The following is a 115,343-nucleotide window of genomic DNA, read 5'->3' on the forward strand; positions in this document are numbered from 1 at the left end:
GTCCGCCGGGTAGGACGGATCGACCGGCACGAACGCCGCGCCCGACTTGGCGACGGCCCAGATGGCCAGCACCGATTCGAACGAGCGCCGGATGGCCACGGCGACACGGGTTTCCGGTCCGGCGCCGCGCTCGATGAGCACCCGCGCCAGACGCGAGGAGGCCGCGTCGAGTTCGGCGTAGCCCAGGGCCTGGCCGTCGAAGGCGACGGCCTCGCCGACCGGGTTGTTGGCGACGGCGTCGGCCAGCAGCTCGGGCAGCGTGCGCGGCGCGATGGCCGGTCCGCCGGTGCGGGCGATCAGGTCGGCGCGCTCGTCGGCGGCCAGGATCTCCAGGTCGCCGACCGCCTTGCGGGGCGCGGCGACGATCTCGGACAGCAGGCGGACGAACCGCTCCGCGAAGCCCTCGACGGTCTCCTGGTCGAACAGGTCACGGGCGAAACCGAATTCGGCGTACATGCCCGCGTCCGCGTCGGCCGGGGCCTCGGTCAGGGTGAGCATGAGGTCGAACTTGGCGATCTCGTTCTCGAAGTCGACCGCGGCGGCCTTCAGGCCGGGCAGCTCGAAGGAGCCGCCGGGCAGGTTCTCGAACGACAGCGCCACCTGGAACAGCGGGTGCCGCGCGGTGGAGCGTTCCGGGTTGAGCAGCTCGACGAGCCGCTCGAACGGAATGTCGGCGTGCGCGAACGCCGCCAGGTCGCTGTCCTTGTTCGCGGCGAGCAGCTCGGTGAAGCCGGTCTGGCCGCTCACCTCGGTGCGCAGCACCAGGGTGTTGACGAACATGCCGATCAGATCGTCCAGCTCGGCTTCGCCACGGCCCGCGATGGGCGCGCCGATTGCGATGTCGCTGGTGCCGGACAGACGCGCCAGGAACACCGCGAGGGCGGTGTGCACGACCATGAACATGGTCGCGTTGTTGGTGCGCGCGATCTGCTGCAGGCCGCGGTGCAGGTCGTTGGAGATCGGGAACAGCACCCGGCCGCCGCGGAAGGTCTGCGCGGTGGGGCGCGGGCGATCCGAGGGCAGGTTCAGCTCGTCGGGCAGGTCGGCCAGCGCGGTGCGCCAGAATTCGGCCTGGGCCGAGATCAGGCTGGTGGCGTCGTCCTCGGAGCCCAGCACCTCGCGCTGCCAGATCGAGAAGTCCGCGTACTGCACCGGCAGCGGGGCCCAGCCGGGCTGCACGCCGGCGGCGCGGGCGGCGTAGGCCACCATGACGTCGCGGGTGAGCGGGCCCATGGACCAGCCGTCGGCGGCGATGTGGTGCGTCACGAAGACGAGCACGTGCTCGACGACGGCGGTGCCGTCAGCGGACTCAGCAGGCGCATCCTCGACCCGGAACAGCTTGGCGTGCAACGGAACTTCGGTGGTGACGTCGAAGCCTGTGGTGATCAGAGCGGCGATCCGCTCGGTCACCGATTCGGCTGTGACGGTGACCGGACGCAGATCCGGCATGGCCTGCGCGGCGGTCACGATCACCTGTGCGGCAGCGCCGTCGACCTGCGGGTAGATGGTGCGCAGCGTCTCGTGGCGGCCGATCACGTCGGACACGGCCTCGCGCAGCGCGTCCACATCCAGCGCGCCGGTCAGGCGCACGGCGACGGGCACGTTGTACGCGGCCGACGCGGTGTCGAACTGGTTGAGGAACCACATGCGCTGCTGTGCCAGCGACAGCGGCACGGTCTCCGGTCGCGGTCCGGCGGTGAGCGCCTTGCGATCTCCCGCTCCGGCGTGCTGCTCGACCTTGGCGGCCAGCCCGGCGACGGTCGACGCCTCGAACACGGCGCGCACCGGCACCCGCGCGTCCAGGGCCGCGCCGATGCGCGCGGCGACCTGGGTGGCGAGCAGCGAGTTGCCGCCGAGGGCGAAGAAGTCGTCGTCCGCGCCGACCCGCTCGACACCGAGCACCTCGGCGATGACGCCCGCCACGATCTCCTCGATCGGGGTGGAGGGCGCGCGGAAGGCGGTGGTCTCGAACTCGGGCTCCGGCAACGCCTTCCGGTCCAGCTTGCCGTTCACATTGAGCGGCAGGGCGTCGAGCACCACGAAGGCCGACGGCACCATGTACGACGGCAGACCCGCCGACAGCGCCGACTTCACCAGCGGCACATCCACACCCGAGCCGGACGGCACCAGGTAGGCGACCAGGCGGTCACCGGTCTTGGCGTCCTGCTTGGCCAGCACCGCGGTCTGCGCGATCTCCGGCAACGCCAGCAGCGCGGCCTCGATCTCGCCGAGCTCGATACGGAAGCCGCGGATCTTCACCTGGAAGTCGGTGCGGCCACGGTACTCGAGTTCGCCGTTCGCCTGCCAGGCGACCAGGTCACCGGTGCGGTACATGCGCTCGCCGACGGCGAACGGGTTGGCCACGAAGCGATCCGCGGTCAGGTCCGGTCGCGCGAAGTAGCCGCGAGCCAGCTGGGCGCCGGCGAGGTAGAGCTCACCGGACACGCCGTCGGGCACCGGGTTCAGGCGCGCGTCGAGCACGTAGACCCGCGAGTTCCACTCCGGCGCACCGATGGACACCGAACCCCGGTCGGCGTCGGTGACCTGGTGGCTGGTGATGGACACCGCGGCCTCGGTCGGGCCGTACAGGTTGAACAGCCCGGCATCCGGGTTCCCGGCGCGGAAGCGCTGGGCCACGGCGGCGGGCAGCGCCTCACCGATGGCCAGCACCCGGCGCAGCGCGTCGTTCATGGTGCCGTCGCCCGCGGTGAGCAGTGCGTCGAGCATGGACGGCACCACGTGCAGGGTGGTGACCCGCTCGCGCGCCATCAGCTCGTTCAGGTACGCCGGATCGCGGTGGCCATCGGCCGCGGCGATCACCAGGCGGCCACCGGTGACGGCGGCCGACCAGAACTCCCAGACCGAGAGGTCGAAGGTGGCGGCGGTCTTGAGCAGCACCGCGTCGTCCGGGCCGAGCCCGAATTCCGCGCTCTTCCACTGCAACTGGTTGGCGATGGCCGCGTGCGGCAGCGCCACGCCCTTCGGGCGGCCGGTCGAACCGGACGTGAAGATGACGTAGGCGGTGTGGTCCGGACGCAGCGGGGCGACCCGCTCGGCGTCGGTGACCGGAGCGAGGTTCGCACCGGACAGCGTCAGCTCGTCCATCCGCACCAGCGGCGCGATATCGGTCGAGAACTCGGCCGCGGCATTGGTCAGCACGCACACGGGCGCGGCGGTTTCCAGGATGTACCCGGTCCGCTCGGCGGGCTGGTCGGGGTCGACCGGCACGTAAGCGCCACCGGCGACCGAGACCGCGTACATGGCCACGATCAGGTCGATCGAGCGCCGCAACGCCAGCGCGACCCGCGCCTCCGGGCCGACGCCCATCGAAATCAGGTGCCTGGCGAGGCCGTTGACCCGCGCGCCGAGTTCGCCGTAGGTCAGCGTCTCGCCGTCGGGGCCGATGAGGGCGATGGCGGTCGGCTTGGCCGCCACGGTCGCGGCGAGCATCGACGCCAGCGTCGCGCTCGCATCGACCTGGTGCGCGGTGTCATTGCGGCGGTCCAGGATCTCGGCCCGCTCGGCGGCGGCCAGGATCTCGATCTCGCCGACCGCGATCCGCGGCGCGGCCACGATCTCGCGCAGCAGGGCCACGAAGCGATCGGCGAAGCCGACCACGGTCTCCCGGTCGAAGATGTCCGTCGCGTAGGTCAGGATGCCGGTGATGCCGTCGGCCGCGCCGTCGTCGCCGTACAGGTCGGAGACGATCAGGTGCAGGTCGAACTGCGACAGCTCGGTGTCCACGTCCAGACCGGACACGCTCAGGCCCGGGAGTTCCAGGGTGGAGCGGGTCAGGTTCTGGAAGGACAGACCCACCTGGAACAGCGGGTGCCGCGCGGTGGAGCGGGCCGGGTTGAGCACCTCGACGAGGCGCTCGAACGGCACGTCCGCATTGGCGTAGGCCTGGATGTCGGTCTCGCGCTGCCGCGCCAGCAGGGCGTCGAACGGTTCGCCGCCGTCGACCTCGGTGCGGAACACCAGGGTGTTGACGAACATGCCGATGAGGTCGTCGAGGACGGCCTCGCCACGTCCGGCCATCGGCGTACCGATGGCGATGTCGCTGGAGCCCGACAGACGCGCGAGCAGCACGGCGAGCGCGGTGTGCACGACCATGAACAGCGTCGCGCCCTCGGCGCGGGCCAGATCGACCAGCCCCGAGTGCAATTCGGCGTCGATGCGGATGTCGATCTTGCCACCGGCGAAGGACTGCACCGCCGGACGCGGCCGGTCGGCCGGCAGGTCCAGCTGGTCGGGCAGCCCGGCCAGCGCCTGCTGCCAGTAGGCGACCTGCTTGGCGGCCAGCGAGTCCGCGTCGTTCTCGTCACCGAGCAGTTCGCGCTGCCAGATGGAGTAGTCCGCGTACTGCACCGCGAGCGGGGTCCAGCCCGGATCCTGCTCGAGGGAGCGCGCCGCGTACGCGGTCATCAGGTCGCGGGTCAGCGGGGCCACCGAGGAGCCGTCACCGGAGATGTGGTGAATGACCAGGGCGAGTACGTATTCCGCGCTCACCGGGGCGTTCGGGTCCACGGCCGGGTACTGGCCGGTCGGGGCGATGTCGGCGAAGTCGAAGGTGTAGGCCGCCGCGTGCGCGGCCGCCTCGGACTCGACGACCGGAGCCGCCGCGTCATCCTCGATCCTGAACAGCGCCACCTTGATCGGCACCTCGACGGTGACGTCGAAGCTGGTGGAGGTCAGCTCCACCACCGCGCCGACGACCTCGTCGGTCGTCACGGTGCGCACCGCGAGCTCGGGCACGGCCTGCGCCGGCGGCAGGATGACCTGCACCGGACCCTGCTCGGTCTGCGGGTAGATGGTGCGCAGGATCTCGTGGCGGGCAACCACATCCGCGATGGCGGCGCGCAGCGCGTCCTCGTCGAGCGCGCCGGACAGGCGCACCGCGACCGGCACGTTGTAGGCCGCCGAGGCGGTGTCGAAGCGGTTGAGGAACCACATGCGCTGCTGGGCCAGCGACAGCGGGATGTTCTCCGGTCGCGGTGCGGCGGTCAGCGCCTTGCGGCCACCGGCCCCGGCGTCGCGTTCCACGCGGGCCGCGAGCGCGGCCACCGTGGACGCCTCGAACAGCAGTCGCACCGGCACCCGGGTGTTGAGCGCCTCGCCGAGGCGCGCGGCGACCTGGGTGGCCAGCAGCGAGTTGCCGCCCCACTGGAAGAAGTCGTCGTCCAGGCCGATACGGCCGGATTCGACGCGCAGCACCTCCGCGAACACGCCCGCCACGATCTGCTCGATCGGGCTGACGGGGGCGCGGAAGACCGCCTTCTCGAAGGTGGGCTCGGGCAGTTCCTTGCGGTCCAGCTTGCCGTTGGCGTTGAGCGGCAACGCGTTCAGCGGCATGAAGACCGACGGGATCATGTACGACGGCAGCTCGGCGGCCAGCGCCGACTGGAGCGCCTGCTTGTCCGGATCGCCGTCGGCGCCGACCACGTAGGCCACCAAACGGTCGCCGAGCACCGGGTCGGTGTGCGCGACCACGGCGGCGGAGGCGATGGAATCCAGGCGCAGCAGCGCGGATTCGATATCGCCGAGCTCGATGCGGAAGCCGCGGATCTTCACCTGGAAGTCGGTGCGGCCCCGGTACTCGAGTTCGCCGTTCGCCTGCCAGGCCACCAGGTCACCGGTGCGGTACATGCGGGAACCGTTGTCAGCGAACGGGTTCGCCACGAAGCGGTCCGCGGTGAGGTCCGGGCGGCCGAAGTAGCCGCGCGCCAGCTGGGTACCGGCCAGGTACAGCTCGCCGGAGACGCCCACCGGCACCGGCCGCAGACGCGAATCCAGCACGAACACCTGGGAGTTCCATTCGGGCGAGCCGATGGACACCGACAGCTCGTCGCGTTCGGTGACCCGGTGGTTGGTGATGGACACCGCGGCCTCGGTCGGGCCGTACAGGTTGAACAGCTCGGTGCGCGGACGCTCCCGCAGCACGCGCTGCGCCAGCGGGCCGGGCAGCGCCTCACCGATGGCCAGGATGCGCCACAGCGAGTCCGGCAGCCCGTCGGTGAGCAGCGCGTCCAGCATGGACGGCACCACGTGCAGGGTGGTCACCCATTCGCGGGCCATGAGCTCGTTCAGGTACGCCGGATCCTTGTGCCCGTCGGGCGCGGCGATGACCAGGCGGCCACCGCAGGCCGCGGCGGACCAGAACTCCCAGACCGAGAGGTCGAAGGTGGCGGCGGTCTTGAGCAGCACCGCGTCGGCCGGGTCGAGGCCGAATTCGGTGACCTTCCACAGCAGCTGGTTCACGACCGCGCCGTGCGGCAGCGCCACACCCTTGGGGCGGCCGGTGGAACCGGAGGTGAAGATGACGTACGCCGTGTTGGCGGCGGTCAGCATCCGCACCCGGTCGGAGTCGGCGATCGGCTTGGCCGAATGGGCGGACAGGTCCAGCTCGTCGATGCGCAGCACCTCGGCCAGCTCGGTCTCGAAACCGACCGCGGCCGTGGTGAGTACGGCCTTCGGCGCGGCCGTCTCCAGGACGTAGCCGACGCGCTCGGCGGGCTGATCCGGATCGATCGGCACGTAGGCGGCGCCGGCCTTGGCGACCGCGTACATGGCGACGACCAGGTCGGTGGACCGTCGAATGGCCAGGGCCACCCGGTCTTCGGTGCCGATGCCGCGCGCGATGAGCTCACGGGCCAGCTGGTTCACCCGCGTGTCGAGTTCGGCGTAGGTGAGGTTCTCCACACCGTCCGCGGTGTCGGCGACGATGGCCACGGCCTTCGCGTCGTCGGCCACCGCACGGTCGAGCAGCGAGACCAGAGTGGCCTCGGAGCCGCCGTCGAACACCGCGTTCACATCCTGCGCGGTGTTGTTCCACCGGCGCAGGATCCGGGTGTTCTCGTCCTCGTCGAGCAGGTCGATGTCGCCGACGGCGACGGTGGTGTCGGCCAGGATGGCGTCCAGCACCCGCACGAACCGGTCGGCGAACGCGCGCACGGTCGATTCGTCGAACAGGTCGACGGCGTAACCGAATTCGGTGAGGATCTCGGCCGGGGTGCCGTCCTCGGTGTAGCGGTCGTACAGCGTGACGTGCAGGTCGGTCTTGGCCAGCTGCGAGTCGAATTCGACCGCGGCCACGTGCAGGCCCGGCAGTTCGAAGGCGGTCTCGGCCAGGTTCTGGAACGAGAGGCCCACCTGGAACAGCGGGTTGCGCGCGGTGGAGCGGACCGGGTTGAGCACCTCGACGAGGCGCTCGAACGGCACGTCGGCGTTGGCGAAGGCCTCCAGGTCGCGTTCGCGGACCTCGGAGAGCAGGTCGGCGAAGCTCGCGTTGCCGTCGACCTGGGTGCGGAACACCAGGGTGTTCACGAACATGCCGATCAGGTCGTCGAGTTCGCGTTCACCGCGGCCCGCGATCGGGGTGCCGACCGCGATGTCGTCGGTGCCCGACAGGCGGGCGAGCAGCACCGCGAGGGCGGCGTGCACGACCATGAACAGCGAGGCGTTGTTGGCGCGGGCCAGTTCGTGCAGCTTGGCGTGGCGTTCGGCGTCGATGTCGAAGCGCAGCGCCTTGCCGTGGAACGACTGCGCCGGGGGACGCGGCCGGTCGGTGGGCAGCTCCAGCTGGTCCGGCAGCTCGGCCAGCGCGCGAGTCCAGTACGAGACCTGCTGGGCGGCCAGCGATTCGGCGTCGTCCTCGCGGCCGAGCACCTCGCGCTGCCACAGCGCGTAGTCGGCGTACTGCACCGGCAGCGGCTGCCACTGCGGCACATCGCCGTTCACCCGGGCCACGTAGGCGGCCATGATGTCGCGCGCCATCGGGCCCATGGAGGAGCCGTCGGCGGAGACGTGGTGGACGGTGAAGGCCAGCACATGCTGGGTGGTCTCACTGTCGGTGATCTCGAACATCTTGACCGCCAGCGGCACCTCGACGGTCACGTCGAAGGTGGTCATGGCGAATTCGATGATCTTGCCGAGCAGTTCGGCCTCGGTCACCGGCTCCGGCACCAAGGTCAGATCGGTCTGCGCGGCGGCCAGGATCACCTGGTGCGGGCCCTCGGCCGACCGCGGGTACACGGTCCGCAGCACCTCGTGGCGGGCGATCACATCGCCGATGGCCTGCTTCATGGCGTACAGGTCGAGCGCACCGGTGAAGCGGACCGCGAGCGGAATGTTGTCGACCGCCGAAGTGCTGGTGTCGAACTGGTTGAGGAACCAGTAGCGCTGCTGCGCCGGCGACAGCGGCAGGTGCGCGGGCCGTTCCCCCGCGACCAGGCTCGGGCGCCGGCCCGAACCGGCATTGCGTTCCACCCGCGCGGCCAGCGCCGCGACCGTGGACGCCTCGAACAGATCGCGCACGGCCAGTTGGGTGTCCAGGGCCGCGCCGAGGCGGGCGGTGACCTGGGTGGCGATCAGCGAGTTGCCGCCGAGTTCGAAGAAGTCGTCGTCGACGCCGACCCGTCCGACGCCCAGGACGTCGGAGAAGGTGCCCGCCACGATCTCCTCGATCGGGGTGGACGGCGCGCGGAAGACCTTGGCCTCGAACACCGGCGCGGGCAGCTGCTTGCGATCCAGCTTGCCGGAGGCGTTGAGCGGGAAGGCGTCCAGCACCACGAAGGCGGCCGGGACCATGTAGCCGGGCAGGCCGTCCTGCAGTTCGGCGCGCACGGCGTCGAGGTCGACGGTGTGGCCGGTGGTGGGGATGACGTAGCCGACCAGCTGCTCGCCGAGGCGGTCGTCGGCGCGGACCACCACCACGGACTGGGCGATGGAGTCGATGGCGGTGAGCGCGGCCTCGATCTCGCCGAGCTCGATGCGCAGACCGCGCAGCTTCACCTGGAAGTCGGTGCGGCCCAGGTATTCCAGCTCGCCGCGCGGCGTCCACTTCACCAGGTCGCCGGTGCGGTACATGCGCTCGCCGTCGTGGAACGGGTCCGCGACGAAGCGGTCGGCGGTCAGCTCGGGGCGGGCGACGTAGCCGCGCGCCAGCTGCACGCCCGCGAGGTACAGCTCACCCGCGACGCCCGGCGCGACCGGGTGCAGACGCGAATCCAGCACGTACACCCGGGTGTTGAAGACCGGCGCGCCGATCGGCACCGACAGCGTGTCGGCGTCGTCCACCTCGTGGTAGGTGACGTCGACGGCCGCTTCGGTCGGGCCGTACAGGTTGTGCAGGCGGGCCCCGGTGAGCTCGCGCAGCTTCTGCGCGGTCGGCGCGGGCAGCGCCTCACCCGAGGCGAAGACCTGATGCAGCGAACTACGTGCGGAGGCCTTCTCGGTATCCAATTCCTGGCCGGCCAGGGTGGCCACGAACACCGACATCATCGACGGCACGAAGTGCGCGGTGGTGACACCGGTCTCGGTGATCAGGTCGGCCAGGTAGCCGGGATCGCGGTGGCCGTCCGGCTTGGCGATGACCAGCGACGCGCCGATCTGCAAGGGCCAGAAGAACTCCCACACCGACACGTCGAAGGTGGCCGGGGTCTTCTGCAGCACCACGTCGTCGTCGAACAGGCCGTACTCGGTCTGCATCCAGACCAGGCGGTTGACGATGGCGGTGTGGCTCACGGCCACACCCTTCGGGCGGCCGGTCGAACCCGACGTGAAGATCACGTACGCGACGTCGTCACCGCGCAGCGGGGCGATGCGGTCGGCGTCGGTGATCGGAGCGTCGGAGTAGCCGGACAGGTCCAGCTCGTCGATCAGCAGTGCGCGCGTGGTGGTTTCGAACTCGTCGCGCGCGGTGCTGAGCACGCACACCGGCTGTGCGGTGTCGAGCACGTACTGGTTGCGCTCGGCCGGGTGGTCGGGGTCCAGCGGCACGTACGCGCCACCGGCGACCGTGACGGCGTACATGCCGATCAGCAGGTCGAAGGAGCGGCGCATGCCCAGGGCCACATAGGAATCCGGGCCGACGCCCTCGGCGATGAGGTGGCGGGCCAGCTTGTGCACGCGGCCCGCGAACTCACCGTAGGACAGACTCGTCCCCTCGAACACCAAGGCGGTGAGATTCGGAGTGTTCTTGGCCTGGTTCTCGAACATCGACGCGAGGGTGACCTCTGCGACGATCTTCTTGCCGCCCAAGGCGACGCGCTTGACGTCGTATTCGGTGGCGTTCCAGGACCGCAGCACCTGGCGGCGCTCGGCCGCGTTCAGCAGCTCGATGTCGCCGACCAGCGCGGTCGGCTCGGCGACCACGGCCGACAGCAAGCGCACCAGGCGCTCACCGAACCCGGCGATGGTGGCCGCGTCGAACATGTCGGTGGCGTAGGCGAATTCGGCGATCATGCCGTCGCTGCCGGGACGCTCGGTCAGGTTGAGGTGCAGGTCGAACTTGGCGGTGACCACGTCCAGCGGCACGCCGGCCACTTCCAGGCCCGGCAGGGCGAAGGTCGCCTCACCGGTGTTCTGGAACGACAGCATGACCTGGAACAGCGGGTGGCGGGCCTGCGAGCGGGCCGGGTTGAGGATCTCCACCAGGCGCTCGAACGGCAGGTCGGCGTGGCCGAAGGCGGCCAGGTCGCTGTCCTTGGTGCGGGCCAGCAGCTCGGTGAACTTCTCCCCCGAGTCGACGCCGGTGCGCAGCACCAGGGTGTTGACGAACATGCCGATGGCGTCGTCGAGCACCTGCTCACCGCGACCGGCGACCGCGGTGCCGATGGCGATGTCGTCGCCGCCGGACAGCCGGGCCAGCAGGGCCGCGAAGGCCGCGTGCACGACCATGAACAGCGAGGCGCCGTGCTGGCGCGCCAGGGCCTCGAGTCCGGCCAGCAGCTCGGCGTCGATGGCGAACTCGTGCACGCCACCGGCATTGGAGGCCACGGCCGGGCGCGGGCGGTCGGAGGGCAGGTCGATCTGGTCGGGCAGGCCCGCCAGGTCGTTGCTCCAGTAGGCCACCTGCTGCGAGATCAGCGAGTCGGCGTCGTCCTCGGAGCCGAGGGTCTCGCGCTGCCAGAGCGCGAAGTCGGCGTACTGGACGAGCAGCGGAGCCCACTGCGGCGCTTCGCCATTGGCGCGCGCGGCGTAGGCGAGCATGACGTCGCGGGCCAGCGGGCGCACCGACCAGCCGTCGCCGGAGATGTGGTGGACCACGAAAACCAGGACGTGCGTGGGCACTCCGGCATCCGGGACCCGGAACAGTCCGGCGCGCACCGGCGCGGCGGCGGTGACGTCGAAGCCGGTGAGCACCAGTTCGGCGATCCGCTCGCGCAGGTCGGCCTCGGCCACGTCGATCGCGCCGAGCCCGGTGCCGCCGCCGTGGATTCCGGCGTCGGCGGCCGAATCGAGGCGGACCTGGTCGGCGGGCAGGATCACCTGCACGCCACGGCCTTCGGCGTTCTCCGGGTAGACCGTGCGCAGCACCTCGTGGCGCTCGAGCACGTCGCCGACGGCGGCCAGCAGCGCATCCGTGTCGAGGTCGCCGGTCAGGCGCACCGCGAGCGGGATGTTGTTGACGGCCGAGGCGGTGTCGAAGCGGTTGAGGAACCACATGCGCTGCTGGGCCAGCGACAGCGGGATCTCGTCCGGGCGGGCCTGCGCCACCAGGGCGCGGCGGCTGCCGGTGCCCGCCTGCGCCTCGACCCGGGCCGCGAGGGCGGCCACGGTCGGGGCGTCGAACAGGGCTCGGACGGGGATCCGGGTGTCGAGGGCCGCGCCCACGCGGGCGACGACCTGGGTGGCGATCAGCGAGTTGCCGCCGAGTTCGAAGAAGTCGTCGTCGGCGCCGACCGGGGACTCGAGTCCGAGCACCTCGGCGAAGACCTCGGCCACGATCTCCTCGGCCCGGGTCGCGGCGGCGCGGAATGCGCGGGCGGCGAATTCCGGCTCCGGCAGGGCGCGGCGGTCCAGCTTGCCGTTGGCGCTGAGCGGGAATCCGCCCAGGGCCACGAAGGCGGCCGGAACCATGTATGAGGGCAGCTGCTCGCCGAGGTGGGCGCGCAGGGCTTCCACATCGATGGCGTCGGCGTCGAGCGCGATCGGCTCGCTGGTCGCGGCGTCGGCCGGGACCACGTAGGCGACCAGCTGGTCGCCGGTGCGGGCGTCGGAGCGCAGCACCACCACGGACTGAGCGACCGCGGGGTGCGCGGTGAGCGCGGCCTCGATCTCGCCGAGCTCGATGCGCAGACCGCGCAGCTTCACCTGGAAGTCGGTGCGGCCGATGTACTCCAGCTCGCCGTCTGCGGTCCAGGTGACCAGGTCACCGGTGCGGTACATGCGCTTGCCCGGAGTGAAGGGGTTGGCGACGAAGCGGTCCGCCGACAGGTCGGGGCGGGCCACGTAGCCGCGCGCCAGCTGCACACCGGCCAGGTAGAGCTCGCCCGCCATGCCGGGAGCGACCGGGTGCAGGCGCGAATCCAGCACGTACACCTGGGTGTTGAACACCGGGCGGCCGATCGGCACGGTCTCGGTGTCGGCGTCCACGACCTGGTGGTAGGTGACGTCGACCGCGGCCTCGGTCGGGCCGTACAGGTTGTGCAGGGCCGAGCCGGTGACCCGGCGCAGCTGCTGAGCGGTGGTCGCGGGCAGCGCCTCACCGGAGGCGAACACCAGACGCAGGCCGGTGCACCGCGCGGCGGCGGGCTCGGCCACGAACACGGCCATCATCGACGGCACGAAGTGCGCGGTCGTGACGCCTTCGCGGGCAATGGTTTCCGCCAGGTACACCGGGTCGCGGTGTCCGTCCGGCTTGGCCACGACCAGCTTCGCGCCGATCTGCAGGGGCCAGAAGAACTCCCACACCGACACGTCGAACGTGGCCGGGGTCTTCTGCAGCACCACGTCGTCGGCGGTCAGGCCGTATTCGGCCTGCATCCACACCAGGCGGTTCACGATCGCCGAGTGCGGCACGGCCACACCCTTCGGGCGACCGGTCGAACCGGACGTGAAGATCACGTACGCGGTGTTCGAAGCATCCAGCGGCGCGGAGCGATCCGCGTCGGTCAGCGCGGCGTCGGAGTAACCCGACAGGTCCGCGGTGTCCACGGCGAGGGTCGGCACGGTGGCGTGGGTGAACCCGTCGCGCTCGGTGGTGAGCACGCACACCGGCCGGGCCGTCTCGAGCACGTAGTCGATGCGGTCGGCGGGCTGGTCCAGGTCCAGCGGCACGTACGCGCCACCGGCCTCGACGATCGCGTACATGGCGACCACCAGGTCCAGCGAGCGGCGAATGCCCAGGGCCACCATGCTCTCCGGGCCGACGCCGGCCTCGATGAGCTTGCGGGCCAGCTGGTGCACGCGGCCCGCGAACTCGGCGTAGGACAGAGCTGTGCCCTCGAACGCGACCGCGGTCGCTTCGGGGGTCCGCTCGGCCTGGGCCTCGAACAGCGCGACCAGCGTCTCGCCCGCGTCGCCGGAGGCGCTGCGCACGGTCTCGCCCGCGGGGGTGTCCTCGGCCGACAGGGTGCCCGAGGTCAGTTCCGCGACCACGGACACGACGTCGGCGGTGGTGCGGTTCCAGTCGCGCAGCACGCGGGTGCGCTCGCCGCCGACCAGCAGGTCGATATCGCCCACGGCCCGCTCCGGCTTGGCCGCGACGGCCTTCAGCAGCAGGTCGAACCGGTCGGCGAAGCGCGCCATGGTGGCCGCGTCGAACAGGTCGGTGGCGTAGATGAGTTCGGCGGTGATGCCGGACCGCGGGGCGGCGGCGTTCTCGGTGAGCACCAGCTGCAGGTCGAACTTGGCGGTGTCGATCGGCAGTTCGACGGCGCTGACGGTCAGGCCGGGCAGTTCCAGTTCGGTGATGCCGGTGTTCTGGAACGACAGCATGACCTGGAACAGCGGGTGCCTGGCCTGCGAACGGGCCGGGTTGAGGATCTCCACCAGGCGCTCGAACGGCAGATCGGCGTGGCCGAAGGCCTGGATGTCGGTGCCGCGCACCGCGTCCAGCAGTTCGGTGAAGCCGGCGCCGCCGTCCACCTCGGTGCGCAGCACCAGGGTGTTGACGAACATGCCGATGAGGTCGTCGAGGGCGCGTTCACCACGACCGGCGACCGGGGTGCCGATGGCGATGTCGGACTCGCCGGACAGGCGCGACAGCAGCACGGCCAGCGCCGAGTGCATGACCATGAACAGCGTGGTGCCGCGGGTGCGGGCGAGTTCGGCCAGCGCGCCGTGGGTTTCGGCGTCGATGTCGAACACGTGGGTGGCGCCGCGGCCCGAGGCCACGGCCGGACGCGGCCGGTCGGAAGGCAGGTCCAGCTGGTCGGGCAGGCCGCGCAGCGACTCCCGCCAGTACGAGATCTGCTGGGAGATCACCGATTCGGCGTCGCGCTCGTCACCGAGCACCTCGCGCTGCCACAGTGCGTAGTCGGCGTACTGGACGTCGAGCACCTGCCAGCCGGGTTCGCCACCCTCGACGCGCGCGCCGTAGGCGGTCATGACGTCCCGGGTGAGCGGGCCCATGGAGAAACCGTCGGCCGAGATGTGGTGCACCACCAGCGCGAGCACGTGCTCGGTGGGGCTGACCTCGAACAGGCGGGCCCGGAACGGCACGTCCACGGTGACGTCGAAGCCGGTCAGCACCAGTTCCGAGAGCGCCTGCGGCAGCGCGGCCTCGGAGACCTCGACCGGGGTCAGGTCCGGGATGACCTGGCTGGTCGGGACGATCTCCTGGTACGCGTGCCCGTCGATCTCGGGGTAGCGGGTGCGCAGCGACTCGTGCCGCGCCAGCACGTCGGCGACGGCGATCTGCAGGGCCTGGCGATCCACCAGACCGGACAGCCGCACGGCCGCCGGAATGTTGTCCACGGCCGATTCGGGATCGAACCGGTTGAGGAACCACATGCGCTGCTGGGCCAGCGACAGCGGCAGCCGCTCGGGCCGCTCCTGCGCGACCAGCGCCAGGCGGGTGCCGGAACCGGAATGGGTTTCGGCCTTGGCGGCCAGCGCGGCCACGGTCGAGGACTCGAAGATCTCACGCACACCCAGCTGCGCTCCGCCTCCCCGCGCTTTGTCCAGCGCTGCGGACAGGCGCGCCGCCACCTGGGTGGCGATGAGCGAGTTGCCGCCCAGGGCGAAGAAGTCGTCGTCGAGACCGACTCGCTCCAGGCCGAGGATCTCGGCGAACACACCGGCCACGATCTGCTCGACCGGGGTGACGGGGGCGCGGAACACCGCGGCCTCGAACACCGGCGCGGGCAGCGCCTTGCGGTCCAGCTTGCCGGAGGCGTTGAGCGGGAACTCGTCCAGCACCATCAGGATCGACGGCACCATGTAGGACGGCACGCTCTCGCCGATCTCGGCGCGCACGGCCTCCACGTCCACGCTGCGGCCCGCCGCGGCGATGACGTAGCCGACCAGCTGGTCACCGGCGTGCGGGTCGTGGCGCACCACGACCACCGACTGCGCGATGGAATCCAGTGCGGTGAGCGCGGATTCGATCTCGCCGAGCTCGATGCGCAGACCGCGCAGCTTCACCTGGAAGTCGGTGCGGCCGATGTACTCCAGCTCGCCGTCCGCGGTCCAGGTGACCAGGTCACCGGTGCGGTACATGCGTGCGGAGTCGCCGAAGGGGTTGGCGACGAAGCGATCCGAGGACAGGTCCGGTCGCGCCACGTAGCCGCGGGCCAGCTGGTCGCCGGCGAGGTACAGCTCGCCCGCGACGCCGACCGGAACCGGGCGCAGGCGCGAATCCAGCACGTACACCTGGGTGTTGAACACCGGGCGGCCGATCGGCACGGTCTCGGTGTCGGCGTCCACGACCTGGTGGTAGGTGACGTCGACCGCGGCCTCGGTCGGGCCGTACAGGTTGTGCAGGGCCGAGCCCGTCAGTTCGCGCAGCTTGTGTGACGGTTTCGGCGACAGCGCCTCACCGGAGGCGAAGACCATGCGCAGGCTGGTGCACCGCGCGGCCGATTCCTCGGCCACGAAGACCGCCAGCATGGACGGCACGAAGTGGGTGACCGTGACGCCTTCGCGGGCGATGAGGTCGGCGAGGTAGGCCGGATCGCGGTGGCCCTCGGGCTTCGCGACGACCAGCTTCGCGCCGATCTGCAAGGGCCAGAAGAACTCCCACACCGACACGTCGAACGTGGCCGGGGTCTTCTGCAGGACGACGTCCTCGGCGGTCAGACCGTACTCGGCCTGCATCCACACCAGACGGTTCACGATCGCCGCATGCGGCACGGCCACACCCTTCGGACGACCGGTCGAACCCGACGTGAAGATCACGTACGCGGTGTTCGAATCCCGCAACGGCGCCCGGCGATCCGCGTCGGTGAGCGGCGCGGCCGAGTAGCTGGACAGGTCCAGCTTGTCGATGCGCACCTGCGCGGTGTCGACCGCGAGGTCCTCGCCGGAGGTCAGCACGGTCACCGGGTCGGCGGTCTCGAGGATGTACTCGGTGCGCTCGGCCGGGTGGTCCGGGTCCAGCGGCACGTACGCGGCGCCGGTGACGGCGACGGCGTACATACCGACGACCAGGTCCAGCGAGCGCCGCATGCCCAGCGCCACGAACGATTCCGCGCCCACGCCGCGCTCGACGAGCCAGCGGGCCAGGCGGTGTACGCGCTCCGAGAACTCGGCGTAGGACAGAGCTGTCCCCTCGAACGCGACGGCGATCGCGTCGGGGGTCCGCTCGGCCTGCGCCTCGAACATGGCGACCAGGGTCGCCGCTTCGGCCTTGTGCTCGGTGAGCACGGCTTCGACATCGAACGCGGTCTCGTTCCAGGTCTCGACGACCTGGGTGCGCTCGGCGGCGTCGACCAGCTCGATATCGCCCACGGCGGCAGCGGGATCGGTGGTGATCGCGGTGAGGACCCGGATCAGGCGGTCCGCGATGCGCTCGACGGTGGCCTCGTCGAACAGGTCGCGCAGGTAGCCCGCGCGGATGCGCAGACGGGTGTCGAGCTGGGCGATGAGGGTGAGCGGATAGTGGGTGGCGTCCGCGGCGTCCAGGCCGGTGACGGCCATGCCGTCGATGTCCGCGGCCTGGGACCGGATGCCGTCGGCGTCGACAGGGTAGGACTCGAACACGACCAGGGTGTCGAAGAGTCCGCCGATGCCGGCGACCGACTGGATGTCGGCCAGACCCACGTAGTGGTGGTCGAGCAGGTCGGCCTGCTCGCCCTGGGTGCGGGTGAGCAGCGTGCTCGCCGCCTCGGCCGGGTCGAAGGCGACCCGCACCGGCACCGTGTTGATGAACAGACCCACCATGGACTCGACGCCCGAGAGCTGCGCCGGGCGACCGGACACCGTGGTGCCGAACAGCACGTCGTCGCGGCCGGTGAGGCGGCCGAGCAGGATGCCCCAGGCGACCTGGAGCACGGTGTTCGGGGTGACGCCGAGTTCGGCGGCGAGCCCGGTCAGGCGCGCGGTCGCGGCCTCGTCCAGGTCGAAGAAGTACTCGCCGGACAGCGCGGTGATCTCGCGGCCGGTGTCGGGGCGGGTGAGCAGGGTCGGCTCGGAGACGCCGAGCAGCGACTTCTGCCAGGCCGCCAGCGACGCCGAACGATCCTGCTGCGCAACCCATTCCAGGAAGTAGCGGTAGGACCGCACCGGCGGCAGCACCGCGGTGTCGGAGTGCGTAGCGTAGAGCACCAGCAGGTCCTGCATGAGCAGCGGCATGGACCAGCCGTCGAGCAGGATGTGGTGGTTGGCCACGGCCAGCTGGTAGCTGTGGGCGTCGGTACGCACCAGCGTGTAGCGGATGAGCGGCGGCGCGGTCAGGTCGAAGCGCTGGACGCGGTCCTCGGCGATGATCTCCGCCGCCCGGGCCGCGCGGGCGTCGGCGTCGGCGATATCGGTGAGGTCGTGGTTGGTCCACGCCACCCGCACGCCGTCGATGACGACCTGCACCGGCACGCCGGACGCGTCGTTCACGTAAGCGGTGCGCAGGATCTCGTGACGCTCGATGAGCGCCTGCGCGGCCGACCGCAGCCGGTCGGCGTCGACGCGGCCCTCGAGGGTGAGCACCGCCTGCGCGGTGTACACGTCCACCGAGGTGGCGGCCAGCTGGGCGTGGAAGAGCAGACCGGCCTGCAGCGCGGACAGCGGCCACACCTGGTGCAGGGAGCCGTAGCGCTTCTCCCAGCCGTCGATGTCGCGCTGGGTGACGCGGACCAGGCCGAAGTCGGACGGGGTGTGCCCGCCCTTGGCCGAATCAGCGTGCGCGGCAACGGCTTCCAGAGCCGACACCCACAGGGCGGCGAACTCGGCGATCTCCGTGGCGGAGATCAGCGTGCTCGGGTAGCCGATCTGCGCGGTCAGCTTGTCGCCCGCGACGATGGCGTTGATGTCGATCGGGGCCATGGCGGGCATATCGGCGTCGTAGGAGCCCGCCAGGTCGGCCAGGTCGGCCGCCGGGATCCAGCCGAAGCCGCGCAGCGCCTCGGGCACGTCGCCCTCGTTGACCCGGCCCAGGTAGTTGAAGCTGACCTGGCCCGGCAGCTGCTTGGGCAGCTGGGCGGCGGTGTCGGAGTTCATGTATCGCAGCAGGCCGTAACCGATGCCCTTGTCGGGCACCGCGAGCAGCTGTTCCTTGACCGTCTTGAGGGCCCGGCCCATGGCCGCGCCGCCGGTGAGGGCGGCGTCCACATCGATGCCGGACAGGTCGAAGCGCACCGGGAAGATGGCGGTGAACCAGCCGACCGTGCGGGACAGGTCGGCGCCGGGCACGACCTCTTCCTCGCGACCGTGGCCTTCCAGGCGGACGAGGGCTGTGTTCTGCTCCCCGGCCTTCTCCCCCAGGCCCTTGCCGGCGCGGAACTTGGCCACCGCCAAGGCGAGCGCGGTCAGCAGACCGTCGTTCACGCCGCCGTGGAACAGGGCGGGCACGGTGGTCAGCAACGAGCGGGTGGCCTCGGCCGACAGCTCGACGCGGTGCTTGACGATGGTCGCGGTGACGTCGACGGCCGGGTCCATGGCGCGCTCGGTGAGCAGCGGGTCCGGGCTCTCGACGACGTCGCGCCAGAACGCGAGCTCGGCGACGCGCTCCTCGGTGGCGGCTTCCCGCTCGAGGGCGTGCGCCCAGGTGCGCATGCTGGTGGCGGGGGCGACCAGCTCGGGGGTCTGCCCGGCGGACAGCTGGCCCCAGGCGGCGACGAAGTCCGGCACCAGGATTCGCCAGGTGACGCCGTCGACCACCAGGTGGTGACCGGCGACGATCAGGCGTCCGGCGCGGCTGTCGTCCGAGGGCTCCAGCCACACGAACCGGATGACCTGGCCCGCGGCCGGATCCAGCTTGTCGAGCGTGGCATCCAGTGCGGCCGCGGCGATCTCGAACAGCCGCTCGTCGGTGACGGCGGCGTCGAACCCGGTGCGGTCGATCAGCGAGTCCGCGTCGATGGTTCCGGGCGCGGCGGTCTCGACGATCCAGTCCGCGTCCGGCACCCGGCGCAGACGCGCCCGCAGCATGTCGTGGCGGTCGATGACCGCGCCGACGGTGGCGGCGATGCCCGCGCGGTCGATGCCGTGCGGGAGTTCCAGGGCCATGGTCTGGTTGAAGCGGCCGAACTCGCCCGGCCGGCCCGCCATGAACCGGACCACCGGGGTCAGCGGCATGACACCCACGCCGCCGCCGGGCAGCTCGGTCAGCTGCGGGGCCGAATCGCTCTGGCCGTCCGAGGCTTCCGCGATGGCGGCCAGACCGGACACGGTGCGCTGCTCGAACACATCGCGCGGCGAGAACACCACGCCGCGCGCCTTGGCCCGCGACACCAGCTGGATGGAGACGATGGAGTCACCGCCGAGCGCGAAGAACGAGTCGTCGATGCCGACCCGCTCCAGGCCCAGCACCTCGGCGAACACCTCGGCGATGGTCTGCTCGAGGGCATTGCGCGCGGCCCGGAAGACCACCTCGGTGGCGAAGACCGGCTCGGGCAGCGCCCGGCGGTCCAGCTTGCCGACCGGGGTCAGCGGCACCCGGTCGATGATCATGACCGAGGACGGCACCATGTACGCGGGCAGACGCTGCTCGACGTGCGCGGTCACGGTCGCCACATCGATCGAATGACCCGGCGTGGCAACCACGTACGACACCAGCGAGGTCGCGCCCGCGGCGTTCTTGTGGCCCACGGTGACCGCGAAGTCGACGGTCTCGTGCGAGGCCAGCGCCGCGTCGATCTCACCGAGCTCGATGCGGAAACCGCGCACCTTGACCTGGAAGTCGGAGCGGCCGACGTACTCGACCAGGCCGTCCGGGGTCCAGCGCACCACGTCACCGGTGCGGTACATCCGCGCGCCGTCCACGTACGGGTTCGCGACGAAGCGGTCGGCGGTCAGGCCCGGACGCGCGTGGTAGCCGCGCGCCAGCTGGATGCCCGACAGGTACAGCTCACCCGCGACACCGACCGGCACGGGGCGCAGGCGGTTGTCGAGGATCAGCGACTGCATGCCCCGGATGGGACCGCCGATGGTGACCAGGTCACCCGGAACCAGCGCGTCGCTGATGTTGGTCATGATGGTGGTCTCGGTGGGGCCGTAACCGTTGTGGAAGGCACGCATCGTGCCGTCCGCCAACGGAACCGCCCACTTCTCGACCAGGTCGGCCGGGACGGCTTCACCACCGGCGACCAGCACGCGCAGCGAGTCCAGGCCCGCCGGTCCGAAGGTGGACAGCGCGGCCGGGGTGATGAACGCGTGGGTGGCGCGCTCGCGGCGGATCAGCTCGGCGAGCTCCTCGCCGCCGTAGGTGCCCGGCGGGACGACCACCAGGGTGCCGCCCTTGCCGATGGCGAGCAGGAATTCCAGCATCGACGCGTCGAACGACGGCGACGCGAAATGCAGTGCGCGCGAGGAGGAGTCGAGCGCGTACCGCTCGGCCTGCTCGACGGTGAAGTTGGCCAGACCGGCGTGGCTGACCACGACGCCCTTGGGCACACCGGTGGAGCCGGAGGTGTAGATGACGTAGGCCGGGTGCTCCGGGCGCAGCGGGCGGACCCGCTCGTCGGCGGCGATCGCGGTGTCCGCGAAGGCATTCAGGTCGAGCTCGTCCAGTACCAGCCACTCGACCGAGTCCGGCATGTCCGCGCGCACCGACGCCACGGTGAGGCCGACCGGCGAACCGGAGTCGGTGACCATGTGGGCGATGCGGTCGGCCGGGTAGTTCGGGTCCACCGGCACGAAGGCCGCACCGATCTTGGACACCGCCCACTCGGCGAAGTAGGAGTCGTCCGATCGCGGGACGGCGACGGCGACCAGGTCCTCGGCGCCGATGCCGCGCTCGATGAGCAAGCGCGCCAGGCGGTTCGAGCGGGCATCCAGCTCGCCGTAGGACAGACTCCGGCCCTCGAACACCACCGCGGGCGCGGCGGGGTCGATGGCGACGGCGTCGGCGATCAGCTCGGGCAGGGTGCGCGCCGGGACGGCGGGCAGGCCGAACCGGGCCACCAGATCGGCGCGCTCGCCGGAGTCCAGGATGTCGATCGCGCCGACACCGATCTCCGGGTTCGCGGCGACGGCCTCGAGCACCCGCACCCAGCGCTGCGCGAACCCGGCCGCGGTGGCCGCGTCGAACAGATCGGTGGCGTAGGTCAGGGCCAGCGCCATGCCGGAGTCCTGCTCCGACAGCGTGAACTGCAGGTCGAAGCGGGAGATGTTCTCGTCGAGATCCAGCGTGGAGACCGTCAGACCCGGCAGTTCGATGCTGGTGCGGTCCAGGTTCTGGAAGGCCAGCATGACCTGGAACAGCGGGTTGCGGGCCTGCGAGCGCTCGGGCGCCAGCAGTTCCACCAGCCGCTCGAACGGCACGTCGGCATTGCCGAAGGCGTCGAGGTCGGTGTGGCGCACGCGGTCCAGCAGGTCGGTGAACGACTCGCCGGGCTCGATGCCGGTGCGCAGCACCAGCGTGTTGACGAACATGCCGACCAGGTCGTCGAGCGCGGCCTCACCGCGACCGGCGACCGGGGTGCCGACCGCGATGTCGTCGCCACCGGACAGGCGGGCCAGCAGCACCGCGAGGGCGCTGTGCATCACCATGAACAGCGATGAACCGCGCTGGCGGGCAACGTCTTCCAGCGCCGCGATCAGCTCGGGCGACAGCGTCCGTTGCAGGGTCGCGCCGCGGTGCGAGGCGATGGCCGGCCGCGGGCGGTCGGTGGGCAGGGCCAGCTCGTCGGGCACGCCGCCGAGCACGCGCTGCCAGTAGGCGACCTGGCGGGCCATGATCGAGGACGAATCCTCTTCCGAGCCCAGCACATCGCGCTGCCACAGCGCGAAGTCGGCGTACTGCACGGCCAGCGGGGCCCAGCCGGGCACCGCGCCCTGGGTGCGCGCGGTGTAGGCGACCATGACGTCGCGGGCCAGCGGGGACATCGAGAAACCGTCACCGGCGATGTGGTGCACGACCACCACGAGCACGTGCTCGGTGGCGTCCTCACCGCCCGCCCGGAACAGGCGGGCGCGCAGCGGAACCTGCTCGGCCACATTGAAGCCCAGTGTGGCGAACGCGGTCACCGTGGCGGTGAGCTCGGCCGCCGCGACCGTGACCGGCCGCAGGTCGAGGGCGATCTCCTCGGCCGGGACGACCACCTGCATCGGGGTGCCGCCGTGCTCGGGGTACTTGGTGCGCAGCGACTCGTGGCGGCGGACCACATCGGCGACCGCGAGTTCCAGTGCCGCGGTGTCGAGTTCACCGGTGAGGCGGATGGCCAGCGGCAGATTGTAGGCCGCCGACGAGGTGTCGTACTGGTTCAGGAACCACATGCGCTGCTGCGCGAACGACAGCGGCACCAGCTCGCCCTGAATCCGGGTGCGGGCGGTCAGCTTGGCGCGCGAGGCGCCGTCGGCGTGCGATTCGATGCGGGCCGCGAGGGCCTCGACCGTGGTCGCCTCGAACAGGGTGCGCACCGCGACCGTGGTGTCGAGGGCCGCGCCGATGCGCGACACGACGCGGGTGGCGATGAGCGAGTTGCCGCCCAGATCGAAGAAGTCGTCGTCCAGGCCGACTCGTTCCAGCCCGAGGACCTCGGCGAAGACGGCGGCCACCGTCTCCTGGGTCGGGGTCTCCGGCGCGCGGAAGGCGCGAGCCTGCGCGGCCGGGGCCGGCAGGGCGCGACGATCGAGCTTGCCGTTGACGGTCAGCGGAATCCGGTCCAGGACCACGACGGCGGACGGGACCATGTAGGCGGGCAGCAGTTCGGCCGCGCCGTCGCGGACGGCGTCCACGGCGGGCGCGACACCGTCCTGCGGCACCACGTAGGCGACGATGCGCTGATCGCCCGGCAGGTCCTCGCGCACGATGACCGCGGTCTGCGCGACCCCGGCCTGTGCCAGCACCGCGGACTCGATCTCGCCGAGCTCGATGCGGAAGCCGCGAACCTTGACCTGATCGTCGGCGCGGCCCAGGTATTCGAGCTCGCCGAAGCGGTTCCAGCGGGCCACGTCACCGGAGCGGTACAGGCGGGCGCCCGGCGCGCCGAAGGGGCTGGCCACGAAGCGGGCCGCGGACAGGTCCGGGCGACCCAGGTAGCCGCGCGCCAGTTGCGCACCGGCGACGTACATCTCACCCGCGACGCCGACCGGCACCGGGTGCAGGCGGTCGTCGAGGACGTACACGCGCAGACCGGCGATGGCCCGGCCGACCACCGAACCGGTGGCGGCGGCGATGGTGTCGGCGTCGAGCACCCGCACCGACACGTGGACCGTGGTCTCGGTGATGCCGTACATGTTCACCAGGTACGGGGTGGAATCCCCGTGGCGGGCAACCCAATCCGAGAGGCGGCGCAGCTCCAGCGCCTCACCGCCGAAGACGACGTAGCGCAGGGCCAGCTCCTGCTGGTCACCGGCGGCGGCCGCGATGCGGTCGGCCTCGGCCAGCTGGTAGAACGCCGACGGCGTCTGGTTGAGCACCGTGACCCGCTCGCGGCGCAGCAGTTCCAGGAACTGCTCCGGCGAGCGCGACACGTAGTAGTCGACGACGACCAGCTTGCCGCCGTAGAGCAACGGGCCCCACAGCTCCCAGACCGAGAAGTCGAAGGCGTAGGAGTGGAACAGGGTCCACACGTCGTCGGGTCCGAAACCGAACTCGCGATCGGTGTTCGCCATCAGGCGCACCACGTTCCGGTGCGCGACCGCGACGCCCTTGGGGCGGCCGGTCGAACCGGAGGTGTAGATGACGTAGGCGACGTGATCGGGGTTCAGCGCCGCGCGGCGGTCGGCATCGGTGACGGGGCCGTCGGCCGCGTCCACGATGTTCCCGGCCTCCAGCGAGAAGCCGTCCAGCAGAACGGTGTTCAGGTCGGCGGGCAGCTCGACCTGCACGGTCGAGTCGGTGATCACGCTGGTCGGCTTCGCGTCCGACAGCACGAAGGCGATACGGTCGGCCGGGTAGGACGGATCGATCGGCACGTAACCCGCACCGGTCTTGATCACGGCCAGCAGCGCCACGACCAGATCGGCCGAACGCGGCAGCAGCACCGCGACCAGCGACTCCGGACCCGCGCCCTCCCCGATCAGCCTGCGCGCCAGCACGTTCGCGCGGCGATCCAGCTCGAAATAGGTGAGCTCCTCGTCGCCGAACCGCACCGCGACCCGCTCCGGGTGAGCGGCCACGGCCAGGTCGAACAGGCCCGAGATGGTGGCCTCGGACGCGGCGAACGGGCTCGCCAGCGCGGCCAGGGGGTTGGACAGGCGCTCGGCGGCCCCGCCCAGCGCGGCCAGCGCCGCGACCTCGGGCGCGATGCCCGAGATCCCTTCGGCGACAGCCAGTTCGGCCTCGGCGACGGCGGCGCGCGCGGTCTCGGCCAGCTCGACGATGTCCTCGCCCGCGGAGACCCAGTACTCGGCCACGTCGTGGCGTTCGCCCTCGCCCAGCAGGTCGATATCACCGATCAGGGCCGACGGGTCCTCGGCGACGGCGCGCAGGATGCGGACCAGGCGCTCGGCGAAGGAGATGACGGTCTCGGCGTCGAACAGATCGGTGGCGTAGTTCCAGGACAGGCCCAGCGACCCGTCGGCGTGCTCGCTCACGGTGAGCTGCACGTCGAACTTGGCGGTGCCCGGATCGAATTCGACGACCTCGAGGGCCAGGTCCGGCAGCTCGACCGCGGCCGCGTCCTTGGCGCCGGCGGCCTCGAAGGTCAACGCCACCTGGAACAGCGGGTGGTGAGCCTGCGAGCGGACCGGGCTGAGCACGTCCACCAGCCGCTCGAACGGCACGTCGGCGTGCGCGAAGGCGGCCAGGTCGGTGCGGCGCACCTGGGCGAGCAGATCACGGAAGGCGGCGTCCGGCTTGACCTCGCTGCGCAACACCAGGGTGTTGACGAACATGCCGACCACGTCGTCGAGCGCGCGTTCGCCGCGGCCCGCGATCGGGGTGCCGATGGCGATGTCGGTGGCCCGGGACAGGCGCGCGGACCAGGCCGCGAGCGCCGCGTGGACCAGCATGAACAGGGTGACGTCGTGTTCGCGGGCCACGCTCGTGAGAGCGCGGTGCAAGTCGGCGTCGATCGAGAAGTCGTGCATGCCACCGGCATTGGTGGCGACCTCGGGCCGCGGCCGGTCGGCGGGCAGCTCCAGCTGCTCGGGCAGGTCGGCCAGCTGGGTGGTCCAGTAGGCGATCTGCTGGGCGGCGATCGACTCGGGATCGGTCTCCGCGCCGAGGATCTCGCGCTGCCACAGCGTGTAGTCGGCGTACTGCACTGGCAGCGGCGACCAGGCCGGGGCCTCGCCCGCGGCGCGGGACAGGTAGGCGGCCACCACGTCACGCAGCAGCGGGCGCAGCGAGGCGCCGTCGGCGCTGATGTGGTGCAGCACCAGCACCAGCACGTGTTCGGTCTCGCTGAGGCTCAGCACCGTGGCGCGGAACGGCAGTTCGCGGGTGACGTCGAAGAAGACGCTCGCGAGCTGCGTGATGCGCGCGGTCAGGTCGGCCGGGGTGACGGACTCGGTCCGGACCTCGAAGTCGATCTCGGACAGCGGCAGGACGCGCTGGAAGCCGTCGCCCTCGATCTCGGGGTAGACGGTGCGCAGCGACTCGTGCCGGGCCAGCACGTCGCCCAGGGCGGCGGTGAAGGCGGCCGGGTCGATCGCGCCGGTGAGCTTCAGCGCCACCGGGATGTTGTTGACCGCGGTGCGGTTGTCGAAGCGGTTCAGGAACCACATGCGCTGCTGCGCCAGCGACAGCGGCACCAACTCCGGACGCTCCTGGGCGACCAGGGCGGCGCGCGCGCCGGTGCCGACGCGCGATTCCAGCTGTGCGGCGAGCGAGGCCACGGTGGAGGCCTCGAACAGGGCGCGCAGCGGGATGTCGGCGTCGAGCGCCGCGGACAGGCGCGCGATCACCTGGGTGGCGATCAGCGAGTTGCCGCCGAGCTCGAAGAAGTCGTCGTCCAGGCCGACCCGGTCCAGGCCGAGCACGTCGGCGATGACGCCGGCGACCGTCTGCTGCACCGGGGTGGCCGGGGCGCGGAAGGTCTTGGCGGCGAAGGTCGGCGCGGGCAGCTGCTTGCGGTCCAGCTTGCCGGAGGCGTTGAGCGGGAAGGCGTCCAGCACCATGAAGGCGGCCGGGACCATGTAGGCCGGAAGCTGTTCGGAGAGAACATCCTTCACGGCGTCGAGGTCGAGGTGGCCGTCGGCGGCGATCAGGTAGGCGACCAGCTGATCGCCGGTGCGCTCGTCGTGGCGGACCACGACCACGGCCTGCGCGACCGCGGGCAGCGCGGTGAGCGCCGACTCGATCTCGCCGAGCTCGATGCGCAGACCGCGCAGCTTCACCTGGAAGTCGGTGCGGCCCAGGTATTCCAGCTCGCCGTGGCCGGTCCAGGTGACGAGGTCACCGGTGCGGTACATGCGCGCACCGTCACCGAACGGGTTGGCCACGAAGCGGTCCGCGGTCAGGTCGGGGCGGGCCACATAGCCGGTGGCCAGCTGGTCACCCGCGAGATAGAGCTCACCCGCGACACCCACCGGAACCGGGTTCAGACGCGCGTCGAGGACGTACACCTGGGTGTTGAAGACCGGCGCGCCGATCGGCACCGAGGCGATGTCGGCGTCGACGACCTCGTGGAAGGTGACGTCGACCGCGGCCTCGGTCGGGCCGTACAGGTTGTGCAGGCGCGCCCCGGTCAGCCGGCGCAGCTTCTGCGCGGTCGGCGCGGGCAGGCCCTCACCGGAGGCGAAGACATTGGTCAGGCTGACGCAGTCGGCCGCGGCCGGTTCGGCCACGAAGACCGCCAGCATGGACGGCACGAAGTGGGTGACCGTCACGCCCTCGCGGACGATGATCTCGGCCAGGTAGGCCGGGTCGCGGTGGCCGTCCGGCTTGGCGACCACCAGGCGCGCGCCGACCTGCAAGGGCCAGAAGAACTCCCACACCGACACGTCGAAGGTCGCCGGGGTCTTCTGCAGCACCACGTCGTAGGCGGCCAGGCCGTACTGGGCGTGCATCCACACCAGGCGGTTGACGATGGCCGCGTGGCTCACCGCCACACCCTTGGGGCGGCCGGTGGAGCCGGACGTGAAGATCACGTAGGCGGTGTTGCCCGGGCGCAGCGGCGAGCGGCGCTCGGAGTCCGCGACGGGGGCATCGTCGAAGCCGGACAAATCCAGCTCGTCGATCCGAACCTGGTGGCCCTCAATGCCTTCCAGGTCGTCACCGGAGGTGAGCACGCAGACCGGCTGCGCGGTCTCGAGGATGTACTGGGTGCGCTCGGCCGGGTGATCCGGGTCCAGCGGCACGTACGCGCCGCCGGCGACGGCCACGGCGTACATGCCCGCCACCAGGTCGATGGAGCGGCGCATGCCCAGCGCCACGAACGATTCCGGTCCGACGCCCTCGGCGATCAGCCAGCGCGCCAGCTTGCGCACGCGGGCCGCGAACTCGGCGTAGGACAACTGTGTCCCATTTTCCGGGCTCCGCCCGGGTGTCCCCTCGAACGTGACAGCGGTCGCGTCGGGAGTCAGCGCGACCTGCGCCTCGAACAGCGAAACCAGCGTCGCCGCAGCGCCTTCGGAGATCTCCGGCAGAGCGGTGTGCAGCTCGAACGCGGTCTCGTTCCAACCGACCAGCAGCTGACGGCGCTCGGCCTCGCTCAGCAGCTCGACCTCGCCGACCAGCTGGGCCGGGTTCGCGGCCACGGCGGCGAGCATGGCGACGAAGCGCTGCGCGAACACGTCGGCATACGCGGCGTCGAAAAGGTCCGTCGCGTAGACGAGTTCGGCATCCATAGCCGAGTCACCGTCGACGACCTCACTGAGGGTCATCTGCAGATCGAACTTGGCCGACTGCTGGTCGATGGCCAGCTCGGCGACGCTCAGGCCCGGTAGCTCCAGCGAGGCACGCCCCAGGTTCTGGAACGACAGCATCACCTGGAACAGCGGGTGCCGCGCCTGCGAGCGGGCCGGGTTGAGCACCTCGACCAGGCGCTCGAACGGCACGTCCGCGTGGGCGAAGGCCTGCAGGTCGCGCTCGCGCACGGTCTTCAGCAGGTCGGTGAAGCTCGCGCCGGTGTCCACCGGCGACCGCAGCACCAGGGTGTTGACGAACATGCCGACCAGGTCGTCGAGCGCCTGCTCGCCACGGCCCGCGACCGGGATGCCGACCGCGATGTCGTCGGTGCCGCTCAGGCGGGCCAGCAGCGCGGCGAAAGCGCTGTGCACCACCATGAACAGGGTCGTGCCACTGGCCTGCGCCACCCGGTTCAGCCCGGCGATCAGCTCGCCCGGCACCTGGAACCGGTGGGTGCCCGCGTCGTAGGAGGCGACGGCCGGGCGCGGCGTGGTGGACAGGCGCAGCTCGTCCGGCAGGCCGGACAGGGTGTCGCGCCAGTAGTCCAGCTGCTCGGTGATGAGCGAGCGCGGGTCTTCTTCCGAGCCCAGGGTCTCGCGCTGCCACAGCGCGTAATCCGCGTACTGCACCGGCAGTTCGGTCCAGCCCGGGGTCTCGCCCTGGCTGCGCGCGATGTAGGCGGTCATCAGGTCGCGGACCAGCGGCGTCATGGAGAAGCCGTCGGCGGCGATGTGGTGGGCCACCAGGACCAGCACGTGCTCGTCGGCCGCGAGGCGGTAGGCGCGCAGGCGCACCGCCGTCTCGGTGGTGACGTCGAAGCCCTGCGCCGCGAACGCGTAGACCGCGGCGAACAGCTCGCCCTCGGTCACGTCCATGACATCCAGCTCCGGAATGGCGCGGCCGGTGGGCAGCACCTTCTGGTAGGCGACGCCCTCGTGCGACGGGTACAGGGTGCGCAGCGACTCGTGGCGCGCCATCACGTCGGCGATCGCGCCGCGCATGGCGTCGAGATCCAGTGCGCCGGTGAGCCGTACGGCCGCCGGGATGTTGTTGGCCGCCGATTCCGGATCGAACCGGTTGAGGAACCACATGCGCTGCTGGGCGAGCGACAGCGGCGGGTACTCGGGGCGGGTGCGGACCGTGAGCGCCTGGCGCACACCGGTTCCCGCGTGCGACTCCACCCGCGCGGCCAGCGCGGCCACGGTCGGGGCCTCGAACAGCACGCGCACACCGATCTCGGCGTTCAACGCGGCCGACAGGCGGGCCACCACCTGGGTGGCGACCAGCGAGTTGCCGCCCAGTTCGAAGAAGTCGTCGTCCACGCCGACGCGCTCGGGGCCGTTCTCCGTTCCGGAGATGCCCAGCAGGTCGGCGAAGATCTGCGCGATGATCTCCTCGATCGGCGTCGAGGGGGCGCGGAAACGCTTGGCCTCGAACACCGGCGCGGGCAGCGCCTTGCGATCCAGCTTGCCGGAGGCGTTGACCGGGAAGGCGTCCAGCACCACGAGCGCGGCCGGAACCATGTAGGCGGGCAACGAGGCGCTCAGCGCGGCCTTCACGCCGTCGACGTCGACCACGGCGTCGGGCTCGCGGACCACGTAACCCACGAGCTGATCGCCCGCGTGCGCGTCGGTGCGGACCACCACGACGGACTGCGCGATGGTCGGCTGCGCCAGCAGCGCCGCCTCGATCTCGCCCAGCTCGATGCGCAGACCGCGCAGCTTCACCTGGAAGTCGGTGCGGCCCAGGTAGTTCAGTTCACCGTCGGCAGTCCAGGAGACCAGGTCGCCGGTGCGGTACATACGGGCTCCACCTGCACCCCCGGTCCCACCCTGAACGAACGGGTTAGCCACGAAACGGTCCGCGGACAGGTCCGGGCGGCCCAGGTAGCCGCGCGCGAGCTGATCGCCCGCGAGGTAGAGCTCACCCGCGACACCCGGCGCGACCGGGTGCAGGCGGGCGTCGAGGACGTAGGTCTCGGTGTTCCACACCGGGCGGCCGATCGGCACGAACACGGTGTCGGCGTCCACGACCTCGTGGTAGGTGACGTCGACGGCCGCCTCGGTCGGGCCGTACAGGTTGTGCAGACGCGCGCCGGTCAGCTCGCGCAGCTTCTGCGCGGTCGGCGCGGGCAGCGCCTCGCCGGAGGCGAACACCTGCCGCAGGCTGTATCCAATTTGCCCCTCCGCTCCGCTCCGGGGCTGGTTCGGGGCGCTGGAAGTCTCGTTCTTCCCTCCCTCCGCTCCTCCGCTTCGCTCCCCCGCTCCACTCAGTCCAGAACGAGACGCGCCCCGAACCTCCGAGGATTGAGCGTCCAGTGCCGACACGAACACCGATAGCATCGACGGCACGAAATGCGCGGTGGTGATGCCGGTTTCGGCGATCACCTGGGCAAGGTAGACCGGGTCGCGGTGGCCGTCGGGCTTGGCGACCACCAGGCGCGCACCGGTCTGCAAGGGCCAGAAGAACTCCCATACCGACACGTCGAAGGTGGCCGGGGTCTTCTGCAGCACCGCGTCGTTCGCGTCGATCGGGTACTCGTGCTGCATCCACAGCAGGCGGTTCACGATCGCGCCGTGCTCGACGGCCACGCCCTTGGGGCGACCGGTCGAACCGGACGTGAAGATCACGTAGGCGGTGTGCTCGGGCCGGATCGCCTGTCCCCGTTCGGCATCCGTGATCGGAGCGTCGGAGTAGGCGTCCAGGTTGAGGGTGTCGACTTCCAGCACCGGCACGTTGCGGCCGGTGACGAAGTCGTCGCGGCCGGTGGTCAGGATGGCGACCGGCCGCGCGGTGTCGAGCACGTAGTCGATGCGGTCCATCGGCTGGTCCGGGTCCAGCGGCACGTACGCGCCACCCGCCTCCAGCACCGCGTACATGGCCACGACCAGATCCAGCGAACGCCGGATGGCCAGGGCCACATGCGATTCCGCGCCGACGCCCTGGGCGATCAGCTTGCGGGCCAGCTTGTGCACCCGCGCGGAGAACTCGGCGTAGGACAGAGTTGTCCCCTCGAATTCCACGGCAGGGGCATCGGGGCTGGTCAGAGCCTGTGCCTCGAAGAGCGACACCAGCGTCGCCGCCTCGCCCTCCGGCAGCGCGGGCAGCACCCGCGCCAGGTTGAATGCGGTGTCGTTCCAGTCGTCGAGCACCCGCTCGCGCTCGTCGGCGACCAGCAGGTCGATATCGCCGAGCGGCCGCTCCGGGTCCGCGACGACGGCGGCCAGGATCAGATCCAGGCGGTGCGCGAAGGCCGCGATGGTGGGCTCGTCGAAAAGGTCCAGCGCGTAGGAGATCTCGGCGGACATACCGGCGTGCTCGCCGTGGTCGTCCTGCGCCTCCTGCAACGTGAGCTGCAGGTCGAACTTGGCCAGGCGGGCGTCGTAGTCGATGCCGTTGACCGAGAGGCCGGGCAGCTCCAGGCTGGCCTGCCGGGTGTTCTGGAAGGTCAGCATGACCTGGAACAGCGGGTGGCGGGCCTGCGAACGCGCCGGGTTGATGACCTCGACCAGGCGCTCGAACGGCACGTCCGCGTGGGCGAAGGCGTGCAGGTCGGTGTCGCGGGAGCGGGCCAGCAGGTCGGCGAAGGTCTCGCTGCCGTCCACCTCGGTGCGCAGCACCAGAGTGTTGACGAACATGCCGATCAGGTCATCGAGGGCGGCCTCACCGCGGCCGTGCACCGGGGTGCCGATCGCGATGTCGGAGGTGCCCGACAGGCGGGCCAGCAGCACCGCCAGCGCCGAGTGCATGACCATGAACAGCGAGGCGTTGTGCCGGCGGCCCAGATCCACCAGCGCCTGCTGGGTTTCGGCGGAGATGGCGAACGGGTAGGTGCCACCCTGGTAGCTGGCCACGGCCGGACGCTGCCGGTCGGAGGGCAGCACCAGCTCGTCGGGCAGATCGGCCAGGGCCTCGGTCCAGTAGCGGATCTGCTTGGAGATCAGCGCGTCCGGATCGTCCTCGGAGCCGAGCACCTCGCGCTGCCACAGCGCGTAATCGGCGTATTGCACCGGCAGTTCCGCCCAGGCCGGGGCCTCCCACGAGGTGCGGGCCGCGTAGGCGACCATCACGTCGCGGGCCAGCGGGCCCATGGACCAGCCGTCGGCGCTGATGTGGTGGACCACCATGCCGAGGATGTACTCGGTGTCGCTGATCTCGAAAAGCGCCGCGTGCAAAGGCACTTCGCCGGTGACGTCGAAGGCCATGGTAGCCAGTTCGACCAGGTGGTCGATCAGATTGGACTCGGTGACCGGCACCGGGGTCAGGTCCGGCACGATCTGCGCGGCGTCGAGCACCCGCTGCACCGGGCCGTGCGCGGTCTCCGGGAAGACGGTGCGCAGCGACTCGTGGCGGTCGATCACGTCGATGACCGCGACCTGCAGCGCCGCGATGTCCAGCTCACCGGACAGCCGGATGGCGACCGGGATGTTGTTGACCGCCGAGGCGGTGTCGAAGCGGTTCAGGAACCACATGCGCTGCTGCGCGAGGGAAAGCGGAACCTCGGCGGGCCGCTCGCGAGCGACCAGCGCCTTGCGGCCGCCGTCGCCGACATGCGATTCCACCCGGGCCGCGAGGGCCTCCACGGTGGCCGCCTCGAACAGCATGCGTACCGGCACGCGGGTGTCGAGGGCGGTGCCCAGGCGGGTCGCCACCTGGGTCGCGATCAGCGAGTTGCCGCCCAGCTCGAAGAAGTCGTCGTCGACGCCGACGCGGGCGATGCCCAGCACCTCGCCGAAGATCTGGGCGATGATCTCCTCGATCGGTGTTGTCGGAGCGCGGAATTCGCGCACCTCGAACCGCGGCGTCGGCAGCGCCTTGCGATCCAGCTTGCCGGAGGCGTTGAGCGGGAACGCGTCGAGCACCATGATCGAGCCCGGCACCATGTACGCGGGCAGGGTGCGCTGCAACGAGGTCTTGACCCCGTCCAGGTCCACCGGGCCGCCGGCCACGATGTAGGCGACCAGCTGATCGCCGGCCACGGTGTCGATGACCAGCACCACGGCCTGCTGCACCTTGGGGTGGTCCAGCAGCGCGGTCTCGATCTCACCGAGCTCGATGCGCTGACCGCGGAACTTCACCTGGAAGTCGGTGCGGCCGATGTATTCGAGAATGCCGTGGTCGATTCCGCCCGCGGGCGCGGAGCCCGCGGAGCGCCCATGGTTCCAGCGCACCAGGTCGCCGGTGCGGTAGAGCCGCGAACCCGGCTCGCCGTAGGGGTTGGCGACGAAACGCTCGGCGCTCAGGTCCGGGCGGCCGAAGTAGCCGCGCGCCACCTGCACACCGCCGAGGTACAGCTCACCCGGGACGCCCGCGGGCACCGGGCGCAGGCCCTCGTCGAGCACATAGGTCTGCGCGTTCCACACGGGGCGGCCGATCGGCACCGAGGTGACCACCGGCGCGTCGATGGCGGCGGCGGTGGCGTGCACGGTGAACTCGGTCGGGCCGTACAGGTTGTGCACGGCCGCGGTGGAGAAGCGGCGGAACGCGGTCACCGTGGCCGGCGGCAGCGCCTCACCGGCGACCAGAACCGCACGCAGGGACAGGCATTCGGACGCCGACGCGGTCGAGGCGAACACGCTCAGCATGGACGGCACGAACGAGGTCATGGTGACCCGGTGGCGTCCGATGACCTCCGAGAGGTACATCGGATCGCGGTGGCCGTCCGGCGCGGCGATGACCTGCTGTGCGCCCACGGCCAGCGAACCGAACAGCTCCCACACCGACACGTCGAAGGTGACCGGCGTCTTCTGCAGGATCACATCGGTGTCGTCGATGCCGTATTCGGCGGTGATCCAGGCGATCTGGTTCAGCACCGCGGCGTGCGGGATGGCCACGCCCTTGGGGCGGCCGGTCGAGCCGGAGGTGAACAGCACGTAGGCGGCATTGTCCGGGCGCAGCGGCGCGAGCCGGTCCGCGTCGGTGACCGGGGCGTCGCCGTACTCGTCGAGATCCAGCGAATCCAGTTGCAGCACCGGGCAATCCGTGGATTCCACGGCGTCGTCGACGGTGGTGAGCAGCACCACCGGGTCGGCGGTGCGCAGCACGTAGTCGGTGCGCTCGGCCGGGTGGTCCGGATCGATCGGCACGTAGCCGCCGCCCGCGGTCAGGGTGGCGTAGATGGCGACCAGCATGTCCACCGAGCGGCGGATGCCCACCGCCACCAGGGACTCCGGGCCCACACCTTCGTCGATGAGCTTGCGCGCCAGGCGATTCACTCGCGCGGAGAACTCGGCGTAGGTCAGCTCCTCGGCGGGGCCGAACATGCTGCCGCTGCGCTCGCCCGGATCGAAGATCAGGGCGGTGGCGTTCGGCCGGATCCGGACCTGCTGCTCGAAAAGATCGAGAACCGTTGCCGCGCCGCGCAGTTCACGCGCGGTGCGGTTCCAGGCGTGCAGGACGGTCTCGCGCTCACCGGCGTCGAGGACGTCGATATCGCGGACCACGGTGTCCGGGGCGGCCACGGCGGTCTCGAGCACGCGCAGGTAGCGCTGCCCGAATTCGGCGACGGTCGACGCGTCGAACAGGTCGGTGGCGTAGGACAGGATCACCGACAGCCCGCCGGGCTCGCCGCCCAGACCGCGCTGCTCGGTCAGCGTCCACTGCAGGTCGAACTTGGCGATGTCGACCTCGAGCTCGTCCGCGGAGACGGTTAGGCCGGGCAGCTCCATGGAGCCGTGCGACATCTCCTGGAACGACAGCATGACCTGGAACAGCGGGTGCCGGGCCTGCGAACGGGTCGGGTTGAGCACCTCGACCAGTCGCTCGAACGGGACATCGGTATTGGCGAAGGCCGCCAGGTCGGTCTCCCGGGTGCGGGCCAGGAAATCGGTGAAGCGTTCCGCCCCATCCACTTCCGAGCGCAGCACCAGGGTGTTGACGAACATGCCGATCAGGTCGTCGAGCGCCTGCTCGCCGCGACCGGCGACCGGGGTGCCGATGGCGATGTCGCTGGTGCCCGACAGGCGGGCCAGCAGCACGGCCAGCGCGCTGTGCATGACCATGAACAGCGAGACGCCCTGGGCGCGAGCCAATCCCGCGAGCCGGACATGCAGCTCGGCCGGGATCTCGAAGGTGACGCGGGAGCCGTGGAAGCTCTGTACCGGCGGCCGCGGGCGATCCGCGGGCAGGTCCAGCTGATCCGGCAGCCCGGCCAGCGCCGTCCGCCAGTAGTCGTTCTGGCGCGCGGCCATGGAGTCGGCGTCGGATTCCGAGCCGAGCAGCTCCCGCTGCCAGATGCTGAAGTCCTGGTACTGCACCGGCAGCGGCGCCCACGCGGGCTCCTGCCCGGCGACCCGGGCCAGGTAGGCGGCGGTCATGTCGCGCGAGAGCGGACCGAACGAGAAACCGTCGGCGGCGATGTGGTGCACCACGAACGCGACCGCGAGATCCAGCTCGCTGTCATCGGCGGCGGAGTGGCGGCCGGTCTCGGCGCCGACCCGGTACACCCGCACGCGGATCGGCAGCTGGGTGGAGACGTCGAAGCCCGCGGACGCGAACTGCGCCAGCGCGGTGCGCAATTCGCTCTCGGCGATATCGTGCACCTCGATGCCGAGATCCACCTCGTCCATCGGCAGCACCTGCTGGAAGCCGCCGTCACCGGACTCGGGGAAGATGGTGCGCAGCGACTCCTGGCGCGCCACCACGTCGGTCAGCGCCAGCTGCAGCGCCTCGATGTCGACCTGACCGCGCAACCGCACCACGAACGGCAGGTTGTAGGTCGGGACATTCGGGTCGAACTGGTTGAGGAACCACATCCGCTGCTGCGCCAGCGACAGCGGCACCCGATCCGGACGCGGCTGCGCCACCAGCGGCGGACGCGAGACATCGGAAGGCCCAGCGGCTTCCACGCGCGCGGCCAGCCCGGCCACGGTCGGGGTCTCGAACAGCGCGCGCACACCCAGGCGGGTGCTGAACGCGGCCGAGATGCGGGCCACCACCTGGGTGGCGACCAGCGAGTTGCCGCCCAGATCGAAGAAGTTGTCGTCCACGCCGACCCGGCCGTGACCGAGCACATCGGCGAACACGCCCGCCACGATCTCCTCGGCGGCGGTGCGCGGGGCCCGGTACCCCGCGGCGTCCACGCTGAACACCGGCTCCGGCAGGGCCTTGCGGTCCAGCTTGCCGGACGTGTTGAGCGGGAACGCCTCCAGCACCATGATCGAGGCCGGGACCATGTAGGTCGGCAGCTTCTCGGCGGCGAATCGGGTCAGCTCGGCCGGGTCGATGGACTGGCCCGGCACCGGCACCACATAGGCGACCAGCTGCTGACCGGTGGCCGTGTCCATCACCAGCACGGCGGCCTGGCTCACCGACGGGTGAGCCAGCAGGTCGGTCTCGATCTCGCCGAGCTCGATGCGCTGACCACGGAACTTCACCTGGAAGTCGGTGCGGCCGATGTACTCCAGGGCACCGGAACCATTCCAGCGCACCAGGTCACCGGTGCGGTACATGCGCTCGCCGGTGAGCGACAACGGATTCGCGACGAAGCGGTCCGAGGTCAGATCCGGACGACCCTTGTAGCCGCGCGCCAGCTGGCGGCCCGCCAGGTAGAGCTCACCCGCGGCGCCGATGGCGGCCGGCCGCAGATGCGAATCCAGAACGTAGACTTCGACATTCCACTCGGGCACACCGATCGGCACCGTGACGGTGTCGGCGGCGGTGTTCTCCCAGTAGGTGACCGAGACCGCGGCCTCGGTCGGGCCGTACAGGTTGTGCAGGCCGGCCGAGGTGATCTCGCGGAAGCCCGCGCCGGTCTCCGGCGGCAGCGCCTCACCGATCACGAAGACGTACTTCAGCGTGGCGCACTGGGCGCGGGTGGCGTGCGCGACGAACACCGTCAGCATGGACGGCACGAAGTCGGTGACCGTGACGCCGTGGCGCTCGATCATCTCCGCCACGTACAGCGGATCGCGGTGACCGTCCGGGGTGGCCACGATCAGCTTCGCGCCGACCAGCAGCGGCATGAAGTAGCCCCACAGCGACACGTCGAAGGTGGTGGCCGTCTTCTGCAGGTACACATCGTCTTCGGTCATCGGATACTCGTCGAGCATCCACAGTTCCTGGTTGACGATGGCGTGGTGGGTGACCGCGACGCCCTTGGGGCGGCCGGTGGAACCCGAGGTGTAGATGACGTAGGCGGTGTTGTCCGGGCGCAGCGGGGCGCGGCGGTCCGCGTCGGTCACCGGCTCGGCGGAGAACCCGGAGACGTCGAGGGTGTCGATCTCCAAGCGCCGCACGGACTCCGGCAGTTCGAGCTCGTCACGGGCGGTGGTCAGCACGCAGACCGGTGCCGCGGACTCGAGGATGTAGGCGGTGCGATCGGCCGGGTGGTCCGGGTCGATCGGCACGTACGCGCCACCGGCGCGCAGCACCGCGTGCATGCCCACGACCAGCTCCAGCGAACGCCGCATGCCCAGGGCGACCAGCGATTCCGGGCCGACGCCGTCCTCGATCAGGAAGCGGGCCAGGCGGTTGACCCGCTCGCCGAACTCGGCGTAGGTGAGCTGCTCGCCCTCGAACTCGACGGCCACATTGTCCGGGGTCAGCGGAATCTGCTTGTCCAGCAACGCGGGCAGCGTGGTGACCGGCACCTCGTGCGCGGCGGAGTTCCACTCCACCAGGGTGCGGGTGCGCTCGGCCGCGGTGGTGATGGGCAGGCCCCACACCGGCTGCTCCGCCTCCGCCGCCAGGAAGCGGTCGAAGAACTCCAGGAAACGCGCGTGGTGGCTGCGGGTCTCGTGGTCGGAGTACAGGTTGGGGTTGGTCTCGAAGTCGATGTGGTTCCGGGTGCCCTTCACCGACTGGTAGAAGTTGACGCCCAGGTCCTCGATGGAACCGGTGGACAGCACGCTGTACTCGCCGGTGATGTCGCCGAGCACGACCTCGTTGTGGAACAACATGATGTTGACCCACGGGCCGAAGAACTGCGAACCGACCTCGCCCCCGGAGAAGTCACCGGAGGAGCTGTCGCGCTTGATGTCCTCGGCGCGGTAGCGCTGGTGGCGCAGGGCGCCCGAGACGGCCACCGTCACCTGCGCGAGCAGATCGGTCACCGTCGAGTCGTGGCCGACCTGCAGGCGCAGCGGCACGATGTTCGAGGCCGCGCCACCGGAGCGGCGCATGATCGCGGTGGTGCGCGCGGTCACCGGGAGGCTCAGGACGACGTCCTGGCTGCCGGTCCACTGCGCGAGGTAGGCGGCGAAACCGGCGATCAGCAGTCCCGCGGGCGAGGACTCGTGGCGGGCCACGGCCTGATCCAGCAGCGAGGTCTGGTCCTCGGTGAGCGCGGCCGTGGCGATCCGGTTGATCGCGGCCGGCGGCGCGGAACGTCCGGCCAGGCTGGTGCCGTCCTCGACCCCGGCGATCCGCTCGGCCCAGTACTCCTTGTCGGACTTGAAGCGGCTCGAGTCGCGGTAGGCGAACTCCTGCTCGACCAGGGTGGGCAGGTCGGTCAGCTTGTGGGGCGGGGGCTCGACGTCATTGACGAACGCGGTGTAGACCTCGGCGACCCGGGTCATGTAGGTCACCGCGCCGAGACCGTCCAGCACGATGTGGTGGATGCGCGCATACCAGTAGTAATGGCCGTCGGCCAGTTTCAGCATGCAGGTGCGGATGAGGCGGTCGCGGGTGAGCTCCAGGGGCGCGCTGTAGTCGGCGCGCATCCAGGCGTGGGCGGCGGCGGCCGGATCGGCCTCGGCGCTCAGATCGACGTGGTAGATGGTGCGGTCCAGCGAGTGGTCCACCATCTGCATGGGCTCGCCGTCACGCTCGACGATGCGCAGGAAGCCGGAACCGAACTCCTCCGAGCCGCGCACCATGGCGGCCTCGAGCAGCGCCATGTCGAGTTCCCCGCGCAGCTCCACGAACTGGGCGATATTGATCGGAACCTGCGGGTCCAGGTGCTGGGCATACCAGATGCCGAGCTGCGCCGGCGACAGCGGGAAAAGTTCGCCCGATCCCGGTGCGATTTCGCTGCCAGCTTCGCCGATGCCGCCGAAATCCAGCCGGTCCAACCCAAACCTCGCTTCCGGAACACCACGACCGCAGCGTTCCCCGCCGAAAAACCCGAACAGGACGCCACCGCTGCTGTGAGCGTGGCGTCCGGCGTTCGGGGCTTACTTCACCGTATTGAGACTCCCTGGGAGGTATCCCCCCAGCTGGCCGATCTTGTTACATGGGCGCGACCACACCCCCCGGCCATTGCCGGGTCGAAGACGCAATCTTGGTGACGGACACTCGGTCCAATCTACCGTCAGCGTGCAAGCCACAACCAGAAAGGGCCATAGCCGTCGGCTATCGTCCCATTTCGCTGTTTCACCCAGTGATATGCGACCTATCGCGACCAGGGTCGTACAAGTGGGACTGGGCACAATCGATACTTTCGGCCAGCGCCGGACCCACCAGGATGACCGCCGCCTGCCGCAATCCGGCCGCCTCCACCCGATCCGCGATATCGGTCAGGGTGCCCCGGAGAATCCGCTGCTCGGGCTGGGTCGCGCGGTAGACCACGGCCACCGGGCAGGCACTGCCGTAGTCGGCGGTCAGCTCCTGCGCGAGAGTGCGGATCCGGGTGATGGCCAGGTGCAGCACCAGCGTGGCCCGGGTGCGGGCGAAGTTGGCCAGGGCCTCCGAATCGGGCATAGCCGTCGAGCGCGCGTGTGTCCGAGTCAACACCACCGACTGCACCTGTTCGGGCACAGTCAGTTCCGCCCCGAGCAAGGCCGCGGCGGCCGCGTACGCGGGGACCCCGGGCGTCACGTCCCACGGAATCCCCAGCGCATCGAGGCGTCGCTTCTGTTCGGTGAGGGCCGAATAGAGGGAGGGGTCGCCCGAGCACAGCCGCGCGACATCCTTGCCCTCGGCGTGCGCCCGCGCGCAGTGCGCCACGATCTCGTCCAGATCCAGCTTCTGCGTATCGATCAGCTCGGCGTCGGGCGCGCAGTACGCCAGCACTTCCGGGTCCAGATAGGTCCCCGCGTACAGGCACACCGGGGATCGGCGCAGCAGTTCGACCGCACGCACGGTCAGCAGATCCGCCGCCCCGGGCCCGGCCCCGATGAAGTGCACTGTCATCGGGCGAGTCTCGCACACCCGCTCAGGCGAACCGTCCGACCGCCACCAGCACCGCCACCACGAACAGCACCACGTTCGACAGCGACCGCCCGTACTCCCCGCGCCGCACGTGGGTCACGAATCCCCCGACCATCACCAGGGCCAGCCCCACCGCGGCGACCGGCGTCAGCACCTTCGCGATCCCCGTGGCCCACGGCAGCACCACCCCCAGGCCGCCCAGGATCTCCACGATCCCGATCCCCCGCACCGCGTTCTGCGACAGGTCGTCCACCCACGGCATCCCGCCGCGCAGCTTGTCCTTCTCGATCGCCGCCTTCGCGACGCCCCCGAGCACGAACGACGCCGCGAGCACGATCTGCCCGATCCACAGCCAGGTGTTCATTGGTCCTTCTCCTTGTCGTACATCCAGCTCGCGGCAACGGAATCCGCGACCCGGTCGATCAGCGCCCGATCCCCCTGCCCGCCGAGCATGGTGAGCCAGAGGAAGACCGGTCCCGCGAATTGCGCGTGCGCCCAATCCAAGTCGGGCAGCCCGGCCAGATCCCCGCGTTCGACCGCCCGCTCGGCGACCGCCCGGATGAGCGCGCGCTCGGGCAGCAGGCAGACGTCCTCGAACACGGTCTGCAGGGTTCCGTCGCGCATCAGATCCGCCATGAGCTCGGGCAGCACCGCCCGCACCCTCGGATTGCCCATGCGCTCGACGAAGTCGGCCGCGACCTCGCGCAGATCACCGTGCAGACCGCCGGTATCGCGATACTCGCGCGGCCGCAGGTCCCCGATCAGATGATGCAGTGCGAGCGCGGCTTTCGACGGCCAGCGCCGATACAGCGCGGCCTTGCCCACCCCGGCCCGCGTCGCCACGTCCTGCACATAACGGAACTCACGGTTCCGCAATCGGAGGTTTCAGCCGCTGACCTTGAAATCGGCGAGCACCCTGGTGGGGAAGAGCCGGACGACGAGCTCCCCGGGGACGCCGTTGCGCTTGCCGAACTCCTCGGCGCGGTCCGCGCCCATGTAGCGGGCGGCGATATCGGTGGCGGTGCGGATCAGGTCGCCGGGATCCTCGGACACCTCGGTCACGCCCTGCACCTGGACGAAAGAGTATGGGGGCTCGGCTATGTCGACACAGAGAGTGACGCGGCCGTCACGCAGGATCGAGCGACCCTTGGCGGTGGCCTTGCCGGTATTGAAGACGATGACGTCGCCGTCGAGGACGAACCAGATCGGGGCGACCAGGGGGCGGCCGTCGGCGGCCACGAAGGCCAGCTTGCCGGTGCGGGTGCCCGCGCTCAGAAACTCGCGTACTCGGGAATCGGAGAGTGAGGCCATAGCGGACACCGTACGACGCTCAGCCGTGCGTGCCCCGGAGGCGGGCGATCTGGGTTTTGCTGAGCTCCTGAGCCTTTCGCATATGCAGGATGATCGCCTCGAGTTCGGCGTCGGTGTGATCGTTCAGCATGGCCTCCCACCCCTCGCCCAGGTCGTCCCAGGTCGCGGTGATGCGGGCGACCGCTTCGGGGACCGGGGTGACCAGCACGCGGCGGCGGTCCTCGGGATCGGCTTCGCGGGTGACATAGCCGCCGCGTTCCATGCGGTCGACCAGACGAGTGGCGGAGCCGGTGGTCAAGCCCGTCATGTCGGCGATCTGCTTGACCGTCAGCGGCTGCGATTCCGCGGTGAGCAGGCTCAGGCATTGCAGGTCGGTGGGATGCAGTCCGAGTTTGTCCGCGATGGCCTGGTTGAACAGCGTGTACGCGGCCATGTACCGGCGCGATTCGCCGGAGAGCTCGTCGTACAACGCCCGGCGACGCTGGGATGTCATCCGGATCACACTCCCGAATAGCTGCGCGGCGCAGCAATATTGTCTAGATTGCTGCGTGACGCAGTTAATGCGTCACGCAGCAGATACTACCTTGTGGAGGAACCATGCTCACCATCGCGGTCACCGGAGCCACCGGCGCCCAGGGCGGAGCCACCGCCCACGCCCTGCTCGATCGGGGCCACCACGTCCGTGCCCTCACCCGTTTCCCCGACTCCCCCGCCGCCGAGCAGCTGCGCGCGCTCGGCGCGGAGATCCGCCGGGCCGACTTCGACGATCGCGCATCGCTGGATGCCGCACTCGCCGGGGCGGATTCGCTGTTCGCGGTCACCACCCCGTTCGACACCGACACCACCGTCGAGGTCCGGCACGGCGAGAACCTCGTCGAGGCCGCCGTCGCCGCTCACCTCGGCCACCTCGTCTTCACCTCCGTCGCGCACGCCGACCGCGACACCGGTGTGCCGCACTACGAGAGCAAATTCGCGATCGAACGCCGACTGTCCGCCTCGGGCGTGCCCTGGACCGTCATCGCTCCGGCCGCCTTCATGGACAACTACGCCACCGGCTGGACCCTGGACGGCCTGCGCGAGCAGACCTTCTCCTGGCCCATGCCCGCCGAGCAGCCGTTGACCCTCATCAGCGCCACCGATATCGGCGCCTTCGCCGCCCTCGCCCTGGACCGCCGCGCCGAATTCGCCGGTCGCCGTATCGATATCGCCGCGGACGAGCTCACGCCCGCGCAGATCGCCGCGACCTTGGCCGCCGCCATCGACGCGCCGATCGCGCACCGGGAGGTCCCGCTCGCGTACGTGCGCTCCCGTTCCACCGATCTGGCCGCCATGTTCGAGTACTTCTCGACCGTCGGTCTGGATGTCGATGTCGCCGGTCTGCGCCGCGACTACCCCGAGATCGCCTGGCATTCCTTCGCCGACTGGGCCTCGGCCCAGGATTGGCCCGCGCTGCTGGCCGCCACGCCTGCCGCCCACTGAGGTCGGCTGTTCCGCGCGGTCAGATCGCTCCGCGCTCGCGGGCCCTGGCCACGGCGGAGGTTCGGGATTTCACGCCGAGCTTCGAATAGATGTGGACCAGGTGGGATTTGACGGTGGTCTCGGAGAGGAAGAGGCGTTTGCCGATCTCGCGGTTGGAGTGGCCGTCGGCGACCAGGCGCAGCACCTCGATCTCGCGGGGACTCAGGGTGGTGTCGGGTTTGCGGACCCGGGTCATGAGGCGGGAGGCGACCGACGGGGAGAGCACGCTCTCGCCTTCGGCGGCGGAGCGGACGGCCGCGAGGAGTTCGGCGGGCGGGGTGTCCTTGAGGATGTAGCCGACCGCGCCCGCCTCGATGGCGCCGAGAATGTCGGCGTCGGTGTCGTAGTTGGTGACCACCAGGACATTCGGCGGGTTCGCGAGGCCTCGCAGGGCGGCGGTGGCGTCGGCGCCGGACTTGCCGGGGCCGAAGCGGAGGTCCATCAGGACCAGGTCGACCTGGGTGGTGGAGCAGAAGGCCACCGAATCCTCGGCGGTGGCGACCTCCCCGACGACTTCGATGTCGTCGGAATCGGTTTCGGCGACGCTGGAGTCGAGGAGGGCGCGCAGGCCCGCGCGGACGATGGCGTGGTCGTCGGCGAGGAGGATGCGGATCATTGGTCCTCCAGGGGGAAGTAGACGGTGACCGCGGTGTGGCCGGGTTCGGATTCGACATCCATGGTGCCGCCCTGCTGCTCCACGCGATTGCGCATGGCGTTCAAACCGAAGCTGCCCGACGGGGATTCGGCCAGTACGGCCGGATCGATGCCCACCCCGTCATCGACCACGTCGAGGTGCACGGCGTCATCGCCGTAGGTGAGGGTGACCCGCATCCGCTGAGCCTGCGCGTGCCGCACCACATTCGACACCGCGCCCTGCGCGATACGGACCAGCGCGGCCTCGATCGGCATGGGCAGCGCCTGCGGATCGCCCTCGACGAGCACCTGCGCGTCCAGTCCGGGTGCGGCGGCCCGCTCCGCGATCCGGGTGAGCGCGCCCGCGAGGGACTGACCCTCCAGCGCGGCCGGCGTGAGTTCGGCGATGAGATGGCGGGTTTCGACGAGACTGTCGGCGGCGGTCTCCCGGGCCAGCCGAATCCGTTCCAGCGCCGGATGATCGGGGGCGGCCCGCTCGACCGCGTGCAGCAGCAGCTGAATACTGCTGAGCCCCTGCGCGACGGTGTCGTGGATCTCCTGCGCCAGCCGCTCGCGTTCGGCCATCTTGCCCGCGGTGCGTTCCTGTTCGGCGAGAGTCTCTCGGGTGGCGAGCAATTCGTCGATGAGCCGCTGCCGTTCCGCGGCCTCCCGGAACAGGGCTTCGTAGCCGAGCCCGATGGCGACCGCGACCAGCGCGCCCAGCAGCGGGCCGATCACACCGGCGACCGTCCACCCGCGGTGCGCGGCGAACCCGACGACGGCGACCACGGTCGCGGCGATCACCGCCACCACGCCCCAATAGCGCGGCAGCAGATGCAGATAGAGGAAGAAGAGCCCGAAGACCAGGTAGACGGCCAAGGGGGCGACGAGAACGAGTGCCAGCCAGAGCAGCGTCAGCACTCCCAGCCACACCCGCGCGCCGACCAGGTTGCGCCGGTACCGGCCGCCGATGAAATAGACCCCCAGGAAGACCCCGGCCAGCACCACCACCAGTACCCGATGCGCTCCGGAGAAGACCTCCTGCACCGCCACCACCACGGTCAACGCCACGACCAGCACATGCAGCCCGAGCTGCAGGGCGGAGAAGACGGGAGTCAGGGGGGACCGGTGCACGCGACCAGCTTATGCCCGGCAATTACCCGGGCATCCATCGAAAGTAGGAAACGCCGCCCTGCCGTTGGCGGACCGGGATTCGTTCCGCGGCGCGATGGCCGGAACGCCTTTCCCGGAGAGGGTGTAAGTATGTTCGTCGCATTCAGAGATCTGCGGGCGGCCCGCGGCCGCTTCCTCCTGATTACCCTGGTGGTCACGCTGGTCGCGCTGCTGGTCAGCTTTCTCAGCGGTCTCACGGCCGGTCTGGCGCACCAGAACATCTCCGCCATCGAATCGCTGAAGACCGACACCGTCGTGTTCTCCGACACCGGCTCCGCCCCCTCCTTCGACGCCTCCACGCTGAGCACCGAACAGGTGCAGACCTGGGAGCGCGCGGGCGGCACCGTCGACCCGATCGGCATCAGCCGCACCCGCGCCACCGTCAACGGCGTGTCCCCGACCCAGGTCGCGCTGTTCGGCGTACAGGGCACCCCCTTTGGCAAGCGCACAGCTACCGAGCCGGGCACGGTGATCCTGTCCAAGGCGGCCGCCAAGAACCTCGACGCGAAGACCGGCGACACGGTCGAGCTGGGCTCGGCGCGCTACAGCGTGGCGGGCGTGACCGACGACGACTGGTACGCGCACACCCCGGTGGTGTGGATGACCCTGTCGGACTGGCAGGCGCTGAACCCGCATTCGGGCGCGGCCACCATCCTCGCGGTGTCGGGGGTGAGCGAACAGCAGGCTCTCGACGCCAGCGCCCACACCACCACGACGAGCACCGAGGACTCGCTGTCGGCCATGGCCTCCTACCAGGCCGAGAACGGCTCGCTGACGCTGATGACCGTCATGCTGTTCGCCATCTCGGCGCTCGTGATCGGCGCGTTCTTCACGGTGTGGACCGTGCAGCGGCAGCCCGATATCGCGACTCTGAAGGCCCTGGGCGCGACCACCGGATCGCTGATCCGGGATGCCCTGAGCCAGGCCCTGATCGTGCTGTTGCTCGGTGTCGGCGTGGGTGTCGGAATCACGGTCGTGGCCGGACTGTTCATGGGCGGCGCGGTGCCGTTCATCCTCAGCGCGAGCACCACGCTCTTCCCCGCGGCCGCTCTGATCGCGCTCGGCCTGCTGGGCGCCGCGTTCGCGCTGCGCTTCCTCGTCACCACCGATCCGCTGACCGCGCTCAACCAGGCCCGCTGATGACCACAATCCCCTTGTCTCCCAGGAGCATCGCGATGACCAACACACTGACCGTCTCCGACCTCACCCTCACCTTTCCGGACGGCGCGGACCGCATCACCGCGCTCGACCACGTGAACCTGCGCGTGGGTGGTGGCGAGATCGCCGCCATCACCGGGCCGTCGGGGTCCGGCAAGTCCACGCTGCTGGCCACGGTGTCGACGCTGCTGCGGCCGGACTCGGGACGGGTCGAACTCGAAACCGCCTCGGGGACCCTCGATCTCGCCGAGCTGAGCCGCCGCGATGCCGCGACCATGCGCCGGAACTCGATCGGGATCGTGTTCCAGCAGTCCAATCTGATTCCCGCGCTGACCACCATCGAGCAGCTCGAGGCGATGGTGCATCTGGGGCAGAGCTGGTTCGTTTCGCCCGGCAAGCGGCGTGAGGTTCGGGCGCGGGCGCGGGATCTGCTGCACGCGGTGGGGTTGAGCGGCCACGAGAACAAGCGGCCCGCTCAGCTCTCGGGCGGGCAGCGGCAGCGCGTCAATATCGCCCGGGCACTGATGAATGATCCGTCGCTGCTGGTTATCGATGAACCGACCAGTGCGTTGGATCAGGAGCGTGGCGCCGCGATCATCGATCTGATCGTCGGGATCGTGCGCGAGCACGGTGCGTCCACCCTTCTCGTCACGCACGATCTTTCGCATCTGGATCAGATGGATAGCGTTTACCAGATGGTGGATGGTGTTCTTACACAGCGGAAATCAGCAATCGCCGCATGAAGGATCGGGGGGTCGTCACAGTGATGCCGCCCGCCCCGCGCGATCACGGATCTTCCGCATCTCCTCCACCAACTCGGCCGGACCATGCACCCTGATCTCGACCCCCAACTGCAGCAAGCGATGCGCCACCCACTCCGGCAGATCGTCTCGCCGCATATCCAGTGCACAAGCCTCCGGCCCGCGCGCCACGATATCGCCCGGCCCCTCCCCCAGCCGGCCGATCACCGCCGCGGCCGGAGCGGCGATGTCCACCTGGAAGTGCAAAGACGGCGTACCCCAGTCGGTTCGATCCCCGGTGACATACGCGGCGGGGTCGGCGGCGGGAAGCTCTCGGGGCACGAACCGAGCGCCTGTGGCGAGCACCCGGCTGACCCGGTCGGCTCGAAAGCTCCGCCAGTCGCCGCGGTCGAGATCGAACCCGACCAGGTACCAGCGGTGCCGATAGGGCACGAGGCCGACCGGCTCGACATTGCGACGGGTCTCCGCGCCATCCGCCGCCTCGTAGGCGAAACGGACGCGTTCGGTATTGGAGATGGCGGCCGCGAGTGCGGTGAGCAGTTCCGGGTCCACGGTATTCGCGCCCGCGCCCGGGGCGATGGTGGCGGCACCCAGCACCCGCACTCGGCGGCGCAGCTTCGCGGGCAGGACCTGTTCGAGTTTGGCGAGCGCACGGACCGAGGCCTCCTCGATTCCGGAGATGGCGGATCCCGCGGCGCCACGCAGGCCGACGGCGATGGCCACGGCCTCGTCGTCGTCGAGGAGCAGCGGCGGCATGGCGGCACCGGCCACCAGGCGATAGCCGCCGGTCGCCCCCATGGTGGCCTCGACCGGGTAGCCGAGGTCGCGGAGCCGGTCGATATCGCGGCGCACCGTGCGGTCGGTGACGCCCAAGCGGTCCGCCAGTTCGCTGCCGGGCCATTCGCGCGGGGTCTGCAGGAGGGACAGCAAACGAAGCAGCCGCGCCGACGTATCGCTCATGAATTCCATCCTGCGCTCGAAGTAGGACAAGAATAGTCCTACATCCTTCGTAATCTGGTCGGTGAACCGCCGACCGAAGACCACGAGGAGCCATGATGACCAGCGCCGAGATCCGCCCGTTCCGCATCGCCGTGCCGCAGTCCGAGCTCGACGACCTCCACGACCGCCTGGCGCGGGCCCGGTGGAGCGGGCAGCTGCCGGGGCAGGGCTGGGAGCGTGGTGTGCCGGTGGATTATCTGCGCGAGCTGGCCGAGTACTGGCGCACCGAATTCGACTGGCGTGCACAGGAAGCGGCACTCGATGAATTCCCGCAGTTCCGGACCGAGATCGATGGGCTGGATGTGCATTTCCTGCATGTGCGTTCCGAGGATCCGGAGGCCGTGCCGCTGATTCTCACGCACGGGTGGCCGAACAGTTTCGTGGAGTTCACGAAAACCATTCCGCTGCTGACGAATCCCCGGGCGCACGGCATGGAATCGACGCAGGCGTTCCATGTGGTGATTCCGTCGGTACCCGGGTTCGGGTTCTCCGAGGGGCCGCGCGAGCCGGGGATGAAGCCGCGCCGGGTCGCCCGCATGTGGGTGGAGCTGATGGCGCGCCTCGGTTACGACCGGTACGGCGCGCAGGGCGGGGATCTGGGCGCGTACGTGGTGCAGGAGATGGCGATCGCCGATCCGGATCATCTGATCGGCGTGCACATCGACGGCGGTATCGGGATGCCGACCGCGGCGGATGTGCCCACCATGACGGCCGAGGAGCGCGCCGAATGGGATCTCATGCAGAAGTGGCAGTCCGGGGTGAACCACCATGTGCTGTTGCGGCAGGCGCCCCAGACCTTCGCGCACGGGTGGACCGATTCGCCGGTCGGGCTGCTGGGCTGGCTGGTGCACAAGTTCACCGAGTTCTCGCCGCTGGCGGACCACCCCGAGCAGGCGGTGGACCGCGACCAGCTGCTGGCCAACGCCAGCGTCTTCTGGTTCACCAACACCGCCGCCACCTCGTCGTGGCCCATGTACAACGGCCTCGGCGACGACGGATTCGCCTGGCCGGCGGGCCAGAAACTGGTCCCGATCGGCGTGTATTCCGGCGGTTCGCCGCTCATGCGCCGCCTCGCGGAACGCGACAACACCATCGCGTACTGGCCAGAGGGCAACACCGGTAACCATTTCCTCGCCATGGACGTGCCCCGGGCGCACACGGCCGATATCCAGACCTTCTTCGACCTCGTGTCACGGCAGCGTTAGCGGACCGGACGGTCCCGAAAGACGTAGGGTGCTCGTCATGGCGAGGACCAAGGAGTTCGACCCCGGCACCGCCTTGCGCCGCGCTCTCGAATTGTTCTGGGAGCACGGCTACGAGGCGACGTCGATGGCGGATCTGGTTGAGCATCTTGGGATTGCCAAGGCGAGCATCTACGGCACCTTCGGCGGTAAGCGCGACCTCTATCTGAAGGCCCTGCGGCGCTATCTCGAGACCACCGATCCGGCCATCATGGCGGAGCTGTCGCAACCGGGTCCGGTACTGCCCGCGGTGCGCGGTCTGGTCGAGCGGTTCGTGCGCGAAGCCTCCAGTCCCGATTCGCATCTGGGTTGCATGGTGGTGAACAGCGCGGTCGAACGGGCTCGCACCGACGAGGCGGTGGCGCGGCTGGTGGAGTCGAGCTGGGCACACCTGGAAACGACGCTGACTTCGGCGTTGCTGCGGGCTCGCGCGCAGGGGGAACTGGCCGCGGATTCGGATCCGCGTTCACTTGCCCGATTCCTCCTGGTTTTCCTCCAGGGTGTCCGAGTTCTCGAGCGAACGCCGGATTCCGCTGCGCGCCTGCGTGATGCCGCGCGGACGGCTGTATCCGTGCTCGGCTGAACGGATTTCCGATTCATCCACAGTTTTCACGACCGGCCGGATTCGAGACTGATCGTTCCACATAGGACAGCTCACCGATTGATCTCCGGATATGGCGAGGTTCCCCTAGCGGAATGGCAGTGGGCTGTTGAACCGGCAGACACGTCCCTGTCATCTGCGCTGACTACTGTGCTTGGAATTCGCAGGTAGCGGTATTAGGAGCAGTAGCGATGAGGGACACACTGCCATCCAAGAACCAAGTCCTTCAGGCTTGCCGTGGGACAGGTTTTCCCGGACATCCACTATTGCGCGCCGCGCACGATCTGACCGGACTTCACGAGAGTCTGCTCAGTGCCCGGCCGGAGCAGCTCACCGAACTCGACACGCGCCGTTCGAATTTGGTGCACGAGATCGACTGCTGGGTGACAGCGCAATTGCCGCCGTCGCACGGCGCGGCCCGCGTGCACACCGAGACGCTCGGCGCGGTCATCGACCGGCTGGCCCGGCTCACCGCCGCCGCCTATGCCGCCTTGGCGCGCGAATCCGGCCGGGATCTCACCGTGGCCTGGGAGCACCTGGCCGAATTGGCCGTCGGCTACGAGGATTTGGCGTCGGAGGTGTGCACCGGGCGGCGACGCCTGCCCGGCGCACACTGAGAAACTCCGCTCGTCCTGCGGGCTTCCGGTTATCCGCGCGGCTTCTGGGCGGCGTACCACTCGAGCAGCTCGGGCACGTCGACGGCGGTGGGGGCCACCACGGTGGCGGCTTCCGCGCCCTGGAAGAGCTTCTTGATCGGCACTTCCAGCTTCTTGCCGGTGCGGGTGTGCGGAATGCCGGGGGCGGCGATGATTTCGTCGGGGACATGCCGCGGGGACACCTCCGCGCGAATGGTCGCATTGATCCGGCCGCGCAATTCGTCGGTCAATTCGACGCCGGGGGTGAGCACCACGAACAAGGGCATCCAATAGCCGCCGTCCGGTTGTTCGGCACCGATGACCAGCGCTTCGGCGATCTCCGGAATACGTTCCACCGCCTGGTAGATGTCGGCGCTGCCCATGCGGATGCCCTGCCGGTTCAGGGTGGAATCCGAGCGCCCGTGCACGACGATGCTGCCGTGGCCGGTGATGGTGATCCAGTCGCCGTGCCGCCAGACGCCGGGGAACATCTCGAAGTACGCGTCGCGGTAGCGGGAGCCGTCGGCGTCGTTCCAGAACGACACCGGCATGGACGGCATCGGCTTGGTGATGACCAGCTCGCCGACCTCGTCCCGAACCGGATTGCCCTGTTCGTCCCAGGCGTCCAGGGCCACGCCGAGATACGGGGCCGACAGTTCGCCCGGCCACACCGGCACGGTGCGGACGCCGCCGATGAACGCCGACACCACGTCGGTGCCGCCGCTGATCGAGGCCACCGGCACCCGCTCGCCGACATTGTCGCGCAGCCACAGTGAGGAGGACGGCGGCAGCGACGAGCCGGTGATGCCGACCAGCCGCAGCGCGGACAGGTCGTGGTCGCCGCGCGGCACGGATCCGGCCTTGGCGCAGGCCAGCACATAGCCGGGGCTGGTGCCGAGGACGGTGGCGCGGGTGCGAGCGGCCAGCTGCCACAGCGCGTCCGGGGTGGGCGCGGCCGGGCTGCCGTCGTAGCAGACGATGGTGGCGCCGACCAGCAGTCCGGCGACCTGGAAGTTCCACATCATCCAGCTGGGGCTGGTGTACCAGAAGAACGTGTCGTCGGGCCCGATATCGGATTGCAGGGCAACGGCTTTCAGATGCTCCAGCAGCACGCCGCCGTGTCCGTGCACGATGCCCTTGGGCTTGCCGGTGGTGCCCGAGGAGTACAGCACCCACAGCGGGTGCGCGAAGTCCACGGCTTCGATGTCGAAGTCCACGTCCGCGTCGCCCGGGTCGACGTTCTCCCAGGTGATCGCGTCCGGCACGGCCGCGCCGATGCGCGACACCACGACGGTCCCGGCCAGCGAGGTCAGGCCCGCGCGCAGCGCCGCGATATCGGCGGTCTTGTCGTGCACCTTGCCGCCGAAGCGGTACCCGTCGGCCGTGACCAGCACCTTCGGCTCGAGCTGGCCGAGCCGGTCGAGGGCGGCCTGCGCGGAATAGTCCTGGCCGCAAGCGCTCCAGATGGCTCCGATGCCGGCCGTGGCCAGAAACGCGATGACGGCTTCGGCGATGTTCGGCAGGTACCCGGCGACCCGGTCGCCGGGGCCGACGCCCAGTTCGCGCAGAGTGCGCGCGAACGCCGCGGCGGTGGCGACCAGCGCGGCCCAGGAGATCTCGGTGATCTCACCGGTCTCGTCGACCGACAGGATGGCGGGCCGGTCGTCACGAACCTGCCGCAGCACCTGCTCGACATAGTTCAGCCGCGCTCCCGGGAACCACTGCGCGCCAGGCATGTCCACGGAGCCGAGCACCTCGCCGGCCCGCTCGCCGAGGTCGAAGTAGTCCCAGAGCGCGCCCCAGAACCCTTCCAGGTCGTCGATCGACCACTGCCACAACGCCTGATAGTCCGGGAAGGACTGTCCCGTGCGCTTCTCGACGAACAGCGCGAAACTGGTCACCTGGGCCTGGGCGAGATCGTCGTCGCTCGGCACCCACTGTGGTTCCACCGCCATACCTCCTACGACGCGTATCCCGCGCTGCCGGCCGCGTCGGCCCGCTGCACGATGCGCTCGGCGTGCCGGATGACCGGCATATCCACCATGCGCCCTTCGAAGGTGAAGACACCCCGATGGTTGGGTGCTTCCACCAAAAGCCTTTGCGCCCAGTCGACCTCCGTGGCGGCGGGCGCGTAGGCGGTCCTGATGACCGGCAGCTGACTGGGGTGGATGGCCACCTTGGCGTCGAAGCCGATGGCCACCGCGTCCTCGGACTCGGCGCCCAGCCCGGTCAGATCCGGAATGTCGAGATACACCGAGTCCAGCGCGAACTTGCCGTACGCCTTGGCCGCCAGCAGCGACTGCGACCGCACGTGCCGGGCCACGTCCCGGTAGCCGCCGTCCGCGTGCCGGCTGGAATTGCCGCCGAGCGCGGCGACCAGGTCCTCCGCGCCCCACATGACGCCGATGGCATTGCGCACCATGACCGCCCGGCCGACGGCGAGCGCGCCCAGCGGCGATTCGATGAGCGCGATCACCTCGTAGTCGGCGAGCCGCGTGATCTGCTCGGCCGATTCGCATTTGGGCAGCATGATGCGGCGGTATTCGGTGCGCACCAGGGCGTCCAGGTCGAGCATGTGCTCGAGGGTGCCCGCGGCGTTGACGCGGACGACGGTGCGCTCCGGATCCAGCGGGTTGGCGATCAGCGCCTCACGAGCGGACGCCTTGTCGGCCTCGGCGACGCCGTCCTCGAGGTCGATGATGACGACGTCTGCGGCGGCCAGGGCCTTGCCGTACCGCTCGGGCCGGTCCGCTGGGCAGAAAAGCCACGCGGGACCGGGCATTTCCCAACTCATGCGGGTTCTCCCTGCGTGCTGGACAGTGGATTGCGTCTGACGAGGGTCTTACGGACGGCGGTGGCCACGATCTCACCGTGCTGATTGCGTCCGGTGTGGGCGAAGGTCACGATGCCCTCGCCCGGACGGCTCTTGGATTCCCGCAGGTCGGTCACCACGGTCTCCGCGTACAGCGTGTCCCCGTGGAAGAGCGGCTTGGGAAAGGCGATGTCGGAGAAGCCGAGGTTGGCCACGATGGTGCCCTGGGTCAGCTGCGCGACCGACAGACCCACCAGCGTGGACAGCGTGAACATGGAGTTCACCAGCCGCTGGTGGAACGGCGGCAGCGCATCGGAGAACGCGGCGTCCAGGTGCAGGGCCTGGGTGTTCATGGTCAGCGTCGTGAACAGCACATTGTCGGCCTCGGTGATGGTTCGACCCGGCCGGTGCTCATAGACCACACCGATCTCGAACTCGTCGAACCACAGACCGCGCTGGACGACCCGCTTCACCTCGGTCACAGGCCGAGCTCCCGACCGATCAGCATCAACTGCACCTCCGTGGTGCCCTCACCGATTTCCAGGATCTTGCTGTCGCGATAGTGCCGGGCCACAGCATATTCGTTCATGAACCCGTAGCCGCCGAAGATCTGCGTGGCGTCGCGGGCATTGTCCATGGCGGCCTCGCTGGCGACCAGCTTGGCGATGGCGGCCTGCTTCTTGAACGGCTTGCCGGACAGCATGAGCGCGGCCGCGTCGTAGTAGGCGGTGCGGGCCATGTGGGCGCGCGTCTCCATGCGGGCGATCTTGAAGGCGATGGCCTGGTTGCTGCCGATCGGGCGGCCGAAGGCCTCGCGCTCCTTGGCGTAGCGGACGCTCTCGTCCACGCAGCCCTGGGCCGCGCCGACCGACAGCGCGGCGATGGCGATCCGGCCCTCGTCGAGGATGCGCAGGAAGTTGGCGTAGCCGCGGCCGCGCTCGCCGAGCAGGTTCTCCTCCGGCACCCGGACGTCGACGAAGCTGAGCGGGTGGGTGTCGGAGGCGTTCCAGCCGACCTTGTTGTAGGCGGGCTCGGCGGTGAAGCCCGGGGTGTCGGCGGGAACGATGATCGTGGAGATCTCCTTCTTGCCGTCCACCGCCCCGGTGACCGCGGTGACCGTCACCAGCCGGGTGATGTCGGTACCCGAGTTGGTGATGAACTGCTTGGAGCCGTTGATGATCCAGCTGTCGCCGTCGAGCACCGCGGTGGTGCGGGTGCCGCCCGCGTCACTGCCGGCGCCCGGCTCGGTGAGGCCGAACGCGCCCAGCGCGCGCCCGCTGGCCAGCAGCGGCAGCCACTCCGCCTTCTGCTTGTCGTTGCCGAAGCGGTAGATCGGCATGGCACCCAGCGAGACTCCTGCCTCCAGGGTGATGGCGACGCTCTGGTCGACCTTGCCGAGCTCCTCGAGCGCCAGGCAGAGCGCGAAGTAGTCGCCGCCCATGCCGCCGAACTCCTCGGGGAACGGCAGGCCGAACAGGCCCATGTCGGCCATGCCGGAGATGACCTCGTACGGGAAGCTGTGCTCGGCGTCGTGCTTGGCGGCGACCGGGGCCACCACCTGGTTGGCGAAGTCGCGGACGGTGAGGGCGAGTTCGCGGTACTCGTCCGGAAGCGTTCCGGTGGACAGGAAATCGGTCATGACTGGGTGTTCTCCTCGGCGATGATGCGAGCCAGCGGCTGTTCGAGTTTCACCTGCGCGCCCGGCTCGACCAGCAGTTCGACGCGGCCGGCGATGGGGGCGGTGAGGGTGTGTTCCATCTTCATGGCCTCCACGACCACGATGGGGGTGCCCGCCGCGACGACATCGCCGTCGGCGGCGGGGGTGGCGATGACCGAACCCGGCATGGGGCTCTGGATCTCGGCGTCGCCGACGTGGGCGTCGCCGACGCGGACATCGGCCTCGGCGACCTCGCGCAGCAGGGCGGTGCCGGTGCGGTCAGCGACCCAGAGGTGGCCGGGCGCGGTGGCGACCCGGTAGCGGCCGCGCAGACCGTCGATGGCGAGGGTGAGCGTGTCCCCGTCGGAATCGACGGTGAGGGTGCGCCGCTCGCCGTCCTCGATCCAGGTGGTGGCCCGGTCCGGCGTGCCGGAGAAGAACACGTGCGCGGTGCGGTCGCCGCCGATCAGGCGGATACCGAAGGGCGCGTGCGCGCCGACCCGCCAGCCGGTGGGCAGCTGCCACGGATCCACCGGACCGTCCGGCCAGTGCCGCAGCCACAGCCGCGCGGCGGCCGCGATGAACTGCTCATCGGTGACGGCGGCGGGGGCGAAGTCGGCGGCGCGGCGGTCCAGCAGGCCGGTGTCGAGCTGTCCGGCGAGGACGTCCGGGTCGGCGAGCAGGAAGCGCGCGAAATCGGTGTTGGTGCGTACGCCGAGGATCTGCGTGTCCCGCAGGGCCGCATCGAGTTTCGCGATAGCCGCGCCGCGGTCGGCGGCGTGGGCGATGACCTTCGACAGCATCGGGTCGTAGTCGGAGCCGACGACGGTGCCGGTGCGCAGACCCGAATCCACCCGCACGCCCGGGCCTTCCGGCTCGGACAGGGCGAGCACGGTGCCGCCGGTGGGCAGGAAGTCGCGGCCCGGATCCTCGGCGTACACGCGCGCCTCGATGGCGTGCCCGGTGAGCCGGACATCCTCCTGCGCGGCGGACAGCTTCTGCCCGGCCGCGATGCGGACCTGGCATTCCACCAGGTCGACGCCGGTGACCAGTTCGGTAACCGGATGTTCCACCTGCAGCCGGGTGTTCATCTCCATGAAGAAGAACTCGTCCGGCTGGTCCGCGGAGACGATGAACTCGACGGTGCCCGCGCCGACGTAGTCGACACTGCGCGCGGTATTGCAGGCGGCCGCGCCGATCCGGGCCCGGGTGCGCGCGTCCAGCAGCGGCGAGGGGGCTTCCTCGATCACCTTCTGATGGCGGCGCTGCAGGCTGCATTCGCGTTCGCCCAGGTGCAGCACGTGACCGAACTGGTCGGCCAGGATCTGCACCTCGATGTGGCGCGGCTTGGTGACGAAGCGTTCCAGGAACAGGGTGTCGTCACCGAACGCGGCGCCGGCCTCGCGGCGGGCGCTGACCAGGGCCGCGGGCAGGTCGGCGGGATCGTCGACGCGGCGCATGCCCTTGCCGCCGCCACCGGCGGACGGCTTGACCAGCACCGGGTAGCCGATCTCGGTCGCGGCGGCGATCAATTCGGCGTCGGTGAGACCGGGCTTGGCGATGCCGGGCACCACGGGCACGCCGTATTCGGCGACCGCGTTCTTGGCGGTGATCTTGTCGCCCATGATCTCGATGGCGCGGGCGGACGGGCCCAGGAAGGCGATGCCCGCCGCCTCGAGCGCGGCCGCGAAGGCCGAATTCTCGGACAGGAAGCCGTATCCCGGATGCACGGCCTGCGCGCCGGAGCGCACGGCGGCGGCGACCACCTTGTCGATGTTCAGGTAGGACTCGCGCGCGGCGGCCGGGCCGAGGCGGACCGCGGTGTCGGCCTCGCGCACGTGGCGGGCGTCGGCGTCGGCGTCGCTGTAGATCGCGACCGATCGAATTCCCATGTCGCGCAGGGTGCGAATGACCCGGACCGCGATCTCGCCGCGATTGGCGACCAGCACGGTGTCGAAGACGACGGGGGTTGCCTTGTTCATCATGGTCATCACATCCGGAAGACGCCGTAGGAAACGGGCTCGAGCGGGGCCTGCGCGCAGGCGGAGAGGGCCAGGCCGACAACGGTTCTGGTGTCCGCCGGGTCGATGACGCCATCGTCCCAGAGGCGGGCGGTGGAGTAGTACGGATTGCCCTGGGCCTCGTACTGCTCACGGATCGGGGCCTTGAACTTCTCCAGATCCTCCTCCGACTGGTCGCCGCGCACGGTGGCCAGCACCGAGGCCGCCTGCTCGCCGCCCATGACGGAGATCCGGGCATTGGGCCACATCCACAGGAAGCGCGGCGAATACGCGCGCCCGCACATGGAGTAGTTGCCCGCGCCGTAGGAGCCGCCGATCACCACGGTCAGCTTCGGCACCCGGGCGCACGCGACCGCGGTCACCATCTTCGCGCCGTGCTTGGCGATGCCGCCCGCCTCGTAGTCGCGCCCGACCATGAAGCCGGTGATGTTCTGCAGGAACAGCAGCGGGATCTTGCGCTTGTCGCACAGTTCGATGAAATGCGCGCCCTTCATGGCGGATTCGGCGAACAGCACGCCGTTGTTGGCGACGATGCCGACCGGGTGGCCGTGGATCCGGGCGAAACCGGTGACCAGGGTCTTGCCGTATTCGGCCTTGAATTCCTGGAATTCGCCGCCGTCGACGATGCGGGTGATGACCTCGCGGACGTCGTAGGGGGTACGCAGGTCCACCGGGACCACGTCGTACAGCTCGTCCTGCGGCGCGATCGGGTCCACGGTCGGCGCGACATCCCACGGCGTCGGCGTCTTCGGGCCGAGCGTGGCCACGATATTGCGCACGATGCGCAGCGCGTCCTGATCGCTCTCGGCCAGGTGGTCGGTGACGCCGGAGGTGCGCGAGTGCAGGTCGCCGCCGCCCAGCTCCTCGGCGGTGACGACCTCGCCGGTGGCCGCCTTCACCAGCGGCGGACCGCCCAGGAAGATGGTGCCCTGATTGCGCACGATGACGGTCTCGTCGCTCATGGCGGGGACGTACGCGCCGCCCGCGGTGCACGAGCCCATGACCGCGGAGATCTGCGCGATCCCCTTGGCGCTCATGGTGGCCTGGTTGAAGAAGATGCGGCCGAAGTGCTCGCGGTCGGGGAACACCTCGTCCTGACGCGGCAGGTACGCGCCGCCGGAATCGACCAGGTAGACGCACGGCAGATTGTTCTGCAGCGCGACTTCCTGAGCACGCAGGTGCTTCTTGACCGACATCGGGTAGTAGGTGCCGCCCTTGACCGTCGCGTCGTTGGCGAGGATCACGCATTCGCGCCCGGAGACCCGGCCGATGCCGCCGATCACGCCCGCACCGGGGCATTCGTCGTCGTACATGCCGTTGGCCGCCAGCGGCGACAGCTCCAGGAACGGGCTGCCGGTGTCGAGCAGCTGGTCCACCCGCTGGCGCGGCAGCAGCTTGCCGCGGGCCAGGTGCCGTTCCCGGGACTTCTCGGGCCCGCCCAGCGCGCTGACGGCCAATCGCTCCCGCAGCTCGTCGACCAACGCCAGGTGCGCGTCCCGGTTCCCGGTCCGCGTCTGTTCGCTCAGCGTCATCCGCTCCGCCTCCCCGTGCGACCGATCCGGTCCGCTCGGTTAGTCACCAATAACTGGAAAATAAGATAATCTTCACTAACTGAGTTGTCCAGCACCGCTGAAAGGAGCCACGGTGAACAGTGCGACGGAATCCGTGGGGCTGACCCGGCGCGAGCAGCTCAAGGCGCAGCGTCGGGAGCAGCTGCTGGAGGCGGGCGCGCGGCTCATCGCGGACCGCGGATTCCTCGGGATGCGGCTCGACGATCTGGGCGCGGCGGCCGGCATCAGCGGGCCCGCCGTGTACCGGCACTTCCCCAACAAGGAGGCGCTGCTGGTCGAGCTGCTGGTCGGGATCAGTCAGCGGCTGCTCGACGGCGGCCGGGCGGTGGCGCACGCGGCGGGCTCGCCGCGCGAGGCGCTGCACGGACTGGTGGATTTCCACCTCGACTTCGCCCTCGGCGAGCCCGAGCTGATCCGCATCCAGGATCGCGACCTGGAGAATCTGCCGGAGTCGGCCCGCCGCCAGGTGCGGCGCACCCAGCGGCAGTACGTGGAGGTGTGGGTGACGGTGCTGCGCGAACTACGGCCCGAGCTACCCGAGCAGGCCGCGCGCGTTCAAGCGCACGCCACCTTCGGACTGATCAACTCGACCCCGCACAGCGCACCGGCCAGCGCCACCAAGGCAAGGCCGGTCCTGCGGCGCATGGCGCTCGCCGCCCTGGACTGACTCCCCACCATCCCCCCGAAACGCGCCATGGCGCGGACGGCATCGAATCCGTTCACGCCACAGGCTGTTTCACCGTTCGATCGAGCTCAATTCGCGGACGACCCGCTGATCCGGGTCTGCGCCGCGGCCAGGCGGGCGGCGAACTCCGGCGATTCGAGCGAGGCGAGCTGCGGGACCACCTCGGTGCTGACCGCTTCGGCGTGGGTGGGCAGGGCGCGGGTGGCGCGCATGGTGCGCTTGGTGGTGATGAGCAGCTCGCGCGGGACTTCCGCTGTCGCGGAGGCGAATTCGACGGCGGCGGCGACCAGGGCGGCGTGGTCGCCGTCGACGACCCGGTGCACCAGTCCGGCCGCGGCCGCGTCGTGCGCGTCGAGCACCTCACCGAACAACGTCATGGCCGTCGCCTGCTGCGGGCCCACCGCGCGCTGCAGCATCCAGGTCATTCCGCCGCCGGGGTGGATGCCCAGGCGCAGGAAGCGAGCGTCGAAGCGGGCGTTGGTATTCGCGAAGCGCAGGTCCGCGGCCAGGGCCAGGTTCAGGCCCGCGCCCACGGCCTGCCCGCCGACGGCGGCGATGGTCGGCAGTGTGCAGCGCGCCACCGCCAGGAAGCCTTCGTAGATGGCCCGCAGGCCCTCTTCCTTCGCCTCGCCCAGGGCGGTCAGGTTGGCGCCCGCGCAGAAGGCGGGGGGCGTGCCGGTGACCACCAGGGCGTGCACCGACGCGTCGGCCTCGGCGTCCGCCACCGCGTCCGCGAGATCGGCGGATAGATCCAGCGTCAACGCATTCCGCTTGTCGGGGTCGTGCACCGTCACCAGCGCCACGGAGTCCCGGCGCTCCACCTTGATCTCGGCCATGGCCCCAGATGGTAACGGCGCGCGGGGCGCCGCGTTCACGCACCGCGCAGTTCGCGCGCTGCGGTCCGCAGCACCATGTCGAAGCTGAGGCTCACCACCGGGGCCGACAGGAAGGTCCACAGCGACGCGAGCACGGGCGCGGCGACCTCGAAGGTCGTCGACCAGCGCACCAGCGTGCCGCCCTCGACCGGCTCGCAGCTGATCCAACCCTCCTGATGCCGCAGGCGCGGAACGGATTTCAGCCCGCGATACCGCATCAGCCGGGGCGGATCGTATTCGGTGATCTCCTGGGTGAGCCGCATGAGCGGGGTCACCACCAGCCGCACCGCGCCCACGCCGTTGCCCGCGGTGTTGCCCGGACGGACCAGGGTGACGCGGCGGACGAACGGAACCCGTTGATAATTCGCGACATCGGTGAGCCAGTCGAAGACATCCGCGGGCGGGGCGGCGATGGTGCGTTCGACGTCAACCGTGCGCATCCCGGCAGACTACCGAGATCGGCGGCGGGACGTCGGCCGAAATGCCTGGTGATTACCATTGCGATATGACCGTCGAGGAGCAGCCGCAGCGCGTGATCCGCCGCCGCCCGAAGAATCGGCGCGCGCAGATCGCCGCCACTTCGGCCGCCGCCTTCGGATCACTCGGCTACCACGGCGTGAGCATGGAGGACATCGCCACCCGGCTCGGTATCTCCTCGGCCGCCCTGTACCGGCACTATCCGAGCAAGTACGCGCTGTTCCGGGAGGAATTGCTCCGTCTGTCGCGGCTCACCGCCGAGGCGGCCACGCTGCCCGACGAGTCCGAGGGCCTGGCCCCGCGCGCCCGGTTGAACCGGGTGCTGGATCGGATGATCGCCGAGACCATCGCCAACCGCGCCACCGTCACCCTGGTGCGCTGGGAGCGCCGCTATCTCGACGACACCGATCGGCAGATCCTGGAGGAGCAGTTCATCGTGGCACTGACCACGTTGCGCGCGCTCATCGCGGACGTGCGGCCCGAACTCGACGGGCACGATCGCGCGGTGCGGGCGGTGTCGATGCTCAGCGTCATCTCCAGCATCGGCGACCACCACGCCACCCTGCCCGCGAAATCGCTGACGGCCCTGCTGCATTCGGCCTGCGACGCCATCCTCGACACCGAGCTGCCGCCGGAGGGCACCGCGGCGGAGCCGCCGCGGGCGGTGGAGATCCCGCGCAGTTTCAAGCACGAGCTGCTGTTGAAGAAGGCGGTGGAGCTGTTCCACCAGCGCGGCTATCCCAATGTGAGCGTGGAGGACATCGCGGCGGCGGCCGATCTGTCGGCGGCCTCGGCGGTGTACCGGTACTACCGCAGCAAGGGCGATCTGCTGGCCGCCGCGTTCCGCCGGGCGGCGGACCGGGTGTCCGGGGCGATCGGCCCGGCGGTGGCGACCTCGTCGAGTCCGGCCGAGGCGCTGCGCAAACTGGTGGATCTGTATGTCGCGGGATCGTTCGCCGAGCGCGAGCTGACCTTCGTGTACTACGCCGAGTTCGGCCATGTCTCGGCCGAGGAGCGCACGATGCTGCGCAATGTGCAGCGGCTCATCGTGGCCGAGTGGGTGCGGCTGCTGGTGGCGGTGCGCCCGGAACTGTCCGAGAGCGAGGCGCGCATCCTGGTGCAGGCCGGCTTCGGTCTGGTGGTGGATCTGGGACGGGAGTTCGGCGGTCACCCGTCGATCTGCCCGCCGCCCAGGGTGATCCGGCTGATGGAGGTCACCCTGTTCGGCGCCGACGCGCCGAGCCGCTGAGCGCTAGGCCTTCAGCGCGGTCAGTGGGACGAACGGCGCGTAGTCGCAGACGTGCCCGTTGTCCCACTCCCACAGCGAGACCGGGTCCACGGCCACGCCGCTCTGCAGGATGAGCCGCCAGCCGCCGTCCTCCCGCTGCCAGATATCGCCGTCCCGGTCCCAGTAGAGACCGATCACGTGTGGTTCCAGGGGCTCGGGCCGGCTCATATCTCCCTCTCATAGCTAATCTTCAGCGATTGCGCGAGTTCGGGCGCTCCGGGACACTTTCGTGGTGAGAGTTATTTATGTTCTGAGCAAATATATTTGCCAATCGTTCGCTCATCCACGAAGCTGCGTGCGCGAGTCGAATTCGCTTCACCGAATTCCCGCGGCCGGCCGGTATCGTGCACAGCGCATGGTCGGGGAGGACTGCACGACGAGGGCCGAAAGGCGTTGTTGCCCATGAGAATCATCAGCACGGTCGCGATAGCGCTGAGCGCCGCCGTCCTGTGGTCGGCCGCGCCGGCGCAGGCCGCGCCGGAAACCGGGTCCGCGGATCGGCCATTGCCGGTCGGGGACACCATCGAACCGGCCATCGACTGCGGGCCGACCGCCGCGCATCCGTATCCCGTGGTGGTACTGCCCGGCGGAGACGGCACCACGGATCAGACCGCCGCGCAGTGGGAGACCATGGTCGGCGCACTGCGCGGGGCCGGATACTGCGCGCTGCTGTTCCAGGGCGGTGTGGTGAACGGGAAGCGGTGGAACGGCGACATGCCCGCCGAGGCCGGGCAGATCGCGGATTTCATCGAGAAGGTGCGGGAGACCACCGGGGCCGAGAAGGTCGAGATCGTGGCACACTCGGCGGGGACCATCGTGTCGAACTATTACCTGAAGCTGCTGGGCGGAGCGCCGACGGTGAGCCACGCCGTGTTCATCACGCCCGAGGTGCGCGGCTGCGACGGCGCGGGTGTCCTCGGCATCCAGAATCCGCCCATCACCCCCGTGCAACTGCTGCACGAGCTGCCCGTGCTGGGCGCCCTGCTGGCCGCGGCCTCGCCGGAGCTGGCCACGGCCCTGCAGATGACACCGGATTCGCCGGTGTACAAGGCGATTTTCGACACGCGGGTCACCCAGCCCGGGGTCACCTATTCGGTGATCGCGACGCGCCGGGATCAGCTCGCCACGCCCGCGCCGCTGTGCTCGACCCTCGACGAACCGGGCGTCGAGAACGCGGTCTACGAGGACCTGTTCCCGGACGCGGCGCCGGTGGACCACTCGCTGATCCGATCCAGCGCCGAGACCGCGGGCTGGGTCCTGGATCGATTGCGGCGCTGAGCCCCGGGGGGCCGCCAGGACGGGTTGTCCTGGCGGCCTTCACACACCTGCCCGAAAGCTGCTACGTAGTCGCCGGCGGCCAGGTGAAGGAGGAGCCGGTGCCCAGCGACTTCGCCAGGAAGCTGAGAAAGTCGTTCACAGCACTACCGCTGAACATGCACGCCTCCTAGACGACCGGAGTCGGGGTAGTGGTGCCGCCACCCGGCTGGGTGACCGAGGTCGAGGAGCCGGAGCCGACCACCTTGGCAATTGCGATGAGCAGGTCGGTCATACCGCTGCCAGTGTAGAAATCCATCGCGATTTCCTTTCGAGAATTTCGTGTATCCGGCGCGAATTACTTCGCGCTGTGCTTCTTGAGCTTCGGGCCCTTGGGGTTGTAGCTCGCGGTGGAACCGGCGCCCAGGAACTTCAGGACCTGGGAGACGACGGCGCCGATGTCGACCGAGGGCGCGGTGCCCGGATCCGGAGGAGTGGTGGTCATGGTGATTCCCTTTCTTTCACGACGCGGACAGACCCCCTCGATGTGTGTTTGTTCTCGGGACCGCCGCACGAGGTCGTTTGACCCCGGGTCTGTGGATGCGGAACTCGGTGTTCCGCGGGTCTATTCGGGCTCGACCGCCATGGCCTGGACCAGCGACGCCGGCCGCATATCGGTCCAATGCGCCTCGACATAGTCCAGGCAGCTCTGCCGCAGGGCCGGACCGTGCGCGGCGGTCCAGCCGCCGGGGATGGCGGCGAACACCGGCCACAGCGAGTGCTGGGCCTCCTCGTTGACGAGCACGTAGAACTGGGCATTCTCGTCATCGAATGGATTGCTCATGGTGGATCAGCCTTTCTCACCTGGGAATTCAGTGCCACAGTGCGTTCAGCGACCGCGCGATGAGCGCGAGCGCCGTCGGCGATGTCATCTGCCAATGGGTTTCGGGTACCGCGTGATCGCGCACCGCGCCGTCGACGGCGGCGGTCCACCCGGCGGCGCCGGCCGCGGCCGGTTCCTCCAGGGCTGCGGTGAAATACGTGAGGTCGCCGTGGAAACGGCCGGGACGGTAGGCCTGGGCCAGCTCCATCGAGCGCAGGCTCGACGCGAGGATGCGGGCGATCCGGTCCTCGCCGAGCGAGGCCGGACCCCAGCCGTCGCCCTGATCCGGCAACGCGACCAGGCGGGCCGCGAGGTCGGCGGGCGTGGTGACGGCCTCGAGGTCCAGGTCGCCGGCGCGGTCACCGAGCAGGCTGCCCAGCAGTTCCCGCACCTCGGCCAGGGCGGCGTCGGTGGACACCGGCCCGGCCCCGGCGGGGGCCAGGTGGCTGTCGAGCATGGCCAGTGTGGCGACCTGCTCGCCCTCGCCCTGCAGTCGCACCGCGACCGCGTGGGCGAGGACACCGCCGAGCGACCAGCCGAGCAGGTGGTACGGCCCGGACGGCTGTACCGACCGGATCGCGGCCACGTATTCGGCGGCCCAGTCCTCGATCGAATCCGGCAGCACGCCATCGGCTTTCAGGGCCGGTGACTGCAGACCGTAGATCGGGCGGTCGGAGTTCAGGTGGGCGGCCAGGCCCGCGAAGGACCAGGAGATGCCGCCGACCGGGTGGATGCAGAACAGCGGTTCCACGCTGCCCTCGCGGCGCAGCGGCAACAGCACGTCCAGCGCGGCCTCCGGATCGGCGCCGCTCGCCGCCTCCAGTTCCCGGGCCAGCTCGCCCGGGGTGAACGCGGTGAACAGCAGCAGCACCGGGACCGTGGTGCCGAGCAGTTCGCCCAGCCGCGACGCCAGCCGGGCCGCGACCAGCGAGGTGCCGCCGAGCTCGAAGAAGCTGTCGTCCAGGCCGACCCGCTCGACGCCGAGCACCTCGGCGAAGGCGGCGCACACGGTGGTCTCCAGCTCCGTTGCCGGAGCCCGGAACTCGCGGGCGGCGAACTCGGGAGCCGGGAGCGCCCGGCGGTCGAGCTTGCCGGAGGTGTTGAGCGGCAGAGCGTCCAAGGTCACGAAGGCCGAGGGCACCATGTACGACGGCAGGCGCTGCGCCAGCACGCGGCGGACGGCGTCGGCGTCCGGGGCGCCGGAGCCCGCCGGCACCAGGTAGGCGACCAGGTGCTCGCCGCCGCTGTCCTGACCCGGCCAGACCACGACCACGGCCTGGTCGATCTCGGGCAGCGCGGTCAGCGCCGTCTCGATCTCGCCGAGCTCGATGCGCAGACCGCGCAGCTTCACCTGGAAGTCGGTGCGGCCCAGGTACTCCAGCTCACCGTCGCGGTTCCACTTGACCAGGTCACCGGTGCGGTACATCCGCTCCGACGTCCCGAACGGGTTGGCCACGAAGCGATCCGCGGTCAGGCCGGGCCGTTCCACGTACCCGGTGGCGAGCTGGTCACCGGCCAGGTACAGCTCACCGGCGACACCCGCCGGAACCGGCCGCAGGCGCGAATCCAGCACGTAGACCCGGGTGTTGAACACCGGGCGGCCGATCGGGACGGTGTCCACGTCGGCGTCGACGACCTGGTGGTAGGTGACGTCGACGGCGGCCTCGGTGGGGCCGTACAGGTTGTGCAGCTCCGCGCCCGTGAGCGCTCGCAGCCGCTGGGCCACGCCACCGGGCAGCGCCTCACCGGAGGCGAACACCTGGCGCAGCCCGATGCATCCGGCCGCGGCCGGCTCGGCCACGAAAGCCGCCAGCATCGAGGGCACGAAGTGGGCGGTGGTGACCCCCTCGGCGTCGATGACACGGGCCAGGTAGGCCGGGTCGCGGTGGCCTTCGGGGGCGGCCACGACGAGGCGCGCGCCGACCTGCAAGGGCCAGAAGAACTCCCACACCGACACGTCGAAGGTGGCCGGCGTCTTCTGCAGCACCACGTCCGCGGCGGTGAGCCGGTACTCGGACTGCATCCACACCAGGCGGTTGACGATCGCCTGGTGCGACACCGCCACACCCTTGGGGCGGCCGGTGGAGCCGGAGGTGAAGATGACGTACGCGGTGTTTCCCGCGACCAGGCCGTGCCGGCGTTCCCGCGCGGTGATCGGCTCGGACGGATAGCCGCCGAGCTCGAGCCGGTCGAGTCGCACGGCCGGAATCGCCTCGTCCAGTTCGAGATCCGCGGCGGTCAGCACCAGGACGGGCCGCGCGGTGTCGAGGATGTGGGCGATCCGCTCCCCCGGCTGGGCCGGGTCGACGGGCACGTAGGCGGCGCCGGTCTTGATCACCGCGTAGATGGCCACGACCAGGTCGGCGGAGCGCGGCAGCGCCAGGGCCACGGTGTCGTGGGCGCCGACGCCGTGCTCGATCAGGAAGCGCGCCAGGCGGTTCACCCGCGCGTCCAGGTCGGCGTAGGTGAGCGCCAGGCCCTCGGCCACCAAGGCGATGTTCCAGGGGTTGGCGGCCACGGCCGCGTCGAACAGCGAGACCAGGGTGGGTTCGGGTTCGACCCCGAAGACCGCCGCCGAGTCGTTCCACTCCTCGAGGATGAGCGTGCGCTCGTCCGCGTCGAGGAGGTCGATGTCACCGGTCCGCACCGACGCGTCGGCGATGACCGCGTCGAGCACCCGCTGGAAGCGGCGCACGAACGACTCCACGGTGACGGCGTCGAACAGGGCGGTCGCGTAGGTCATGGTGGCGGTCAGTCCGGCGGGAGTTCCGTCGGCGTCGTAGCTGTCCACGATCACCAGGTGCAGGTCGAACTGCGTGACGTCACTGTCGAATTCGACGGCGGCGACGGTGAGCCCGTCCAGGTCGAAGGCGGCCGGACGCTGGTTGTTGAAGGAGAAACCGACCTGCACCAGCGGGTGGCGCGCGGTCGAGCGCTCCGGCTTCAGCACCTCGACCAGACGCTCGAACGGCACGTCCGGGTTGCCGAAGGCGGCGACGTCGTCGGTCTTGACCCGGCGCAGCAGCGCGTCGAAGCCCTCGGCCGGGTCGACGCCGGTGCGCAGCACCAGCGTATTGACGAACATGCCGACCAGGTTGTCGAGCGCGGCGTCCTCGCGGCCCGCGATCGGGGTGCCGACCGCGATGTCGGCCGACCCGGTGAGCCGCGACAGCAGGGTCGCGAACGCGGCGTGCACCGTCATGAACAGGGTGGCCCCGTTCGCGCGGCCCAGATCGGTGAGCGCGGTGTGGGTTTCGGCGTCGACGGTGAAGTCGACGCGCCGACCCGCGGTCTCCAGCACCACCGGGCGCGGCCGGTCGGTGGGCAGCTCGAGCTGCGGCGGCAGCCCGGCCAGGCGCTCGGTCCAGAAGCCCAGCTGACGGGAGATCAGCGAGTCCGGATCGTCCTCGGCGCCCAGCAGATCGCGCTGCCAGACCGCGAAGTCCGAGTACTGCACCGGCAGCGGCGTCCACGCCGGGGCGACGCCGGACTTGCGGGCCGCGTAGGCGGTCATGACGTCCGCGGCCAGCGGGGCCAGCGAGGCGCCGTCACCGGCGATGTGGTGCATGACCACCACGAAGACGTGGTCCTCGGGGGCCAGCTCGTACAGCGCGGCCCGCAGCGGCACCGACGCGGTGACGTCGAAGCCCTGACCGATCAGCTCGGTGACCGCCGCGACGACGGTCGCCTCGGTGACCGGAATCGCTTCCAGCGCGGGCAGTTCCGACACCGCGGTGGCGGGCAGCACGACCTGCACCGGACCGGTCGCCGTCTCCGGGTAGACCGTGCGCAGCACCTCGTGCCGGACCACCACATCGGCGATCGCGGCCTGCAGCGCCGCCACGTCCAGGGGTCCGGTCAGGCGGATGGGCAGCGGGATGTTGTAGGCGGTCGAATCCGGATCCAGGCGGTTGAGGAACCAGATGCGCTGCTGGGCAGGCGAAACCGGCGCGGGGCCGCCCGCCGTGCGGGGCAGCAGCGGCGGGCGGACCGCGGCGTTCAGGTCGGTCGCGACCGCGGCGGCGGCCAGCGCCTCCAGGTTCGGGGCCTCGAACACCGCGCGCACCGGCACCTGCGCACCGAACGCGGCGGACAGCCGCACGGCCACCTGGGTGGCGGTCAGCGAGTTGCCGCCGAGGGCGAAGAAGTCGTCGGCCAGACCGACCCGCTCCGCGTCCTCGATGCCCAGCACCGCGGCCACGATGCCGGCGACGGTGCGCTCGGCGTCGGTGCGCGGGGCGACGAACTCGGCGGTGCGGAGTTCTGGTTTGGGCAGGGCGCGACGGTCCAGTTTGCCGTTGACGGTCAACGGGATTCCGTCCACCACCACGAAGGCCGACGGGATCATGTAGGACGGCAGCCGCTCGGCGGCCCCGTCGCGGACGGCGTCGATCGTGACGGAGACGCCGCCGGGCTCCATGTCGCGGCTCGCCGCGTCCGGCACCAGGTAGGCCACGATGCGCTGATCGCCCGGCTGGTCCTCGCGCACGATGACCGCCGCCTGCGCGACGCCCGGCTGTGCGAGCACGGCCGCTTCGATCTCGCCGAGTTCGATGCGGAAGCCGCGCACCTGGACCTGATCATCGGCGCGGCCCAGGTACTCGAGTTCGCCGTCGCGGTTCCAGCGGGCCACGTCACCGGAGCGGTAGAGCCGCTCGCCGGGCGCGCAGAAGGGGCTGGCCACGAAGCGGGCCGCGGACAGGTCCGGGCGGTTCATGTAGCCGCGCGCCAGCTGCGCACCGGCCACGTAGAGCTCGCCGGAGACGCCGACCGGTACCGGGTGCAGGCGCTCGTCGAGGACGTAGGTGCGCAGCCCGCGGATGGCCTCGCCGATCACCGAACCGGTGGCGGCGGCGATGGTTCCGGCGTCCAGGGACCGGTGGGTGACGTGCACCGTGGTCTCGGTGATGCCGTAGATGTTCACCAGTCGCGGCTCTGCGTCGCCGCGGCGGGCGACCCAATCCGAGAGGCGGCGCAGTTCCAGGGCCTCACCGGCGAGGATCAGGTATCGCAGCGACAGGTCGTGCGCGGTACCGGCCGCCGCCGCGAGCCGATCCGCCTCGTCGAGCTGGTAGAAGGCCGAGGGGGTCTGGTTGAGCACGGTGACCCGCTCCCGGCTGAGCAGTTCGAGGAACTGCTCCGGGGAGCGCGAGAGCAGGAAGTCGACCACCACGACCTTGCCGCCGTGGAAGAGCGGGCCCCACAGCTCCCACACCGAGAAGTCGAAGGCGTAGGAGTGGAACAGAACCCACACATCGTCCTGGCTGAACTCGAACTCGGGAACGATGTTCTCCATGAGCTGCACCACGTTGCGGTGCGTCACGCCGACGCCCTTGGGGCGGCCGGTGGAGCCGGAGGTGTAGAGCACGTAGGCCAGGTTGTCCGGGTGCAGCGGGGCGGGACGGTCGGCATCGGTGACCGGCGTGCCCGGCCAGTCCTGCGAATCCTCGTCCAGGCGAATGATGTTCAGTGCGGCGGTCGCGGCGTCTCCCAGCGCTTGTTCGACGCCGACGGTGGAGTCGGTGATGACGCTGGTCGGCTTCGCGTGCTCGAGCACGTAGCCGATGCGGTCGGCCGGGTAGGCCGGGTCCAGCGGCACGTAGCCCGCACCGGCCTTGAGCACGGCCAGCAGGGCGACGACCAGCTCCGCGGTGCGCGGCAGCAGCACCGCGACCAGGGATTCCGGGCCCGCGCCGTGGCTGATCAGCCTGCGCGCCAGCATGTTCGCGCGCCGATCCAGTTCGGCGTAGGTGAGCTGCTCGTCGCCGAAACCGACGGCGATCCGCTCGGGGTGGCGTGCCACCGCGTTCTCGAACAGGCTCGTGATGGTGTCGCCGGTCTCGCCGATGCCCGCGCCCGGATCGCTCCACAGCTCGAGCACATCGCGGCGCTCGGCCGCCTCCATCAGCTCGATGTCACCGATCGGCGCGGTCGCGTCGGCGGCCACGGCGCGCAGCACCCGCTCCAGGCGTTCGGCGAAGGACGCGATGGTCTCGGCGTCGAAAAGGTCGGTGGCGTAGTTCCATTCGATGGCCAGCCGCCCTTCGGCGTCCGGCTCGTCGGAGACGGTGACCTGGAGGTCGAAGCGGGACACCGGGGCCTCGTAGTCGACGCCGGCCAGGGTCAGGCCGGGCGCCGAGTAGGTCGGGGTGTCCAGGTTCATGTACGCCAGGGCCACGGTGAACAGCGGGTTCCGCGCCTGCGTGCGGGACACCCCGAGCGCGTCCACGACCTGATCGAAGGGCACGGTCGCGTGGTCGAACGCGGCCAGGTCGGCGTCGCGGGTCTGCGCCAGCAGCGCGTCGAAACCGCGGCCGAGTTCCGGCTGGGTGCGCAGCACCAGAGTGTTGACGAACATGCCGACCAGGTCGTCGAGGGCGGCATTGCCGCGGCCCTCGATCGGGGTGCCGATGGCGATGTCGGTGCTCGCCGACAGGCGGGCCAGCAGCAGCGACAGCGCGGCGTGCCACACCATGAACGGGGTGACGTTGTGCGCCTCCGCGATTCGCTTGATCGCGTCGGCCAGCTCGCCGTCGACCTTGGTGTGCAGGTACGCGCCGCGGCCGGACGCCACCTCCGGGCGGGGCCGGTCGGTGGGCAGGGACAGTTCCTCGGGCAGGTCGCGCAGCGTCTCGGTCCAGAACCCGAGTTCGCGGTCTCCGATGAGCTCGAGGGTGGCCCGCTGCCAGAGCGCGAAGTCGGCGTACTGCACGGGCAGGTCGGTCCACTCCGGCGCGTGTCCGGCCGCCCGGGACAGGTAGGCGGTGACGGTGTCGCGCAGCAGCGGGTTCATCGACTGGCCGTCGCCCGCGATGTGGTGCTGCACCACGGCCAGCACATGGCTGTCCTCGGATTCGCGCAGCAGCGCGGCGCGGATCGGCACGGTGGTGGTGACGTCGAATCCGGTGTTCGCGAAGGCCGCGATCCAGGCGGGGTCGGCGGCGTTCTCGCCGGTGTGGATCTCGAGCGGGAGCGGCGCGGTCTCGGCGGGCAGGATCAGCTGGTAGCCGACGCCGTCCGCGTCCGACGGGTAGATGGTGCGCAGCGCCTCGTGGCGGGTGACCACGTCGCCGAAGGCCGCCAGCAGGACGCTGGTGTCGATCTCGCCGGTGATCCGGACCGCCGAGGGCAGGTTATAGGCCGCGGATTCCGGGTCCAGCCGGTTGAGCAGCCACATGCGGGTCTGCACCGGGGACAATGGGATTCGCTCCGGCCGGACCATGCGCCGCAGCGGCAGGCCGGTGCCCGCCGCGGTGGCCAGCGCGGCCAGGCCCGCGACCGTCGGGGCCTCGAACAGCTGACGCACGCTGAGTTCCACGCCGAGAGCCGCGTTGGCGCGGGCGATCAGGCGCATGCCGAGCAGCGAGTTGCCGCCGCGGGCGAAGAAGTCGTCGTCCGCGCCGAGGGTGACGCCGCCGAGCAGGTCCCCGGCGAGGGCGGCCAGGGTGGCCTCCGCGCCGGGCGCGGTCTCCCGGAAGGCGACCGTGGTCGCGGTGAACTCGATGGCGGGCAGGGCCGCCCGGTCGAGCTTGCCGACGGTGGTGAGCGGCATGGCGTCCAGGACCGCCACGTGCGCGGGCACCATGTAGGAGGGCAGCTGGGTGCGGGCGTGGGCCAGCACCGCCTCGGCGTCGAGCTGCTCGCCGGAGACGTAGCCGACCAGGCAGTCCGCCCCGGTGGTGTCCTCGGCCAGCAGCACCACCGCGTTGGCCACGCCGGGCGCGGACAGCAGGGCGGCCTCGATCTCGCCGAGCTCGATGCGCTGACCGCGCAGCTTGATCTGGAAGTCGTTGCGGCCCATGTAGACCAGGTCGCCGGCCCGGTTCCAGCGCACCAGGTCGCCGGTGCGGTACATGCGCGCGCCGGGTACGCCGAACGGGTCGGCCACGAACCGGTCGGCGGTCAGCGCGCCGCGGCCCTGGTAGCCGCGGGCCAGCTGGGCGCCGGCCAGGTAGAGCTCGCCGATGACGCCCATCGGCACCGGGCGCATGCGGGCGTCGAGCACGTAGGCGCGGGTGTTCCAGTTCGGGCGGCCGATGGCGACCTCGAAATCCGGGTCGGCGTCGGAGAACTCGTGGTAGATGGTCGAGATCGCGGCCTCGGTCGGACCGTAGGCATTGTGCACCGAACCGCCGACCAGCTCACGCAGCCGGCCGAGCAGTTCGACGGGCAGCGCCTCACCACCGGTGTGCAGGTGGCGGAACGACTTCAGGGCGTCGCCGTGGCCCTCGGCGATCAGCGCGGCCAGCACCGACGGCACGTGTTCGGCGATGGTGACGCCGAATTCGCGCATCAGGCCGGCCAGGTAGTCCAGGTCCAGCGGGCCCTGACGCGGAATCACCAGGGGCGCACCGACCATGGCGGGCAGGAAGCACTCCCACACCGAGACGTCGAAGGCCAGCGGGGCCCGCTGCATGATGCTGTCCTCGCGGGTGACGCCGTAGCGCTCCTCGAGCCAGCGCAGCTGGTTCATGATGGCGCGGTGGCTGGTGGCCACGCCCTTGGGCAGGCCGGTGGAGCCGGAGGTGTACAGCACGTAGGCGAGGTTGTCCGGGTGCAGGACGCCGAGCCGGTCCGCTTCGGTGATCGGCGCGTCCGAGAACTCTTCCAGTGCACCGGATTCCGCCAGTTCGGCGAGGTCGAGCACGCGCACGCCCGCGAGTTCGGGCAGCGTGGCCCCGCCGACGGTCAGCACCAGGGTGCTGTCCGAGGTGCCGAGCACATGCGCGATGCGGTCGGCCGGGTGGGACGGGTCGACCGGCACGTAGGCGGCTCCGGCCGCCACCACCGCGTACAGCGCGACCACCATGTCGACGGACCGCTGGGCGGTGACGCCGACGATCGCGTCCGGGCCGACGCCCTCCGCGATCAGCAGGCGGCCCAGGCGATTCACGCGCCGGGCCAGGTCCGCGTAGCCGACCCGCTCGCCCTCGAAGACGAGCGCGTCCACGTCGGGATCCAGCGCGGCGCGCGCGTCGAGCAGCGCGGCCAGGGTCTCGACCGGCAGCGGCCGGGTGGTGGCATTGCGATCCACCAGCAGCGCACCGCGTTCGGCGCGCGACATGATCTCCACGTCACCGACGGCGACGCGCGGATCGGCGAGCAGCGCCCGCAGCACGCGTTCGAAGGTCTCCTGGAAGCCGCCGATGGTGGCGGCGTCGAAGAGGTCGGTGGCGTAGGTGATGTAGACGTCGATGCCGCCGGGCGCGCCGTCGGCGCCGGTGGTCTCGGCCAGCGTCCAGTCCAGGTCGAACTGGGTGGCGGTGGCGTCCACGGTGAGCGCCTCGATGGCCAGGCGGTTCAGCTTGATGCTGGGCCGGGCGTGGTTCTGCAGGGTCAGCGTCACCTGGGCCAGCGGCGCGTGCGCCTGGGAGCGCACCGGATTCACCGCGTCGACCAGCATCTCGAAGGGCACCACGGCGTGGTCGAAGGCGGTCAGGTCGGTGTCGCGCACCTGGGTGAGCAGCTCGGCCAGGGCGGCGTCCGGGCGCACCTCGGTGCGCAGCACCAGGGTGTTGACGAACATGCCGACCAGGTCGTCGAGGGCCTCGTCGCCGCGGCCCGCGACCGGGGTGCCGATCACGATGTCGGCGGTGCCGGACAGGCGGGCCAGCGTCACCGACAGCGCGGTGTGCAGCACCATGAACGGGGTGACCCGGCGCTCGGCCGCGAAAGCCAGGACAGCCGAATGCAATTCGGCGTCGAAGCGGCCGCTGAAGCCCGCGCCGCGACCACTGGCCACGGCGGGCCGGGGACGGTCGGTGGGCAGCGGCAGCACGTCCGGGACGCCGTGCAGGCGGCGGGTCCAATGCGTGAGCTGCTGAGCCAGCACCGATTCGGAGTCCTCGGGACCGCCCAGGGCGGCGCGCTGCCACAGCGCGAAGTCGGCGTACTGCACCGGCAGCGGCGCCAGATTGGGGACCTCACCGGCGCACCGGGCCACGTAGGCGGTGGCGATATCGCGGGTGAGCGGGCCGAAGGACCAGCCGTCGGCGGCGATGTGGTGCACCACCAGGACCAGCAGGTGGACGCCCGGCTCGTCGGTGAGTTCGAGCAGCCGGATGCGGAACGGCACCTCGGCGGTCACGTCGAAGGCGGTGCGCGCCACCGATTCCACCAGTCCGGGCAGGTCGGCGGAGGTGACGGGCTCGGGGGTCAGGTCGCTGAGCCGGGTGCCGGTGGGCAGGATCAGCTGGCTCGCCTGGCCGTCGTGCTCGGGGTAGATGGTGCGCAGGGTCTCGTGGCGGTCCACCACGTCGGCGACCGCGGCACGCAGCGCCTCGACATTGAGCGCGCCGGTGAGGCGCAGCGCGAACGGAATGGTGTAGCCGTCGCGGATGTCGAAGCGGTTGAGGAACCACAGCCGCTGCTGGGCGATGGACAGCGGGATGTGGTCGCCGCGTTCCTGCGCGACCACGGGCGGCAGCTCGACCAGCGTCTCGGCGTCGGCCGCACGGATCTTGGCGGCCAGGCCCGCGACGGTCGCGTCCTCGAACACCGCGCGCAGCGGAATCCGCACGCCCGCGGCCTTACCCAGGCGCGCCACCAGCTGCGTGGCGATGAGTGAGTTGCCGCCGAGGGAGAAGAAGTCGTCGTCCGCGCCGACTCGCGCGGCGCCGAGCAGGGCGGCGAAGACCTCCGCGACGATCCGCTCCTCGGGGCCGGTGGCCGCGCGGAAGGCGGTGGTGGCGGCGGCCGGGGCGGGCAGCGCGCCGCGGTCCAGCTTGCCGGAGCTGTTGACCGGGAAGGACTCCAGGGCCATCAGGACGGCGGGCACCATGTAGACCGGTAGTCGCTGCGCCAGTTCGGCTTTCAGCGCACCCACCGAGATCTCCGCGCCCGCGGCGGGCACCACGTAGCCGACCAGCTGCGCGTCGGCGCCGGAGCCGTGCACCACGACCACGGACTGGGCGACCCCGGGGTGCGCGGTCAGCGCGGCCTCGATCTCCCCCAGTTCGATGCGCAGACCGCGCAGCTTCACCTGGAAGTCGGTGCGGCCCAGGTACTCCAGCTCACCGTCGCGGTTCCACTTGACCAGGTCACCGGTGCGGTACATGCGCTCGGACGCACCGAACGGATTGGCCACGAAACGATCCGCGGTCAGACCCGGGCGGGCCACGTAGCCGACCGCCAGCTGGTCGCCGGCGAGGTACAGCTCGCCCGCGACGCCCACCGGGACCGGGCGCAGGCGCGCGTCCAGCACGTAGAGCTCGGTGTTGAAGGTCGGGCGGCCGATCGGCACGGCGTCTACGTCGGCATCGGTGACCTGGTGGTAGGCCACCTCGACGGCGGCTTCGGTCGGGCCGTAGAGGTTGTGCAGTTCCGCGCCGGTCAGCGCGCGCAGCTGGTGCGCGGGCTTCGAGGACAGCGCCTCACCGGAGGCGAAGACGATCCGCAGCGAGGTGCACCGCGCGGCGGCCTCCTCGGCGACGAAGACGGTCATCATGGACGGCACGAAGTGCGCGGCCGTGATGCCCTCGCGGGCGATGAGTTCGGCGAGGTACACCGGATCGCTGTGGCCCTCGGGCTTGGCGATCACCAGGCGCGCGCCGATCTGCAAGGGCAGGAAGAACTCCGGGACCGACACGTCGAAGGTCATCGGGGTCTTCTGCAGCACCACGTCGTCGGCGGTCAGGCCGTGCGCCGAGCGGCCCCAGACCAGGCGGTTGACGATCGCGGCGTGGCTGACCGCGACGCCCTTGGGGCGGCCGGTGGACCCGGAGGTGAAAATGACGTAGGCGGTGTTGGAATCCCGCAGCGGGGCGATGCGATCCGCGTCGGTGATCGGCGCGTCGGCGATGCCGGTCAGGTCGAGCAGGTCGATGCGCACCTGGGCGGTGTCGAGCGGCAGATCCACGCCGGAGGTCAGCACGGTGACCGGGTCGGCGGTCTCGAGGATGTACTCGAGGCGCTCGCCCGGGTGGTCGGGGTCCAGCGGCAGGTAGCCGGCACCGGCGGCGGACACCGCGTACATGCCGATCACCAGGTCCAGGGAGCGGCGCATGCCCAGTGCGACCAGGGATTCCGGGCCGACGCCCTCGCTGATCAGCCAGCGCGCGAGCTGACGGACGCGGCTCGCGAACTCGGCGTAGGACAGACTCGTAGCCGGTTGGGAGGTATCGGCGTGCTCGACGGTGAGGGCGATCGCGTCCGGGGTGCGGGCGACCTGCTCCTCGAACAGCGCGATCAGGGTCTTGGCGTCAGCGGCGGCGGCCGGGGTCAGGCCCAGCGCGGCGTCCACGTCGAAGGCGGTGGCGTTCCAGCCCCGCACCACGAGTTCGCGCTCGGCGTCGCCGAGCAGGTCGATGTCGCCGACCAGGATGGAGGCGTCGGCGGCCACGGCGGCCAGCAGGCGGCCGAACTGCTCGGTGAGCGAGGCCGCGGTGGCGGCGTCGAACATCTCGGTGGCGTAGCGCAGGTTGCCGGTCAGCCCGGCCTGCTCGCCGAGTTCGCCGACCACCAGGTGCAGGTCGAATTTGACCGTGGGGTCGTCGATCTCGACGGGGGTGACGGCCAGTTCGGGCAGTTCGAAGGTGCCGGTGCCGCCGCTCATGCGGGCGTCGTTGAACGACAGCATGACCTGGGCCAGCGGCGGCGCGCCAGTGGTGCGGTCCACGGCCAGCGCGTCCACGATGCGCTCGAAGGGCAGCTCGGCGTGGCCGAAGGCGGCCAGGTCGGCGGTGCGCACCGTGCCCAGCAGATCGGTGAAGGGCCGGTCGGCCTCGACCTGGGTGCGCAGCACCAGGGTGTTGACGAACATGCCGATCAGGGCGTCGAGTTCGCGTTCGCCACGGCCACCGATCGGGGAGGCGACCGGGATGTCGGCGGTGCCGGAGCTGCGGGCCAGCAGGGCCGCGAAGGCGGCGTGCACGACCATGAACAGGGTGACGCCGTGGGCGCGGGCCAGCTCGCGCAGTCCGGCGGCGACGGTCTCGTCGACCGAGAACGGCACGGCGGCACCGGCATTGGTGGCGACCGCCGGGCGGGGGCGGTCGGCCGGGAGGCTCAGCTGCGGCGGCAGGCCCGCCAGGGTCTCGCGCCAGAACTCGATCTGCTGGTGGGCGACGGTGCCGGGTTCGCCGGCGTCGCCGAGCAGTTCGTGCTGCCACAGGGCGTAGTCGGCGTACTGCACGGCCAGCGGTTCGAAGCCGGGCTGCTGCCCCGCGGTCCGGGCCAGGTAGGCGCGCATCAGATCGCCGATGAGCGGCTGCAGCGACAGCGCGTCGGCGGCGATGTGGTGCACGACCACGGCCAGCACGTACTCGGCGGCCGGCGCGGCCTCGTCGTCGATCACGCTGTGCTCATCGACGATGAAAAGACCGATGCGCGACGGCAGTTCGGTGGTGACGTCGAAACCGGCGGACGCGAAGGCGGTGATCGCCCCGGCCACCTCGGCCGCGGTGACGGGCACCGGGCTCAGGCTCAGGCCGATGTCCTCGACGTCCAGGATGTGCTGGTACGGACCGGCTTCCGAGTCCGGGTAGCTGGTGCGCAGCGACTCGTGGCGGGCCAGCACGTCCAGGGTGGCCTGTTCGAGGGCGGCGATGTCCAGGTTGCCGCGCAGGCGCAGCACGATCGGCAGGTTGTAGACGCTGTGCTCGCCGTCCTCGGCCTCGATGCGGTTGAGGAACCACAAGCGCTGCTGGGCGGGCGAGAGCGGAATGCGCTTCGGGCGCGGGCGCGCGGCCAGCGCGGGGCGGGCGGCGTCGGGGTTGGCGGCGACCAGCGCGGCGGCCAGGCCCTCGACGGTGGAGAACTCGAACAGCAGCCGCACCGCCACCCGGGAGCCGAGCTCGGCGCCGATGCGGGAGGTGACCCGGGCGGCGTCCAGGGAGCTGCCGCCCAAGGCGAAGAAATCGTCGTCGAGGCCGACGCGCTCGACGGTCAGCACCTCGGCGAACACCGCCGCCACCAGGCGCTGGGCCGGGTCGACCGGCTCGCGGAAAGCCTTGGCGCGCAGTTCCGGAACGGGTAGCGCCTTGCGGTCCAGCTTGCCGCTGGAGTTGAGCGGCAGCTCGGGCAGCGCCATCAGGGCGGTGGGCACCATGTAGGGCGGCAGCACCCGGGTCAGGCCCTCGCGCAGGGACTCCGGATCCAGCTCGACGCCGGGGGCGGGGACCACGTATCCGGCCAGGAAGTCGCCGGATTCGGCGGTGACCAGGCGCACCGCGGCCTGGGCCACCTCGGCGGCCAGCAGCAGGGCGCTCTCGATCTCGGCCAGTTCGATGCGCTGGCCGCGGAACTTGATCTGGAAGTCGAGGCGCTCGAGGTAGACCAGCTCGCCGTCCTCGGTCCACTTCACCAGGTCGCCGGTGCGGTACATCCGCGACCCGTTGCCGCCCCCGGACCCGCCCAGGCCGAAGGGGTTGGCCACGAAGCGATCCGAGGTGAGGTCGAAGCGGCCGTGGTAGCCGCGGGCCAGCTGGGTGCCGGCCAGGTACAGCTCGCCGGGCACGCCGATGGCGACCGGGTGCAGGCGCGAGTCCAGCACGAACACCTGGGAGTTCCACTCCGGCTCGCCGATCGGGACGGCGAGGGTGTCGGAGCGGTGCGCCTCCCGGAAGGTGATGGACACCGCGGCCTCGGTGGGGCCGTACAGGTTGTGCACACCGGCATCGCTGACCGCCCAGAAGGCGGTCACGGTCTCGGGCGGCAGCGCCTCGCCGATGACGAAGATGTCGCGCAGCGAGTCGAGTTCGCCCGGCTCGGCGTGCGCGGCGAACACCGACAGCATGGACGGCACGAAGTCGGTCAGCGTGACCTGGTGCCGGGCAATGGTTTCCGCGATGTAGCGGGGGTCGCGGTGGCCGTCGGGGGTGGCGACCACCAGGGTCGCGCCCGCGCGCAGCGGCAGGAAGTAGCCCCACAGCGAGACGTCGAAGGTGGTGGCGGTCTTCTGCAGGTAGACGTCCTGGGCGCGGACGCCGTACTCGGCCTGCATCCAGGCCAGCTGGTTGGCGATGGCGCGGTGGGTGACCGCGACGCCCTTGGGCTTGCCGGTGGAGCCGGAGGTGAACAGCACGTAGGCGGGGTGGTCGGGGTGCAGGACCCCGTGCCGCTCCTTGTCGCCGATCTTGGCGGCGGAGTAGTCCTCGAGGTTCAACTCGTCGAGGTGGTGCAGGGGCACGTCGATGGTCTCGGGCAGCGCGAAACCGTCCCGGCGGGTGGTGAGCACCGAGTGCGGGCCCGCGGTGGCCAGGATGTGGCCGATCCGCTCGGCCGGGTGCGACGGGTCCACCGGCACGTACGCGCCGCCCGCGCGCAGCACGGCGTACATGGCCACGACCAGCTCCACCGAGCGCGCCATGGCGAGCACGACCAGCGATTCCGGGCCGACGCCGGCGGCGATGAGGTGCCGCGCCAGGCGGTTGGCCCGCTCGGAGAACTCGGCGTAGGTCAGTTCGGTGTCGCCGAAGACCAGGGCGCGGACCTTCGGGCTGCGGGCGACCTGTGCGTCGAAACCCTGGTGCAGGAACAGATCCAGAACCCGGGAGCCGGTGGCGTTCCAGCTGGAGGTGACGTAGTCGTACTCCCCGGCGTCGAGCAGTTCGATATCGCCGACGGCGACCGTGGCGTCCGCGGTGGCGGCGGCCAGCAGCCGGGTGAACTTGGCGGCCAGCTCGCGCACCGTGTGGTCGTCGAAAAGGTCGGTGGCGTAGGTGTATTCGACCCGATAGCCGTCACCGGCGGTGTTCACGGTGAGCTGCAGGTCGAACTTGGCGATGCCCGGATCGAAGTCCAGTTCCTCGGCCGCGAGGCCGGGCAGCCCGGCGGTCAGCTCGCCCAGGTTCTGCATGAACAGGGCCACCTGGAACAGCGGGTGGCGGTTGCGGGCGCGCGGCGGGTTGAGCACCTCGACCAGGCGCTCGAACGGCACGTCGCGGTGGGCGAAGGCGCGCAGATCGCGGTCGCGCACATGGGCGATGAGGTCGCCGAAGGAGTCCGCGCCGCGCACCTCGGTGCGCAGCACCAGGGTGTTGACGAACATGCCGACCAGGTCGTCGAGGGCCTGATCGCCGCGCCCGGCCACCGGGGTGCCGATCGCGATGTCGGTGGTGTTGGACAGCCGGGCCAGCACGGCGGCCAGCGCGGCGTGCAGCACCATGAACGGGGTGGCGCGGTGCGCGGCGGCCAGCTTGTCCACCGCGGCCCGCAGGTCGGCGTCCAGCACGGTCTCGAAGGTCGCGCCGCGGCCGCTGGACGCGGCGGGCCGCGGGCGGTCGGCGGGCAGGTCCAGCTGGGCGGGCAGCTCGGCGAGTTCGTCGGCCCAGAAGGCGATCTGGCGGGCGGACACCGAATCCGGGTCGGACTCGTCGCCCATCCAGGCGCGCTGCCACAGCGCGTAGTCGGCGTACTGCACGGCCAGCGGCGCGAACTGCGGGCGCTGCCCGGCCTGGCGGGCCACGTACGCCATCACCAGGTCGCGCACCAGCGGGCCGATGGAGGCGCCGTCGGCGGCGATGTGGTGGGCCACCACGACCAGGGTGTGGTCGCCGGGGCCCGAGCGCAGCAGCCGGGCGCGCAGCGGCACCTCGGCGGTGACGTCGAAACCCTGTGCGGCCAAACCGAGTACGGTGCCGACCAGCTGGTCCTCGGGCACGTCGCGCGGGGTCAGGTCGACCGCGGCGGCGGGCAGCACCATCTGGGCCGGGCCCTGCTCGGCGGCCGGGTAGTAGGTGCGCAGCGACTCGTGCCGCTCCACCACGTCGGCGAACGCGGCCGCCAGCGCCGCGGTGTCGAGGTCGCCGCGCAGCCGCAGCGCGAACGGCATGTTGTCCACCGCGGCCGGATCGAATTCGTCGGCGGCCGGATCGTATTCGCTGCGCGCGTAGTGGTTGAGGAACCACATGCGCTGCTGGGCGGGCGAGAGCGGGATGTGGTCCGGGCGCGGGCCCGCGGTCAGCGGCGGCCGGGCCGGGCCCGCGTTGTCGCCCAGCGCGGCCAGCGCGGACACCGTCGGCCGCTCGAAGAAGTCGCGCACGTCCACGGTGACGCCGAGGGTCTCGCGAATGCGGGCGATGGCGCGGGTGGCGATCAGCGAGTTGCCGCCGATGGTGAAGAAGTCGTCGTCCGCGCCGACCACCTCGAGGTCGAGCAGGTCGGCGAAGATGGCGGCGACCGCCTCCTCGGCGGCGGTCTCCGGCGCGCGGTACGAGGTGACGGCGTCGGCGAAGTCCGGTTCGGGCAGCGCCCGGCGATCCACCTTGCCGTTCACGTTGAGCGGCAGCTGCGCCATCGGCACCAGCAGCGACGGCACCATGTACTCGGGCACGTGGGTGCGCACGGTGGAAAGCACGGCGGCGCTGTCGATCTCGTGACCGTCGGCGGCCACCACGTAGCCGACCAGGTTCTGTTCGCCGTTGGCGCGGGTGTGCATGAGCACCGCCGCCTGGGCGACGGCGGCGTCGCGGCGCAGCGCGGTCTCGACCTCCCCCAGCTCGATGCGCAGGCCGCGCATCTTCACCTGGAAGTCGCTGCGGCCCACGTACTCCAGCTCGTCGGGGCCGTTGTCGGGGTTGGACACCCAGCGCACCAGGTCGCCGGTGCGGTACATGCGGTCGCCGGAGGGGCCCTCCGGGTTGGCCACGAAACGCTCGGCGGTCAGGCCGGAGCGACCGGCGTAGCCGCGGGCCAGCTGCGGGCCGGCGATGTAGAGCTCGCCGACCACGCCGACCGGCACGGGACGCAGATCCTCGTCCAGGACCAGCACTTCCACGTCGTCGCCGGGGCTGCCGATCGGGATGGAGTCGACGTCGGCGGCGGTGACCTCGTGCGAGGTGGCCAGCACGGTGGACTCGGTCGGGCCGTACACGTCGAAGAGGGTCGCGCCACTGACGCTGCGGAAGTCAGCGGCGGTTCCGACAGGGACGGTCTCGCCACCGGTGAGCAGGTAGCGCAGCGAATCGGGCATCTCCTCGCCGCTGCGCATCACCTCGCCCACCAGCGCGGCCAGCATGGAGGTCACGAAGAACGCGGTGGTGACCCGGGATTCGCGGATCACCCGCACCAGGTAGGCCGGGTCCAGATGGCCGTCGGGGCGGGTCATCGCGATCCGCGCGCCGGTGGTCAGGGGCCAGAAGATCTCCCACACCGAGGCGTCGAAGGTGGTGGAGGTCTTGAACAGCAGCGCGTCCTGGTCGGTGAGCCGGAACTGCCGCTGCTGCCAGCGCAGGAACGCGATCACCGCGCGGTGCGGAATGGCCACGCCCTTGGGGCGGCCGGTGGACCCGGAGGTGAAGATGACGTAGGCCAGGTTGTCCGGGCCCGGCTGGGGCAGCTCCGGGTCGTCGGCCGGGGACAGCAGCCGGTCGCCGTGGATGCCCAGTTCCCGTGCGTTGTCCTCGAACTCGTCGATGCGCAGCACCGGGGCGGCGATCTCGAACGGCGGCTGGTCGGCGGTGGTGGTGAGCACCACCGCGGGCTGGGCCACCTCGAGCACGTAGGAAGTGCGCTCGGCCGGGTGATCCGGATCGATCGGCACGTACGCGCCGCCCGCCTCCAGGATGGCGAACATGCCGACCAGCAGTTCGAAGGAGCGGCGCACCGCCAGGCCCACCAGCACGTCCGGGCCGACGCCCAGGGTGCGCAGGTGGCGCGCGAGAACGGTGACGCGCGTGGCGAATTCGGCGTAGGTGAGGGTCTCGCCCTCGTAGTCCATGGCGATGGCGTCCGGGGTGCGCTGGACCTGCGCCCGGAACTGGGTGCTGAGCGTCTCGACCGGGGCCAGCTTGGGGTCCAGGACGTCGGACGCCGCGAGCACGGCGTCGTCGACCAGGGCCTCGAGTGCCGCGGTCAGGCCGCCGGCCTCGCCGTCCATGAGGCCGGGCAGCTGGCCGGAGACCACCACCTGGATCAGCGCCTCGGGCTCGAGCGCGCCGCCCATGGCCTCGCTCAGCATGGCGATCTCGGCGGCCAGGACACCGTAGGCGACGGTGTCGCCCGCGTAGCGCAGCGCGACGCGGTCGGCGTCCAGCTCGGCCACGACGGCGATCAGACATGGTAGGTCGCCCACGCCGTAGGCCCGGCGCAAGGCCGTGACCCGTCCGGTCCGGTTGGTGGCGATCGACTCTGCGTAGTGCATCAGAGGCTTCCTTCCGACGTGCTTTCCGTGCTGAGGACCAGGGCCTGCGCGTCCGCGGTGAGCGTGCTCAGGACCTGACGGAGTCCGGCCGCGCCGAGGGCGGCCAGAATGCCGGGCACCAGCCCGGCGAGTGCCACGTTGACCAGCGCCTCCGACTTCGCGGCGGCGCCCATGGCGCGGGCGGTGACGGCGATCTTCTCGGCGAGATCCCGGTACGTCACCGTGTGCTCGCCGTGCGTGACCGCGACCGCTGCGGGAGCGGCGGCCGCGGCGGCGGCGATCAGGGTGGGCAGGTCGGCCGCGGCAGAGGTGGAGGAATTCTGCTGCGGCGCGACCGATTCGGCCTTCGGCGCACCGGTGCCGGGGCGGCGGTTGCGCTCCGCCTCGGTCCGGATGTCGATGGCGCGCAACGACACGTCCGGATTCGCGACGACGGTGTCGAGGACCGACCGCAGGCGCTGAGCCAGCAGACGCACGGAGTCGGCCTCGAAAATGTCGGTCGCGTACCCGAATCGCATGTCCAGACCGGTGACCTTCCCGGCCGCGTCGTGCTGCTCGATGCCGGTGAGCTGGAGGTCGAACTTGGCCTCGATCAGCTCGGGCTCGAGCGCCGCCACGGTCAGCCCGGGCAGTTCGACCGACACCGGCGCCATGTTCTGGAAGGCGAAAGCCACCTGGAACAACGGGTTCACCGAGGCCGAACGGCCTCGGCCGGTGGCGGCCAGCACGGCCTCCACCACCCGCTCGAACGGGACGTCACCGTGATCGAACGCGGCCAGATCGCGATCGCGCACCTGCTTCAGCAGGTCGGTGAAGGTCAGCTTGCCGTCCACCTCGGTGCGCAGCACCACGGTGTTGACGAACATGCCGATCAGGTCGTCCAGTGCCCGCTCACCGCGACCGGCGACGGGAACGCCGATCGAGATGTCGCGCTGGCCGGACAGTTTGGCCAGCAACACGGTGAAGGCGGCGTGCACGACCCCGAACAGGGTGGCGCCGTGCGCGCGGGCCAGGGTCGACAGTCGTTCGACGGTGTCGGAGTCCACCGCGAAATCGATCGTCTTGCCCAGCATGTCCCGCCGTGCCGGCCGGGGCCGGTCGGTGGGCAGCTCCAGCTGGTCCGGGGCGGAGGACAGTTCGTCCACCCAGAAGGCCAGCCGGCGCGAGAGCAGGCTCTGCGGATCGGCGTCGGAGCCGAGCACAGTGCGTTGCCAGGCGGCGTAATCGCCGTACTGGACCTCGAGCGGGGTCCAGGCGGGAGCGGCGCCGGACGTACGGGAGGTGTACGCCAGCACCAGGTCCCGGGTCATGGGCAGCACCGAGTAGCCGTCGGCGCTGATGTGGTGCAGCACCACCATGAGGACGTGCTCGTCCGGAGCCAGTTCGAACAGCACGACCCGCACGGGCGGGGCCACGGTCACGTCGAAGCCCGCCGCGGCCACCTCGACGAGCGTGGCCTGAAGGTCGTTCTCCGACACCGGAACCGGGGTCAGCTCGCCGTCGAGCTCGCCGACCTCGAGCACCACCTGCACGGCCTCGCCGTCCACCTCGGGGTAGCGGGTGCGCAGGATCTCGTGGCGCTCCAGCACATCCCGCAGGGCCGCCGTCAGCGCGGCCCGGTCGAGGTGGCCGGTGAGCCGGATGGCGGTCGGCACGTTGTAGGCGCCCGACTCCGGGTGCAGGCGGTTGAGCACCCACATCCGCTGCTGCGCCAGCGACAGCGGGGCCGGGCCCGCGTCGGTGCGGCGCACCAGCGGCGGCAGCGCGTCGGCGTGGTCGGCGGTGGCGATCCAGGTCGCCAGGCCGTCCACGGTCGGCGCCTCGAACAGGGCCGAGACCGGCACCCGCACACCGAGATCCGCGCCGAGCCGGGCGGCCAGGCGGGTCGCCATCAGCGAGTTGCCGCCGAGGGCGAAGAAATCGGTGTCCAGGCCGATGAGGACGTCCTCGGCCGCGCCGATCACCTCGGCAAAGCCCGCCGCCACCGCCTGCTCGACGGCCGTGGTCGGCTCGCGGTAGGCGGCCACCGTGAAGACCGGCTCCGGCAGCTGGGCCCGGTCCACCTTGCCGTTGGCGTTCAACGGCAGGGCGTCCAGGACCATCAGCGCGGCCGGGACCATGTACTTCGGCAGCTCCGCGCCCAGGGCGGCGCGCAGCGCGGCCGACACCTCGTCGCGGCTCTCGGCGGCGGTGCCGGGCACCGCGGCGTAGGCGACCAGGCGCGACCCCGCGTCACCCGCGGTGCGGGCGACCGCGACCGCGGCGGTGACGCCGGGCTGGCGGCGCAGCGCGGTCTCCACCTCGCCGAGCTCGATCCGGAAACCGCCGATCTTGACCTGGAAGTCGGCGCGGTCGATGTACTCGAGCGCCCCGTCCTCGCGCCAGCGGACGATGTCGCCGGTGCGGTACATGCGGCCGCCGGCGAACGGGTCGGCCACGAAGCGGTCGGCGGTCAGGGCCGGGCGGCCGAAGTAGCCGCGGGCCAGCTGCGCACCCGAGAGGTACAGCTCGCCGGGCACGCCGACCGGGACCGGGGAGAGCCGGGCGTCGAGCACGTACACGCGGCTGTTCCAGGCGGGCGAGCCGATCGGCACGGCCTGCCGGTGGCGCTCGGTCACCTCGAAGGCGGTGATCGAGACGGCCGCCTCGGTCGGGCCGTACAGGTTGAACAGCCGTGCGCCGGAGTCGTTCCCGGCGTGGTGGTCGAGGAACTCGGCGGCCGTGGCGGCGGGCAGCGCCTCACCGATGGCCAGCACCGCGCGCACCGACCCGGGCAGCGGGCCGCCGGCCAGCAGCATGCCCAGCAGGGAGGGCACCGGGTGCAGGACGGTGACGCCGTGACCCTCGATCAGGGCGCGCAGGCGGTCCGGATCGCGCTCCTCGCCCGCGGCCGAGACCAGCAGGCTGCCGCCGGTGGTCAGGGTGGACCAGAACTCCCACACCGACAGGTCGAAGGTGGCGGGGGTCTTCAGCAGCGCGCGGTCGCCCGCGCCCAGCTCGAACGTGGCCCGCAGCCAGCGCAACTGGTTGACGATGGCCGCGTGCGGCACCGCCACGCCCTTGGGCAGGCCGGTCGAACCGGAGGTGAAGATGACGTACGCCGGGTGCTGCTCGCGCAGCGGGCGCACTCGCTCGGCGTCGGTGACCGGGGCGGCGGACAGCGCGGACAGGTCGAGCCGGTCCACCTCGAACACCGGCACCTCGGTGGGGAACGACACGCCGTCGGCCGAGGTGGTGAGAACCACTGCGGGAGCGGCGGTCTCGACGATGTAGGCGATGCGGTCGGCCGGGTGGTCGGGGTCGATCGGCACGTACGCGCCGCCTGCCTTCACCACCGCGTACATGGCGACCACCAGGTCGATGCCGCGGCGCATGGCCAGCACCACACCGGTCTCGGGTCCGACGCCCGCGGCGATCAGGCGACGCGACAGGCGGTTCACCCGGGCGTCGAATTCGCCGTAGGTGAGCGAGGTTCCGGCGTCGTCCAGCAGCGCGACCGCGCCGGGGGCGGCGGCCGCCTGCTCGTCCACCAGGTCGGCCAGGGTGGCCGGGGCCAGCTGGCGCGCGGTGGCGTTCCAGTCGTGCAGGATGCGCTGCCGCAGGCCCGCGCCCAGCAGGTCGACCTCGCCGATGGCCGTCTCCGGCTGCGCCACCACGGTTTCCAGCAGCCGGGCCAGCGCGGCGGAGAAGCGCTGCGCGGTGGCCTCGGTGAACAGGTCGTGGGCGTAGCCGAGGGTCAGCTCCAGTCCGGCGGGCGCGCCGGACTCGGCGTAGTGGTCCACCGCGAACAGGTGCAGATCGAATTGCGCGACGTGGGTGTCGAATTCGACTTCCGACACGGTCAGGCCGGGCAGTTCGAGGCCGGCGCGCTCGTGGTTCTGGAAGGACAGGCCCACCTGGACCAGCGGGTGCCGGGCGGTGGACCGGGCCGGGTTGAGCACCTCGACCAGGCGCTCGAACGGCACGTCGGCATTGCCGAAGGCGGCGATGTCGCCCGTGCGGACCCGGGCCAGCAGATCGGTGAACGACTCGGCGCCATCGGTTCCGGTGCGCAGCACCAGGGTGTTGACGAACATGCCGATCACGTCGTCGAGGGCGGCGTCGCCGCGGCCCGCGATCGGGGTGCCGACCGCGATGTCGGAGGTGCCCGACAGCCGTGACAGCAGGGCGGCCCAGGCCGCGTGCACCACCATGAACAAGGTCGCGCCGTGGCGGCGGCCCAGTTCGGTCAGGCCGGCGTGCAGCTCGGCGTCCAGCGGGAGCCGGATGTAGCTGCCGCGCAGGCTCTGTCGCGCCGGACGCGGGTGGTCGGCGGGCAGGTCCAGCTGGTCGGGCAGCCCGGCCAGGGTCTCGCGCCAGTAGGCGAGCTGGCCCGCGGCCACCGACTCCGGATCGTCCTCCGAGCCCAGCAGCGCGCGCTGCCACAGCGCGTAGTCGGCGTACTGCACGACCAGCGGCGTCCAGGACGGCTTGGCGCCGCCCAGGCAGGCGTTGTAGGCGATCATCAGGTCGCGCACGAACGGCACCACCGAGGAGCCGTCGGCCGAGATGTGGTGCAGCACACCGGCGAGCACGTGGTCGCCGGTCGGCACGCCGTCCGCGTCCACGATGCGCAGCAGCAGCACCCGCACCGGCACGTCCACCGTCACGTCGAAGGTGGTCATGGCGAATTCGGTGACCTTGCCGACCAGTTCGGCCTCGGTGAGGTCGACCGGCTTGAGCTCGGCGATCACGTCCGCGGCGGGCAGGATCACCTGCGCGGGGCCCTCGGCCAGCTCCGGGTAGACGGTGCGCAGGGTCTCGTGGCGTTCGATCACCGCCGCGAACGCGGCCTCCAGCGCCGGGGCGTCCAGTTCGCCGGTCAGGCGCAGCGCCACCGGGATGTTGTAGGCCGTCGACGAGCGGTCGAAGCGGTTCAGGAACCACATGCGCTGCTGGGCGGGCGAGAGCGGCAGGTGCTCGGGACGGGCGCCCGCGGCCAGCACCGGCCGCTTCGGGCCGTCGGCCTCGGCCTGCACCCGCGCCGCCAGCGCGGTCACGGTCGGGGCCTCGAACAGCGCGCGCACGCCGACGGTGGTGTCGAACAGCGCGCCGATGCGGGCGACCGCCTTGGCCGCGAGCAGCGAGCTGCCGCCCAGGGCGAAGAAGTCGTCGTCCGCGCCGACCCGCTCGATGCCCAGCAGGTCCGCGTACACGTTGGCGATGAGCTCCTCGGCCACGGTGGCGGGCTGGCGGTACTCGGTGCCCTCGAAGACCGGTGCGGGCAGCGCCGCGCGGTCCAGTTTGCCGTTGACGGTCAACGGGATCCGGTCCACGACCACCAGGGCCGCCGGAACCATGTGCTCGGGTAGTTCGCGGGCGACGGCGGTGCGCAGCTCGGTGGTGGGCACCACCGCGCCCGCCGCCGGGACCACGTAGCCGATGATGCGGGAGACGTCCGCCGCCTCGTCGTGGCGCACGATGACCGCGGCCTCGCGGACCCGCGAATCCAGCAGCAGCGCCGCCTCGATCTCGCCCAGCTCCACGCGGAAGCCGTGCAGGTTCACCTGCTGGTCGATGCGGCCCAGGTACTCCAGATCGCCCGTGGGGGTCCAGCGCGCCAGATCGCCGGTGCGGTAGGCGGATTCGCCGGGGGCGCCGTACGGGTCGGCCACGAAGCGGCCGGAGGTGAGCGCCGGGCGCTCGAGGTAGCCGCGCGCCAGCTGACCGCCGGAGACGTAGATCTCGCCGGGCACGCCGACCGGGACCGGACGCAGCCGCGAATCCAGCACGCGCACGGTCAGACCCGGCAGCGCGCCGCCGATCACGCTGGCCGAACCGGTGTCCGGGGTGATCGGGCGGTAGGACACGTGCACCGTGGTCTCGGTGATGCCGTACATGTTGATCAGGGCCGGGCCCTGCGGGTGCCGGGCGAACCAGCCCGAGAGCCGCTGCGGCTCCAGCGCTTCACCACCGAAGATCACGTAGCGCAGCGCGAGCTCGGAGTCGCTCTCGGCGTCGGCGGTGATCAGCTGGTAGAAGGCCGACGGGGTCTGGTTCAGCACGGTCACGCCCGCGGTGGACAGCAGTTCCCGGAACTGCTGCGGCGACCGCGAGGTGAAGTAGTCGACCACCACCACGCTGCCGCCGTACAGCAGCGCGCCCCACAGCTCCCACACCGAGAAGTCGAAGGCGTAGGAGTGGAACATGGTCCACACGTCGGCGGGCCCGAAACCGTAGTGGCCCTGGGCATTGTCGAACAGCCGGATCACATTGCGGTGCGGGATCACCACGCCCTTGGGGCGGCCGGTGGAGCCCGAGGTGTAGATGACGTAGGCGATGTCGGCCGGGCGCAGCGGGGCGCGCCGGTCGCGGTCTGTGACCGGGGCGGCGTCGTAACCGTCCAGGTCGATGGTGTCGAGGCAGACCACCGGGCCGCCGAACCAGCCGGCGGGCAGCTGGGCCGCGCCGCTGCTGATCGCGCACACCGGGCGGGCGTCGTCGATCACGTACTCGATGCGGTCGGCCGGGTAGTTGGGGTCGATCGGCAGGTAGCCGCCGCCCGCCTTGACCACGGCCAGCAACGCCACCGCCAGCTCCTCGGTGCGCGGCAGGGCCACGGCCACCAGGGATTCCGGGCCGACGCCGGCCGCGATCAGGCAACGGGCCAGGCGGTTGGAGCGCGCGTCGAGCTCGGCGTAGCTGAGCGTGACGTGGCCGGAACGCACCGCCGGCGCGGCCGGGTCGATGGCCGCCGCGGTGGCGAAACGGTCTGCCAGCGTGGTGAATTCGGCGATATCGGGTCCGGTGCCGGCCCACTCGTGGAGAACGCGGGCGCTCTCCTCGATGGTCAGCAGCGGGATGTCGCCGACCACCACGGTGTCGTCGGCGGCCACCGACGCCAGCACCCGGTCGAAGCGACCGGCCAGGGCGGCGATGGTGTCGGCGTCGAACAGCTCACTGGCGTAGCTGATCTCGATGTCCATGCCGTTCGGGCGGCCGTCCGGGCCGTGCTGCTCGAGCACGGTGAACTGGAGATCGAACTTCGACACCCCGGCGTCCAGGGCCTCCGGGCGCACCGTCAGCTCCGGCAGCTCCACCGCGGGCAGCGCGTAGTTGTGGAAGGTCAGCGCCACCTGGAACAGCGGGTGGCGGGCCTGCGAGCGGGCCGGGGACAGCACCTCGACCAGGCGCTCGAAGGGCACCTCGGCGTGCGAGAGGGCCGCGATGTCGTCGGCGCGCACCGCGTTCAGCACGGTGTCGAAGCCGGCGCGCGGGTCGATCTCGCTGCGCAGCACCAGGGTGTTGACGAACATGCCGACCAGGGCGTCGAGCTGCTGCTCGCCGCGGCCCGCGACCGGGGTGCCGATCGCGATGTCGGTGCTGCCCGAGATCCGGGCCAGCAACACGGCCAGCGCCGCGTGCACGGTGCTGAACAGGGTGGTGCCGTGGGCGCGCGCCAGATCCACCAGGCCGCCGTGCAATTCGGCGTCCACGCGCATGCGGTGGGTGCCGCCGCGCAGCGAGGCCACCGCCGGACGCGGGCGGTCCACGGGCAGCTCCAGCTGTTCGGGCAGCCCGGACAGGCGCTGCTGCCAGAACGCCAGCTGCCGGTGCGCGAGCGAGGCCGGATCGGTCTCGTCACCCCGGCGCTCGGCCTGCCACAGGGTGTAATCGGCGTACTGCACCGGCAGCGGGGCCCAGGCGGGCGCCACCCCGGCGCGGTGGGCCTGGTACGCGGTCATGAAGTCCGCGGCCAGCGGGCCCATCGAGAAACCGTCCGAGCTGATGTGGTGAACCACCAGCACCAGCACGTGATCGGTCGGCGACAGGCTGAAAACGGCCGCGCGCACCGGGGTTTCGGTGGTCAGGTCGAACGGGCGGGCGACGACCTCGGCCACCCGGGCGGTCAGTTCGTCCGCGGTGATCGGCGCGGTGACCAGCCGGGCATCGCCCTCGGCCAGCACCCGCTGCACGGGACCGTCCGGGCCGTCGGGGTAGACGGTGCGCAGGGTCTCGTGGCGCGCCACCACATCCCGCAGCGCGGCGTGCAGGGCGGCCGCGGCCAGCGGGCCGGTCACCCGCAGCACCATGGGGATGTTGTCAGCCGCCGCGCCGGGGCCGACCCCGGTCGCGTCGGCGTGGTAGCGGTTGAGGAACCACATGCGGCGCTGCGCGTCCGACAGCGGCACCAGCGCCGGGCGCGGGCGCGCGGTCAGCGGCACCAGCGTGCCGCTGCCCGAACGGGATTCGGCGACCGCGGCCAGACCGGCGACGCTCGGGGCGTCGAACAGGTCGCGCACCGACAGTTCGGCGTCCAGCGCCGCGCCGACCCGGGCCACCACGCGCGCGGCCAGCAGCGAGCTGCCGCCGAGCGCGAAGAAGTCGTCGTTCGCGCCGATCCGGTCGACGCCGAGCAGATCCGCGAAGACCCCGGCCACCACATCCTCGGCCACGGTCTCGGGTGCGCGGTAGGCCGCGGTCTCGAAGACCGGGGCGGGCAGCGCGGCGCGATCCAGCTTGCCGGAGGCATTGACCGGGAAGGCGTCCAGCACCACGAACGCGGCCGGAACCATGTACGCGGGCAGCAGGCCGCCCAGCGCCGCCTTGACCGCGTCCAGGTCGATGGCGTGGCCGGGCTCGCGCTGCAGGTAGCCCGCCAGCTGATCGCCCGCGCGGTCGTCCGAGCGCACCAGCACGACCGCCTGGTTGACACCCGGCTGCGCCAGCAGCGCGGCCTCGATCTCCCCCAGCTCGATGCGCAGGCCGCGCAGCTTCACCTGGAAGTCGGTGCGGCCCAGGTAGATCAGCTCACCCTCGGCGGTCCAGGTGACCAGGTCACCGGTGCGGTACATGCGCGCGCCGTCGCCGAAGGGGTTCGCCACGAAGCGATCCGCGGACAGATCCGGACGGCCCAGGTAGCCGCGGGCCAGCTGATCGCCCGCGAGGTACAGCTCACCGGCGACGCCGGGCGCGACCGGGTTCAGGCGGCCGTCCAGCACATAGGTCTGGGTGTTCCAGACCGGACGGCCCATGGGCACGAACGCGACATCGGTGTCGGCGACCTCGTGGTGGGTCACCTCGACCGCGGCCTCGGTGGGGCCGTACAGGTTGTGCACGCGCGCGCCGGTCAGCTCGCGCATGCGGGCGGCGGTGCCGACGGGCAGGCCCTCACCGGAGGCGAACACCTGGCGCAGACCGGTGCAGTGGGCAGCGGCCGGCTCGGTCACGAAGACCGCCATCATGGACGGCACGAAGTGCGCGTGGGTGATGCCCGCGCGAATGATCAACTCGGCCAGATACTTCGGGTCGCGGTGGCCGTCGGGGGCGGCCACGACCAGCTTGGCGCCGATCTGCAAGGGCCAGAAGAACTCCCACACCGACACGTCGAAGGTGAAGGGGGTCTTCTGCAGCACCACGTCGTCGGCGGTCAGCCGGTAGCGGTCCTGCCCCCACACCAGGCGGTTCACCACGGCGGCGTGCGAGACCGCGACACCCTTGGGGCGGCCGGTGGAACCGGAGGTGAAGATGACGTAGCAGGCGTTCGACTCCCGCAGCGGCGCGAGACGATCGGCGTCGGTCAGCGGGGTCGCGGCGTACCCGGCCAGATCGACGGTGTCGACGGCCAGCACCGGGATGTCGCGGGCGGTGGTGAAACCGTCGCGGGCGGTGGTCAGCACGAGCACCGGGCCCGCCGCGTCCAGCACGTAGTCGGTGCGCTGCTCGGGCTGATCCGGATCGACGGGGACGTACGCGCCGCCAGCGGCCAGGATCGCGTACATGCCGACCAGCAGATCGTGGGAACGGCGGATCGCCAGCGCCACCCGGGATTCCGGGCCGACGCCGGACTCGACCAGCTTGCGGGCCAGGCGGTGTACGCGGCCGGAGAACTCGCCGTAGGACAGAGCTGTTCCCCCGAATTCGACGGCCGGGGCGTTCGGGCAGGTCAGAGCCCGCGACTCGAACAGGGCGACCAGGGTCGCGGGGGTGGTCTCGCCCCACGCGCCGACCGGCAGCGCCGAGCGGATGTCGTGGGCGGTGTCGTTCCAGCCGGTCAGCACCTGGGCGCGCTCGGCGTCGGTGAGCAGGTCGATATCGCCGACCGGGCGGTCCGGGGTGGCGGTGACCGCGTCCAGCACCACGTCCAGGCGACGGGCGAAGGCCGCGACGGTGGCCTCGTCGAAAATGTCGGTGGCGTAGGTGAACACGGCGTCCAGCCCGGCCGCCGCACGATCCTCGACCAGCGACAGCTGCAGATCGAACTTGGCGATGCCCGGGTCCAGCTCGACCCGCGAAGCGGTCAGGCCGTTCAGCTCGAGGCTGGTCTGCGTGGTGTTCTGCAGATCCAGGGCCACCTGGAACAGCGGGTGGCGGGCCTGCGAGCGCATCGGGCTGAGCACCTCGACCAGGCGCTCGAACGGGACGTCCGCGTGCGCGAAGGCGCGCAGATCGGTCTCACGCACCTGGGCCAGCAGCTCCCGGAACGAACGGTCCGGAGCCACCTCGGTGCGCAGCACCAGGGTGTTGACGAACATGCCGACCAGGTCGTCGAGCGCCTGCTCGCCGCGGCCGGCGACGACGGAGCCGATCGAGATGTCCGCGGCGCCGGACAGTTTCGCCAGCAGCGTGGCGTAGGCCGCGTGCAGCGCCATGAACAGGGTGGCGCGATCGCCCTCGGCCAGCTCGCGCAGGCGGGCGTGCCGCTCGGCGGAGATGGCGAAGCGGTACTGCGCGCCGTGGCGGGTCGCCACGGCCGGGCGCGGCCGGTCGCCGGGCAGCTCCAGAGTGTCGGGCTGCCCGGACAATTCGGCGCGCCAGAAGCGAACCTGATCCGCCAGCAGGGATTCCGGGTCGTCCTCGGCGCCCAGCAGGTCACGCTGCCACAGCGTGTAGTCGGCGTACTGGACCGGCAGCGGCGTCCACGCCGGGGCCGCGCCCGCGGTGCGGGACGCGTAGGCCAGCATGAGATCCCGGGTCAGCGGCGCGATGGACCAGCCGTCGGCGGCGATGTGGTGCACGGCGAGCACCAGCACGTGGGTCTCGGGCGCCACCCGCAGCAGGGTGAGCCGGGCCGGGGCCCGCTCGTCCACCGCGAACGGCAGCACCGCGAGCTCGAAGATCCGGTTCTCCAGATCCTCGGCACGCACCTGCTCCGAAACCAGTGCGACACCGGACTGCTCGACCGGCAGCACCAGCTGACGGCCCACGCCGTCCACGGCCGGGTACACGGTGCGCAGCGTCTCGTGCCGCGCCACCACGTCGGTGACCGCGGCGGCCAGCGCGTCCGCGTCCAGCGGGCCGTCCAGGCGGATGGCCGCGACCAGGTTGTCGGCGATCGAGCTGTTGTCGAAGCGGTTCAGGAACCACATGCGCTGCTGCGCGTAGGACAGCGGCACCACCTCGGGCCGCTCCCCCGCCACCAGCGGCGCGCGGCCGCCGGTACCGGCCAGGTCGGCCAGCCGGGCCGCCAGTTCGGCGACACTGGACGCCTCGAACAGCAGGCGCACCGGGACGGTGGTGTCCAGGGCCGCGCCGAGGCGCGCCACCACCTGGGTGGCGATCAGCGAGTTGCCGCCGAGCTCGAAGAAGTCGTCGTCCGCGCCGACACCGGCGGCGGGCGCGTCGGCCTCGACGACCGAATCCAGGTGCGCCACCGGAGCATTCGAGCCGAGCGCGGAGTCGGCGACGGCCACGGCCGCGGTGAGGGCCGCGTCCACCGGCGTGATGTCGGCGGCGGGCGCGAGGCCCAGCACCTCGGCGAAGACCTCGGCCACCAGCAGTTCGATCGGCGTCGCGGGGGCGCGGAATTCGCGGGCCGCGAAGACCGGGGCGGGCAGGGCGCGGTAGTCGAGCTTGCCGTTGACGGTCATCGGCATGGCGTCGAGCACCATGAAGGCCGACGGAATCATGTACGCCGTCAGGCGATCCGCCAGCGCGGTCTTGATCTCGGCCACGTCCACGCCGCCGGCGGCCGCCACCAGGTAGGCCACCAGCTGGTCGCCGCGCGCCGCGTCGTGGTGCAGGACCACCACGGCCCGGCGCACCTGCGGCAGCGCCGCCAGCGCGGCCTCGATCTCGCCGAGTTCGATGCGGAAGCCGCGCAGCTTCACCTGGGAGTCGTTGCGGCCCAGGTACTCCACCTGGCCGTCGGCCGTCCAGCGCACCAGGTCGCCGGTGCGGTACATGCGTTCACCGGGCGCCCACGGGCAGGCCACGAACCGGCTCACGGTGAGCTCCGCACGATTGCGGTAGCCGCGGGTGACCGGCAGGCCGCCCAGGTACAGCTCGCCGATCGCGCCGACCGGCACCGGCCGCAGCCGCTGGTCCAGGATCCACTCGCGCGCACCCGGCACCAGGTGGCCGATGGTGACGGTCTCGCCCGCCGCCAGCGCGCCGGTGATGTTCACGACCACGGTGGCCTCGGTGGGGCCGTAGGCGTTGATCATGTCGCGTCCGGCCTCGGCCCAGCGCCGCACCATCTCCGGCGACAGCGCCTCGCCGCCGACCGCGACGTGGCGCAGGGTGGGGACGTCGGCCGGATCGATGGTGCTCGCGCCCGAGGGCGTCATGAAGACGTGGGTGACCCCGTGCGCCCGAATGACTTCCGCCAGCTCGTCGCCGATGTGCGCGCCGGTCGGGGCGACCACCAGGGTGGCGGCCGACCGCAGGGCCAGCAGCAGCTCGCCGACCGAGACGTCGAACGAGGAGCTGGTCACGTGCAGCACCCGCGCCTCGGCGGAACCGCTGAAGCGCTCGTACTGCGCCTCGGACAGACCCGCCAGACCCGAGTGGGTGACCACGACGCCCTTGGGCAGGCCGGTCGAGCCGGAGGTGTAGATGGAGTACACGACATTGGCGGCGCGCAGCGGCCGCACCCGGTCGGCGTCGGTGATCGGATCGGCCGGGAAGGCCGTGCGGGCGCTGGTGAATTCGGCGTCGTCGAGCAGCAGCCAGGGCAGCGTGCCGGGCAGCGCGCCGCGCACCGACGCCACGGTCAGGCCGAGCACCGCGCCCGCGTCGCGGACGATGTACTCGATGCGGTCGGCCGGGAAGGCGGGGTCCACCGGCACCCAGGCGGCGCCGGTCTTGGCGATGGCCCACACGGCGACGATGTACTCGATCGACCGCGGCAGGCTCACGGCCACCAGCTGCTCCGGGCCCAGGCCGCGCTCGATCAGCAGGCGCGCCAAGCGATTCGAGAGGGCGTCCAGTTCGGCGTAGGTGAACTGGACATCGCGCTCGATCAAGGCGATTCGGTCCGGGGCCGACGCCACGGCCGCGGCCATGATCTCCGGCAGCAGGCGGACCGCGTCCACGGCCCCGCCGGAACGGGTTGTCAGATCGGCGTATTCGGCCTCGGACAGCACCGGCAGCGCGTTCACGACCACGGCCGGATCGATGGTGATCGCCTCGAGCAGGCGCACATAGCGGCGCGCGAAGACCTCGATGGTGGCGGGATCGTAGAGATCCACCGCGAATTCGAACTCCGCGTGGATCCCCGCCGGTGCCGGACCTTCCCCGGGACCGGCACCGGCGAAGCTTTCGGTGACCGCGACCGACAGGTCGAATTTGGTCACCTCGGTGTCCAGGGTACTCGTCGTGGCAAGCAATCCGGGCAGTTCGAGACTGATGTCTCCGGCGGCGGTGAACGACAGGGCCACCTGGAACAGCGGATGCCGGGCCGCCGACCGCACCGGATTCAGGGTCTCGACGAGCTGTTCGAAGGGGACGTCGGCGTGCGCGAACGCGGCAAGATCGATGTCACGGACCCGGTGCGCGAGGTCGCGGAAGCTGAGCTCGCCGTCGATCTCGGTGCGCAGCGGCAGCGTGTTGACGAACATGCCGATCAGGTCGTCGAGTTCGCGCGCGCCGCGGCCGCCGACCGGGGTGCCGATGACGATGTCCGATTCGCCGGAAAGGCGGGACAGCAGCACCGCCAGCGCGGTGTGCATCAGCATGAAGGTCGAGATGCCCTCGGCCCGAGCCGTTTCCGAAATGGCGGCGTGCAACTCCGCGGTGAGCTCGACGTCGAGCTTGCCGCCGCGACCGGTCGCGACGGCGGGCCGGGGACGGTCTGCCGGGAGCTCGAGCACGTCCGGCGCGCCCGACAGGGTGCCGCGCCAGAAGTCCAGCTGCCGGGAGAGCAGCGACTCCGGGTCGTCGGCCGCGCCGAGCCGATCCCGCTGCCACAGCGTGTAATCGGCGTACTGCACCGCGAGCGGCTCCCAGGCGGGCGCCTGGCCGCCGGTGCGGGCCAGGTAGGCGGTGATCAGGTCGCGGGCCAGGATGGGCAGCGAGAGGCCGTCGGCGGCGATGTGGTGCAGCACGATGGCGACCGCGTACTCGGGGACGTCGAGATCCGCGGCGTCGACCAGCACCGGACCGCCCAGTCCGCAATCGGACGCGACGGCTCCGGTAACGGTGAACAGTCGTGCACGGAACGGGATCTCGCGCTCCAGGTCGAAACCCTGCGCGGCGAAGGCCCGCAGGCGGGCGTCCAGTTCGTCGGCGTCACAGGACTCCTGCGCCACCGGCTCGGTCGCCACCGCCACCGGCAGCACCTGCTGCTGCGCGAAACCCGCCGCGGTGGTGGGGAACACGGTGCGCAGCACCTCGTGGCGGCCCAGCACGTCGGCCAGCGCGGCCCGCATGACCTCCGGATCGGCCTCGCCGCGCAGGCGCACCACGAACGGCATGTTGTAGCCGGCGCTCGCGGTGTCGAAACGGTTCAGGAACCAGATGCGCTGCTGCGCCGGGGACAGCGGCAGCGCCTCCGGCCGGTCGCGGCGCACCAGGGCGACCGCGCTGCCGGACTCGGCGTCGGCGTCGACGAACTGGGCGTCGATCACCGCTGCCAGCTCGGCCACGCCGGTGGCGGAGAACATCTCGCGCACCGTGAGGCGGCAGCCCAGCTCGGCGTTCAGCCGCGCCGCCACCTGGGTGGCGATCAGGCTGTTGCCGCCCAGGGCGAAGAAGTCGTCGGTACGGCCGACCTGGTCGGTGCCCAGCACCTCGGCGAACATGGCGGCCACGGCCCGCTCGGTCACCGTCACCGGCGCCTCGTGCACCACCGCGACCCGGACCGGATCCGGCAGCGCGGCCCGGTCCAGCTTGCCGGAAGCGTTGACCGGCAACGCCTCCAGCAGCACGAACGCGCTCGGCACCATGTAGGCGGGCAGCGCCCGCGCGGCAGCGGCCTTGAGCTTGATCGCGTCCACCTCGTCGGTCGCGACCGCGTAGGCGACCAACTGGTCGTCGCGCACGATCACCACCGCGCGGGACACGCCCTCGACATCGCCGAGCACGGTCTCGATCTCACCCAGCTCGATGCGCAGGCCGCGCACCTTCACCTGGAAGTCGGTGCGCCCCAAGTACTCGATCTCACCCGACTCGGTCCAGCAGACCAGATCACCGGTGCGGTACATGAGTTCACCCGGAGCCGCGAACGGGTCGGCGACGAACCGCTCCGCCGTCAGACCCGGACGCGCCATGTAACCCCGGGCGAGCTGAACCCCCGACAGATACAGCTCACCCGGAGTCCCCATGGGGACCGGCCGCAGGCGTGCGTCGAGCACGTACAGCCGGGTATTGAACACCGGCGCGCCGATCGGCACGGCGGTGATGTCCGCGGCGGTCACCTCGTGCGAGGTGACCTCGACCGCAGCTTCGGTGGGGCCATAGAGATTGTGGAGCGGGGCGCCGGTCAGGGCGCGCAGCCGCTGCGCGATGGGGCCCGGCAGCGCCTCGCCCGAGGCGAACAGCTGCCGGATCCGCAGCGGCGGTGTACCCGCGGCCGCGGCGGCCTCCAGTTCGGCCACGAACGGATCCATCATCGACGGCACGAAATGCACCACCGTGACGCCGAATTCGTCGATCACCGCGCGCAGGTAGGCCGGATCGCGGTGGCCGTCGGGCTGGGCCAGCACCAGGGTCGCGCCGATCTGCAGCGCGAAGAACAGCTCCGGCACCGAGACGTCGAAGGTCATCGGCGTCTTCTGCAGCATCACGTCCGAGGCGGACAGCGCGAAGGTCTCGCGCATCCAGACCATGCGGTTGACGATGGAGCGGTGGCTCACCGCCACGCCCTTGGGGCGGCCGGTGGAACCCGAGGTGAAGATGACGTAGGCGGTGTTCGCCGGACGCAGCGGGGACAGCCGGTCCACATCGGTCACCGTGGCGGCCGAGAACTCGGCCAGCGCGGCCTCGGTCAGGTCGGCGATGTCCAGCACGGCGGCGGCGGTGGCGGGACGGTCGGCGGCGGTGGTCAGCACCAGCGCGGGCGCGGCGGTGTCCAGGATGTGCGCGATCCGGTCGGCCGGGTGATCGGGGTCCAGCGGCACGTAGGCGCCACCGGCGGCCTGCACCGCGTACACGGCGACCAGCAGCTCCGGCGAACGGCGCAGATGCAGCGCGACCAGCGACTCCGGGCCGATGCCGCGCGAGATCAGATAGCGGGCGAGCCGATTCACCCGTCCGGCGAACTCGGCGTAGGTGAGATCGCAGGCGGGGGTCCCGCCGAAACGCACCGCGAGCGACTGCGGCGTCCGGGCGGCCTGCGCCTCGAACATCGACACCAGCGTCGCCTCGGGGTCCACGGTGAACGCGGTGTCGTTCCACTCGCGCAGCACCACCTCGCGCTCCCGCTCGGTGATGACCTCGACCGCGGACAGCGGGGCCGCCGGGTCCAGCTCCACCAGCCGCTCGACGAACGCCACGAAACGCTCGATGTGGCGGTCGATCTCGTCGGCCGTGTACAGGTTCGGGTTCACCTCGAGGTCCAGGCGCACCCGGTCGTTCTCGCCGTAGAAGGCGTTGAGGCTCATGTCCTCGACCGGGCTGGTGGACAGCAGGTTGAGCCGGCCCTGGATGTCGCCGAAGTCCAGCTGCGGGTGGAACAGCATGATGTTGACCATCGGGCCGTACAGCGCCCGCGACGCCGGAGCGCCCTGCAGTTCGGCCGCGTCCCGGCGGATGTCCTCGTGCCGGTAGCGCTGGTGGCGCAGCGCGCCGGAGATCTCCAGGCGAGCCGCGGTGAGCAGCTCCAGCCAGGTGGTGTCCGGCCCGGCCGCCATCCGCAGCGGCACGATGTTGGACAGCATGCCGGTCGAGCGGCGCATGACCGCGGTGGTGCGGGCGGTGACCGGCAGGCTCAGCACGGCCTCGTCCTGGCCGGTCAGCTTGGCCATGTAGGCCGCGAAGGCGGCGATGATCACGCCCGCCAGACCCGAATCATGCTGCGCGCCACACTCTTCCATGCGGCGGACCAGGTCCTCCGGCAGCACCACGCCACGGCGCAGGTTGTCCGAGCGCGGCGGGGCGGTGCGGCCCTTGAGCGACATGGTGCCGTCCAGGCCCGCGGTGCGCTCCTGCCAGTAGGCGCGGTCGGTGCGGAAGCGGCTGCTCTCGCGGTAGGCCAGTTCGGATTCGACCAGCTCGCGCAGCGTGCCGACCTTCACCGTCTCCGGCTCCAGGCCGCGCTGCAGCGCGGTGTAGCGACGGGCCGTCCACTGCATGGTGTTCAGGGCGGCGTAGCCGTCGCCCACGATGTGGTGACCGACGAAGAACCAGAACCAGCGCTGGTCGGCGACCCGGATCAGAGTGGGCGAGAACAGCTTGCCGGTGAGCAGGTCGATCGGCTCGAGGATCTGGACCTGCATCCACTCGTGCGCGGCGGCGATGGGATCGGCTTCCGAGCGCAGGTCCATCAGCTCGGTGTTGTGACCCGCGGTCGGGTCGATGTACTGGTGGGGCTGTCCGTCGATCTCGGTGAAACGCAGCTGGGAGGAGCGCCAGATCGGGACGCCGTCCTCGGCGACGCGCAGCAGCAGGTCGACGTCGAAGTCACCCTCGATGTCGACGTACTGGACCAGGTTGAGGGGCACTTCGGGAGCCAGCAACTGGGCGTACCACAGCCCGATCTGCGCGGGTCCGAGCGGGAACGGCGCAGACAATTCAGTCGACGTCGGAACTTCACTCGGTCCGAGACCACTCGAGTCCGTACCCTGCACCAGAGCCTCCCTTGTCATGGCGAATTGCTATGTCGACCAACGGTTTCGGGGCATCACGAAATAGACCTGAGTGCGCTCGGCTGACGAGAGCGCACCAGGCCGCGAGTTATCGCATCGCCCTGGGTTTTTCGACGAATGCGCGGCGAATCCGCGCGTGATCCAACTAGTGCTCGAAGCGGCCGGGCTTACTGGCTCGCCGGCCGGGATGCGGTTGCCTCCGGGTCACCGCATCCGGACTGTCCTACTGCCGATCTCCTCCAACTGTCACCTGCATCACAGGGATGCCGTTCATGCCTGTGGACACTAGGCGTTTACACAATAAAAAGGAACTTTTTCCTGAAAAAAAGTTGGACGAGCGTCTAGTTGGCAGCCGATCCGGCGCGAAGATCGCGATGAATGTGGGTCAGACCACATAACAAGGCGGCGGTGTGACCGACCGCACTTTCGGATGTGGAGATTAGGAGTCGAAACGTTGCAACTGCGTTGCATCGGCGCCCAGGCGCCGATCCAGCACCCGGATCTTGGCCTCGATCTGCGCATACAGCGGAGACTCGCGGTCCACGGTGGCCCGATAGGCCGCCCACGCCGCCGCGTCGTCACGCCCTTCGGCGCCCGCGGTCCACCGACTCAAGACCGAAGCGTCGCCGGAACGTAATACAGCCGTTCTCAAGCGCACCCGCAATTCATCGCGAATGTCTATAACTCCCGGAGCGGTCGAGCGCGGCAACACCGGGCCCGCGTACAGCCGCACGGCGGCGTCCACATCCCCGGAATCCAGGGCGGCGCGCAGCGCCTCCACGTCCGTGGCGATCGGCACGCGCAACCGGTACGGGCGCGAGCCGAAGACGTTCGAACCGACCACCGAGCGCAGCCGCGACATGGCGGCGCGAATCGTGGCGTTGTCCAGATCGGCGTCATCGAGCAGCAGGGCCAGGTGATCGGCCGACAACCCCTCGGAATGCTCGGCGAGCAGCAACAGGATCTCCGCGTGCCGCTGCGACAACGGGACCCGCTCCCCCGCCACGGTCAACTGCGGCTGCCCGAGTCCGAGCACCTCCAGGCCCAGGCGTTCCGGCGCGGGCGCGTCGGCGTGCGAACGCCGGTCCTGACCCGAACGCACCGCGGCCAGCAGTAGATCCATCTCCGCGGCCGTGGCCGCCGCCTTCACCAGGGCCAGGATCTCGGGGCGCGCCACCCGCACACCGCCGGCGATCATCAGCACGCCCACCAGGCGGCCGTCCGGATCGTGCACCGGCGCAGCCGCTCCCGTGATCTGGTGCATGCGGTGCAGGAAATGCTCGGGGCCGTGGATCCAGGCCGCGCGGCCGGTGCGCACCACCAGGCCCACCGCGTTGGTGCCGACCCGGCGCTCGCTCAGGTCGTTGCCCTCCCGCAATCCCGCCTCGGCGGCCGGCTGCACCCGGTCGGCATTGCCGTGCACCGAGAGCACGCGGCCGAACTGGTCGGCCACCACCACGATCAAACCGGTACTGGTCGCGTCCCGCAGCAACAGCTTGTCCACCAGCGGCATCACCGCGGCGATCGGATGCGCGTCGCGATAGCGCTCGAGGTCCGCGCCACGCAGGCCGCGACCGTCCCCATCGTCCATCGGGTCCACGCCGCCGCGCACGCTGCGCAGCCACGATTCCAGGACCATGGGACGTAACAAGCCGGGCAGTTGCCCCAGCTGTTCTCCACCCAGGCTGAGATATCCGTGAGCCTGGGCGGCATATGTTTCGAGCGCACCGAGTTGACTGCCCGGTTCGGCGCCGTGGTTAGGGTTTCCCCCACCCGCAAGATTGCTGACCATTTGCCTTTCTTTCCGCACCCAAAGGGTACCGGCGGACCTGAGAGCCCAAGGCGGAAGCAGGACGTTTGTCCGACAGGTCACACAGCAACCGTGCCCTACGGAAATGTGAGCTACGCAGCATCTTGTTAAACACGCCGTGTTCAGTCACTCCGCGCGATCCGCGCGTCGCGAGGGACTTGCCGAGGTTGCGGTGGCGCCGCTGACCGGATCACGACCGCGCACCCCGCCCCGAAATCCTTGCGGCGGCCAGGTTTTCGGTTAACACGGTTCACCGAATGTACCGCCCCGGCTCGGGCACTGTGCGAGGGTGGGTGGGGTGGAGGACATCGACCTGACCGATCTCGACCGCTTCGCGCACGGCTTCCCGCACGCGGTCTTCGACCGGCTGCGGGCCGACGCGCCGGTCCGGTGGCATCCGCCCACCCCGCACACCCCCGACGGGGAAGGGTTCTGGGTGGTCAGCCGGTACGCCGACATCGTTGCCGTAGCCGGGGATTCGGTCACCTATTCCTCCGAGAGCGGCGGGGAACGGCGCGGCGGCGGCACCCTCATCGAGGACCTGCCCGTGGACTGGGCCGTCGGCGTGCTGCTCAACATGATGGACGACCCCCGGCACGCGGGCGTGCGGAAACTGCTCATGCCCAGCGTCGCGCCGCGCACCCTGAAACTCATCGAGGACGACCTGCGGCGACGCGCCGCCGACCTGGTCGACGCGGCACTGGCCAAGGGCGAGTGCGATTTTCTCCTCGACCTCGCCGCCGAACTGCCGCTGCAGGCCGTCGCCCAACTGCTCGGGGTGCCACAGGAGGACCGGCACCGGCTCTTCGGCTGGGCCAACGTCGCCCTGGACTACGACGATCGCGACCTCGGCGAGGCCACCGCGCGCACCCAGCGGGCCGTCGCCGAAACCCGGGCCTACGGGCGGGAACTGCTCGCCGCCAAGACCGCCGCGCCCGCCGACGACCTGCTCTCCCTGGCCGCGCACGCCACCATCGACGGGCAGCCGCTCACCGATATGGAGAAGGCCATGCTGTTCAGCCTGCTCATCGCGGCGGGCAGCGAGACCACCCGCAACTCCATCGCCGTCGGGATGCTGGCGCTCATCGAACGGCCCCAGGTCTGGCGCAGCCTGCGCGAGGACCGGTCCCAACTGGACGGGGCCGTCGACGAAATGCTGCGGTGGGCCTCCTCCACCTCCTACAACCGGCGCACCGCCACCCGCGACACCGAACTCGGCGGTCAGCGAATCAAGGCCGGGGACAAGGTCACCCTGTGGTGGACCTCCGCGAACCGGGACGAGGCCGTGTTCACCGACCCGCACACCTTCGACATCACCCGGCGGCCCAACCCGCACCTCGCCTTCGGACGCGGCGGGCACTTCTGCCTCGGATCCAACCTGGCCCGCATGGAGATGCGGGTGGTGTTCGACGCACTGCTCGACCGGGTCGAGATCGCCGAACTCACCGGGGCCGTCGAATACACGCGCAGCAACAAGCACACCGGCGTCCGGCACATGCCGGTCCGGCTGCGGGCGCGCGGGGAGGAGGAGTAGATGAGCATTTCGGACGATTACGTGCGGGCGGTCAACGCCGCCGACGAGCCCGCGCTGCTGGCGCTCTTCGCGCCCGGGGCCGAACTGCGCAATCCGCGAGGCGTTTTCACCGGTCACGACGAAATCGCCGGGTTCTATCGGGATGTCGTGTTCGCGGGCCGGGCGCGGACCGAGATCACGCGGGTAATCCCGGGCCCGGCAGTCGAAGTCGCACAGCTCGAGGCGACCAGCCCGCTCGGCAAGCCCGGCAACCGCACCTACGCGATCGACGTCTTCGGTCTCGGCCCTGACGGGCGCATCACCACACTGGAGATCTACTACCGCTGATCAACTGGACGGGAGCGTCGGTTTCAGCGCCGCCGCGCTGCGGGTCCGAGCCGCGCCCCACCACACGCCCGTCCCGTAGGCCACATCGTCCAGCCGCCGGCAGAACACGTAGCGGATCGGATCCAGGCTGCCGGGCTCCCGATGGGTGAACCAGTCGGCCAAGCCCTCCGCCATGGCCAGGGTGATCGCGATGTGCCGGATCCGGCGCGAGCACAACATGCCCAGCAGCGTCACCGGCCAATAGTGCCGGCACATGGCCGACGCCAGCCGCCACACCGCACCGCCGAAACCGCGCGTCATATAGATGGCGGCCACCCGGGTCGGATTGTCGAGCCCGGCGAACACCCGGCGTAATCGGACCAGGGTCGCGCCCAGGGTCAGCACCCCGCCGAAGATGCCCCAGCCCGACGCGGTGCTCAGCAGGCCCGCCGACACCGCCGTCCAGATCGGCAGCGACAGCGGCGCGGCCATCCCCCTGTGCCGCTGCGCCAGCGGCGCCACACCCGTCCCATGGGTGACCTTGTGGGCGAACCACTTTCGCAGCGACACCGGATTGCTGTGCGCCACCCGGGCCGCGGGCTCGTAGCGCAGCCGCCAGCCCGCGCGGTCCAGCCGCCAGCACAGGTCGACATCGCCGCCCGCGCCCATGGACTCGTCGAAACCGCCCTCGCCCAGCAGGGCCAGCCGGCGCACCAGCACCGCCGAACTCGGCACGTACGGCACCGGGCCGTGCGCCTGCACCGCCGACTCGCGGCGGCCGCGATGCACCGAACCGCGGGTGTGCTCGTAGCGGGCCAGCACCGTGGAATCGGGATCCATGGCCAGGATGCGCGGGGCCACCAGCGCCACCTTGGGATCGCTGAAATGGCCCAGCATGACCTCCAGCCAACCGGTCCGGGGCACCACCTCCGGATCCAGGAAGGCCACGAATTCGGTTGACGCGGAACGCAATCCGAAATTGCGGGCCGCGGCCGCGCCGTGCCGGCGATCACGGCGCAGCACGGTGATCCGGCATCGGCTGCGTGCCTCCGGAATCCGCACCGGCTGGTCCGAACCGTCGTCCACCACGATCACCGTGTGGCCACGCAGCGCCGACAACAGCCGCGACAGCTCGGGAGTGTTGTTGTGCACCGGCACGATCACGGTCACGTCCTCCAGCGACGGCAACAGCCGCGGACGCGGATTCGCGACACCGGAATCGAGAAGACGTCTGGCAACCCGCGCCGACGCCGGGTCGGTCACCTCGAGGTACCCGTCACCGATCAAGGCCGCAGCTTCCGGAGCGAGCCGTAGCAACTTCGTCGGCGTGCCGCCGACCAGTAGCCGTCCACCGGAATAAGTGCGCACCTTGGGATCGATTCGCACCCCGAAACCATCGGGAAGGCGATCATGGCGCATTCCCGAATGCTAAGTCAGCACACCACTGGCAATGATGATTGCCACGCGGTGTTATCTGCCCTCCGCTTCGCTACGGGCGGGTTCGCGGCCCCCTGGTCCCGATTCTTCCCTCCTCCGCTCCTCCGCTTCGCTCCCCCGCTCCAAGGCGGAGGTCTATCGAGCCGCAGTCCAGAATCGGGACGGCCGCGAACACTGAGGCGACATTCCGCAAGGGAGGAGGCGTATTCGGTGTCTCGCGCATCTGGTGGTAGCTCGACGGGTGCGGTCGTGGGCGCTCTAGACTGCCGGGAGGAAAATCGGCAGTTGAACAGGTAGGGGACGGGTATCCGTGCCCGTGGTGGTCGAGGCGGTATGGGAGTCGGGCGCATGCAGACAGGCGGGGGCGGTAACACCCTCTCGGAATCCGAGATCGTCGAGGCCGCCCTGCGGGTGGTCCGGCAGGACGGCGTGGAGAAGCTGTCCATGCGACGGCTCTCCCGCGAACTCGGAGTTTCGCCGATGGCCCCCTATTACTACGTCGCCGACAAGCGGGAGCTACTCGACTTGGTGGCGACCGCGGCGCTGACCGGCGTCCGCAAGCCGCCACCCGAATTCGGCACGTGGCAAATGCGTTTGCGGGATCTCATCGACCAGATCGACGAGAAATTGCGCAAGCACCCGGGTCTCGGCGACGTCCTGATCGAGCAGATGCTCGGCAAACAGCTCGACCTGATCGCGGCCGTGATGGAAATCCTCTTCGACGCCGGTTTCGACGAGCGCAATGTGCTCTCCGCCTACGCCACCATCCACACCTATCTGTTCGGTCGTTCCAAGGTGAACCCGCGCGACCGTTCGTCGCTGCTGGACCGGGTGCTGCCCGAGGCGGTGGAACGCGCCACCAAACACCTGGCGGATCTGCGTGGCAAGTTCTCCTACGACTTCTCGATGGACGTGCTGATCGCCGGTCTGGAAGCTCAGCTTGTCCGGCAGCGCGACAGCCACGTATAGTCAAACTAGAACACGTTCTAGTTTGGGTAGACTGCTCCGGCTGACCATCACTGCCGGGTTCGAGAGGACACTATGACCACCGTCGACGTACCGCACAGCTCGCGATCGGCCGTGCTGCGGGTCTCCGCGGTCATCAACGAGACGGCCGACTCCTGCTCGCTGGTCTTCGACGTGCCCGAGGAACTCAGCGAGCGCTTCGCCTACACGCCGGGCCAGTTCCTGACCCTGCGCATCCCCAGCGACCTGACCGGGTCCGTGGCCCGCTGCTACTCGCTGGCCAGCTCGCCGCACACCGACGACAAGCCGAAGGTGACCATCAAGCGCACCGTCGACGGCTACGCGTCGAACTGGGTGTGCGACAACGTGAAAGCCGGCGACTCCATCGAGGTGCTGCCGCCGTCCGGCGTCTTCACCCCCAAGAACCTCGACGAGGACCTGCTGCTGTTCGCGGCCGGCAGCGGCATCACCCCGGTGATGTCCATCCTCAAGTCGGCGCTCGCCCGCGGCAACGGCCGCATCGTGGTGGTCTACGCCAACCGCGACCACGAGTCGGTCATCTTCGCCAACGAGCTGCGCGAACTTGCCGACAAGAACCCGCAGCGGGTCGTCGTCATCCACTGGCTCGAAGCCCTCCAGGGCCTGCCGACCGCCGACGCCTTCGCCGCCCTGGTCTCGCCCTACACCGCCCACGAGGCGTTCATGTGCGGCCCCAAGCCGTTCATGGACCGGGTCCACGACGCCCTCGGCCAGCTCGGCGTACCGCGCAACCGCACCCACGCCGAGGTCTTCAACTCGCTCTCCGGCGACCCGTTCGCCGATGTCGCCCCGGCCGAGATCAGCGCCGAGGAAGCCGCCGACGCCGCCAGCGTCGAGGTCGAACTCGACGGCGAGACCCACGAGATGACCTGGCCGCGCAGCCAGACCCTGGTCGACATCATGCTCTCCAAGGGCCTGGACGTGCCCTACTCCTGCCTCGAGGGCGAATGCGGCTCCTGCGCCTGCACCGTCCTGGAGGGCGAGGTGGAGATGGAGAACGCGGAGATCCTCGACCCCGAGGACATCGCCAACGGCTACATCCTGGGCTGCCAGGCCCGGCCGGTGACGGACCGCCTGAAGATCCAGTTCTGAGCTAACACTCGAAACGGGTCGGCCGCCGCGTGATACACGCGGCGGCCGAATTCTATTGTGCCCGTATGGCTCAGTACGCCGAGAAGACGTTGTCGATCGAGCCGTAGCGGTGCGCCGCGTAATTGCAGGCGGCCGTGATGTTGGCGACCGGGTCGTAGATGTCCCACGAGGTGCCGTCGACGTGGTACGCCTGGAAGGTCGGATCGATCACCTGGAGCAGACCCTTGGACGGGATGCCCGCGGCGGCGTTCGAGTCGTAGAGGTTGATGGCCTGCGGGTTACCGCCGGACTCCCGCTGAATATTGCGGAAGATGCCGTCGTAGCTGCCCGGGATGCCGTGCTGGTTCAGGACGTACAGGGCATTGCGGATCCAGCCGTCGAGATCGTTGCTGAAGGCGGGGGGCAGTACCTGATTCAAGGGCGCGGGCAGGCCCTGCACGGCCGCGCGGACCTGGTCCTGCTGCGCCGGCGGGAGCGACGCGTTCAGGCCGACGGCCTGCTGCTGCACCTGCTGGGCGGTGGCCTGGAACTCGGGCGGCACACCGTTGACGTCCGCGGAGGCGGCGCCGGCGGTGATCACGGCCGACGCGGCGAGCGCGATAGCGGCCAGGCCGGTGACGGTTTTGACGGGCTGAGCGAAGAACTTATGCATGGCGATTCTCACTGGCGCAGCGCTGACCACGGCGGGTCTCCCTGGGGAGCCTGCCGACGCACTGCATGGATTGTGATGTGCAAGGTGGCGGAACGGGATTCGGGAGATTTCCCAGCTATCACCGTTCGTTCACGCTCTCGCCGAAGGTGCGGCGGTCTCCGCGTGTGGGGCTCCAACTCGTTTCGAGCTGGTATCGGTCGTCATCGACTGATCACAGAGTGGTCTCGACAAATGAACGTAAACTTAACCCAAGGTGAACAATCGGTGCGAATCCACCGAGCAATGCGTCACAGCAACCCGACAGCGTGGGCTACGCCGCCGCGGTCACCGCTGGGCGCGGTAGTGCGCCCGCCGCTCCGGGGCGAGGTGCTCGGTCGCGTAACTCAACGCCGTGCGGCCCATCGCCGCCGCGTGCGCGTCCAGAAATCCGGTGAGAATCACCGGATCCACCCGCTTCCCGATCTCCCGCAGCATCCAGCCCACCGCCTTCTGAATGAGATCGCGGCGATCATCGAGCAGCTGCTCACACAATTCCAGGGTCGTCACGGTATCGCCCTGTTTGATGAACGCGAACGTGGTCAGCAACGCCACCCGCCGCTCCCACAGCGAATCCCCCGCCGCGAATTTCTCGAGCAGATCGCGCGGGCGCTCCAGCAACCACGGGCCGAGAATGAACTCCGCCGAGGCGTCCACCAGATCCCAGTTGTTCACCCGGCCCCGGCGCACCGCCGCCAGATACAACTCGACAATCTCGCGCTGCCGCGCCGCATCGCCCCCGCGCTTGCGCGACGCCTTCGCCATCTCGCCATTCAGAATCACCAGCGCCGCCAGCCGATGCTCGTGCACCGGACTGTCGAGCAGAACGTCGATCTCCGAAAGCGGCATCCCGGCAAACCGTTTCACCGCCTTCCGGGTCAGCGGAACCCGGACGCCGATGAATACATCCCCTTCGCCGTACTCGCCCGGCCCGGTCTTGAAAAAGCGCTGCAGATGCACCGCGTCGGCCGGATCGGCGAGCGCCGCCAAATCCTCGCGCACCGCATCGGCGGTCAATCCATTCGACGCCGCACCGGTACCGCTCATCGCGCCTCCCGAGTCAGTGATCCGAGGCCCTCTCGAACGAATCCTAAAGTGACGCCTGCTCCCATAACGGTCCGGGTAACCCGCCGGGGACGTCCTCGAGCTTTACCGTGTGTCCGCCGCGGCTCGTAAGAGGACCTCGCCAAAATTTCGCATGTGGTCCGCCCCTCCGTACCAGGCGGCGACCAATTCCACGGCCGCCGAACGGGTCCGGTGCGCGGCGTCGGCCAGCTGCGCGATATCCGCCTCGCCGGATTCCGCGGCGGTGGCGGCCACTTCCAGATCGTGGCTGGCGACCAGCAGGCTCATGATGTGGTGCAGGTCGATGGCGGCGTCGCTGGTGCGGAACGCGGCGGCGGCCTTGGGCTCCGGCGCCGCGGCGGTCGACACCGGCGCGACGACCGTCGACTCCGTCGCGATCAACGTCGACTCGGTCACGACGGGCGTCGGCTCCGTCAGCGCGTGCGCCGGCTCGGGCAGCGCGGCCACGGTGCCGGAAGGCACAGCCACAGGCTCGGACAGCACAGCCACAGGCTCGGACAGCGCGGCCACGGGCTCGGACAGCGCGGCGATCGGATCGGGCACGCTCGAAACCTGGTGCTCGACAACGGGTTCCGGTGCGGCGCGACGACGCGAGGGAGCGCCCGCCGGGCGGGTGGACTCGCGGGGCGCCTCGTGCACGCTCTCCCGCAGGGATGCGGCGACCGCCTCCATACTCTCCAGACCGGCCGGGGCCGCCAGGCTCTCGAGGCGGGCCGGAGCCTCCAGTCGCTCCGGGATTTCCAGGCGCTCCGGGATTTCCAGGCGCTCAGGGGTTTCCAGCCGCTCCGGGATCTCGTACCGGACGGGCGGCTCGGGGTCCGGCGCGTAGCGGCGCGACACCGGAGCCTCGAATTCGACGGCGGGGCTCGCGCCGAAGCCGCTGTCCCGCGGTTCGGCCGGCAGGGCGAAGGACTGAACCTCGGGGGCGGGACGCAGACCCAGCGTGTCGCTGTCCATGGCGGACGACGCCGCGAAAGGCTCACTCTCCGGGGCGGAACGGGTGAACTGCCCGCTGTCGGCGGGACGGGTCAGCGGACCGCTGTCATTGATCGAACGGGCGAACGGCGAACCGTTGGCGGCGGGACGCGTTCCGAACGGCTCACCGTTGGCCGGGACCGCGAACGGCTCACTGTCGGTGGTGATGCGGGCCGAGAACGGCTCGTCCGCGGCCAGCCGGGCGGCCACGGCCTCCGGGTCCGAGGTGCGCTGCGGCAGTTCGGGGCTGCGCTGCGGCAGTTCCGGAGCGCGCTGCGGCAGTTCCGGAGCGCGCTGCGGCAACTCCGGCGCGCGCTGGGTCAGGTCGAAGTTGCGCTGCGGCTGGTCAGCGGAGCGCTGCGGCAGATCGGGCGCGATCCGGCGCGACAGGGCCTCCGATTCCGGTGTGCTGCGCAGGGTTACGGGCGCCGAGGACCACTGCACCTGCTGGTCGTGGCCGTTCCGGCCCAGCCCGTCGTGCCCGTTGCGAGACAGACCGTCGTGACCGTTGCGGCTCAGACCGTCGTGACCGTTGTGGGACAACCCGGCGTGCCCGCCGGTATCGATGCCGGTCAGCACCGGATTCGGCGAGGTGCCCGGCGCGTCCGGGTGGGTGAGGCGGTAACCCGGCTGACGCGCGGAACGCGAATCCCCCGGGCCGGTGGTGAAATCGGCATCCATGGCCGCCATTCTTACCGGGCGGTGGCGGCGGGTGCGAGTCGGGCTACGGTCCGGCCGTACGCCCGGTCACCACGAAACCGGCTCACGACCAACGGTATTGGGGCATTGACGCATGCGCCACCCGGCGGCGGGTCGGCTCAGCAGGTGGTCGGAGCCGGTTCGCCGCGCAACCGGGCGTCCACCCAGTCCAGCGCCGCGGGCAGGCCCAGCACCGCCGCGGACAGGTGTTCGGGCGACGAGTTCAGATTGACCTCGACCGGCACCCCCGCCGCGCAGTACCGGCGGTCGGTATTCACGATGGCGTCCACCGGGATCAGCGGATCGGTCGGTGAATGCCATTCGAAGATCGGCGTATTCGGCACACCGTCGTACAGCTCCAGACTGTTCTCCTGCAGCACCGATATCACCGTCGGATCGTCGATCAGCGAAGTGCTGGCCGCGAACTCGCGCGCGCTGTGGCCCGCGCCGATGGCCATGATCTCGTTGGTGCAGCCATTGGCCATGGCATTGCGGGCGGACAGGCCCGCGGCGTTCATCTGGGTGCTGATCGGCAGCCGGTCCGGATACTCCCGCTCCAGGCCGATGGCCGCCGCCATGGCCAGCCCGAACGCCGGATGCGGCTGGAAGCCCAGCTGGCGCACCATCTTCTCCAGGTTCATCGGCACGCCGCCGGTGGCCGCGCCCGCGATATCCAGTTCCGGCGCGTAGTGCGGGGCCAGCGCCGCCGCCCACGCGGTGGCCATGCCGCCGCCGGAGTATCCGGCCATCGCGACCCGGCTCTCGCCCAGGCCCAGTTCCGGTGTCCGCTTGGCCGCGCGAATCCCGTCCAGGGTGATCTGGCCGCCCAATTTGGCCGCGCCGTAAGCGAAGTTCGGTCCGAGGTGGTCCGGCAGCGCTACCGACCAGCCGCGCCGCAGCGCCACGTTCAGGGCGACGGCTTCCTTCACATACAGATTCGGATCGCTGGTGTACAGCACCCGCGATACCGCGCACTGCGCGCCGAGGCCGTTGATGATGTGCTGATAGGACAGCAGCGGCCCGCCCGGCTGATGCTCCTGCGGTGTGAGCACCGTGGTGACCGCGGCGATGGGGCCGCCCTCGGAACCGGTGGACCGGAATTTCACCATGGTGACCGTGGTGCCGGGGAACATCAGCAGCGGCGGCATGGGCCGCGTCGCCAGCACGTCACCCGGCGCGTGGTCGGCGATATCGGCCGGTTGCGCGTAGAACGGATCCGGGTCGGGCGCGGGATAGATCGGATCCGCGTACGCCGCGGGCGCCATCGCCGCGAGAGCCAGACCCGCCGAGAACAATCCGAAAATACGCAGCAACAGCTTGGCTTTCACCAGTTCCTCCACGAACTTCGCAGTGAGAATCGCATGCCTGCCCCACAACGAGTGTGGTTTGCGAAGGTTGGAGAAGAAATAGCGACACGCCAGCAAACATGCTGTCGCGGCGAACTCAACCCATCTGGGTCATGCCCGCGGCCACCACGTTCGCCACATTCAGGATCTCGTCGGCCGTCGGCAACGGCAGCCCGTCCAGCGCGTGCAACCGATCCGTGCTCGCGATCGCCAGCATCGCCGACACCCACGCCGCCGCGCAGGCCCGCAGGGTCCCGGGCTGCACGGGGCCCGGCGCACTCGCCGCCAGCACCCGCGCGGTCGCGTCCAGCAGCTGATCCCGCATGCGGCGCAACTGCTTGCGCACATCCGGATGGGTATCGGCCTCGCGCCACATGATGACGCGCAATACCGAGGAATGATGATCGCGCAGATTCAGCGCGGCATCCATATTGACCAGACTCTTGGCCGGATCACCCGGCACCACCACCGAATAGATGTCGTCGATCGGCTCCGGCGGGACGCGCTCGGCCATCAGCGCCGACAGAATCGCGTCCTTGGTCGGGAAGTAGTAGAAGACGAGGCCCTTGGGCACCCCGGCGGCCTCGGCGATGGCCGCGGTGGCCGTGGCGTCGAAACCATTGGCCGCGAACAGCTTCTCCGCCGCGTCGAGGATGAGCTGGCGAGCGTCCCCGTCGACCTTCTTGCTGCGACGCTTCCGTGGTGCAGGCACTGCTCGACTTCCTCCTCACGCTTCGAAGCGGAGGCGGCCGCCACCGGTCGGGCGGACGTAGGGAACAAGCATATCGCGCGGTTGGAACACCGGAAGGACGCGCCGGCCTCGTGAGGTCTCCCGCCCTTCACAGGAGAACGAGGCCGGCGCGCCGCGACCCGGTCAGTGGTGCGCCGCGGTGCCGAATCGGCCCGCAACCTCCGGCATCTCGGCCAACGCGACCACGACCGTCAACGCGCCCACGATCCATGCGACCCAGGAGGCGTTGCTGTAGGAGTGGAAGTTCATCACCCACGGGGAGATGAACATCAGGACACCGAGGACGCCGAGCGCTCGGCCCGTCATCGCGGTACCCATATCGCGCAACTGCGCCAGGCCCGCGAGTGCGATCAGCACACCGAGCACGACGAGGGTCCACAGTGCGCGATCGCTGTGCGCCACCCAGATCGGGGACAGCGCGGCTACTACGCCGAGCACGAACGTCAAGGCGTGCTCCGCGCGACTCACGGTGAACATGGAATGCCTCCTTTGAAAGGCCAGGAAATATGTTCTGATCCCGTTGTAATCCTGATTGACCGCCCGATCAATAAATCCCCGGATACGATTGGGCCGCATCTCGGGTGTGACGGCCGACACGTCGGTGCGGGCCTCGGGGAACCGCTAAGGTGGGCACATGTCGCACTCGGTAGAACAGGTTCTAATTGTCGGTGGTGGACTCGCGGGATTGCGCACCGCAGAGGAGCTCCGACGTGCCGGTTACACCGGTGAACTGACCCTGCTGAGCGACGAGAACCACGCCCCGTACGACCGGCCGCCGCTGTCCAAGCAGTACATGCGCGGCGAAACCGACGACACCGCGCTGCGGCCCGCCGAGTTCTACGCCGAACAGGACATCCGGCTGCGCCTGGGCGTCACCGCCACCGGCGTCGACACCGACGCGCGCCGGGTCCGGCTCTCCGACGGCACCGAAGCCGCCTACGACGCCCTGGTCATCGCCACCGGGCTGCGGCCGCGCCGCATCCCCGGACTGCCCGAGGTCTCCGGCGTGCACGTGCTGCGCTCGCACGACGACGCCGCGGCGATGCGCGAACACCTGGGCTCGGCCCGCAAGGCCGTCATCGTGGGCGCCGGCTTCATCGGCTGCGAACTCGCGGCCGCCTTCCGGGCGCGCGAGCTCGACGTCACCATCGTCGAACCGCAGCCCACTCCCCTCCACGCCGCGCTCGGTGAGAGGGTCGGCGCGCTGGTGGCCCGGCTGCACGAGGCCGAAGGCGTCGAGCTGCGCTGTGGTGTCGGGGTGGAAACGCTTGTCACCGAGGGCGACTCGGTGAGCGGGGTCCGGCTCGCCGACGGCAGCGTCGTCGACGCCGACCTGGTGGTCATCGGCATCGGCTCGGCGCCCGTCACCGAGTGGCTCGACGGCTCCGGCATTCCGCTGGCCGCGCCCGCCGACGGCGGCGGCGTGCTCGCCGACGAGACCGGGCGCACCGCGATCCCCGGCGTCTGGGCGCTCGGCGACGTGGCCGCCTGGCCGCACGCCATCGGCCGCAACAAGCGCGTCGAGCACTGGACCAATGCCGGTGAGCAGGCGCAGGTGCTGGCCGCCGCGCTGCTGGGCGAGGCCCCGGCCGAGATCCAGGTGCCGTACGTGTGGAGCGACCAGTACGACATGAAGATCCAGGTGCTCGGCATCCCGGCGCTGGCCGACGAGATCGAGATCGTGGAGGACAAGGGCCGCAAGTTCCTGGCCCACTACCGCCGCGCGGGCACGCTGGTCGCCGTGGTCGGCGCGAGCATGGCGGGCAAG

45 protein-coding genes (2 of these 45 only partly in view) are annotated in these 115,343 nt (G+C 70.6%); 14 read left to right on the forward strand and 31 right to left on the reverse strand.

Going from position 1 to position 115,343, the window contains the following annotated elements:
• The 6 genes from ACQPYY_RS30440 to ACQPYY_RS30465 all read right to left on the reverse strand — a co-directional run.
• Nucleotides 1-39,129 carry the 5' portion of a non-ribosomal peptide synthase/polyketide synthase gene (locus ACQPYY_RS30440; RefSeq protein WP_433591904.1) on the reverse strand. Its footprint begins 5,169 nt before the window's first position, so only the first 39,129 of its 44,298 coding nucleotides appear in the window; its start codon is at nt 39,127-39,129; its stop codon lies beyond the left edge, outside the window.
• Between the two features lie 301 nt (nt 39,130-39,430).
• Nucleotides 39,431-40,189, reverse strand: coding sequence for a precorrin-4 C(11)-methyltransferase (gene cobM, locus ACQPYY_RS30445; protein ID WP_433591905.1), 759 nt, complete (start codon nt 40,187-40,189; stop codon nt 39,431-39,433).
• A gap of 22 nt (nt 40,190-40,211) precedes the next feature.
• A complete protein-coding gene (locus ACQPYY_RS30450; RefSeq protein WP_433591906.1) occupies nt 40,212-40,571 on the reverse strand; it encodes a DoxX family protein in 360 nt (119 codons plus the stop codon).
• On the reverse strand, nt 40,568-41,050 hold the full coding sequence (locus ACQPYY_RS30455) for a TetR/AcrR family transcriptional regulator C-terminal ligand-binding domain-containing protein (protein WP_433591907.1): 483 nt from the start codon (nt 41,048-41,050) through the stop codon (nt 40,568-40,570). Before ACQPYY_RS30455 ends, ACQPYY_RS30450 begins: the two co-directional genes overlap by 4 nt.
• A 42-nt stretch (nt 41,051-41,092) precedes the next feature.
• On the reverse strand, nt 41,093-41,518 hold the full coding sequence (locus ACQPYY_RS30460; RefSeq protein ID WP_379092540.1) for a PPOX class F420-dependent oxidoreductase: 426 nt from the start codon (nt 41,516-41,518) through the stop codon (nt 41,093-41,095).
• Between the two features lie 19 nt (nt 41,519-41,537).
• On the reverse strand, nt 41,538-42,011 hold the full coding sequence (locus ACQPYY_RS30465) for a MarR family winged helix-turn-helix transcriptional regulator (RefSeq protein ID WP_379092537.1): 474 nt from the start codon (nt 42,009-42,011) through the stop codon (nt 41,538-41,540).
• A 104-nt stretch (nt 42,012-42,115) separates the two neighbouring features.
• On the opposite strand from ACQPYY_RS30465, the gene ACQPYY_RS30470 reads away from it, so the two are divergent.
• Complete coding sequence (locus tag ACQPYY_RS30470) at nt 42,116-42,997, forward strand: NmrA/HSCARG family protein (protein WP_433591908.1); 882 nt, start codon at nt 42,116-42,118, stop codon at nt 42,995-42,997.
• A 19-nt stretch (nt 42,998-43,016) separates the two neighbouring features.
• On the opposite strand, the gene ACQPYY_RS30475 is transcribed toward ACQPYY_RS30470, so the two are convergent.
• Nucleotides 43,017-43,652 (reverse strand): response regulator transcription factor, encoded by a 636-nt coding sequence (locus ACQPYY_RS30475; RefSeq protein ID WP_357281670.1) that lies wholly within the window; start codon nt 43,650-43,652, stop codon nt 43,017-43,019.
• A complete protein-coding gene (locus ACQPYY_RS30480) occupies nt 43,649-44,803 on the reverse strand; it encodes a sensor histidine kinase (RefSeq protein WP_379092529.1) in 1,155 nt (384 codons plus the stop codon). Before ACQPYY_RS30480 ends, ACQPYY_RS30475 begins: the two co-directional genes overlap by 4 nt.
• Nucleotides 44,804-44,932: 129 nt before the next feature.
• Between ACQPYY_RS30480 and ACQPYY_RS30485 the strand changes: the two genes are divergently transcribed.
• On the forward strand, nt 44,933-45,982 hold the full coding sequence (locus tag ACQPYY_RS30485; protein WP_433591909.1) for an ABC transporter permease: 1,050 nt from the start codon (nt 44,933-44,935) through the stop codon (nt 45,980-45,982).
• Nucleotides 45,983-46,017: 35 nt separating this feature from the next.
• Nucleotides 46,018-46,743 (forward strand): ABC transporter ATP-binding protein, encoded by a 726-nt coding sequence (locus ACQPYY_RS30490; RefSeq protein WP_379092523.1) that lies wholly within the window; start codon nt 46,018-46,020, stop codon nt 46,741-46,743.
• A gap of 15 nt (nt 46,744-46,758) precedes the next feature.
• Here ACQPYY_RS30490 and ACQPYY_RS30495 read toward each other — a convergent pair whose 3' ends face one another.
• Nucleotides 46,759-47,721, reverse strand: a complete 963-nt coding sequence (locus ACQPYY_RS30495; RefSeq protein ID WP_379092520.1) for a helix-turn-helix transcriptional regulator — start codon at nt 47,719-47,721, stop codon at nt 46,759-46,761.
• 95 nt (nt 47,722-47,816) lie between these two features.
• On the opposite strand from ACQPYY_RS30495, the gene ACQPYY_RS30500 reads away from it, so the two are divergent.
• From ACQPYY_RS30500 to ACQPYY_RS30510, 3 genes are all read left to right on the forward strand, one after another.
• Entirely contained in the window at nt 47,817-48,965 is a 1,149-nt protein-coding gene (locus ACQPYY_RS30500) for an epoxide hydrolase family protein (protein WP_433591910.1), read from the forward strand.
• Nucleotides 48,966-49,002: 37 nt separating this feature from the next.
• Nucleotides 49,003-49,584 carry a TetR/AcrR family transcriptional regulator gene (locus ACQPYY_RS30505; protein WP_379092514.1) on the forward strand — a complete coding sequence of 194 codons (582 nt, stop codon included), beginning with the start codon at nt 49,003-49,005 and terminating at the stop codon, nt 49,582-49,584.
• Nucleotides 49,585-49,868: 284 nt separating this feature from the next.
• Nucleotides 49,869-50,219 (forward strand): DUF4254 domain-containing protein, encoded by a 351-nt coding sequence (locus tag ACQPYY_RS30510; RefSeq protein ID WP_433591911.1) that lies wholly within the window; start codon nt 49,869-49,871, stop codon nt 50,217-50,219.
• Between the two features lie 29 nt (nt 50,220-50,248).
• Here the strand turns inward: ACQPYY_RS30510 and ACQPYY_RS30515 are convergent, their stop codons facing one another.
• From ACQPYY_RS30515 to ACQPYY_RS30540, 6 genes are read right to left on the reverse strand one after another with little or no spacing between them, the layout of a single operon-like run.
• On the reverse strand, nt 50,249-52,192 hold the full coding sequence (locus tag ACQPYY_RS30515; RefSeq protein WP_433591912.1) for an acetoacetate--CoA ligase: 1,944 nt from the start codon (nt 52,190-52,192) through the stop codon (nt 50,249-50,251).
• Nucleotides 52,193-52,197: 5 nt separating this feature from the next.
• Entirely contained in the window at nt 52,198-53,031 is an 834-nt protein-coding gene (locus ACQPYY_RS30520) for an HpcH/HpaI aldolase/citrate lyase family protein (RefSeq protein WP_379092505.1), read from the reverse strand.
• On the reverse strand, nt 53,028-53,531 hold the full coding sequence (locus tag ACQPYY_RS30525; protein ID WP_379092502.1) for a MaoC family dehydratase: 504 nt from the start codon (nt 53,529-53,531) through the stop codon (nt 53,028-53,030). The genes ACQPYY_RS30520 and ACQPYY_RS30525 overlap by 4 nt, the downstream gene beginning before the upstream one ends.
• Nucleotides 53,528-54,688 (reverse strand): acyl-CoA dehydrogenase family protein, encoded by a 1,161-nt coding sequence (locus ACQPYY_RS30530; protein WP_379092499.1) that lies wholly within the window; start codon nt 54,686-54,688, stop codon nt 53,528-53,530. The genes ACQPYY_RS30525 and ACQPYY_RS30530 overlap by 4 nt, the downstream gene beginning before the upstream one ends.
• Complete coding sequence (locus ACQPYY_RS30535; protein ID WP_433591913.1) at nt 54,685-56,691, reverse strand: acetyl-CoA carboxylase biotin carboxylase subunit; 2,007 nt, start codon at nt 56,689-56,691, stop codon at nt 54,685-54,687. Before ACQPYY_RS30535 ends, ACQPYY_RS30530 begins: the two co-directional genes overlap by 4 nt.
• A 5-nt stretch (nt 56,692-56,696) precedes the next feature.
• Entirely contained in the window at nt 56,697-58,259 is a 1,563-nt protein-coding gene (locus ACQPYY_RS30540) for a carboxyl transferase domain-containing protein (protein ID WP_433591914.1), read from the reverse strand.
• A gap of 112 nt (nt 58,260-58,371) precedes the next feature.
• Here ACQPYY_RS30540 and ACQPYY_RS30545 point away from each other — a divergent pair, with 112 nt between their 5' ends.
• Nucleotides 58,372-58,965, forward strand: a complete 594-nt coding sequence (locus tag ACQPYY_RS30545) for an SACE_7040 family transcriptional regulator (RefSeq protein ID WP_433591915.1) — start codon at nt 58,372-58,374, stop codon at nt 58,963-58,965.
• 86 nt (nt 58,966-59,051) lie between these two features.
• Here the strand turns inward: ACQPYY_RS30545 and ACQPYY_RS30550 are convergent, their stop codons facing one another.
• Both ACQPYY_RS30550 and ACQPYY_RS30555 read right to left on the reverse strand, forming a co-directional pair.
• Complete coding sequence (locus ACQPYY_RS30550) at nt 59,052-59,819, reverse strand: enoyl-CoA hydratase (RefSeq protein WP_433591916.1); 768 nt, start codon at nt 59,817-59,819, stop codon at nt 59,052-59,054.
• Between the two features lie 35 nt (nt 59,820-59,854).
• Nucleotides 59,855-60,298 (reverse strand): SRPBCC family protein, encoded by a 444-nt coding sequence (locus tag ACQPYY_RS30555; protein WP_357281699.1) that lies wholly within the window; start codon nt 60,296-60,298, stop codon nt 59,855-59,857.
• A gap of 65 nt (nt 60,299-60,363) precedes the next feature.
• Here ACQPYY_RS30555 and ACQPYY_RS30560 point away from each other — a divergent pair, with 65 nt between their 5' ends.
• A complete protein-coding gene (locus ACQPYY_RS30560) occupies nt 60,364-61,584 on the forward strand; it encodes a TetR/AcrR family transcriptional regulator (RefSeq protein ID WP_379092482.1) in 1,221 nt (406 codons plus the stop codon).
• Nucleotides 61,585-61,587: 3 nt separating this feature from the next.
• On the opposite strand, the gene ACQPYY_RS30565 is transcribed toward ACQPYY_RS30560, so the two are convergent.
• On the reverse strand, nt 61,588-61,791 hold the full coding sequence (locus tag ACQPYY_RS30565) for a hypothetical protein (RefSeq protein ID WP_357091198.1): 204 nt from the start codon (nt 61,789-61,791) through the stop codon (nt 61,588-61,590).
• Between the two features lie 234 nt (nt 61,792-62,025).
• Here ACQPYY_RS30565 and ACQPYY_RS30570 point away from each other — a divergent pair, with 234 nt between their 5' ends.
• The gene (locus tag ACQPYY_RS30570) at nt 62,026-62,901 is read left to right on the forward strand and encodes an esterase/lipase family protein (protein WP_433591917.1); all 876 of its coding nucleotides are present in this window, start codon (nt 62,026-62,028) and stop codon (nt 62,899-62,901) included.
• A 166-nt stretch (nt 62,902-63,067) separates the two neighbouring features.
• On the opposite strand, the gene ACQPYY_RS30575 is transcribed toward ACQPYY_RS30570, so the two are convergent.
• The 6 genes from ACQPYY_RS30575 to ACQPYY_RS30600 form a co-directional block, all read right to left on the reverse strand.
• On the reverse strand, nt 63,068-63,196 hold the full coding sequence (locus ACQPYY_RS30575; protein WP_357281705.1) for a hypothetical protein: 129 nt from the start codon (nt 63,194-63,196) through the stop codon (nt 63,068-63,070).
• A gap of 39 nt (nt 63,197-63,235) precedes the next feature.
• Nucleotides 63,236-63,382, reverse strand: a complete 147-nt coding sequence (locus ACQPYY_RS30580; RefSeq protein ID WP_357281707.1) for a hypothetical protein — start codon at nt 63,380-63,382, stop codon at nt 63,236-63,238.
• 120 nt (nt 63,383-63,502) lie between these two features.
• A complete protein-coding gene (locus ACQPYY_RS30585; RefSeq protein ID WP_357091190.1) occupies nt 63,503-63,721 on the reverse strand; it encodes an MbtH family protein in 219 nt (72 codons plus the stop codon).
• Between the two features lie 28 nt (nt 63,722-63,749).
• Nucleotides 63,750-82,841 (reverse strand): non-ribosomal peptide synthase/polyketide synthase, encoded by a 19,092-nt coding sequence (locus ACQPYY_RS30590; protein WP_433591918.1) that lies wholly within the window; start codon nt 82,839-82,841, stop codon nt 63,750-63,752.
• Nucleotides 82,841-100,846 (reverse strand): non-ribosomal peptide synthase/polyketide synthase, encoded by an 18,006-nt coding sequence (locus ACQPYY_RS30595; RefSeq protein WP_433591919.1) that lies wholly within the window; start codon nt 100,844-100,846, stop codon nt 82,841-82,843. Before ACQPYY_RS30595 ends, ACQPYY_RS30590 begins: the two co-directional genes overlap by 1 nt.
• A 439-nt stretch (nt 100,847-101,285) precedes the next feature.
• A complete protein-coding gene (locus ACQPYY_RS30600; protein ID WP_357281711.1) occupies nt 101,286-102,638 on the reverse strand; it encodes a GAF domain-containing protein in 1,353 nt (450 codons plus the stop codon).
• Between the two features lie 316 nt (nt 102,639-102,954).
• Here ACQPYY_RS30600 and ACQPYY_RS30605 point away from each other — a divergent pair, with 316 nt between their 5' ends.
• Together ACQPYY_RS30605 and ACQPYY_RS30610 are read left to right on the forward strand one after the other, a co-directional pair.
• Nucleotides 102,955-104,190, forward strand: coding sequence for a cytochrome P450 (locus tag ACQPYY_RS30605; RefSeq protein WP_379092466.1), 1,236 nt, complete (start codon nt 102,955-102,957; stop codon nt 104,188-104,190).
• Complete coding sequence (locus ACQPYY_RS30610; RefSeq protein WP_433591920.1) at nt 104,191-104,517, forward strand: nuclear transport factor 2 family protein; 327 nt, start codon at nt 104,191-104,193, stop codon at nt 104,515-104,517.
• Here ACQPYY_RS30610 and mftF read toward each other — a convergent pair whose 3' ends face one another.
• The gene (gene mftF, locus ACQPYY_RS30615; protein ID WP_379092460.1) at nt 104,518-105,915 is read right to left on the reverse strand and encodes a mycofactocin biosynthesis glycosyltransferase MftF; all 1,398 of its coding nucleotides are present in this window, start codon (nt 105,913-105,915) and stop codon (nt 104,518-104,520) included.
• A gap of 366 nt (nt 105,916-106,281) precedes the next feature.
• On the opposite strand from mftF, the gene mftR2 reads away from it, so the two are divergent.
• Nucleotides 106,282-106,902 carry a mycofactocin system transcriptional regulator MftR2 gene (gene mftR2, locus ACQPYY_RS30620; RefSeq protein WP_357281716.1) on the forward strand — a complete coding sequence of 207 codons (621 nt, stop codon included), beginning with the start codon at nt 106,282-106,284 and terminating at the stop codon, nt 106,900-106,902.
• 72 nt (nt 106,903-106,974) lie between these two features.
• Nucleotides 106,975-108,030 (forward strand): 2Fe-2S iron-sulfur cluster-binding protein, encoded by a 1,056-nt coding sequence (locus ACQPYY_RS30625; RefSeq protein WP_433591921.1) that lies wholly within the window; start codon nt 106,975-106,977, stop codon nt 108,028-108,030.
• Nucleotides 108,031-108,100: 70 nt separating this feature from the next.
• On the opposite strand, the gene ACQPYY_RS30630 is transcribed toward ACQPYY_RS30625, so the two are convergent.
• The 6 genes from ACQPYY_RS30630 to ACQPYY_RS30655 form a co-directional block, all read right to left on the reverse strand.
• Nucleotides 108,101-108,682 carry a transglycosylase SLT domain-containing protein gene (locus ACQPYY_RS30630; RefSeq protein WP_433591922.1) on the reverse strand — a complete coding sequence of 194 codons (582 nt, stop codon included), beginning with the start codon at nt 108,680-108,682 and terminating at the stop codon, nt 108,101-108,103.
• Nucleotides 108,683-109,006: 324 nt separating this feature from the next.
• Nucleotides 109,007-109,765 (reverse strand): DNA alkylation repair protein, encoded by a 759-nt coding sequence (locus ACQPYY_RS30635; protein WP_433591923.1) that lies wholly within the window; start codon nt 109,763-109,765, stop codon nt 109,007-109,009.
• Between the two features lie 102 nt (nt 109,766-109,867).
• The gene (locus ACQPYY_RS30640; protein ID WP_433591924.1) at nt 109,868-111,460 is read right to left on the reverse strand and encodes a hypothetical protein; all 1,593 of its coding nucleotides are present in this window, start codon (nt 111,458-111,460) and stop codon (nt 109,868-109,870) included.
• Between the two features lie 137 nt (nt 111,461-111,597).
• Nucleotides 111,598-112,743 (reverse strand): lipase family protein, encoded by a 1,146-nt coding sequence (locus ACQPYY_RS30645; protein ID WP_433594771.1) that lies wholly within the window; start codon nt 112,741-112,743, stop codon nt 111,598-111,600.
• 178 nt (nt 112,744-112,921) lie between these two features.
• Nucleotides 112,922-113,536 carry a TetR/AcrR family transcriptional regulator gene (locus ACQPYY_RS30650; RefSeq protein WP_433591925.1) on the reverse strand — a complete coding sequence of 205 codons (615 nt, stop codon included), beginning with the start codon at nt 113,534-113,536 and terminating at the stop codon, nt 112,922-112,924.
• 162 nt (nt 113,537-113,698) lie between these two features.
• Nucleotides 113,699-114,052, reverse strand: coding sequence for an SPW repeat protein (locus tag ACQPYY_RS30655; RefSeq protein ID WP_357091167.1), 354 nt, complete (start codon nt 114,050-114,052; stop codon nt 113,699-113,701).
• Between the two features lie 157 nt (nt 114,053-114,209).
• On the opposite strand from ACQPYY_RS30655, the gene ACQPYY_RS30660 reads away from it, so the two are divergent.
• Nucleotides 114,210-115,343: the 5' portion of an NAD(P)/FAD-dependent oxidoreductase gene (locus tag ACQPYY_RS30660; protein WP_433591926.1), read on the forward strand. It continues 60 nt past the right edge of the window; only the first 1,134 of its 1,194 coding nucleotides appear in the window; the start codon lies at nt 114,210-114,212; its stop codon lies beyond the right edge, outside the window.

This window comes from Nocardia sp. CA-145437 (assembly GCF_050956485.1).
Taxonomy (GTDB): domain Bacteria; phylum Actinomycetota; class Actinomycetes; order Mycobacteriales; family Mycobacteriaceae; genus Nocardia.

Coding starts and splice junctions, on each gene's coding strand:
- ACQPYY_RS30460 (WP_379092540.1), bottom strand. CDS start 41,518: ATGGCCTCACTCTCCGATTCCCGAGTACGCGAGTTTCTGAGCGCGGGC.
- ACQPYY_RS30550 (WP_433591916.1), bottom strand. CDS start 59,819: ATGGCCGAGATCAAGGTGGAGCGCCGGGACTCCGTGGCGCTGGTGACG.
- ACQPYY_RS30555 (WP_357281699.1), bottom strand. CDS start 60,298: ATGCGCACGGTTGACGTCGAACGCACCATCGCCGCCCCGCCCGCGGAT.
- ACQPYY_RS30585 (WP_357091190.1), bottom strand. CDS start 63,721: ATGAGCAATCCATTCGATGACGAGAATGCCCAGTTCTACGTGCTCGTC.
- cobM (WP_433591905.1), bottom strand. CDS start 40,189: ATGACAGTGCACTTCATCGGGGCCGGGCCCGGGGCGGCGGATCTGCTG.
- ACQPYY_RS30500 (WP_433591910.1), top strand. CDS start 47,817: ATGACCAGCGCCGAGATCCGCCCGTTCCGCATCGCCGTGCCGCAGTCC.
- ACQPYY_RS30570 (WP_433591917.1), top strand. CDS start 62,026: ATGAGAATCATCAGCACGGTCGCGATAGCGCTGAGCGCCGCCGTCCTG.
- ACQPYY_RS30625 (WP_433591921.1), top strand. CDS start 106,975: ATGACCACCGTCGACGTACCGCACAGCTCGCGATCGGCCGTGCTGCGG.
- ACQPYY_RS30490 (WP_379092523.1), top strand. CDS start 46,018: ATGACCAACACACTGACCGTCTCCGACCTCACCCTCACCTTTCCGGAC.
- ACQPYY_RS30495 (WP_379092520.1), bottom strand. CDS start 47,721: ATGAGCGATACGTCGGCGCGGCTGCTTCGTTTGCTGTCCCTCCTGCAG.
- ACQPYY_RS30575 (WP_357281705.1), bottom strand. CDS start 63,196: ATGGATTTCTACACTGGCAGCGGTATGACCGACCTGCTCATCGCAATT.
- ACQPYY_RS30560 (WP_379092482.1), top strand. CDS start 60,364: ATGACCGTCGAGGAGCAGCCGCAGCGCGTGATCCGCCGCCGCCCGAAG.
- ACQPYY_RS30520 (WP_379092505.1), bottom strand. CDS start 53,031: ATGAGTTGGGAAATGCCCGGTCCCGCGTGGCTTTTCTGCCCAGCGGAC.
- ACQPYY_RS30600 (WP_357281711.1), bottom strand. CDS start 102,638: ATGGTCAGCAATCTTGCGGGTGGGGGAAACCCTAACCACGGCGCCGAA.
- ACQPYY_RS30465 (WP_379092537.1), bottom strand. CDS start 42,011: ATGACATCCCAGCGTCGCCGGGCGTTGTACGACGAGCTCTCCGGCGAA.
- ACQPYY_RS30590 (WP_433591918.1), bottom strand. CDS start 82,841: ATGCACTACGCAGAGTCGATCGCCACCAACCGGACCGGACGGGTCACG.
- mftR2 (WP_357281716.1), top strand. CDS start 106,282: ATGCAGACAGGCGGGGGCGGTAACACCCTCTCGGAATCCGAGATCGTC.
- ACQPYY_RS30450 (WP_433591906.1), bottom strand. CDS start 40,571: ATGAACACCTGGCTGTGGATCGGGCAGATCGTGCTCGCGGCGTCGTTC.
- ACQPYY_RS30565 (WP_357091198.1), bottom strand. CDS start 61,791: ATGAGCCGGCCCGAGCCCCTGGAACCACACGTGATCGGTCTCTACTGG.
- ACQPYY_RS30505 (WP_379092514.1), top strand. CDS start 49,003: ATGGCGAGGACCAAGGAGTTCGACCCCGGCACCGCCTTGCGCCGCGCT.
- ACQPYY_RS30470 (WP_433591908.1), top strand. CDS start 42,116: ATGCTCACCATCGCGGTCACCGGAGCCACCGGCGCCCAGGGCGGAGCC.
- mftF (WP_379092460.1), bottom strand. CDS start 105,915: ATGCGCCATGATCGCCTTCCCGATGGTTTCGGGGTGCGAATCGATCCC.
- ACQPYY_RS30655 (WP_357091167.1), bottom strand. CDS start 114,052: ATGTTCACCGTGAGTCGCGCGGAGCACGCCTTGACGTTCGTGCTCGGC.
- ACQPYY_RS30610 (WP_433591920.1), top strand. CDS start 104,191: ATGAGCATTTCGGACGATTACGTGCGGGCGGTCAACGCCGCCGACGAG.
- ACQPYY_RS30475 (WP_357281670.1), bottom strand. CDS start 43,652: ATGATCCGCATCCTCCTCGCCGACGACCACGCCATCGTCCGCGCGGGC.
- ACQPYY_RS30530 (WP_379092499.1), bottom strand. CDS start 54,688: ATGACCGATTTCCTGTCCACCGGAACGCTTCCGGACGAGTACCGCGAA.
- ACQPYY_RS30485 (WP_433591909.1), top strand. CDS start 44,933: ATGTTCGTCGCATTCAGAGATCTGCGGGCGGCCCGCGGCCGCTTCCTC.
- ACQPYY_RS30535 (WP_433591913.1), bottom strand. CDS start 56,691: ATGATGAACAAGGCAACCCCCGTCGTCTTCGACACCGTGCTGGTCGCC.
- ACQPYY_RS30595 (WP_433591919.1), bottom strand. CDS start 100,846: ATGACAAGGGAGGCTCTGGTGCAGGGTACGGACTCGAGTGGTCTCGGA.
- ACQPYY_RS30580 (WP_357281707.1), bottom strand. CDS start 63,382: ATGACCACCACTCCTCCGGATCCGGGCACCGCGCCCTCGGTCGACATC.
- ACQPYY_RS30635 (WP_433591923.1), bottom strand. CDS start 109,765: ATGAGCGGTACCGGTGCGGCGTCGAATGGATTGACCGCCGATGCGGTG.
- ACQPYY_RS30645 (WP_433594771.1), bottom strand. CDS start 112,743: ATGGCGCCCGCGGCGTACGCGGATCCGATCTATCCCGCGCCCGACCCG.
- ACQPYY_RS30630 (WP_433591922.1), bottom strand. CDS start 108,682: ATGCATAAGTTCTTCGCTCAGCCCGTCAAAACCGTCACCGGCCTGGCC.
- ACQPYY_RS30515 (WP_433591912.1), bottom strand. CDS start 52,192: ATGGCGGTGGAACCACAGTGGGTGCCGAGCGACGACGATCTCGCCCAG.
- ACQPYY_RS30640 (WP_433591924.1), bottom strand. CDS start 111,460: ATGGATGCCGATTTCACCACCGGCCCGGGGGATTCGCGTTCCGCGCGT.
- ACQPYY_RS30540 (WP_433591914.1), bottom strand. CDS start 58,259: ATGACGCTGAGCGAACAGACGCGGACCGGGAACCGGGACGCGCACCTG.